80 protein-coding genes and 1 pseudogene (1 of these 81 only partly in view) are annotated in these 95297 nt (G+C 72.4%); 39 read left to right on the top strand and 42 right to left on the bottom strand.

Going from position 1 to position 95297, the window contains the following annotated elements; translation table 11 throughout:
* Positions 1-115 precede the first annotated feature (115 nt).
* A complete protein-coding gene (rsgA, locus tag ACZ4M5_RS00655; RefSeq protein WP_467731596.1) occupies positions 116-1234 on the bottom strand; it encodes a ribosome small subunit-dependent GTPase A in 1119 nt (372 codons plus the stop codon).
* Between the two features lie 389 nt (positions 1235-1623).
* Here rsgA and ACZ4M5_RS00650 point away from each other — a divergent pair, with 389 nt between their 5' ends.
* Positions 1624-2025: a DUF4234 domain-containing protein gene (locus ACZ4M5_RS00650; RefSeq protein WP_467731594.1), complete on the top strand. Its 402-nt coding sequence runs from the start codon at positions 1624-1626 to the stop codon at positions 2023-2025.
* Positions 2026-2039: 14 nt separating this feature from the next.
* Here ACZ4M5_RS00650 and ACZ4M5_RS00645 read toward each other — a convergent pair whose 3' ends face one another.
* The 3 genes from ACZ4M5_RS00645 to ACZ4M5_RS00635 form a co-directional block, all read right to left on the bottom strand.
* Positions 2040-3530 carry a cellulose binding domain-containing protein gene (locus ACZ4M5_RS00645; RefSeq protein WP_467731592.1) on the bottom strand — a complete coding sequence of 497 codons (1491 nt, stop codon included), beginning with the start codon at positions 3528-3530 and terminating at the stop codon, positions 2040-2042.
* Positions 3531-3764: 234 nt separating this feature from the next.
* Complete coding sequence (locus tag ACZ4M5_RS00640) at positions 3765-5087, bottom strand: radical SAM protein (RefSeq protein ID WP_467731590.1); 1323 nt, start codon at positions 5085-5087, stop codon at positions 3765-3767.
* Positions 5088-5212: 125 nt separating this feature from the next.
* Positions 5213-6220 carry a hydroxyacid dehydrogenase gene (locus ACZ4M5_RS00635; protein WP_467731588.1) on the bottom strand — a complete coding sequence of 336 codons (1008 nt, stop codon included), beginning with the start codon at positions 6218-6220 and terminating at the stop codon, positions 5213-5215.
* 181 nt (positions 6221-6401) lie between these two features.
* On the opposite strand from ACZ4M5_RS00635, the gene ACZ4M5_RS00630 reads away from it, so the two are divergent.
* Entirely contained in the window at positions 6402-7658 is a 1257-nt protein-coding gene (locus ACZ4M5_RS00630; RefSeq protein ID WP_467731586.1) for a D-arabinono-1,4-lactone oxidase, read from the top strand.
* Between the two features lie 39 nt (positions 7659-7697).
* Here ACZ4M5_RS00630 and ACZ4M5_RS00625 read toward each other — a convergent pair whose 3' ends face one another.
* Entirely contained in the window at positions 7698-8054 is a 357-nt protein-coding gene (locus ACZ4M5_RS00625) for a helix-turn-helix transcriptional regulator (RefSeq protein WP_467731584.1), read from the bottom strand.
* 131 nt (positions 8055-8185) lie between these two features.
* On the opposite strand from ACZ4M5_RS00625, the gene ACZ4M5_RS00620 reads away from it, so the two are divergent.
* Positions 8186-8707 carry an STAS domain-containing protein gene (locus tag ACZ4M5_RS00620; RefSeq protein ID WP_467731582.1) on the top strand — a complete coding sequence of 174 codons (522 nt, stop codon included), beginning with the start codon at positions 8186-8188 and terminating at the stop codon, positions 8705-8707.
* Positions 8708-9186: 479 nt separating this feature from the next.
* A complete protein-coding gene (locus ACZ4M5_RS00615) occupies positions 9187-9759 on the top strand; it encodes a TetR/AcrR family transcriptional regulator (RefSeq protein WP_467731580.1) in 573 nt (190 codons plus the stop codon).
* A gap of 365 nt (positions 9760-10124) precedes the next feature.
* Here the strand turns inward: ACZ4M5_RS00615 and ACZ4M5_RS00610 are convergent, their stop codons facing one another.
* Entirely contained in the window at positions 10125-11234 is a 1110-nt protein-coding gene (locus ACZ4M5_RS00610; protein WP_467731578.1) for an aminoglycoside phosphotransferase, read from the bottom strand.
* Positions 11235-11300: 66 nt separating this feature from the next.
* Between ACZ4M5_RS00610 and mmuM the strand changes: the two genes are divergently transcribed.
* On the top strand, positions 11301-12215 hold the full coding sequence (gene mmuM, locus ACZ4M5_RS00605; RefSeq protein WP_467731576.1) for a homocysteine S-methyltransferase: 915 nt from the start codon (positions 11301-11303) through the stop codon (positions 12213-12215).
* 339 nt (positions 12216-12554) lie between these two features.
* The gene (locus ACZ4M5_RS00600; RefSeq protein ID WP_467731574.1) at positions 12555-13592 is read left to right on the top strand and encodes a GNAT family N-acetyltransferase; all 1038 of its coding nucleotides are present in this window, start codon (positions 12555-12557) and stop codon (positions 13590-13592) included.
* On the opposite strand, the gene ACZ4M5_RS00595 is transcribed toward ACZ4M5_RS00600, so the two are convergent.
* The 4 genes from ACZ4M5_RS00595 to ACZ4M5_RS00580 form a co-directional block, all read right to left on the bottom strand.
* Positions 13515-15122 (bottom strand): carboxylesterase/lipase family protein, encoded by a 1608-nt coding sequence (locus tag ACZ4M5_RS00595; protein WP_467731572.1) that lies wholly within the window; start codon positions 15120-15122, stop codon positions 13515-13517. The genes ACZ4M5_RS00600 and ACZ4M5_RS00595 overlap by 78 nt on opposite strands.
* A gap of 215 nt (positions 15123-15337) precedes the next feature.
* Positions 15338-15841, bottom strand: a complete 504-nt coding sequence (locus tag ACZ4M5_RS00590; RefSeq protein WP_467731570.1) for a GNAT family N-acetyltransferase — start codon at positions 15839-15841, stop codon at positions 15338-15340.
* Between the two features lie 563 nt (positions 15842-16404).
* Complete coding sequence (locus tag ACZ4M5_RS00585; RefSeq protein WP_398109634.1) at positions 16405-16920, bottom strand: hypothetical protein; 516 nt, start codon at positions 16918-16920, stop codon at positions 16405-16407.
* Complete coding sequence (locus tag ACZ4M5_RS00580; RefSeq protein ID WP_467731567.1) at positions 16917-20741, bottom strand: polymorphic toxin-type HINT domain-containing protein; 3825 nt, start codon at positions 20739-20741, stop codon at positions 16917-16919. The genes ACZ4M5_RS00585 and ACZ4M5_RS00580 overlap by 4 nt, the downstream gene beginning before the upstream one ends.
* A 416-nt stretch (positions 20742-21157) precedes the next feature.
* Between ACZ4M5_RS00580 and ACZ4M5_RS00575 the strand changes: the two genes are divergently transcribed.
* Both ACZ4M5_RS00575 and ACZ4M5_RS00570 read left to right on the top strand, forming a co-directional pair.
* Positions 21158-21670, top strand: coding sequence for a hypothetical protein (locus tag ACZ4M5_RS00575; protein ID WP_467731565.1), 513 nt, complete (start codon positions 21158-21160; stop codon positions 21668-21670).
* A 73-nt stretch (positions 21671-21743) separates the two neighbouring features.
* Positions 21744-23969: a trypsin-like serine protease gene (locus tag ACZ4M5_RS00570; protein ID WP_467731563.1), complete on the top strand. Its 2226-nt coding sequence runs from the start codon at positions 21744-21746 to the stop codon at positions 23967-23969.
* A gap of 150 nt (positions 23970-24119) precedes the next feature.
* Here ACZ4M5_RS00570 and ACZ4M5_RS00565 read toward each other — a convergent pair whose 3' ends face one another.
* Positions 24120-24779 carry a ThuA domain-containing protein gene (locus tag ACZ4M5_RS00565; protein WP_467731561.1) on the bottom strand — a complete coding sequence of 220 codons (660 nt, stop codon included), beginning with the start codon at positions 24777-24779 and terminating at the stop codon, positions 24120-24122.
* 97 nt (positions 24780-24876) lie between these two features.
* Between ACZ4M5_RS00565 and ACZ4M5_RS00560 the strand changes: the two genes are divergently transcribed.
* Positions 24877-25290 carry a VOC family protein gene (locus ACZ4M5_RS00560; RefSeq protein ID WP_467731559.1) on the top strand — a complete coding sequence of 138 codons (414 nt, stop codon included), beginning with the start codon at positions 24877-24879 and terminating at the stop codon, positions 25288-25290.
* Here ACZ4M5_RS00560 and ACZ4M5_RS00555 read toward each other — a convergent pair.
* The 4 genes from ACZ4M5_RS00555 to ACZ4M5_RS00540 all read right to left on the bottom strand — a co-directional run bounded on the left by ACZ4M5_RS00555 (position 25261) and on the right by ACZ4M5_RS00540 (position 28589).
* A complete protein-coding gene (locus ACZ4M5_RS00555) occupies positions 25261-25950 on the bottom strand; it encodes a helix-turn-helix domain-containing protein (RefSeq protein WP_467731557.1) in 690 nt (229 codons plus the stop codon). The genes ACZ4M5_RS00560 and ACZ4M5_RS00555 overlap by 30 nt on opposite strands.
* A gap of 214 nt (positions 25951-26164) precedes the next feature.
* Positions 26165-26368, bottom strand: a complete 204-nt coding sequence (locus tag ACZ4M5_RS00550; RefSeq protein ID WP_467731555.1) for a hypothetical protein — start codon at positions 26366-26368, stop codon at positions 26165-26167.
* A 57-nt stretch (positions 26369-26425) separates the two neighbouring features.
* Positions 26426-27364: an AraC family transcriptional regulator gene (locus ACZ4M5_RS00545; protein ID WP_467731553.1), complete on the bottom strand. Its 939-nt coding sequence runs from the start codon at positions 27362-27364 to the stop codon at positions 26426-26428.
* Positions 27365-27437: 73 nt separating this feature from the next.
* Positions 27438-28589, bottom strand: coding sequence for a YihY/virulence factor BrkB family protein (locus tag ACZ4M5_RS00540; RefSeq protein WP_467731551.1), 1152 nt, complete (start codon positions 28587-28589; stop codon positions 27438-27440).
* Between the two features lie 110 nt (positions 28590-28699).
* On the opposite strand from ACZ4M5_RS00540, the gene ACZ4M5_RS00535 reads away from it, so the two are divergent.
* From ACZ4M5_RS00535 to ACZ4M5_RS00465, 15 genes are all read left to right on the top strand, one after another.
* Positions 28700-30334, top strand: a complete 1635-nt coding sequence (locus ACZ4M5_RS00535; protein WP_467731549.1) for an acyl-CoA dehydrogenase family protein — start codon at positions 28700-28702, stop codon at positions 30332-30334.
* Between the two features lie 262 nt (positions 30335-30596).
* Positions 30597-31874, top strand: a complete 1278-nt coding sequence (locus ACZ4M5_RS00530) for a GAF domain-containing protein (RefSeq protein WP_467731547.1) — start codon at positions 30597-30599, stop codon at positions 31872-31874.
* Between the two features lie 172 nt (positions 31875-32046).
* A complete protein-coding gene (locus ACZ4M5_RS00525) occupies positions 32047-33366 on the top strand; it encodes a hypothetical protein (protein ID WP_467731545.1) in 1320 nt (439 codons plus the stop codon).
* Positions 33367-33419: 53 nt separating this feature from the next.
* The gene (locus ACZ4M5_RS00520; RefSeq protein WP_467731543.1) at positions 33420-33992 is read left to right on the top strand and encodes a GNAT family N-acetyltransferase; all 573 of its coding nucleotides are present in this window, start codon (positions 33420-33422) and stop codon (positions 33990-33992) included.
* A gap of 126 nt (positions 33993-34118) precedes the next feature.
* Positions 34119-34202, top strand: coding sequence for a putative leader peptide (locus tag ACZ4M5_RS00515; RefSeq protein WP_311241247.1), 84 nt, complete (start codon positions 34119-34121; stop codon positions 34200-34202).
* 128 nt (positions 34203-34330) lie between these two features.
* Positions 34331-36031, top strand: a complete 1701-nt coding sequence (locus ACZ4M5_RS00510) for a nitrite/sulfite reductase (protein ID WP_467731541.1) — start codon at positions 34331-34333, stop codon at positions 36029-36031.
* Positions 36028-36207 (top strand): hypothetical protein, encoded by a 180-nt coding sequence (locus tag ACZ4M5_RS00505; RefSeq protein ID WP_467731539.1) that lies wholly within the window; start codon positions 36028-36030, stop codon positions 36205-36207. Before ACZ4M5_RS00510 ends, ACZ4M5_RS00505 begins: the two co-directional genes overlap by 4 nt.
* A complete protein-coding gene (locus tag ACZ4M5_RS00500) occupies positions 36204-36914 on the top strand; it encodes a phosphoadenylyl-sulfate reductase (protein WP_467731537.1) in 711 nt (236 codons plus the stop codon). Before ACZ4M5_RS00505 ends, ACZ4M5_RS00500 begins: the two co-directional genes overlap by 4 nt.
* 47 nt (positions 36915-36961) lie before the next feature.
* Entirely contained in the window at positions 36962-37498 is a 537-nt protein-coding gene (gene cysC / locus ACZ4M5_RS00495) for an adenylyl-sulfate kinase (protein WP_467731535.1), read from the top strand.
* The gene (cysD, locus tag ACZ4M5_RS00490; protein WP_467731533.1) at positions 37495-38430 is read left to right on the top strand and encodes a sulfate adenylyltransferase subunit CysD; all 936 of its coding nucleotides are present in this window, start codon (positions 37495-37497) and stop codon (positions 38428-38430) included. The genes cysC and cysD overlap by 4 nt, the downstream gene beginning before the upstream one ends.
* Positions 38431-38432: 2 nt before the next feature.
* The gene (locus ACZ4M5_RS00485) at positions 38433-39767 is read left to right on the top strand and encodes a sulfate adenylyltransferase subunit 1 (protein WP_467731531.1); all 1335 of its coding nucleotides are present in this window, start codon (positions 38433-38435) and stop codon (positions 39765-39767) included.
* 217 nt (positions 39768-39984) lie between these two features.
* Positions 39985-41088: an aliphatic sulfonate ABC transporter substrate-binding protein gene (locus tag ACZ4M5_RS00480; RefSeq protein ID WP_467731529.1), complete on the top strand. Its 1104-nt coding sequence runs from the start codon at positions 39985-39987 to the stop codon at positions 41086-41088.
* A gap of 35 nt (positions 41089-41123) precedes the next feature.
* Entirely contained in the window at positions 41124-41912 is a 789-nt protein-coding gene (locus ACZ4M5_RS00475) for an ABC transporter ATP-binding protein (protein ID WP_467731527.1), read from the top strand.
* On the top strand, positions 41899-42795 hold the full coding sequence (locus ACZ4M5_RS00470; RefSeq protein ID WP_467731525.1) for an ABC transporter permease: 897 nt from the start codon (positions 41899-41901) through the stop codon (positions 42793-42795). Before ACZ4M5_RS00475 ends, ACZ4M5_RS00470 begins: the two co-directional genes overlap by 14 nt.
* A gap of 5 nt (positions 42796-42800) precedes the next feature.
* Entirely contained in the window at positions 42801-43541 is a 741-nt protein-coding gene (locus ACZ4M5_RS00465; protein WP_467731524.1) for a sirohydrochlorin chelatase, read from the top strand.
* Between the two features lie 34 nt (positions 43542-43575).
* Here ACZ4M5_RS00465 and ACZ4M5_RS00460 read toward each other — a convergent pair whose 3' ends face one another.
* The 3 genes from ACZ4M5_RS00460 to ACZ4M5_RS00450 form a co-directional block, all read right to left on the bottom strand.
* Positions 43576-44385, bottom strand: a complete 810-nt coding sequence (locus ACZ4M5_RS00460) for a GvpL/GvpF family gas vesicle protein (protein WP_467731522.1) — start codon at positions 44383-44385, stop codon at positions 43576-43578.
* Between the two features lie 158 nt (positions 44386-44543).
* On the bottom strand, positions 44544-44918 hold the full coding sequence (locus tag ACZ4M5_RS00455; protein WP_467731520.1) for a nuclear transport factor 2 family protein: 375 nt from the start codon (positions 44916-44918) through the stop codon (positions 44544-44546).
* Entirely contained in the window at positions 44911-45459 is a 549-nt protein-coding gene (locus ACZ4M5_RS00450; protein WP_467731518.1) for a DUF1697 domain-containing protein, read from the bottom strand. The genes ACZ4M5_RS00455 and ACZ4M5_RS00450 overlap by 8 nt, the downstream gene beginning before the upstream one ends.
* A 338-nt stretch (positions 45460-45797) precedes the next feature.
* Between ACZ4M5_RS00450 and ACZ4M5_RS00445 the strand changes: the two genes are divergently transcribed.
* Positions 45798-48047, top strand: coding sequence for an MMPL family transporter (locus ACZ4M5_RS00445; protein ID WP_467731516.1), 2250 nt, complete (start codon positions 45798-45800; stop codon positions 48045-48047).
* A 70-nt stretch (positions 48048-48117) separates the two neighbouring features.
* On the opposite strand, the pseudogene mgt reads toward ACZ4M5_RS00445, so the two are convergent.
* The 5 genes and pseudogenes from mgt to ACZ4M5_RS00420 form a co-directional block, all read right to left on the bottom strand.
* A pseudogene (gene mgt, locus ACZ4M5_RS00440) lies at positions 48118-49357 on the bottom strand (macrolide-inactivating glycosyltransferase).
* Between the two features lie 12 nt (positions 49358-49369).
* Positions 49370-50152: an ErmE/ErmH/ErmO/ErmR family 23S rRNA (adenine(2058)-N(6))-methyltransferase gene (gene erm, locus ACZ4M5_RS00435; RefSeq protein WP_467731514.1), complete on the bottom strand. Its 783-nt coding sequence runs from the start codon at positions 50150-50152 to the stop codon at positions 49370-49372.
* Between the two features lie 383 nt (positions 50153-50535).
* Entirely contained in the window at positions 50536-51816 is a 1281-nt protein-coding gene (locus tag ACZ4M5_RS00430; RefSeq protein WP_467731512.1) for an ABC transporter substrate-binding protein, read from the bottom strand.
* Positions 51816-52649 carry a carbohydrate ABC transporter permease gene (locus ACZ4M5_RS00425; RefSeq protein ID WP_467731510.1) on the bottom strand — a complete coding sequence of 278 codons (834 nt, stop codon included), beginning with the start codon at positions 52647-52649 and terminating at the stop codon, positions 51816-51818. The genes ACZ4M5_RS00430 and ACZ4M5_RS00425 overlap by 1 nt, the downstream gene beginning before the upstream one ends.
* The gene (locus ACZ4M5_RS00420; protein ID WP_467731507.1) at positions 52646-53590 is read right to left on the bottom strand and encodes a carbohydrate ABC transporter permease; all 945 of its coding nucleotides are present in this window, start codon (positions 53588-53590) and stop codon (positions 52646-52648) included. The genes ACZ4M5_RS00425 and ACZ4M5_RS00420 overlap by 4 nt, the downstream gene beginning before the upstream one ends.
* A gap of 160 nt (positions 53591-53750) precedes the next feature.
* On the opposite strand from ACZ4M5_RS00420, the gene ACZ4M5_RS00415 reads away from it, so the two are divergent.
* The gene (locus ACZ4M5_RS00415) at positions 53751-54614 is read left to right on the top strand and encodes a phosphotransferase enzyme family protein (RefSeq protein WP_467731505.1); all 864 of its coding nucleotides are present in this window, start codon (positions 53751-53753) and stop codon (positions 54612-54614) included.
* Positions 54615-54631: 17 nt separating this feature from the next.
* Here ACZ4M5_RS00415 and ACZ4M5_RS00410 read toward each other — a convergent pair whose 3' ends face one another.
* The 4 genes from ACZ4M5_RS00410 to ACZ4M5_RS00395 form a co-directional block, all read right to left on the bottom strand.
* Positions 54632-55354: an exonuclease domain-containing protein gene (locus ACZ4M5_RS00410; RefSeq protein ID WP_467731503.1), complete on the bottom strand. Its 723-nt coding sequence runs from the start codon at positions 55352-55354 to the stop codon at positions 54632-54634.
* Positions 55355-55482: 128 nt separating this feature from the next.
* A complete protein-coding gene (locus ACZ4M5_RS00405; RefSeq protein ID WP_467731501.1) occupies positions 55483-56724 on the bottom strand; it encodes an SAV2148 family HEPN domain-containing protein in 1242 nt (413 codons plus the stop codon).
* Between the two features lie 132 nt (positions 56725-56856).
* On the bottom strand, positions 56857-58173 hold the full coding sequence (locus tag ACZ4M5_RS00400; RefSeq protein WP_467731499.1) for a copper amine oxidase: 1317 nt from the start codon (positions 58171-58173) through the stop codon (positions 56857-56859).
* Between the two features lie 56 nt (positions 58174-58229).
* Entirely contained in the window at positions 58230-59042 is an 813-nt protein-coding gene (locus ACZ4M5_RS00395; protein ID WP_467731497.1) for a Tat pathway signal sequence domain protein, read from the bottom strand.
* Between the two features lie 182 nt (positions 59043-59224).
* Between ACZ4M5_RS00395 and glgX the strand changes: the two genes are divergently transcribed.
* The 3 genes from glgX to ACZ4M5_RS00380 all read left to right on the top strand — a co-directional run bounded on the left by glgX (position 59225) and on the right by ACZ4M5_RS00380 (position 65286).
* The gene (gene glgX, locus ACZ4M5_RS00390; RefSeq protein ID WP_467731495.1) at positions 59225-61378 is read left to right on the top strand and encodes a glycogen debranching protein GlgX; all 2154 of its coding nucleotides are present in this window, start codon (positions 59225-59227) and stop codon (positions 61376-61378) included.
* A gap of 127 nt (positions 61379-61505) precedes the next feature.
* Positions 61506-63869, top strand: a complete 2364-nt coding sequence (gene treY / locus ACZ4M5_RS00385) for a malto-oligosyltrehalose synthase (protein WP_467731493.1) — start codon at positions 61506-61508, stop codon at positions 63867-63869.
* A 166-nt stretch (positions 63870-64035) separates the two neighbouring features.
* The gene (locus ACZ4M5_RS00380) at positions 64036-65286 is read left to right on the top strand and encodes a M14 family zinc carboxypeptidase (RefSeq protein WP_467731491.1); all 1251 of its coding nucleotides are present in this window, start codon (positions 64036-64038) and stop codon (positions 65284-65286) included.
* On the opposite strand, the gene ACZ4M5_RS00375 is transcribed toward ACZ4M5_RS00380, so the two are convergent.
* The gene (locus ACZ4M5_RS00375) at positions 65249-66622 is read right to left on the bottom strand and encodes a M14 family zinc carboxypeptidase (protein WP_467732812.1); all 1374 of its coding nucleotides are present in this window, start codon (positions 66620-66622) and stop codon (positions 65249-65251) included. The genes ACZ4M5_RS00380 and ACZ4M5_RS00375 overlap by 38 nt on opposite strands.
* A gap of 455 nt (positions 66623-67077) precedes the next feature.
* Positions 67078-67629, bottom strand: a complete 552-nt coding sequence (locus tag ACZ4M5_RS00370; protein WP_467731490.1) for an FHA domain-containing protein — start codon at positions 67627-67629, stop codon at positions 67078-67080.
* A gap of 172 nt (positions 67630-67801) precedes the next feature.
* Between ACZ4M5_RS00370 and treZ the strand changes: the two genes are divergently transcribed.
* A complete protein-coding gene (gene treZ, locus ACZ4M5_RS00365) occupies positions 67802-69547 on the top strand; it encodes a malto-oligosyltrehalose trehalohydrolase (protein WP_467731489.1) in 1746 nt (581 codons plus the stop codon).
* 110 nt (positions 69548-69657) lie between these two features.
* On the top strand, positions 69658-70053 hold the full coding sequence (locus ACZ4M5_RS00360) for a hypothetical protein (RefSeq protein WP_467731487.1): 396 nt from the start codon (positions 69658-69660) through the stop codon (positions 70051-70053).
* Between the two features lie 801 nt (positions 70054-70854).
* Here ACZ4M5_RS00360 and ACZ4M5_RS00355 read toward each other — a convergent pair.
* The 12 genes from ACZ4M5_RS00355 to ACZ4M5_RS00300 form a co-directional block, all read right to left on the bottom strand.
* Entirely contained in the window at positions 70855-71007 is a 153-nt protein-coding gene (locus ACZ4M5_RS00355) for a hypothetical protein (RefSeq protein ID WP_467731485.1), read from the bottom strand.
* 1312 nt (positions 71008-72319) lie between these two features.
* Positions 72320-72499: an RHS repeat-associated core domain-containing protein gene (locus ACZ4M5_RS00350; protein ID WP_467732810.1), complete on the bottom strand. Its 180-nt coding sequence runs from the start codon at positions 72497-72499 to the stop codon at positions 72320-72322.
* 218 nt (positions 72500-72717) lie between these two features.
* Entirely contained in the window at positions 72718-72852 is a 135-nt protein-coding gene (locus ACZ4M5_RS00345) for a hypothetical protein (protein WP_369195250.1), read from the bottom strand.
* A 32-nt stretch (positions 72853-72884) separates the two neighbouring features.
* A complete protein-coding gene (locus ACZ4M5_RS00340) occupies positions 72885-73100 on the bottom strand; it encodes a hypothetical protein (protein ID WP_467731483.1) in 216 nt (71 codons plus the stop codon).
* A gap of 15 nt (positions 73101-73115) precedes the next feature.
* Complete coding sequence (locus ACZ4M5_RS00335) at positions 73116-76562, bottom strand: RHS repeat-associated core domain-containing protein (protein WP_467731481.1); 3447 nt, start codon at positions 76560-76562, stop codon at positions 73116-73118.
* Between the two features lie 261 nt (positions 76563-76823).
* Positions 76824-77888 (bottom strand): aminoglycoside phosphotransferase family protein, encoded by a 1065-nt coding sequence (locus tag ACZ4M5_RS00330; RefSeq protein WP_467732808.1) that lies wholly within the window; start codon positions 77886-77888, stop codon positions 76824-76826.
* 47 nt (positions 77889-77935) lie between these two features.
* Complete coding sequence (locus tag ACZ4M5_RS00325; RefSeq protein WP_467731479.1) at positions 77936-79063, bottom strand: aminopeptidase P family protein; 1128 nt, start codon at positions 79061-79063, stop codon at positions 77936-77938.
* Between the two features lie 347 nt (positions 79064-79410).
* On the bottom strand, positions 79411-79980 hold the full coding sequence (locus tag ACZ4M5_RS00320) for a PDZ domain-containing protein (RefSeq protein WP_467731477.1): 570 nt from the start codon (positions 79978-79980) through the stop codon (positions 79411-79413).
* 226 nt (positions 79981-80206) lie between these two features.
* Positions 80207-82372, bottom strand: coding sequence for a germacradienol/geosmin synthase Cyc2 (cyc2, locus tag ACZ4M5_RS00315; RefSeq protein ID WP_467731475.1), 2166 nt, complete (start codon positions 82370-82372; stop codon positions 80207-80209).
* A gap of 190 nt (positions 82373-82562) precedes the next feature.
* The gene (locus ACZ4M5_RS00310; protein WP_467731473.1) at positions 82563-83756 is read right to left on the bottom strand and encodes a damage-control phosphatase ARMT1 family protein; all 1194 of its coding nucleotides are present in this window, start codon (positions 83754-83756) and stop codon (positions 82563-82565) included.
* Between the two features lie 40 nt (positions 83757-83796).
* A complete protein-coding gene (locus tag ACZ4M5_RS00305; RefSeq protein WP_467731471.1) occupies positions 83797-84444 on the bottom strand; it encodes a ScbR family autoregulator-binding transcription factor in 648 nt (215 codons plus the stop codon).
* 399 nt (positions 84445-84843) lie between these two features.
* A complete protein-coding gene (locus ACZ4M5_RS00300; RefSeq protein WP_467731469.1) occupies positions 84844-86643 on the bottom strand; it encodes a S8 family peptidase in 1800 nt (599 codons plus the stop codon).
* Between the two features lie 357 nt (positions 86644-87000).
* On the opposite strand from ACZ4M5_RS00300, the gene ACZ4M5_RS00295 reads away from it, so the two are divergent.
* The gene (locus tag ACZ4M5_RS00295) at positions 87001-87960 is read left to right on the top strand and encodes a lytic polysaccharide monooxygenase (RefSeq protein ID WP_467731467.1); all 960 of its coding nucleotides are present in this window, start codon (positions 87001-87003) and stop codon (positions 87958-87960) included.
* A gap of 18 nt (positions 87961-87978) precedes the next feature.
* Here ACZ4M5_RS00295 and ACZ4M5_RS00290 read toward each other — a convergent pair whose 3' ends face one another.
* Positions 87979-88620 (bottom strand): Tat pathway signal sequence domain protein, encoded by a 642-nt coding sequence (locus ACZ4M5_RS00290; protein WP_467731465.1) that lies wholly within the window; start codon positions 88618-88620, stop codon positions 87979-87981.
* 634 nt (positions 88621-89254) lie between these two features.
* On the opposite strand from ACZ4M5_RS00290, the gene ACZ4M5_RS00285 reads away from it, so the two are divergent.
* The 7 genes from ACZ4M5_RS00285 to ACZ4M5_RS00255 all read left to right on the top strand — a co-directional run.
* On the top strand, positions 89255-89923 hold the full coding sequence (locus ACZ4M5_RS00285) for a DUF6230 family protein (RefSeq protein WP_398109686.1): 669 nt from the start codon (positions 89255-89257) through the stop codon (positions 89921-89923).
* The gene (locus tag ACZ4M5_RS00280; protein WP_467731462.1) at positions 89923-90375 is read left to right on the top strand and encodes a DUF6114 domain-containing protein; all 453 of its coding nucleotides are present in this window, start codon (positions 89923-89925) and stop codon (positions 90373-90375) included. Before ACZ4M5_RS00285 ends, ACZ4M5_RS00280 begins: the two co-directional genes overlap by 1 nt.
* Positions 90376-90675: 300 nt before the next feature.
* Entirely contained in the window at positions 90676-91677 is a 1002-nt protein-coding gene (locus ACZ4M5_RS00275) for a substrate-binding domain-containing protein (protein WP_467731460.1), read from the top strand.
* A 181-nt stretch (positions 91678-91858) separates the two neighbouring features.
* Entirely contained in the window at positions 91859-94324 is a 2466-nt protein-coding gene (locus ACZ4M5_RS00270; protein WP_467731458.1) for a sensor histidine kinase, read from the top strand.
* 28 nt (positions 94325-94352) lie between these two features.
* Positions 94353-94784, top strand: coding sequence for a roadblock/LC7 domain-containing protein (locus tag ACZ4M5_RS00265; protein WP_467731456.1), 432 nt, complete (start codon positions 94353-94355; stop codon positions 94782-94784).
* Between the two features lies 1 nt (position 94785).
* Complete coding sequence (locus ACZ4M5_RS00260) at positions 94786-95145, top strand: DUF742 domain-containing protein (RefSeq protein WP_369195264.1); 360 nt, start codon at positions 94786-94788, stop codon at positions 95143-95145.
* A protein-coding gene (locus tag ACZ4M5_RS00255; RefSeq protein WP_467731453.1) for a GTP-binding protein crosses the window boundary here: on the top strand, positions 95132-95297 show its 5' end (the start). It continues 416 nt past the right edge of the window; 166 of the gene's 582 nt are visible here — the first part of the coding sequence; the start codon lies at positions 95132-95134; its stop codon lies off the right edge, out of view. Before ACZ4M5_RS00260 ends, ACZ4M5_RS00255 begins: the two co-directional genes overlap by 14 nt.

Here is a 95297-nt window from a genome sequence, read left to right as displayed (position 1 = left end):
TGACGGCCCACCGAGCCGGTGGCTCGCCCGGCCGTGCAGTCCCGCCGGCCGTGGTCTGCCCGGCCGGTGGCGTGGTGGGCCACCGGCCGGGTCGCTGAGGCGCCGGCCGGGCTGGTCAGCCGCGCCAGTGCGGGCCGCGCTTGGCCTCCATGGCCGCCTTGCCCATCGCCCCCTTCCGCTTCCAGTCCTTGCGGATCTCGGCCCGCAGCCGGGCATCGGTCTTGGCGACGATGCGCTGGTTCTCCCGCAGCAGCTTGCGGTAGCTGTGCAGGCGCCGTTCGGGCAGATCGCCGTCCTCCACGGCGGCCAGCACCGCGCAGCCCGGCTCCGCCTCGTGGGCGCAGTCGTGGAAGCGGCACCGCTGGGCCAGTTCCTCGATCTCGGAGAAGACCTGCCCGACCCCGTTCCCGGCGTCCCAGAGGCCGACGCCCCGCAGTCCGGGGGTGTCGATGAGGACGCCGCCGCCGGGCATGACGAGCAGGTTGCGGGTGGTGGTGGTGTGCCGGCCCTTGCCGTCGACGTCGCGGGTGGCCTGGACGGCCATGACGTCGGCGCCGAGCAGGGCGTTGGCGAGGGTGGACTTGCCGGCGCCGGACTGGCCGAGCAGCACGGACGTGCCGCCGCCGACCAGGGCGGCGACGACGTCGAGCCCTGCCCCGTCCAGGGCGCTGACGGGCACCACGGGCACGCCGGGCGCGCTAGTCTCGACGTCCTGCACGAGGTGGGACAGCGTGACGGGGTCGGGCACGAGGTCGGCCTTGGTGAGGACGACGACGGGCTGGGCCCCGGATTCCCAGGCGAGCGCGAGGAAGCGCTCGATGCGGCCGAGGTCGAGTTCGACCGCGAGGGACACGGCGACGATGGCGTGGTCGACGTTGGCCGCGAGGATCTGGCCCTCGGACCGCTTGGACGAGGTGGAGCGGACGAACGCGGTGCGCCGCTCCAGGAATGTGCGGACGTAGCGCGGGTTGCCGCCGGGTTCGACGGCGACCCAGTCACCGGTGCACACGACCCGCAGGGGGTCGTGCGGCGTGACGAAGGCGGTGTCGGCGCGCAGCATGCCGCCGGCGGTGACGACGTCGCACTGCCCGCGGTCGACCCGCACGACCCGCCCGGCGAGCAGGCCCTCGGCCTCGTACGGGGCGAATGCGGCCTCCCAGCCGGCGTCCCAGCCATACGGCTCGAGCGGATGCGAGGTGGACGACGACGAACCCGGGAGAGAAGAGAGAGACAAGGGGTGGCCCTTCACAGGGGTGGCCCCGGCACCGCGCTCACAGGCGCGGAGAGAGAAGAGGTCAGCCGGAGGCCACGGAGCTGGACTTGATGAACTTCCGGATGCGGGCAGCGCCCATCTCAGAGACAGCCATCGATCACACCTCCTGCTCGTCACACAGCCGACGTCGGCAGCCACGGGCCGCCGCGCGATTCGCCCTCACCTTAGAGGCGTGCGCCCCTCGGGCGCCACGGAATTAATGCCACCACGGCGCGACCGTCCGAGACGCCCTCGCGCGACCGCCCCAGACGCCCTCGCGCGCCCGTCCGACGGCGCCTTCTCGCCGCCCGTCGTGCGCGACGCGCCAGTGGCCGCCGGGCGTGGTGCACTGGAAGGACGGGAGGTGCAGCATGTCAGGTCGCGCAGGCAAGACCCGCAACATCTTTCTCGTGTGGCTGGTCTGGCCGCTGATCACGCTGGGCATCTACCACCTGGTCTGGTACTACAAGGTGAATCGCGAAGCCCGGGATTTCGATGCTCGGATCGAGGTCAATCCGGCGATGGCGGTCGTGGCCGTCACCGTCGGCTGGCTGGTGATCGTTCCCCCCTTCGTGTCGATCTACAACACCGGCCTGCGCGTGGCCCGCATGCAGCAGTCGGCCGGCATGGAGCGGAGCTGCAACCCATGGATCGGCATCGTCCTGTACATCGTGGCCGTGCTGTTCCCGCTCTACTACCAGCATGAGCTGAACCAGATCTGGGCGCGGTACCGGGGCGCGGAAGAGGGCGATCAGGTGCCGTTGGCGGCCTGAGGGAGCCTGGTGCGTCAGCCGTCCTTCGCGCAGGCGTGCCCGTTGACTTCGAAGCCGTACGGCGGGGAGTTGGTGCCGGTCCAGGAGGCGAGGAAGCCGAAGCTCACTTCGCCGCCCGCGGGCACGGACCGGTTGTAGTCGGCGGCGGTGGCGGTGACGCGGGCCCCGGCCTGGGAGACGGAGGCGTCCCACATCTGGCCGACCTGCTGGCCGTCGCGGAAGGACCAGGAGACCCGCCAGGTGTCCAGGGGCCGGCTGCTGGTGACGGTGACGGTGGCCTGGAAGCCGTCGGGCCACTGGTTGACCAGGTCGTACTCCACCCGGCAGGCGGGGGCGGCGCTGCGCTCGGGCCGGGGCTCGTCGCGCTCGGTGGGCGAGGCGGTGCCCTGCGGCCCGGTGTGCCGGTCGCGGCCCTTCGACGAGCGGGGCGTCGCCGGCTCGCGCGGGCGCTCGGTGGCCCGGCCGGACGGCCGGTCGGTCGCGGGCGGCAGCGAGGGGGCGGAGGGCAGGGACGGACGGGGGTCCGCCACCGGCTCGCGGCCAGCGTCGCCCCGGGCGGTGAGGTCGTCGCCGGAGCCGCCGAACGGCATCAGCGTCACCCCGAGCGCGAGGGCGGACACCAGGACGGCGGCGACGAGCAGCCCGTTGCGCGCGACCCGCGCCTTCTGCGCCCCGTCCTGCGGGTCGGTGTCCGGCGGAGTGGGGCGGCCGGCCCCGAGCCGCACCTCGGCCGCGCGGCGGCGGCGCTCCAGGTAGGCGAGGCCGCCCCAGCCGATCACCCCGCCGGCCAGTGCCCCGGGCAGTCCCCCGCCGTGCAGGCGCAGGCAGGCGGCTGCCTCCGCGCACTGCACGCAGGTGGCCAGGTGCCGGGAGAGGTCGCCGGGGGCCTCGGTGGCGGCGGAGCGGGTGACGGCGTCCAGCAGCCGGGCGTAGCTGCGGCAGCGGGCGTCCATCGGGGTGTCGAGGTGGTTGCGGTGGCAGCGGTCCCGGAAGAGGGTGCGCACCTGCTGGAGTTCCTCGGTGGCCGAGGCCGGGTCGAGGTTGAGGCGGCGGGCGGCCGTGGGCAGCGGGAGCGCCTCGGCCTCGGCGAGCCACAGCAGTTCGGCGTCCGCCTGCTGCAGGTCGCGCAGGGCGCGCAGGGCGAGCGGGCGTTGCAGGGGCGGTCCGGTGTAGCGGGCCGCCTTGTCGGAGTTCAGCCACAGCCGCAGGTCGGGGTCGAGCTTGTGGCCCTGCCCGGCGTCCTCCCAGGCGGCGGCGGTGGTGCGGACGGCGGTCAGCAGCAGGGGGATGCGGGGCAGCCGGGCGTGGCGGCGGCCGGTGCCGCGGGCCGGTCCGGCTTCTGCTTCCCGGGCCTCGCGGATGCCGAGCGCGAACGCCTCCCGGGCCAGCTGTGCGGCGGCGGTGGAGCCGGACGTGCACAGGTCGGCGTAGGCGAGGACCGCGTCCCAGCACTCGGAGAACAGCGCGGCCTCGGTCGCGTCCTGAGGGGTCGGCAGGTCGGGCATGTGTCTCCTGCATCCACAAGCGGGATCAACTCACCACGTCGGCAGAGGAGTTGGGGGAATCCTCGCGGCGGGGCCCGAGCTTTTCACGCGTCCCGCACAACTGACAAGCGCCCTGTTCAGATGTGAGAACAGGGCGGCCGCGCCCCCACGGCTCCCCATCGAAGGTGCCGTACGTGCGCGTCCGCCCTGTTGACTCACCGCCGCTCCGCCCGGAGGGGCGGCGTCATCGAAGTGTTATGAAACGGCGGTGGGTTCGTCCGCCGGGAGGCTGTCCATGAAGGAGCTCACCGAGAAGACCGCGTTGCCGGCGCCGGGCGGGCCGTAGCCGGGGGGCGAGGAGAGCCCGAAGTCCTCCATGGTCTGCCGGTACGCCTGGAGCAGCCGGATGTGGTACTCCAGCGGCGCCCCCTGCGGGTTGGCCTTGCCGAGCGGGGTCGTCGGCTCGGGGCACCAGGTGGTGAAGCGGGGCGTGATGCCGTGCGACATGAAGAAGCGCAGGCCCTCGGTGGTGGAGGCGATGGCCTCGTCGACCGTCTTGAAGCCGAAGGGCTCGGCCATCTCCACTCCGGCCACGAAGTTGGGGATGACGTTGCGCGCGCCGAAGATCTCCGCCGAGTCCAGGATGCGCTTGTGCCACTCGTCGCGGCCGACGTAGCGCTCCTTGCCGGGGCAGTACATCTTGAACAGGTACTCGTCCCACACCTCGTAGTTGGGGTGGTAGATCTGCACGCCGTAGTCCTTGAAGCGCTGGACGTCGTCCTTGGGCAGTGCCTGGGCGACGACCTTGCCGATCCAGCGACCGGGGAAGTGCTCCTCGATGGCCTTGGCGTAGCGCCCGTAGAAGTCCGCCTCGTCCAGGCCCTGGACCTTCGACGTGATCGCTCCGCCGGTGAGCGTGTACGCGGTGGACACCTTCCCGGTGTCGTACTTGTTGATGATCTCCAGCGCCTCGAGGACTTCGTCGACGTCCTTCACGCCCGTGTACGGGCGGCCCGCCGCCTTGTGCTGGCGCCAGTTGTGGTTGATGTCGCAGTACTGGCACTCCTCCTTGGCGCCGAAGTACTGGCACACGCGGAACGCGGTCAGGTAGATCAGGTAGCCCCACTGGATGGTCGGGGCGACCTCCATGACCGACTTCCCGTTGGCGAGGGTGTGCCGGTAGTACTCGGGCATCGGCGGCACGCCGACGTCGGAGATGCGCTTGCCGTCGAGGTAGAGGCCGAGCACGCCGTCCTCGTTCGCGGCGACGCGGTAGGGCGAGGCGGGGTTCACGCGCACCGAGACGACCGTGCGGCGCAGGTCGTACGGGCCGCCGGTGAGGATGATCTCCTCGGGTGGGCGGCGCAGCGCGGCCTCGCCCAGCTCGGGCAGGGTGCCGTGGTCGAACGAGAAGATGAAGTACGACTTCGGCTTGACCTCGCCGCCCTCGTTGTCGCTGAGCGCGGAGGGGTCGAAGGCGACACCGCCGCGCAGCAGGTCCTCCTTGAAAACGGCTTCCCGCGGCACGTGCGGGAACCGCTCCATCAGATCCTCGACCAGCGCGGTTCGGCTGCCCATCCCGTCTCTCCTCCCGGTGCGGACGTACGACTCCTCACGGTATGCCCCTCGGTGCGCGGGCCCGGTACCGGGTCCCCCCGAGCCGGGAGGATGCCCTGTTCGTCCGTTTCGCGTGAGGGGCTGCGTCAGGCTTCGCGTTCCAGTGTCGCCCAGTCGACCGCGTACGCCGGCTGCTCCCCGGCCGCCAGCCGTTCGGCCTCCTCGGTGACCGCCAGGCCGAGCCGGGCCAGCTCGTTGCCCTGGGAGCCGGCGAGGTGCGGGGTGACGAAGGCCCCGGGCAGGTCGTAGAGGGGTGAGTCGGCGGGGAGCGGCTCGGGGTCGGTGACGTCGAGGACCGCGGTCAGGCGTCCGGCGCGCACGTGCGCCGCCAGGGCGTCGTGGTCGACCAGCGCGCCGCGCGCGGTGTTGATCAGGACCGCCCCGTCGGGCATCAGGTCCAGCTCGCGGCGGCCGAGCATGCGGTGGGTCTCGGGGGTCGCCGGGGCGTGCACGGTGACGATGGGGGACGTGCGCAGCAGCTCGTCCAGGGACAGCAGGGGCACGCCGAGCGCGGCGGCCTCCTCCTCGCCGACGTAGGGGTCGGTCAGGGCCGGCCGCAGGTCGAAGGGGCGCAGCAGCTCCAGGACGCGGCGGCCGATGCGCGAGGCGCCGATGACTCCGACACGGCGGCCGTGGTTGCCGATGCCGGGTACGACGCCCCGGCCCGAGGGGGGACGCTCCGCCCGAAGGCGCTCGCGGGCGGCGAGCACGTCCTTCCCGGCGAGCAGGATCATCGCCAGGGTGTACTCGGCCACGGGCAGCGCGTTGGCGGCGGCGGCCGTGGAGACAGTGATGCCGCGCTCGCGCAGGCCGGGGGTGACCAGGGACTTCACCGAGCCGGCGGCGTGCAGCACCGCGCGCAGCCGGGGCGCCGCGGCGAGGACCGCCCCGTCGAGCGGGGGGCAGCCCCAGCCGGTGACCAGGATCTCGGTCCGCGCCAGCGTCTCCCGCACCCGTGCCCCGGCGAAGTCCCGCGCGACGAGGGCCGGGTCGATGTCGAGGGCCCCGCGCAGCCGTGCCAGCACCTCGGGCGGGAAGAGCAGTGGCACGTTCTCCGCCGTCATGGCGAACAGTGCCTGGGCGCGCTGGTGCACGGACCTGACCTTCCGGCTCGGGGACGTCGCGTCCGCGGCCTTCCGCAGCCGGGACGGAAACCGCTTCCTGCGAGGTGACCACGGTAGGGCCGGCCGGGGGCGGCGGCAATCGGATCCGCGGCCGGGGTAGGTTCCGGCGGGGGCTTCCCGGCCCCCTGCTGCCTCGGGGAAGGACGACGCGATGAACGGGACCGTGACCAACTGGGCGGGCAACATCACCTACGCGGCCAAGGAGCTGCACCGGCCGGGATCGCTCGACGCGCTGCGGGCGCTGGTCGCGGGCAGCGACCGGGTGCGGGTGCTGGGCAGCGGGCACTCGTTCAACCTGATCGCCGAGCCGGGCGCCGAGGGCGTGCTGCTGTCGCTCGCCGCCCTGCCGCCGGAGGTGGACGTCGACACCGCGGCCCGCACCGTCCGCGTCGGCGGCGGCGTGCGCTACGCCGAACTGGCCCGTCGTGTGCACGGGCACGGGCTCGCCCTGCCCAACATGGCGTCCCTGCCGCACATCTCCGTGGCCGGGTCGGTCGCCACCGGCACCCACGGCTCGGGCGTGCTCAACGGCCCGCTCTCGGCGCCCGTGCGGGAGGTGGAGCTGGTCACCGCCGACGGCTCGGTGGTGACCATGGGCCGGGACGAGGAGCGCTTCGGCGGCGCCGTCACCTCGCTGGGGGCGCTGGGGGTCGTCACCGCGCTCACCCTGGACCTGGAGCCGGCCTACGAGGTGGAGCAGCACGTCTTCACCGAACTGCCCTTCCGAGGCATGGACTCGGGCACTTTCGAGACGGTCATGGCGACGGGGTACAGCGTCAGCCTCTTCACCGACTGGCGGGAGCCGGGCTTCCGACAGGTGTGGCTCAAGCGGCGCACGGACCAGCCGCTGCCCGCGTTCCCGTGGGCCGCGCCCGCCGCCGCGAAGATGCACCCGGTGCCGGGCATGCCGGCGGTCAACTGCACCGAGCAGTTCGGTACACCGGGGCCGTGGCACGAGCGACTGCCGCACTTCCGGGCCGAGTTCATGCCGAGCAGCGGGGCGGAGCTGCAGTCGGAGTACCTGCTGCCGCGCGGGCACGCCGTGGAGATGCTGCACGCGCTCGACGCGATCCGGGGGGACGTGGCCCCGGTGCTGCAGACCTGCGAGGTGCGCACGGTCGCCGGAGACGACCAGTGGCTGAGCCCTTCCCACGGCCGGGACACCGTCGCGGTCCACTTCACCTGGGTCGCCGACACCCCGGCGGTGCTGCCGGTGGTGCGGCGCGTGGAGGAGGCGCTGGCCCCCTTCGCGGCGCGGCCGCACTGGGGGAAGGTGTTCACCCTTCCCGCGTCCGCCCTGAGCGGGCTGTACCCGCGGATGGCCGACTTCCGGGCCCTGGCCCACGAGCTGGACCCCCGGGGGACGTTCGCCAACGCCTTCGTACGGGAGGTGCTCGCCGAGGGGTAGGGCCTGCGGTCCGGAGGAGGCCGGCGGTGAGGCTCCGGCTCAGGCGGTGGCGTGCGGGCGGTCGCCGGTGGCCGGGGCCGTGCCGCGGTCGGCCTCGTCCTGGACCAGCAGGGACAGCAGCGAGGCCACGGTCACGCCCAGGCCCGCCTCGGCCGGGTGGCGCAGCGTCTTGGCGGGGTCGATCCGGTACGTGTTGGTGCGCCCCTCCCGGGTGTGGGAGAGGTATCCGTCCTGTTCCAGGTCGGCGATGATCTTCTGCACGGCCCGCTCGGTGAGCCGGCAATGGGCCGCTATGTCCCGGATGCGGGCGCTGTGGTTGTCGGCGATGGCCGCCAGCACACGCGCGTGATTGGTGAGGAACGTCCATCCGGTGTGAGGCTCGGGCACTCCATCCATGCCCCCACTCTAGCGACCGAACATTCACGCACTCAAAAACACGCACTCTGTTTCATGTATCAGTTGACGTGTGTGGCTCGGCGGGGCACCCTGTCAGCGGAGGCGAGGCGAGCGGAAGGGAGAACGAGGCCATGCCGGAACCTGCGTACGCCGTGCGGCCCCACACCCGGCCGGCCACCGCGGAGGCGGCGGACGCCGCTGCGCGGGCGGCCCTTCCCGCCTGCGCGGCGGACCTGGCCGTCACCGTGGACGGCGACCGGACGACGGTGACCCTGCGCGGCGAGCTGGACCTGGGCGCCCACCGGCTCCTGCCCGAGCTGACCGACGCGCTCGACCTCTCCGGCAGCGGTGTCGACCTGCGGCTGGAGGCCGTCGGGTTCATCGACTGCGCCGGGCTGTACGTGCTGCAGGTCCTGCGCGAGCGTGCCCGGGGACGGGGCAAGACGGTGACCGTCCGCTCCAGCAGCCCCGCGGTCGAGCGGCTGCTCACCCTGACGGGCGCCCGCGCCCTGTTCGCCGGCCCGGAGTCGGACGCGGAGCGGGACACAGACCGCGCCGCACCCCGGCCGCGGATCGTCCGGCCCGCGGCCGGCACTCGGGGACCGGCGGACCCGGTGCGACCCGCCGGCGAGCTGACCGCGACCTCCGCCTGACCTGCGTCTGACATCCGCCTGACCTGCGTCTGACATCCGTCTGCCCTCCGCCTGACCTCCTTCGTACCTCCGTCCCGACTTCGTCAAGCCCCTTTCCGAACCCCTTGTCGAAGGTCACCACCCCCCTGGCCTTGCGCCGCGCCGTTGCCGACCCTGACCACGCCCGGTCGGCCGGGGGCTGGAAGGGGTGGGGCAACCGCGGGGCAGAAGCGCCACCGATGCGTCACGTCTCCCCGGAGCCGCGCCCCGCCCCGTCGCCCCGTCGCCGTGACGGCGCATGCGGCGCCCGGGTGCGACTGCCCGCCCGCACACGACCGACGCCCACCGCACGCTGCCCGCCGCTACGGCCACGTCCGACGCGAGGACCTTCACGGCCCCCGGCGGCCGGCGCACCGGCCGGGGGCCGCGTACTACGCTCGTCCCCCGGCTGCGCCCGCAGCCGCCGAGGACCGCCCCCGAGAGGTCACCCCGACACGCCCATGCCCAGAGCCGGCCTCACCCCCGACCGCCTCGTCGCGGCCGCAGCCGACCTCGCCGACGAGGCGGGCTTCGAGCACGTCACCCTCTCCGCGCTGGCCCGCCGCTTCGGCGTGCGGGACGCCAGCCTCTACACCCACGTGCGGAGCCTCAAGGACCTGCGCACGCGCGTGGCGCTCCTGGCCGGCGGCGAGATGATCGACGGCATCGCGGCGGCCGTCGAGGGACGCGAGCCCGGCCGCGACACCCTCGGCGCCTTCGCCGCCGCCTACCGCGCGTACGCCCTGCACCACCCCGGGCGCTACGCGGCCACCCAGATCGCCCTCGACCCCGAACTCGTCGCCGACTCCCCCGCGATGCGCCGCACGGCCGACGTCACCTACGGCATGCTCCGCGCTTACGGCCTGCAGGAGCCCGACCTCACCGACGCCGTACGCCTGCTGCGCAGCACCTTCCACGGCTACTGCGCCCTGGAGTCCAGCGGGGCCTTCGGCGCGCCCCGGGACGTCCAGACCTCCTGGGACCGCGCGATCGACGCCCTGCACGTCCTGCTCGGCAACTGGCCCCGCGCCTGACGTCCGGAGTCCGGCCGGCCCGTACGCGGGCCGCGGCATGCGGGGGCGGCAGGGCCTGGGGCGCCCCGGTTCCGGTCGGGGCGCCCCAGGGGCTCGATCCACCGGCCCGGGTTCCCCTGTTGCGAAGCCCTACTCCCTTTGCCGCCAACGCAGTTGACGGCAGCGCAGTTGACGGCAGCGCAAGGCGTGTCCGCTCAGCCGTCCGCCGTGGTCGTGTCGGCGACGGGGACGCCGACGCCGGTGTGCCGTCCGCCTTCCAGCCGAGCCGCTGGACGCGGGCGTGGCGGTTGAGGCCGTTCAGCGGGTCGCCCTCGATCTCCTGGTACTGCCGGGCGTCGTGGACGAGGACATCGGGTTGCGTGGGGTCAGCGGCCGCTGGGGGCCCGGGGGAACCCGAGCTGCGGCGCCAGGATGCGGGCCTCGGCCGCCTGTTCGGCCACGTACGCGAGGACCGGGCTCAGTTCACGGTGGCCTGGGCGGGCCGCGACCGGGCCGGGGCCGCCGTCACCCGCCCGCGTGGCGTTCGCCGGCCTCAACAGGGCCGCGGCGAGCCCCTCGTACCGCACCACGGACGCGCACACGCCGAGCCGGACGAGGTGTTCGTCGCCCCGCCAGCCGCCGGTGCGCAGACCGTGCAGGTAGGCGTCGTACGCCGTCTTGGCCAGAGCCGGGAGTTCGGCGGCGGGCAGGCTCCGGCCGAGGACGCACTCCGGGAGGTAGGTGCCGAGATCCTCGCCCAGGGCGCCGTCGCCGGCGAAGGACCAGTCCAGCAGGACGCTCGCGCCGGTCCCGTCCCCGGCCAGGTGCGCCGGCCGGTGGTCGAGGTGGGAGAACACGCGGGGAAGCGACTCCATGACGGTGAGGAACCACCCACGGTCCTGCCGGAGACGGACCATGTCCTCGCGCAGACCGGGCGTGACGTGCTCCCGGACGAGGGGATGCCGCCACGCCTCGTCGTCGAGCAGTGCCCCGCCGGCCGTCGGGTCCGACATGTGGTCCCGCAGGCAGCGCCGCGACAGCCAGGGGGCGTCCTCCCCCGCACCCACCGCTCCCTGGGCCGCCCCGAGACGGTGGGCGTGGTCGGCGTGCCGGGCCGCGGACCAGGCCGTCGCGGGCTCCCCGCGGACGTCCTCCAGCCACAACGCGACGTCGCCGTCCGGGCGTTCGACGCACTCCAGCAGCCGCGGCGCCCGGATGCCGTACGGCTGCCAGACGCGGGCGAGGCCGGAGCGGTGCAGCCAGGCCTCGCGGCGCCAGAAGTGCCGGTGCCGGGGGTCGTTCGCCGCGGACCAGGCGACGCCCGTCTCCCGCGTCCGGCTCAGCACCTTCAGCAGCGCCGAGCGCTCGCCTCCGGTGACCCGCCACACCGCGGCCCCGACGCCGTCGCGCCGGGCGAGCGGTGTGAACACCGCCCGGTCGGCGGGGACTCCCAGGACCTCGCGTACTTCGGCGTGTGCGGCAGCGACCTCGGGCATCCCCCGATGCTATGCCGCCGCCTCCGCCGTGTCCCCGCCTCCCCTCGGTGGACTACCGTCGTCCGCATGACCGTCTCCCCCACCCTGGCCGAAGCCCTCGCCGACGGGACGGTGGTGCTCGACGGCGGCATGTCCAACCAGCTGGAGTCGGCCGGGCACGACCTGGGCGACGAGCTGTGGTCGGCCCGGCTGCTCGCCGAGCGCCCCGAGGCGGTCACCGAGGCGCACCTGGCCTACTTCCGGGCGGGCGCGGACGTGGCGATCACCTCCAGCTACCAGGCGACGTTCGAGGGCTTCGCCCGGCGCCGGATCGGTCGTGACCGGGCGGCCGGGTTCATGGCGCTGAGCGTGCAGTCGGCCCGGGAGGCGGCCCGGCGGGCGGGCGTCCCCCGCCCGCTGTGGGTGGCGGCCTCGGCCGGCCCGTACGGGGCGATGCTGGCCGACGGCTCCGAGTACCGGGGCCGGTACGGCCTCACGGTCGACGAGCTGGAGCGCTTCCACCGCCCGCGCCTGGAGGTCCTGGCCGCGGCGGGCCCGGACGTGCTGGCGCTGGAGACCGTCCCGGACACGGACGAGGCCGCGGCCCTGCTGCGGGCGGTGCGCGGCCTCGGGGTGCCCGCCTGGCTGACGTACTCCGTCGCGGGCGGACGCACCCGGGCCGGGCAGCCGCTGGAGCGGGCCTTCGCCCTGGCCGCGGACGCGGAGGAAGTGATCGCGGTGGGCGTGAACTGCTGCGCGCCGCAGGACGTGGAGGCCGCCGCCGCGACCGCGGCCCGGGTCACCGGCAAGCCGGTCGTCGTCTACCCCAACAGCGGCGAGACCTGGGATGCCGGGGCCCGCGCCTGGACCGGCCGTGCCACGTTCACCCCGGACCGGGTGCGGTCCTGGCAGCGGGCGGGAGCCCGCCTGATCGGCGGCTGCTGCCGAGTGGGCCCGCAGGCGATCGCGGGGATCGCGGAGGCGGTGAGGGGGCCGGCCTGACCGGGCTCCGCACCGGCCGGGGCGGCTGACGTGGGCTTCCACGGCGCTCTCGCGCATGCGCACGCCTGCGTGCCGCAGGCTCGTCCCGGCCCACCGGACAGGGCGGGCCGGGAGAGCGGACCGGGGAAACGGACCGGTGCGGCGGACCGGGAGAGCGGACCGGTGCGGCGACCGGGAGAGCGGACCGGTGCGGCGGACCGGTGCGGCGGACCGGGAGGGCAGACCGGGAGAGCGGACCGGGAGAGCCGACCGGGAGAGCGGACCGGGAGAGCCGACCGGGAGGGCCGTCCAGGAGGGTGGGCCGGCGCCTGGTCGACAGGGCGGCGCGGGCGGCGCAGGATGCGGTACGTGTCCGATCTTCCGCCCTCGGGGCCACCCGCTTCCCTGCATCTGCCCGCCGGCTACCGGGGCCGGCCGGCGACCGCGGGTGACGCCGCCGCGATCCACGCCCTGGTCGCCGGCTGCGAGCGCGCCCTGTACGGCCCCACCACCACCGGGGCCGGCAGCCTCCCCACGGATCCGGCCCGGTCCGGTCCGGACCCGCTGCGCGACACCCTGCTCGTGCGGGACGCGACGGGGGCACCGGCCGGCTGGGGGTGGGTGCACGGCGGGCACCGCAGTGGCGTCGACGTGCACCCCGGCCACCGCGGGCGGGGACTCGGCAGCGCCCTGCTCTCCTGGGCCGAGGCCCGGGCCCGCGCCTCGGGCGGGGCCCGCCTGGTGCAGTCGCTGCCCGACGCCGACACGGCGGCGGCCCGGCTGCTGCGCTCCCGCGGGTACGCGCCCTTCGTCACCGAGTGGCTGCTGCAGATCGCGCTGCCCACCGAACCCGAGGTGCCCGAGGCGCCGGCGGGCATCACCGTACGGCCGTTCCGGCCCGGTGACGAGCGGGCGGCGCACCGGCTCACCGAGGACGCCTTCGCCGCGTGGCAGAAGCGGCGCAAACCGTACGCCGAGTGGGCCCGGCTCACCGTGGACCGCACGGACTTCGCCCCGGCCCTGTCCCGCGTGGCGCACGCCGGCGGGCGGTTGGTCGGGGTGGTGCTGGCGCTGGACGTGCCCGGCTCCGGCGAGGGGTACATCGACCGGGTCGCCGTCCGGCAGGACCACCGGGGCCGCGGCCTCGCGCGCGTGCTGCTCCGGGAGTCGTTCCGCGCGATCCACCGGCGCGGCGAGCGCTCCTGCGTCCTGTGGACCCACTCGGCGGCGGGCGCCCTGCCGCTGTACGCACGCCTGGGCATGACGGTCCGCCGCAGTTCCACGGTCTACGGCGTGCACCTCACCGATGAGGCGGCCGGGTCAGCCGTGGCGCCGCAGCGCCCCGGTCCGGCGCAACCGCCCGACGACCGCCCGCAGTTCGGCACGGCGCGCGGGTGAGACGTCGGCGGTCTCCGGCACGGCCGGAGGTCCTTCGGGGGGCGTGACGGCGTCGCGCGCCCACAGCGCCAGCTCGCGATCGCGCGGGCCGTGCGCGGTGTAGGCCAGGCAGTCGCCCGCCTCCGGTGCGCGGTCCCCGAACACCCGCACCGGATGCGCGGCGTTCCAGCGCTCCCACCCCGGGTCGCCCTGCGCGGCGAACCGCACCCACGCCCCGTGCATCGCGTCGGCCAGTTCCTGCGGCGCGTCGTCACCCGCCAGTTTCCGGGACTCGGGGGCGTCCCCGGTGTCGAAGACGAAGCCGAGTTCCAGGGCGTGGCACGCGCCGAGCCCGGGCAGGGACGAGGGCCAGGCGAACTCGTAGACGTACGAGGGGTCCGTGCGCGCGTCGGCCAGGTGGTGCAGGGGGATGCGCAGCAGGTGGTCGGTGACGAGCTGGCCGACGATCTCCGCCGCCCCCGCGCCCGGGTGCAGGGCCCGGTAGCCACGAGGCACCTCGCTGCCGCAGTGGCAGCGGGCCATGGCACCGGCGAGGGCGACCGTGCCGAGCCGGTCGACGCGGTCGAGCAGGCCGCCCGGGACCAGCCAGAGCCGGTACTCGTCACGGGTCCAGCCCATCAGGAGCTCGACACCCGGTGCGGCGCCGTCGAGGAGCGCTTCCAGGGGGTCGCGCGGGACGACGTCGCCGTCGACGACGAGACCGAAGGCGGGGCCGCCGAGGACGGGGCTGCTGAGCCGGCCCACCTCGGCCTGGGTGCGCAGCAGCAGGTCGCGGTCGACGGCGGCGAACGCCGCGGCAGTGGCCGGGATCTTCAGCCGGGTGGCCATCCGGCGCACCATCCGCCGGACCTTGGCACGGTCGGACACCTCGGGGGGCCCGCTCTGCAGGATCGCCCGACGGACCAGGCCCTGGGTCTGCGGGGCGGCGAGAAGGGCGCCGACGCTGATGGCGCCGGCGGACTGGCCGGACAGGGTGATGCGGCCGGGGTCGCCGCCGAAGGCCTCTATGGTCTCGTGCACCCAGGTCAGGGCGGCGATCTGGTCGCGCAGGCCGGGGTTCGGGGGCGCGTCGGGGAAGAGTCCGTAGCCCTCGACGCCGAGGCGGTAGTTGACGGACACGAAGACGACGCCGTCCCGGGCGAAGGCGTGGCCGTCGTAGACGGGCACCGCGGAGGAGCCCCGGGTCAGGGCACCGCCATGCAGCCAGACGAGGACGGGCAGGCGCGCTCCGGGGGCCGGGTCGGGCGTCCACACGTTGAGGTTGAGGCAGTCGTCGCCGGGGATCGCCGGGTCGGACAGGTACTGGGCGAAGGCGTCGGAGTACGGCGGTTTCGGCGCGGTGGGGCCGAAGGCGCCGGCGTCGCGGACGCCCTGCCACGGCGGGGCGGGGGCCGGGGACCGGAAGCGGAGGGGGCCGACGGGCGCCGCCGCGTACGGGATGCCGCGGAACACCGCGACTCCGCGCTCGAACCGGCCTCGCAGGGCCCCTCCGGGGGTACGCACCACCGGGTCGGACCGGACTGCCGTCATGGGTGACCAGCCTCCTCACCGCGCTCCTGTGCACCGTGAAGATCAGAGCACCTCATTGTCGTCCGGTATTCCGGCGCCCGGGGTGGTGGGGTGGGCCGTTCGGGTGAGGCGGCGTACTCGATGGGCGCATAGCCTGCGTCATTCCGACATCGCACTGCATACCGGACGCGGTCAGACCTCGTCCCTGCTCACAAGAGCATGACGACAGCAGCTGCTTACGCGTCGGGATGTTCCGGCAGGGCGAGCCAGTCCGACCAGGAGATCTCGCGGCCGAGGAAGCGTGGCTGCTCGAACGGCCAGTCGGCGGCGATCCACTGCGGCACCAGCGTGTCGAGGGCTTGCTCGACCTTGCTGCCCACCAGCTCGTCCACCACCCACCAGGAGATCTCGCCGTCGGCGCCGGCCCTCTCCGGCGGGTCGATGTAGACGCAGCCGAGCAGAGCCGTCTCCGCCGCGTCGAACAGCGCGTAGTTGAAAGACTGGTGTGCGGCGATCTCCTTCTCGTGCCGCAACAGGTCGGCCTGGTCGGCCTCGTAGGTCATGGTGACCGCGGGCCAGCCCCAGGCCGGGCCGAAGATGGTCCACAGCCGCTCGCGCGAACCCATCACAGCCGGATAGTCGAGCGGGGTGTCCGCCTCCCGGATCGGCCGCAGGTGATGACCACCGCCCGGCAGCGGTACCAGGACGGGGTGGACGAAGTCATCGGGAAGCCAGCTCACGGCGCCCGACCCTAGCAGCGCGCGGCCGTTCGCTCCCCCAGATTCTGCCCGTACCGCCAAGCCCTGCTCTCCTGCCGGGCAGGGCCCGCGATCAACCGATCGGGACTCCCGTTCGATCGACGGACTCCGTGATCGGTATGGCAAGGGCTTCTCAGCCGAGCCTCTCGGCCCCCAAGCCCTCTTCGGGCGGCCGAAGCCGATGCCCTCACCCGGCCACACGGCTCGTCACCCAACATCACGATGGCTGCATAGGCGGCGTGCGGTGCGGGCCCGCTCGGGCCGACTCGCGGGTGTTCGGCTTCTGACCCCAGGAGGCCTCCGCCAAGGGCTGGTCGCAGCATCAACGACCGGCTGTGACCGACACCGCCCCGCCGGGCGTGGGTGGGCTTGCGCCCCAATCGGTGCCCGTCATCAGCGGCTCACGTGTGGATGTGGCCTGCGGGCCGAACGGCTTCGTTTCGAAGAACTCGCCTCGTTCGGCGCAAGCAGTTCCGGCGAGGGAGGAGTAAACAACGAACCGCGGCTCGCCAAGAAGAGACCTTGGCGAGCCGCTTTCTGCGCCGCTATGCGGTACCGGTGGTAGCCGATTGCAGCAACGTGCAGTCTGAGTTCCACGACGGTAGATCATGCCGGACCTGATCGAGGTCGTGTCCGGGATAGCTTGGTGGCGCTGCAGGAATTCCGTGGGCCTCCAGGAGATAGAACTCCGCGCTCATTCCGCTGATGGAAGCTTCGCCGTCCGGGAAGAACTCCACTTCCATTCGGAATGCGCCGTTGTCGACCCTGAAGGGTCGGCTGGACGTGACCGAGAACGCCATCAGATTTTTGTCCTGAGGTGTTCCACTCCAGCGGAACGACTGCAGTCCGCGAACCACGAGGAGTGCAGCGTTACCCGTGGGGTAGAACAACGCACCGCGCATGTCGAAAAGGAGCGCCGCTCGGTTCGCAGTCGGGCACACTCTGCAGTCGAGCAGTTGGGCGTCGTCCAGAGCGTCGGGTTCCTTCAGCGGGTCCCAGCCAATGGGCTCCGGGGCCCGTTGGTATCTCTGGGACGTGAAAAGTTCTTCTGTCTGTGTCATGGGATCGGTATGTGCCAGTAGGGGTCGGACTTGGTGGGAGTCTTGCCGGTCATGGGATGGATCACCTGGCCGGCTTCGTTCAGATAGCTGATGTATCCGTTGGGGTATGGGTGTGGACCGCTGGTCACCGGGTCCATGACTCGAACGTATTTGACAGACTTGTGGAAGCCGGCAGCTACGGCCTCGGTGGGCTTGATGTCATAGATCCATCCCTTGAGGTTGTTGGCCGTTGCCACGGCCTTTCGCCCCTTCGGGAGCCAGAGCTTTTCGCCCTGAGGGCCGACGATGTCGGCGATCAGGCACCTGCTGTTGTGGACCAGGACCGGGGTGTCCCCCGCGAGGACATAGTACGAGTGCAGGTCCGCGACAGTGAGGTTGTACGTCCGCGCGTGATGGTAGAAGGACCGGTTCGAGTGCACGATGACCGTGTCGCCGACGTCGGTCCTGAGTGTCATGCCCGGCTCGAGGATGGCTGCCTCGAGCCACTTGCCCGCAGACGGCGACCAGAACGGGTGGTCGACGGTCGCGGTCAGCTTCTGCTCGCCACGCGATGTCGAGACGGTCAGTTCGGAGAAGTACTTGTCGTCGTCAGTGACGATGAGGTCGGTGACCTTGCGGGGACCTGTCTGCTGTGTCACAGGGTCCGTGGCCAGTACCTCGTCGCCGACCTGGAGGGACTCGATGAGCTTCACCGAATTGTCGGCCATCAGGACCTTGGTGCCTGCCAGGAAGCACTCGGCGCACTTCTGAGCCGCGCGCGCGGCGCGGCTGCTGTCGACCGCTCCCTCGACGCCCTCGAGACTCTTCTTGAGCAGCTTGAGCTTGCCGACGGGCAGGAAGCTCATGGCGGCGACAACGCACTTGCCCAGGGTGGGGTTCTTCGCGCAGTCCTTGGCGTCGTTCAGGCCGAGGACCTCCCAGGCGGCTTCCTTGATGGTGGGGTCGATCGTGGGGAACACGAGTTCATGGCCGGCCATGGCGCACGGAGGGAGGCTGTCCCGGTTCATCGGGATGTAGCACTTGGGCTTGCTCTCCCGTTCCTTCTTGCGCTTCTCCGCGGCAATGCGACGGGCTTCGGCCTCTTCCGCCTCACGCTTTTCGACCACGTCGTCCCAGGCCGCTGCCGCGTCCTTCTTGGCCTCGCTGGCGCTCTTGCCCGCAGCCAGTGCATCGGCGTGCGCCCGGTCGCTGGCCTCTTTGGCCTGGTAGGCGGAAGTGCGCGCGTACGCGGCGGAGAACTCCGCCTGGGCCGCTGACTCCTCGGCAGCAGCGGAATCCTGGTTTGCGCGGTCAGCGGCAGCGCGTGCGGTGGTAGCGGAGGCCTTGGCGCGCTTGGCGCTGGTCTCGGCCCGGTCGGCGGCAGCGTCAGCGTCGGTGGCGTACTCCGACGCCTGCTTGGCGCTGTCCGCGGCGTCCTTCTTGGCCTTCTCGGCGTCCTCGGCTGCATCCTTGGCCTCAGCAGCAGCTTGCGCTGCCAGGGCAGCGTTCTTGCGCGCTGTGGCGGCTATCTTCTGCCCTTCGGCGATGAGCCGTTCGACTTGGGCGACATGAACGTGCGCGAGCGCGTCCTTTTGTGCGGCCATGTACTGGCCTGCCTCGACGAAGCGGTGAACTTCGTCGGCGGGTCCGGCCAGCGCAATCTTCGCTGCCGACCTGACCTCAGGGCCACCCTCGTTGAACAGCTGTGTGGTGGTCACTCGTTCGTCGGCCTGCTGGGCGGTATAGCGCCCCTTGCTCAGAAAGCCGACGAGGGCTTGAGGGCTACCGTCTTCCAGTGCCTTCCTTGCGTCTTCCTTGACGCCGGGCCCACCGTCGTTGGCCAGCTTGGTGACGGCGACGCGGTAGTCGGCGTTGGCGGCCTGGTGCTGACCAGTGGTGTAGAAGTCGCGAATCTGCTGGTCGGTCCCCTTGAGGGCCTCGGTAGCGGCTGTGCGCACGGCCTCATAGGGGCTGCTAGAAGCGAGGTCAGCGACTTGTTGGCGGGTTTCATCGGTCACGGCCTGGTTCCAGCCGGTGCGCAGATAGTCGATGACATCGGCGTCCGTACCAGACAGAGCTTGGGCGGCCGCGCCCTGGCGCCAGGAGCCGAAGTACGACATCGTCCTCAAGGCGACCGCACGGCCTTGAGCGGCGAGTGCAGCTTGGTCAACGTCTGGCTTGTCGACCTTGGCTGCCAGGGCTTGAGTGTCGTCCACGATCGCCTGGCCCTCGACCACAGACCGGGATATGTCGACGGTGAAGGTGTCGGCGCTGGCCTTCTTGGTCATGGCGGCCTCGACGCCGGCGTTCGTACGGGTGGTGAGGTCTTCGGTCTCCACTTCCCGCGCGATGGTGAAGGTCTTCTTCGCTGTCGCCACTGCCTTGGTGGCGGTGTCGGCAGCGGCCTTGGCGGCTGCGGCCTGCTTGGTGGCTTCAGCTGCCTGATCGGCGGCTTCGCCGGCGTTGTCGGCGGCGGATTCGGCTGCTATCGCCGCGTTCTTGGCATGGGTGGCGGCTGAGTTGGCCGCGTCACGGGCTTCTCGTGCGGCCGCGGCTGAGGTGCGGGCCAGAGATTCGGCCGCGTTGGCGGCGCGGTTGGCCTCCGCGGCATGCCGGCGGGTCTCGGCAGCGGCCGCTCGTGCCTCGGCGGCGGAACCTCCCGCAGCGACAGCGTAGTCAGCTGCCTGATCCGCAGCTGCAGCCGCCTTATTGGCGTTTCCCGTTGCGCTGCGGGAAGCAGCCACGGCATCTGCAGCCGCGATCGACGCCTTGGCAGCCTGCTCCGCGGCCTGGGCAGATTTCTTGGCAAGTTCGCCGGCCTTGGTCGCTTCGGCGGCGCGATCGCGGGCTGCCTGCGCCTTGCTGCGGTCCTTGCTCGCCGCGTACGCCGCGTTCGAAGCGCGGCTCGCCGCTTCGGCCGCTGCCGCTGCCGCGTTGGCGGTCTGGGCCGCAGCCAGCGATGCCCTGCGAGCGGAGCGGTTGGCCGCATTGGCTGCACCGATAGCCTGCTGTGCCGCTTCAGCAGCGGCCCGGGCCGCGTTGGCGGCCTGCTTTGCCTTCAGCGAGGCGCGGTCGGCGTCGTTCTTCGCCGCTTGCGTCTCTTTGGCTGCCTTCTCGGCAGCCTGCTGGGCCAGCTCGGCGGCGGCAATGGCCTTACCTGACGCTTCCTCAGCCTTATCAGTCGCGTCTTCGGCCTGCTTGCCGGCCTTTTCGGCCTGCTTGACCAACTGTTCGATCGTGGCATGTTCCTGGTCGCGGTTACGCGCCACGAACTGGCCGACCTCAAGGAACTCGACGAGGTCGTCGGGAGTGCCCTGCAACGCCAGCTTGGCGGCGGCCTTGACGTTGGGGCCACCAGAGTTGTAGAGCTTGGTGACTTCGACCCGGTCGTCTGCCTGCTGCGCTTTGTACTGGCCCACTTCCAGGAACTGTTTGACGTCCGCGGAGGTGCCTTGCAGCGCCACTTTGCCTGCGTCCTGGACGCCGGGGCCACCGAAGTTCACGACGCGGGCAGCCTCGACACGCTGGTCCTGTGCGTGCGCTGCCTTCCAGCCCTCGTCCAGGAACGCCTCGACATCGGCCGGTGTGCCTGCCAGCGCCGTCTTGGCGGCCTGGCGTACGCCTGGTCCGCCAGCGTTGACTACGCGGGATAGGTCTACCCGGTCATCGACTTCCTGGATGGCGAGCGCGTCGGTGAGAAACTGCCGGATGTCATCGTCGCTCCCCAGAAGGGCCTTCTCGGCCGCTTCCTTGATACCGGCACCGCCGTTGAGCCAGTAACCGACTACGAGGCCCCGGTTGGCGGGCGATGTCTCGGTGTCCGCAGCAGTGGCCGGGGACATGCCCAGGAGAGTGGCCGTCAAAGTGGCGGACATCACGGTGGCACAGGCGACTTGTCGGCCGGACCGACGCGCCCTTCCATTCGGCTGAGAGTTGGAACTTCGCCCCGGTCGTATGGAGCGCGGTGGTCGTTTCACCTAAGGGGTCCTTCGTCGATCAAAACCGCACGCCAGCGAAGTGCCGCTTGCAAATCACAAGGGCACACGGTGCCATTTCACGGTTCATCATGGGATCTGCGCCGCAGCGGGCTCAGTGGATGTCGAGAGGTCAACTCAACTGCTGAACAGCGCCCTTACCGGCCCGTAGCGATCTGGGTAGCTTGCAGCGGTTGATCTTACATGTGCTTTACTTCCGCTCTACGCAGCGGACACTTCTCCTTCACTCGAGTGATCCGCAACACCCCACCCGAGAGGCATCCATGGCCATATCCCCTGCCCGAAGGACACTTCTGGGTGGCCTGACAGCGGCCCTCGTCGCCGGCCTCGGCGCCGCCGCCCTGGTCTTTGCGCAGTCCGCGCCCGCCGCCCCGGGCGACACCACCACCGATGTGCCGAGCCTGGTCGAGGACTTCAACCACCCCGGCGCCGCCCGTGCGCAGCAGGAACGCGGCGTCACGCTGCAGCGTGGAGACGGCCACATCTGGCTGACCGACGTGACCGACCTGAGCCAGTGCGGAGATGCCTCGAACATCGCGATCGAGACCCGCAGCGGCATCTTCTGCTTCAAGACCAACGCCAAGTCGGGCTACCTGACTCTGGAACTGCCCGACACCTTCAGCATCTGGACCCAGGCCCACCCGGTGAAGGCCACGTTGACCGCCGAGGGCAAGGACACCGTGGTCAACGCGCCCGCCAACGAGCTGACCCCCGTCGGCGAGTCCGGCGACAGCGGCCAGCGGTCGGTCCTCGTCGAGCTCCGCGTCACCGGCTGACGCCAGCAGCCCCGAGCATCACACCTGTGCGCACCGCCGGTGTGCACAACCGAACTTTTCAGGAACCCTCAACGTGTCTCACATACGCCCCCGCGTCGCCGCGACGAGCGCCCTGCTCGCAGCCGGCGTCGTGTCCGGTGCGCTCACCGGCGCCCCCGCACATGCCGTCACCGGTGATCGCGTCCCAGCGACGGCCTACACCTACACCGCCCAGATCACCGTCGGCGACCACGACCGCGGCTGCTCCGCCGTTCTCATCGACGCTGAATGGTTGATGACTGCCGGCAGCTGCTTCTCCGACTCCGGCTCCGCAGTGCCTTCCGGCGCTCCGAGAACGAAGACCACTGCCGTCGTCGGCCCCTCCGAGCTGTCCGGCAGCCACATCCCGGACACCCGGCGCCAGGTCGTCGAACTGGTACCGCGGACCGACCGCGACGTGGTCCTGGCCCGGCTGAGCCGGCCCGTCACGAAGGCCACCCCGATCGCTCTGGCCTCCACGGCGCCGGTCGCCGGTGAAGAGCTGAAGTTCGCAGGATACGGGCGCACCGCAACCGAGTGGGCGCCTCTCAGCCTGCACACCGGGGTCTACACGGTGAACTCCGCGAACGACACCACCGCCGGAGTCACCGGAAAGGCCGGCGCGGCCGCGTGCGCGGGCGACGCGGGCGGTCCGGTCGTACGCGAAGCGGGCGGCACGGCCACCCTCGTCGGGCTCAGCAGCCGGTCCTATCAGGGCGGTTGCTTCGGAGCCGACCCGGCCGAGAACCGCACCGGCGGTGTCGTCGCCCGCGTCGACGATCTGGCCACATGGGTGACCTCCACCGTCGGCGCCCCCCGCATCAACGACTTCAACTGCGATGGCACCGAGGACATCGCCATCGCGGACCCCAAGGCTGCAGTCGGCGGCGTCGACGGCGCGGGGGCCGTTCGAGTCGTCTACGGCGGGGGCAAGGGTACGGCCTCCATCGACCAGAACCTGGACTGGATACCCGGCGATGCCGAGGCCGGAGACTGGTTCGGCGAAACCCTGGAGACCACCGACCACAACCAGGACGGCTGCACCGACCTGGTCATCGGCACCCCGTCGGAAGACATCGGCAACAAGACCGACGCAGGCGTCGTCGACGTCGTCTACGGCGGGCCGCGTGGACTCGGCACCAACTCGGTGAAGAACACCCGCTTCGAGCAGAACACCGGCGCCGGCTCCCTCGGCGCCTCCACTCCGGAAACCGGTGACCGCATGGGCCAGGCACTGGCCGCAGGAGCCACCGCCTCCGGGGAACCGTTCCTGGTGATCGGCGCACCCGGTGAGGCCATCGGGTCAGTGCCCAAGGCCGGCATGGTGTTCTACGTCCGGGACAGCACCAGCATCGGCATCACGACCGCCAATGTCGGCATCGACCAGGACAGCACAGGCGTGCCCGGCTCCGTCGAGGCCAACGACGGCTTCGGTGGCGCCGTCGCAGCCGACGCCAACCGCATCGCCATCGGCGCCCCCGGGGAAGCCATCGGCAGCGACGCAAACGCCGGCAACGTGGCGGTCTTCTCCCACAAACTCACCAGCGAGAAGCGGCCCACGCCGCTCTTCGGTCTCGACCAGGACCTGGACAAGGTCTCCGGCGGATCCGAAGCAGGTGACCAGTTCGGCAAGTCACTCGCCCTGGTCCCCTACCGCCCCTCCGGAGCGACTGCGGCAACCGACTCCATCCTCGCCGTCGGAGCGCCCGGCGAAGACCTGGACATCGACGGAGCCGACAAGACCGACGCCGGCAACGTGATCACGTTCCGGCTCCCCGCAGCCGGCGGCTACAGCCAGCTGAACGTGTACAGCTCGGGCAGCGCCTCGGACGACATCACCGGCACCTCGGAGAGCGGTGACCGCTTCGGCCAGACCGTGACGGCCGTCAACACCTCACCTCGTGCGGTGAGCACCGCAGCCACCATGAAACTGGCCGTCGGCGCACCCGGCGAAGCCGTCGGCACCGCCGCCAAGGCCGGCGCCATCACCACCTTCTCGCTCCTCGGCGCACCCGGCTCCAGCGACCGCTGGATCGAGGCGGGCACCTCCGCAATCCCCGGACCGGCAGGCAGCGACCAGCAGCTCGGCACAAGCATCCGCTTCACCGCGAGCGCGCTCTACGTCGGCATGCCCTACGGCCCGAACACCAAGGGCCTGCTCCACGTCCTGCCCTTGTCCAACGTGATCGCCGGCGGCAGCAACACCGCCATCACCACCCACGAGCCCGGCCAGGGCGGACTGCCCGCCACCGGCTCGCGCTTCGGCTACGCCGCCCGCTGACACACCCGCACACAGCCGAGCATGAACAACGTCCCGAAGGGCCGGCCCCTTCGGGACGTTGCTGCATCTCGAGTACCTCGAAGCGCCGTTTGACGGATCTGTCCCAACCGGCCGAACAGCGCGCCTGCCGACGCCACAGCACGCCGGGGGTCAGCCCGTCGCGGGCCCCAGCCGGGCCGCCCAGGTGAGGCCGCCCAGGAGGTGGGCGCGGAAGGCCGGATCGTCGTAGGTCCCGGCGGCGTGGCCGAGGGCCGTGTAGAAGACGCGGCCCCGGCCGTGGTCGTGGCACCAGGCCAGGGGGTGGTCGGCGCCCATGCCGCCGCCCTCGTAGGAGGACTCGTCGGCGGACAGCAGGACGTGGACGCGGCCGCGTGGGTTGGTGCGGAAGTCGTACCACTCGTCGGTGACGTCCCAGACGGCGGGCAGGTGCCGGGTCGCCGGGTGGTCGCGGTCCTCGACCAGGGCCCGGCCGGGCTGGTACGGCGGGTGGCGGGCGAACCTCGCGCCCAGCAACTCGCCGTACAGGGGCCAGCCGTACTCCTCGCAGGCCGCGGCGTGCACGCCGACGAAGGCGCCGCCCGACACGACGTACGCGGCCAGCGCCCGCCGGCCGGCGGGGGTGAGGATGTCGCCGCTGGTGGAGAGGAAGACGACGGCCGCGTAGGCGTCCAGGGGCTGTTCGAGGGCGGCCGGGTCCTCCGTGGCGTGGACGTCGAAACCGCCCAGGGTGCGCAGGGCGGCGACGCCGGCCGGGATGGAGTCGTGCCGGTAGTCGGTCGTGCGGGTGTGGACGAGCAGTCGGGGGGCCATGGCATCCGAACCTAGAAGACGCGGGACCGGCCGGGGCACGCGGGGCGGTGTCCGTTTCCTTCAAGACCGCCGTCGCGGGCCTGCCTACGGTGGGCCCATGACTGCACGATTCGACGCCATCGGCATGGTGGTCTCCGACATGGCCGCCTCCGTCGCCTTCTACCGCCGGCTCGGGTTCGCCTTCCCGCAGGACGCGGACACCCAGCCGCACACCGAGGCCGAACTGCCGGGCGGGCTGCGCCTGATGCTCGACACCGAGGAGACGGTCCGCTCGTTCCTGCCCGGGTGGCGACCGCCCGCGGGAGGCGGCCGCACGTCGCTGGCCCTGCGCTGTGACGCGCCGGGCGAGGTGGACACACTGTTCGAGGAGCTGACCGGCGCCGGGTACCACGGCGAGCTGAAGCCCTGGGACGCGTTCTGGGGCCAGCGGTACGCCGTCGTGCTCGACCCGGACGGCAACGGCGTGGACCTGTTCGCGCCGCTACCCGCCCCCGGCGAGCAGCTCGCCTAGCGGCAGCCCCGTGAACTCCCGTACGTCCCGCGCGAGATGGGCCTGGTCGGCATAACCGGCCCGCGTGGCCGTGTCCGCGAAGGGCACTCCTCCCCGGGCCAGCACCAGGGCGCGGCGCAACCGCAGAATGCGGGCCAGGGTCTTGGGTCCGTAGCCGAAGGCCGCGAGCGAGCGGCGGTGCAACCGCCGGGCGCCGATGCCGAGTTCGTCGGCGGTGGCGGCGACGGGCCGGCCCGCGGCCAGGGCGGCGACGACCTGCCGCAGCAGCGGGTCCGGGGGGCCGGCGTGGGCCGCGCGGGCCAGCGCCGCCTCCTCCAGTCCGCTCGCCGGGTCCGCCGCGGCGTTGACCAGGTCCGTGAGGTGCCGTACCCGCGGGGCCGGCCACAGCTCGGCGAGGGCCACCCGGCGGTCGCGCACCTCGTGCGCGGGCACCCCCAGGAGCGTGGGGGCGGCGCCCGGGTGGAAGCGGACACCCGCCCAGCCGCCGGGCTCGCCGGCGGTGATGTGCGCGCGGGTGTCCGGACCGGCGACCAGCAGCCGCCCGTCGTGCCAGAGCAGGTCCATGCACCCGTCGGGCAGAACGCGCGTCGCACCGCCGCCGGCCGGGGTGTTCGTCCACACCACCGCACCGACGAGCCGCGAGGGGCGCTCGGCGTACACGGGAAGAGCCTACGCGCCGCCGCCCCCGCGGGCAGGGGGCCTCCCGGCCGCGGCCCAGGGCCGGTCGTCGGGGCCTCCCGGCCGCCGGTCCAGGGCCGGCCGTCGGGGCCTCCCGGCCGCCAATCCAGGGCCGGTCGTGTGGATCACGGCGGAGCGGATCGGCAGCGCCTGCCGAAGCCGCCCCGCGTCTGCGGCGTGATCCACACGACAGGTCCTAGTCGCCGCCGCCGTCGTCGCCGGAGCCGCGGCTGCCGCCGCCCCGGCTGCCCTTCCCGGCGCTGTGCAGCAGTTCGCCCGCGCCGCGCGTCAGGGCCGCCACGACTCGGACCCAGCGGGGGCCTCCGCGCTCGGCCCACACCACGCACACGCACCCGCCGACGACGAGCGCCAGCACTCCCAGGAGTACCGCCACGGCCATGTCCCCCACCCCGCTTCTCAGATGATCACCTGATCATTCCAGAGCAGGGGCGTCGGCTCACCCGGCGCGGCGGTCCCGGTACTCCGCCGGGCTCACCCCGTACGTGCGCTTGAACGCCGTCGACAGGGCGAACGCGCTGCCGTAGCCGACCCTGCGGGCCACCGCGTCGAGGGTGTCGTCGCTCTCGCGGAGCCGGTCGGCGGCCAGGGCGAGGCGCCAGCCGGTGAGGTAGGTCATCGGCGGCTCGCCCACCAGGCCGGTGAAGCGGCGGGCGAGGGCGGCGCGGGACACCCCGGCCTTGGCGGCGAGAGCGGCGACCGTCCACGGGTGGGCCGGATCGTCCTGCAGCAGCCGCAGCACACCGCCGACGACCGGATCGGCCAGCGCCCGGTACCAGGCGGGGGCCTCCGCCTCGGGCCGGGCGAACCAGGCGCGCAGCGCGGCGATCACCAGCAGGTCCAGCAACCTGTCCAGGACGACTTCCTGGCCCGGCTCGTCCCGCACGATCTCCCGGCTCAGGTAGGGCGTGAGGGGGCAGTCCCACGTCTCGGGGGTGAGCGTCAGCAGCGGCGGCAGGGCGTCGAGCAGCCGGCCGCCGATCTCACCGCGCCGGGGGTAGGTGCCGATCAGCAGCACCGTGGCACCGTCGAGGCGCTCGCCCCAGGTGCGCACGCCGAGGTCCATGGACCCGTTCAGGGGCCGCCCGTCGGGGCTGTGGCACTCCTGTCCGGGCAGGATCAGCGCCTGCGGTGCCGTGCCGGGGGCGTCGGCGCAGGTGTACGGGCCGGGGCCGCGGGCGATGGCGAGGTCCCCGGCGCGCAGCCGGGCCGGATCGCCGTGGTCGGGCAGGACGACGGCCTCGCCGCGGACGACCAGCATCACGGTGAGAGGGGCCTCGTCCGCCACCCGCACCGCCCACGGCGGGTCGAAACAGGCCCTGATCATGAACGCGCCCCTGGCGCGGGGGCCCTCCAGCAGCCCGGTCAGTGCGTCCATGGGCTCAGCGTAGACGCGGGCGTACGGGAAGCCGGCCGGGGCGGGCCACGCCGATGTGTGCCGTCCGGCACCGTCACGTGTCCCCCGGTTCGCGCTCCTCCGCGTGGTTCTGGCCGTTCTTCGCGTGGGTGCTCCGGGCGTGCGTGCGCAGGCGGGACGAGACGTCCTCGGGGGGCAGGAAGCGGGACCAGCGCTCGGGGAACTCGGAGGGCATGTCCGGGTCGGACTCGCCGTGGACGGTGGCGCGGGCCACGTACTCGGCGACCTGCGCCTGCCGCAGGCGCTCGTTGGCCTCGCGTGCCGCGGCCGTCGCGGCGGCCGGCCAGACGCGGTCGATGGCGGCGTTCACCGCGGCCCCGACGAGCACGGCGAACGCGGACACACCGATCCACAGCAGCACGGCGACGGGCGCCGCGAGGGAACCGTAGATCGTGGGGCCCTCGACCGTGCTGGTCAGGTAGATGCGCAGCAGGAAGCTGCCGAGGACCCACATGCCGAGGGCGACGAGCGCGCCGGGCACGTCCTCGATCCACGGGGAGCGCACCGGGACGGACACGTGGTACAGCGTGGTCAGGAACGCGATGGACAGCAGGATGACCACCGGCCAGTACAGGACCTGTACGACCGTCGTCGACCACGGCACGACCCGCACGACCGCGTCCGGCCCGGCCACCATCAGCGGCAGCGCCACGGAGCCGATCAGCAGGGCCACGATGAACAGCAGGAAGGCCATGAGCCGCGTCTTGACGATGCCCCGGACGCCGTCGAGGCCGTACATGACGGTGATCGTGTCGATGAAGACGTTCACCGCGCGGGAACCGGACCACAGGGCGAACAGGAAGCCGATGGAGATGACGTCGGGCCGGCCGCCCTTGGTCACGTCGTGCAGGATCGGCTCCGCGATCTCCCGCACGCCGCGGTCGGACAGGACCGTGCGGGCGGCGTTCAGGAGGTTGTCCTGCAGGCTCTGGATGGTGTCGGCGCCGGTCCAGGCGTCGACGTAGCCGAGCAGCCCGATCATGCTCAGCAGCAGCGGCGGCACCGACAGCAGGGTGAAGAACGCGGCCTCGGCCGCCAGGCCCAGGATGCGGTACTCGATGCAGGAGTTGACGGTGTCCTTCAGCAGCAGCCAGGCGGTCCTGCGCTTGGAGACGTTCCGGTACAGGGCACGCGCCCTGTGGAGACGCCCGGGGGGCGTGTCGGGGGTTTCACTTGCTGGCTGCACCCCCTAACGGTATCCGTCACGCCCGGCCCCACTCACCCACAGGCCGGGTCCGCGCGGACCGGGTCCGCTCCGCCGGTGAGCGGCACCCGGGCACGGGGTACGTTCGCAGCATGGCAGGCAGCACGCACACCGTGACGAACCAGGTCCCGCCCCTGGTCGGGTACAACGTCTTCTCCGCCGACCGGGCCCTGGCCGCCGCGGTCGAACGGCACGTGGCACCGGGCCTGCGCGAGGAGGTGCTCGGTGAGCTGTCGGCCCTCGGGCGCACCTCCGGCTCGGCCCAGGTGCAGGAGTGGGGGGTCCAGGCCAACGACAACCCGCCGCGGCTGCGCACGCACGACCGGTACGGCAACCGGATCGACGAGGTCGAGTTCCACCCCTCCTGGCACCGGCTGCTCGGCAAGGGCGTCTCGGCCGGTCTGACGGCCGCCTGGGACCGGCCGGCCGGTCACGTGCGGCGGGCCGCCGCCTTCATGGTGTGGACGCAGGTGGAGGCCGGAAACGGCTGCCCGCTGTCGATGACCCACGCGGCCGTGCCCGCCCTGCGCGCGGACCCGGAGCTGGCCGCCGAGTGGGAGCCCCGGCTGACGTCCATGGTCTACGACCGTGAGCTGCGGCCCGCGCGCCTGAAGGCGGGGGCGCTGTTCGGGATGGGCATGACGGAGAAGCAGGGCGGCAGCGACGTACGGGCGAACACCACCTCGGCGCGGCCCCTCGCGGAGGAGGGGACGTACGAGCTGACCGGGCACAAGTGGTTCTGCTCGGCGCCGATGTCCGACGGTTTCCTGGTGCTGGCGCAGGCGCCGGGAGGGCTCACCTGCTTCCTGGTGCCGCGGGTGCTGCCGGACGGCACGCGCAACGTGTTCCTGATCCAGCGGCTGAAGGACAAGCTCGGCAACCGGTCGAACGCCTCGGCGGAGGTGGAGTTCGACGGCACCTGGGCGCGCCGGGTGGGTGAGGAGGGGCGCGGGGTGCGCACCATCATCGGGATGGTCGCGGCGACCCGGCTCGACTGCGTGCTGGGGTCGGCCGGGCTGATGCGCCAGGCCGTGGCCCAGGCCGTGCACCACTGCTCCCACCGGGAGGCGTTCGGCTCGAAGCTCGCCGACAAGCCGCTGATGCGCAACGTCCTGGCCGACCTGGCGCTGGAGTCGGAGGCGGCGACGACGCTGGCCCTGCGGCTGGCGGCGGCCTACGACGACGGCGGTGAGCAGGAGCGGGCGCTGCTGCGGATCGCGGTGCCGGCCGCCAAGTACTGGGTGACCAAGCGGTGTCCGGCGGTGGCGGTGGAGGCGGCGGAGTGCCTGGGCGGCAACGGGTACGTCGAGGAGTCCGGGATGCCCCGGCTGGTGCGCGAGTCGCCGCTCAACTCGATCTGGGAGGGCGCGGGCAACGTCCAGGCCCTCGACGTGTTGCGGGCGTTGCAGCGGGAGCCCGCGGCGCTGGACGCCTACCTGCGGGAGGTCGGGCAGACGCGCGGCGCCGACCACCGACTGGACGCGGCCGTCAAGGACCTGCTGACCGAACTGGCCGACCTGGGCGGCGTGGAGGGGCGGGCGCGGCGGCTGGTGGAGCGGCTCGCGCTGGTGCTCCAGGGGTCGCTGCTGGTCCGGTTCGCGCCACCGCAGGTGGCCGACGCCTTCTGCGCGGCCCGCCTGGGCGGCGACGGGGGCGCGGCCTTCGGGACGCTGCCGCACACGCTGGATCTGGCCTCCGTGGTGGAGCGCGCCCGGCCGGAGTCCTGACCGGCCGTTCAGGACCGGGGAACGGGAAAAGCGGGGGTGGTGCTGCGCCGACACGGCACCACCCCCGCCGCACAGGCCCGTTCGAGCCGTGAACGCCGCTCGGGACGGCGCAGATCAAGTTTCGGACACGGCCGGGGCCGTCCACCAGGGTTGCAAGGGGTTGCAACTTGCTGCTGACTGTGTGCGGAGTGTGCACGCTCCCCTTCCGCAGACGGCACTATGAGACACACAGTCAAGCCACGATCCCGGGGGGCGCACGCGTATGGACGTCACGCATCTGGCCGCCGTGGACACCTCGCGTGCGGCCCGGGTCCTGCAGCAGGTCCGTTCGGCCCGGCTCTCGGGCCGGCCCGCTCCGGTCGCACCGCGCCCCGTCATCGAGCAGTCCTGGGACCGGATGGTGCGCGGGGGCGTCGATCCGGACCACGACGTCCGGGCCGACCCGCTGTCGCGCGAGGAGGTGCAGCGGCGGCGCGAGACCTCCGTGCTGCGTCACGTCCTGCCGGTGCTGCGGGAGGGGCTGCTGGCGGCCGCGGACGTCGCGCACCACATCATGGTCGTGGCCGACGACGAGGGCCGGGTGCTGTGGCGCGAGGGCAGCGCGCCGGTGCTGCGCAAGGCCGACGGGCTGGGCTTCGCGCTCGGCGCGGACTGGCGCGAGGACGTCGTCGGCACGAACGGCGTGGGCACTCCGGCCGTGGTGCGCCGGCCCGTCCAGGTCTTCGCCTCCGAGCACTTCGTGCGGTCCCAGGCCGAGTGGACGTGCGCCGGCGCCCCGCTGACCGATCCGCGGGACGGCCGGCTGATCGGCGTGGTCGACGTCAGCGGTCCCCTGGAGACCATGCACCCGGCCACGCTCGCCTGGGTGGACTCGGTGGCCAAACTCGCCGAGGCCCGGCTGCGGGAGATGCACACGGAGTCGCTGGAGCGGCTGCGGGCGGTGGCGGCTCCGGTGCTGGCCCGGCTCCCCGGGCGGGCCCTGGCGGTCGACCGGGACGGCTGGACGGCCGCGGTGGGCGGGATGCCGTACACCCGGCGGGTGGCGCTGCCGAAGGCCATGTCCCCGGGCCACAGGTGGGTCCCGGCGCTGGGACTGTGCGCGGTGGAGCCGCTGGCCGGCGGCTGGCTGCTGCGGCCCGCCGCCGACGGGCCGGGGCCGCGCGGGACGGCGAGGATCGTGCTGGACCTCAGCCGGGCGCGCCACTGGTCGGTGGAGGTGTCCGGCGGGGCGGGTTCCTGGGCGCGCGAACTGAGCCCGCGGCACGCGGAGTTGCTGTTCCTGCTGGCCGTCCACCGTTCCGGCCGCAGCGCCTCGGGTCTGGCCGGGGACGTGTTCGGCGATCCGGGCCGCACGGTGACGGTCCGGGCCGAGATGTCGCGGGTGCGGCGCTACCTGGGGGCGTTCCTGCAGCACCGGCCGTACCGGTTCGCCGAGGACGCGCAGGTGGAGGTGCTGCTGCCGGACGACCCGCGCGATCTGCTGCCGCACTCGACCGCACCGGCCGTCAGCCGGCACCGCAGGTCCGCGGCGGCGCCCTGAGCTTCACCCGCGGTACGCGCCGCCCGCCCCCAGGGGTGCATCTTGCGCATGTTTGCAGGGTCTTCGCCCCTCGGGCCCGCCCCTGCCGTAGCATCCGTGTACGGGCCACCCCACCTGCTCCTGCTCAACGTACGGATCACAGGGCGCAGTTGGTCCGTCTCGGGAGGACGGTATGAAGCATCGCGGCAGACACCGGCGGCGCAGACGGGGCAGGGCGCTGCGCGCGACCCTGGCCGGGACCGCTCTCGCGCTCACCGCCGCCGCCACGTTGATCAGCGCCTCGCAGGCCACCGTCACGGAGACCCCCGGGGCGCTGCGGACCGTCTCGGCGACCTCCGGAGCCGGGCGGCTGCCGCTGACCGAGCACCGGGTGCCCGAGCGGTGGCTTGACCGGCTCGCGGCCGGCATGGGCCGGCCCGTCGGGGTGGGTGCGGTACTGAGCGACGCCGACCTGCCCCTGCGGCGGGCGGCGCGCTGCCCGGCCGGGGACCGGCGCGACCTGCCCGTCGCCCCGGCGGCGACCCGGGCGTACTGCTTCGGCGGTGCCGACACGCGCGGCTGGCGGCCGGGCGCGGTGACCACCTCGGGCGACGCGGACGACGACGGCCGCTGGGGCGCGCACCGCGTCGTCCTCTCCGGCTGGACCCGCGGCGGCGCGGGCGGCTCCCTGGACGGGCCGTCCCCCGAGCAGGGTCTGGCCAAGGTCGCCTTCGTCGACGCGGACGACCCGGCGCGGCCCCGCTACGCCTGGGCGCTGCTGGCCGTCCCGGTCGACGGCGGCCGGGACTACCGCGGTCTGGTCTCCCCCCTGTCGGGGATGACGTGGTACCAGGACAAGTTGCTGGTGACGACCCGCGAGGGCGACCGGCGGGCGCTGTACGTGTACGACCTGCACCGCATCCAGCGCGCGAGTGTCGCCTCCGGCGCGGTCGGCCGGGTGCGCGGCGGCTGGTCGGCGCACGGCTCCCGGTTCGTGCTGCCCGCCGTCGCCTCCTACAGCCTGCCCGCGGGCGGCCCGCGTCCGGCCGCCGTCTCCCTCGACCGCAGCACCTCCCCCGACAGCCTGGTCGCCGGCGAGTGGGTGCCCGCGGACGGCGAGCGGCGCACCCGGCTGTGGCGTTACGCCCTGAGCCGGGACCCGGCCCGCACCGGACTGCTGTCCACCGGCGTCTCGGGGCGGGCGGAGCCGGTGGCGGCGTACGAGTCCGAGGCGGCCGACGTGCGGGGCGTGCTGGCGCACGGCCCGGCCTGGTACCTGGACCGCGCGGCAGGCGAGCCGGGCGCCCACGGGACGCTGTGGCGCCAGGACACCGGGGGCGCGGGTGCGGCCGAGTGCGGGCCGGACGAGTCGCGCCACTGCTGGAGCGGCGGCTCGGGCTCGCTGTCGTACTGGCAGGAGACCGGTGAGGTGTGGTCCCAGTCCGGCCGGATGCTGTTCGCGTTGCCGCTGGCGTCGCTCGACCGTGCCGTGGAGCGCTCCTCGGACCGGTAGGCGGACGGGGCCGGCGTCGACAGACCGGCGGGCCGGATGATTTTCTGGCCCGCATGACCACCATCGCCGTGACCACCTGGTCCCTGGAGCAGACCGCCCCGACCGACCTGCTGCCGGCCGTGGCGCCGGAAGGGGACGTCCGGGTCGTCCGCTCCGGGGTGCCCTCGCCCGAGTTCAGCCGGTTCCTGTACGCCTCGGTCGGCGGCGACATCCGCTGGACGGACCGGCTGAGCTGGTCGTACGCGCGCTGGCTGGAGCATCTGCGGCGGCCCGGGGTGGAGACGTGGGTGGCCTACGACCAGGGCACACCGGCCGGGTACGTGGAGCTGGAGGCGCAGGACGACGCCGTCGTGGAGATCGTCTACTTCGGACTGCTCCCGGCGTTCCGCGGCCGGCGCATCGGCGGGCACCTGCTGTCCTACGGCACGGCACGGGCCTGGGATCTCGCGGACCGCTGGGCGGGACTGGCGCCGACGAAGCGCGTGTGGCTGCACACCTGCAGCAAGGACGGCGAGCACGCGATGGACAACTATCTGCGGCGTGGCTTCACGCTGTTCGACACCAAGGTCGAGGAGGAGGCGGACGTCGCCACTCCGGGACCGTGGCCTGGAGCGTTCCCCGCCTGACCTGGCCGGACACGGCCACCGACCCGGATGTGACCCAGGACACCCCTGTCTTGCTCTGCGAGACAAGGGTGTCCGCATCTCGGACAATGCTGGACTGTGTCCAGATCGCCGTGACACGCTTCCGTCATGTCTGGAACTGGAATCGCCTTGGTGAGTCGACGGCACGTCGACCTCGGCCGCATGTCCAGCGCCATCTGTCCGGCGCACTGAGAGCACTCAGCACGCGCCGCACATCCCCTTTTTCCTGACTCTCGCCCGCGCAAGGACGCGCAGGTGCACCCATGCGCGCACGCGCAGGTCAGAGCAGCATTTCCCGCCTGTCCGAAGGACGTATCCCCATGGCCGCCACCCCGCAGAAGCCTGCCGCCGCGACTCCCCGCCGCAAGGTGAGCCGTCACCGCGGTGAAGGCCAGTGGGCCGCGGGGCACTTCACCCCGCTGAACGGCAACGAGCAGTTCAAGAAGGACGACGACGGTCTCAATGTGCGGACACGCATTGAGACGATCTACTCGAAGCGGGGCTTCGCCTCGATCGACCCGAACGACCTGCGCGGCCGGATGCGCTGGTGGGGTCTGTACACCCAGCGCAAGCCCGGGATCGACGGCGGCAAGACGGCGATCCTGGAGCCGGAGGAGCTGGACGACGAGTACTTCATGCTGCGCGTGCGGATCGACGGCGGGGCGCTGACCACGCGGCAGCTGAGGGTCATCGGCGAGATCTCGCAGGAGTTCGCGCGCGGCACCGCGGACATCACCGACCGGCAGAACGTGCAGTACCACTGGATCCGGATCGAGGACGTGCCCGAGATCTGGAACCGGCTGGAGGGCGTGGGCCTGTCCACCGTCACCGCCTGCGGCGACACCCCGCGCGTGATGATCGGCTCCCCGGTGGCGGGCATCGCCGCCGACGAGATCATCGACGCCACCCCGGCCCTGGAGGAGATGAAGCGCCGGGTGCTGAACAACCCGGCGTACTCGAACCTGCCGCGGAAGTTCAAGACGGCCATCTCGGGCTCGCCCCTGCTGGACGTGGTGCACGAGATCAACGACGTGGCGTTCGTCGGCGTGGAGCACCCCGAGCACGGCCCCGGCTTCGACGTGTGGGTCGGCGGTGGTCTGTCCACCAACCCCAAGCTCGGCGTGCGGCTGGGCGCCTGGGTGCCCATCGAGGACGTCCCGGACGTCTACGAAGGCGTCATCTCCATCTTCCGCGACTACGGCTACCGCCGGCTGCGCAACCGCGCCCGGCTGAAGTTCCTGGTCGCCGACTGGGGTGCGGAGAAGTTCCGCCAGGTGCTGGAGGACGAGTACCTGGGCGGGCGGAAGCTGACCGACGGTCCGGCCCCCGCGCAGCCGTCGCAGCAGTGGCGCGACCACATCGGGGTGCACCGCCAGCAGGACGGGCGGTTCTACGTCGGCTTCGCGCCCCGCGTGGGACGCGTCGACGGCGCGACGCTGACCAAGGTCGCCGACCTCGCCGAGGCCCACGGTTCGGGCCGGGTGCGCACCACCGTCGAGCAGAAGATGATCGTCCTGGACGTCGAGGAGGACCAGGTCGACTCGCTCGTGGAAGCCCTGGAGGCGCTCGACCTGACCGCGCGGCCGTCCACGTTCCGGCGCGGCACCATGGCCTGCACCGGCATCGAGTTCTGCAAGCTCGCCATCGTCGAGACCAAGCAGCGCGGCTCGCAGCTCATCGACGAGCTGGAGCGCCGCCTGCCGGAGTTCGACGAGCCGCTCACCATCAACCTCAACGGCTGCCCCAACGCCTGCGCCCGCATCCAGGTCGCCGACATCGGCCTCAAGGGGCAGCTCGTCCTGAACGAGCGGGGCGAGCAGGTCGAGGGCTACCAGGTGCACCTGGGCGGGGCACTCGGCCTGGAGGCCGGGTTCGGCCGCAAGGTGCGCGGCCTGAAGGTCACCTCCGACGAACTGCCCGACTACATCGAGCGCGTGCTGAAGCGGTTCCAGGCCGAGCGCGCGGACGGCGAGCGGTTCGCCGCCTGGGCGTCCCGGGCCGACGAGGAGGCCCTGTCGTGAGCGAGCGGATGGCGCCGTTCTACTGCCCCTACTGCGGGGACGAGGACCTGCGGCCGAGCGAGGAGGGGCACGGCGCGTGGGAGTGTGCGGCGTGCAGCCGGGCCTTCCGGCTGAAGTTCCTCGGGCTGCTGTCCCAGGGACTCAAGACATCCGACTCCGGAGGGGAACGCATATGACGACCACTCAGGAAGAGCGCAGCACCGAGGAGTTGAAGGCGCTCGCCGAGCAGGCGGGTCGCGACCTGGAGGACGCCTCCGCGCTGGAGATCCTCACCTGGGCGGCCGAGACGTTCGGCAAGCGCTTCTGCGTGACGTCCTCGATGGAGGACGCCGTGGTCGCCCACCTCGCCTCCCGCGCGATGCCCGGCGTCGACGTCGTCTTCCTCGACACCGGCTACCACTTCGAGGAGACCATCGGCACCCGCGACGCGGTCGACGCCGTGATGGACGTCAACGTCATCACGCTGACCCCGCGGCAGACGGTCGCCGAGCAGGACGCCGAGCACGGGCCGAAGCTGCACGACCGGAACCCCGACCTGTGCTGCGCGCTGCGCAAGGTCCGGCCGCTGGAGGAGGGCCTCCGGGGCTACCGGGCGTGGGCCACCGGTCTGCGCCGCGACGAGTCCCCGACCCGGGCGAACACCCCCGTGGTCGGCTGGGACGACAAGCGGCGGAAGGTCAAGATCTCCCCGATCGCCCGCTGGACCCAGGACGACGTGGACGCCTACGTCGCCGAGCACGGCGTCCTGACGAACCCGCTGCTCATGGACGGCTACGCCTCCGTCGGCTGCGCCCCCTGCACCCGCCGGGTCCTGGAGGGCGAGGACGCGCGCGCCGGCCGCTGGGCGGGCCGCGCCAAGACCGAGTGCGGGCTGCACGGATGACGGCGCCTCAGACGATCCAGACAATACAGACGATCCAGGAGACACACGTGACGACCGGAGCCACCGTCTGGCTCACGGGTCTGCCGAGTGCGGGCAAGACCACCATCGCCCACGAACTGGCCGGCCAGCTGCGCGAGCAGGGCCACCGGGTCGAGGTGCTCGACGGCGACGAGATCCGCGAGTTCCTCTCGGCGGGACTCGGCTTCACCCGCGAGGACCGGCACACCAACGTGCAGCGCATCGGCTTCGTCGCCGAACTGCTCGCCCGCAACGGCGTGCTGGCCCTGGTCCCGGTGATCGCCCCGTACCAGGACAGCCGCGAGGCCGTACGCAAGCGCCACCAGGCGAACGGGACGGCGTACGTCGAGGTGCACGTGGCCACACCGGTCGAGGTGTGCAGCGAGCGGGACGTGAAGGGCCTGTACGCCAAGCAGGCCGCCGGCGAGCTCACCGGGCTCACCGGCGTCGACGACCCGTACGAGGAGCCCGCCTCGCCCGATCTGCGGATCGAGTCGCAGCACCAGACCGTGCAGGAGTCCGCGGCATCCGTGTACGCCCTGCTGACCGAAAGGGGACTGGCATGACGACCGTCGCCACCGTGTCCGAGCAGACCGGCAGCCCGTACGCGCTGTCGCACCTCGACGCCCTCGAGTCCGAGGCGGTGCACATCTTCCGCGAGGTGGCGGGCGAGTTCGAACGGCCGGTGATCCTGTTCTCCGGCGGCAAGGACTCCATCGTCATGCTGCACCTGGCGCTGAAGGCGTTCCGCCCGGCGGCGGTGCCCTTCTCCCTGCTGCACGTGGACACCGGGCACAACTTCCCCGAGGTCCTCGAGTACCGCGACCGCACCGTCGCCCGGCACGGGCTGCGGCTGCACGTGGCGTCCGTGCAGGACTACATCGACCGCGGGGTGCTCAAGGAGCGCCCGGACGGCACTCGCAACCCGCTGCAGACCCTGCCGCTGACCGAGAAGATCCAGGCCGAGCGGTTCGACGCCGTCTTCGGCGGCGGGCGGCGCGACGAGGAGAAGGCCCGGGCCAAGGAGCGGGTGTTCTCGCTGCGCGACGAGTTCTCCCAGTGGGACCCGCGCCGCCAGCGCCCGGAGCTGTGGAACCTGTACAACGGCCGGCACGGCCCGGGCGAGCATGTGCGCGTGTTCCCGCTGTCCAACTGGACCGAGCTGGACGTGTGGCAGTACATCGCCCGCGAGGGCATCGAGCTGCCGGAGATCTACTACGCGCACGAGCGCGAGGTGTTCCGGCGCAGCGGCATGTGGCTGACCGCCGGCGAGTGGGGCGGGCCGAAGGACGGCGAGAGTGTCGAGAAGCGGCTCGTGCGCTACCGGACCGTCGGCGACATGTCCTGCACCGGCGCGGTGGACTCCGACGCCGACACGATCGAGAAGGTGATCGTGGAGATCGCCGCCTCCCGCCTCACCGAGCGCGGCGCCACCCGCGCCGACGACAAGATGTCCGAGGCCGCGATGGAAGACCGCAAGCGCGAGGGGTACTTCTAAAGATGAGCACGATCACCACCGGCGAACTCGCGGACACCACCCTGCTGCGCTTCGCCACCGCGGGTTCCGTCGACGACGGCAAGTCCACGCTGGTGGGCCGGCTGCTGCACGACTCCAAGTCGGTCCTCACCGATCAGCTGGAAGCCGTGGAGCGCGCCTCCGCGAGCCGCGGGCAGGACGTGCCCGACCTCGCGCTGCTGACCGACGGGCTGCGCGCCGAGCGCGAGCAGGGCATCACCATCGACGTGGCCTACCGCTACTTCGCCACGCCCCGGCGGCGGTTCATCCTGGCCGACACCCCCGGCCACGTGCAGTACACGCGGAACATGGTCACCGGCGCCTCCACGGCCGAGCTGACCGTCGTCCTCGTCGACGCCCGCAACGGCGTCGTGGAGCAGACCCGCCGGCACGCCGCCATCGCCGCCCTGCTGCGCGTGCCGCACGTGGTCCTCGCGGTCAACAAGATGGACCTCGTCGGCTACGAGGAGAAGGTGTTCGCGGGCATCGCGGAGGAGTTCACGGCGTACGCGACCGAGCTGGGCGTGCCCGAGGTCACCGCGATCCCGATCTCGGCGCTGGTCGGCGACAACGTCGTGGACCCGTCCTCGCACATGGACTGGTACGGCGGGCCGACCGTGCTGGAGCACCTGGAGACGGTGCCGGTCAGCCACGACCTGAGTCACTGCCACGCCCGGCTTCCCGTGCAGTACGTGATCCGGCCGCAGAGCGCGGACCACCCCGACTACCGGGGCTACGCCGGCCAGATCGCGGCCGGTTCGTTCCGCGTGGGCGAGTCCGTCACCGTGCTGCCGTCGGGCCGTTCCTCGAAGATCTCCGGCATCGACCTGCTGGGCGAGCCGGTCGACGTCGCCTGGACGACGCAGTCGGTGACCCTCCTGCTCCAGGACGACATCGACATCTCGCGCGGCGACCTGATCGTGCCGAGCAAGGACGCCCCCGCGACCACGCAGGACATCGAGGCGACCGTCTGCCACGTCGCGGACGCGCCGCTGACCGTCGGCCACCGGGTGCTGCTCAAGCACGGCACGCGGACGGTCAAGGCGATCGTCAAGGACATCCCGTCGCGGCTGACGCTGGACGACCTGTCGCTGCACCCGCACCCGGGGCAGCTCGTCGCCAACGACATCGGCCGGGTGAAGGTGCGCACCGCCGAACCCCTGCCGGTCGACGCCTACGCCGACTCACGCCGCACCGGCTCGTTCATCCTGATCGACCCGAACGACGGCACCACCCTCACCGCCGGCATGGTCGGGGAGTCCTTCGCCGCCCCCGAGCCCGTCAAGGACGAGGCCGAGGACGACGGGTGGGACTTCTGACGTGAGCGCCCCCGACTTCTACTCCATGTTCGCCAAGGAGGGCGGCCGCGTCGGCAGCGGCGTACTCGGCAGCGGGCAGGGCGGAGTGGCGCGATGTGCGCGCTGACGCACGCGCACCGCTCGCGCGCCCTCGCCCCCCACCGCCGAAAACCCGCCGACCTCCCGGCCACGAACTGACAGACCGTGACCGCCGGGCCCTACGAGAGGACCACCTCCCGTGCCTGCATCATCCGCCCTGCGCCGCGGCCTCGCGGTCCTGGCCGCGCTGCCCCTGCTCACCCTGGCCGCCTGCGGCTACGGCTCGCAGGCCAAGGACGACGGTGCCGCACAGGTCGCCGCCGGGGCGAAGAGGATCGACGGTCTCGACAGCGTCAAGATCGGCTACTTCGGCAACCTGACCCACGGCACCGCCCTGGTCGGCATGCAGAAGGGCTTCTTCCAGAAGGAACTGGGCGCCACCCGGGCCGAGCCGGCCGTCTTCAACGCCGGGCCCTCCGAGATCGAGGCGCTCAACTCCGGGTCCATCGACATCGGCTGGATCGGCCCCTCCCCCGCCATCAACGGCTACACCAAGTCGGCCGGCAAGAACCTGCGCATCATCGGCGGTTCCGCCTCCGGTGGGGTGAAGCTCGTGGTGAACCCGGACAAGGTCAAGAGCCTGAAGGACGTCGAGGGCAAGCGGATCGCCACCCCGCAGCTGGGCAACACGCAGGACGTGGCGTTCCTCAACTGGGCCGCGGAGCAGGGCTGGAAGGTCGACCCGCAGCGCGGCACGGGGGACGTCACGGTCGTCCGCAGCGACAACAAGGTCACCCCGGACGCCTTCCGGTCCGGGTCGGTCGACGGCGCGTGGGTGCCCGAGCCGACGGCGTCGAAGCTCGTCGCCGAGGGCGGCCGGGTGCTGCTCGACGAGTCGAGCCTGTGGCCGGACGGGAAGTTCGTGATCACGAACATCATCGTGCGGCAGGACTTCCTGAAGAAGCACCCGAAGGTGGTCCAGGCCGTGCTCCGGGGCTCGGTGGCGACCAACCAGTGGATCAACGCCCATCCGGACGCGGCGAAGAAGGCGGCGAACGAGCGGCTCGCCCGGGACTCCGGCAAGGCCCTGCCCGCCGACGTGCTGGACCCGGCGTGGAAGTCCATCCGGTTCACCGACGATCCGCTGGCCTCCACCCTCGGCACCGAGGCGGAACACGCCGTCCAGGCGGGCCTGCTGCAGAAGCCCGACCTGAAGGGAATCTACGACCTCGCGCCGCTGAACGAGGTCCTTCAGGCCGAGGGCGCGCCCACGGTCGACGACGCCGGTCTCGGCGCGAGCTGACCCGTATCCCGCAACGTTCCCAGGAGGTGACGACCATGGCCACGACTCTCGCCAAGGCCGCCGAGGACACCGAGGCGGCCACCCACGCCGCACGGATCGAGCACGTCTCGAAGTCCTTCGCGGGCCCCGCCGGACAGCAGCTCGTCCTCGACGACATCACCCTCGACGTCGCGCCCGGCGAGTTCGTCACCCTCCTGGGTGCCTCCGGCTGCGGCAAGTCCACGCTGCTCAACCTGGTGGCGGGCCTGGACCGGCCCACCGCCGGCGAGATCGTCACGGACGGCCGCCCGGCGCTGATGTTCCAGGAGCACGCGCTGTTCCCGTGGCTGACCGCGGGCAAGAACATCGAACTCGCCCTGAAGCTGCGGGGCGTGGCGAAGGCCGAGCGCCGGGAGCGGGCCGAGGAGTTGCTGGAGCTCGTCCGGCTGAAGGGCGCGTACGGCAAGCGCGTCCACGAGCTGTCCGGCGGGATGCGCCAGCGGGTCGCGCTGGCCCGGGCACTCGCCCAGGAGAGCAGGCTGCTGCTGATGGACGAGCCGTTCGCGGCGCTGGACGCCATCACGCGGGACGTGCTGCACGACGAGCTGACCCGCATCTGGCGCGAGACGCGGCTGTCGGTGCTGTTCGTCACGCACAACGTGCGCGAGGCGGTCCGGCTCGCGCAGCGCGTGGTGCTGCTGTCCTCCCGCCCGGGGCGGATCGCACGCGAGTGGACGGTGGGCATCCCGCATCCGCGCCGCATCGAGGACACCGCCGTCGCGGAACTGTCCGTCGAGATCACCGAAGAACTGCGTGGGGAGATCCGCCGCCATGGCCAGCACTGATGCGACGACCGTCACCAAGGACGGCAGCGATCTCGCCGGACTGGAGGCGGGCCTGGACGCACTGGAGACGGTGCAGACCGGCCGCAGGCCGTTCCGGCAGACCCTCACCGAGAAGATCCTTCCGCCGGTCCTCGCCGTGGCGCTGGTGCTGGCGGTCTGGCAGGCCCTGGTCTCGTTCCGCATCGTCGACGACCCGACCAAGCTGCCCGCGCCGTCCGCGGTGTGGGACGTGGTGCACACCGCGTGGCTCGAGGGCGAACTGCTCGGCTACATCTGGACCAGCGTCTCGCGCGGCCTGCTCGGCTTCTGCCTGGCCCTGGTGATCGGCACGCCGCTGGGCCTGCTCGTCGCCCGGGTGAAGTTCGTCCGCGCGGCCATCGGGCCGATCCTGTCCGGCCTGCAGTCCCTGCCCTCGGTCGCCTGGGTCCCGCCGGCGGTGATCTGGCTGGGTCTGAACAACTCGATGATGTACGCGGTGATCCTGCTCGGCGCGGTCCCGTCCATCGCCAACGGCCTGGTGTCGGGCGTGGACCAGGTGCCGCCGCTGTTCCTGCGCGCGGGCCGCACGCTCGGCGCGACCGGGCTGAAGGGCACCTGGCACATCGTCCTGCCCGCTGCGCTGCCCGGTTACGTGGCGGGCCTGAAGCAGGGCTGGGCGTTCTCCTGGCGCTCGCTGATGGCGGCCGAGATCATCGCCTCCTTCCCGGACCTGGGCGTCGGACTGGGCCAGTTGCTGGAGAACGGCCGCAACGCCAGCGACATGGCCATGGTGTTCGAGGCCATCCTGCTCATCCTGATCGTCGGTATCGCCATCGACCTGCTGATCTTCAGTCCGCTGGAGCGGTGGGTGCTGCGCAGCCGCGGCCTGCTGGTGAAGAGCTGAGTGTCATGATCCATTCGCCCGTCCTGCTCGTCATCGCCCACGGCAGCCGCGACCCGCGGCACGCCGCGACCGTGCACGCGCTCGTGCGCCGGGTGCGCGCGCTGCGCCCCGGCGTGCGGGTGGAGACCGGCTTCCTGGACTTCAACGTGCCGTCGGTGCACGGGGTGCTGGAGTCCCTTGCGGTCCAGGGCGTCCGGGACGTCGTGGCGCTGCCGCTGCTGCTCACCCGGGCCTTCCACGCCAAGGCGGACATCCCTGCGGTCCTGGCGGATGCCCCCGCGCGGCTGCGCATCCGCCAGGCGGAGGTCCTCGGCCCCTCGCCGCTGCTGCTCTCGGCTCTGGAGCGGCGGCTGTACGAGGCGGGTCTGACGCCCGCCGACAAGTCCTCGACCGGGGTCGTGCTGGCCTCGGCGGGGTCCTCCGATCCGGAGGCGAACGCGGTGATCGCAGCAATCGCGCGGGAGTGGCGGCACACCGGCTGGTGCGCCGTGCGGCCCGCGTTCGCCTCCGCCTCCCTTCCGCGCACGCAGGACGCGGTCCGCGAACTCCGTGCCCTCGGCTGCGCCCGGGTGGCCGTGGCCCCGTACGTCCTGGCCCCCGGTTTTCTGCCCGACCGCATCGCGCGGGGCGCGGCGGACGCGGACGTCCTCGCGGATGTCCTGGGTCCCGCGCCCGAGGTGGCGCGGGTGGTGCTGGAGCGGTACGAGGCGGCGCGCGTCCCGGCGCTGCGGGCCGCGAGCGCCTGAGCGCCCGCGGTGAGCGGTGTCACGGCGAGCGGTGTCACGGCGCGGGTTCGGGCTGGAGGGCGAAGGAGTACGGGGCCCAGGGCCCGGTGACCTCCACGCGCAGTCCGGGAATGCCCCGGGCGACGGCGAGGACGCCCGTGCGGAAGGCGTCGACGCGGTCGCGGGGGACGAGGTAGGCGTCATTGCCCAGGGCGGTGCCCGAGCCCGCCGGGCCGGTGCGTTCGGGGGTGTGGGCGACGCGGTCGACGGACAGGGCGCCGGCGGTCCGGGTGAGCCGGGCGGCGCCCTCGGTGACCGCGCGCCAGGTCTCCTCGGTCCGGCGCTGCCTGCGGCGGCGGATGGCCTGGTAGGCGCGGCCGACCCCGAGCCCCGGCGCCGGCTCGTGGGCGCTGCCGGGGCCCGTCCACGGCGGGGGGACCTCCGGGGCGGCGTGGATCCTGACCCCGAGTTCCACGTGCCCGGTGAGGCGGGTCAGCAGGGAGAGGAAGTAGTCGCGGCGGGTGTCGAGGGCCTGCCGGGCGCTGTGCTCGTCGGGGTAGACCGTGGCCAGGCGCAGCGGGAGGACGGCCGCGCCGGAGGCGACCAGGCCCGCCACCACGGTGTGGTGGGAGCGAACGGTGGACTCCAGCCAGTCCAGGTCGTCCAGATGGGCCTGGAGGGGGGCCTCGGCGTAGTCCTCGGGCGGGACCGGGCCGACGGCGAAGGCCAGGGGCGGGGCGGCGGTGGCCGGGTCCACCAGGCGGACCGGTTCTCCGGCGACGCCGCGCAGGCGCGCCGCCGCGGCGGTGGCCTCGGGGGTCCGGTGCAGGACCGCGTAGGCGTAGACGAGGTGGGTGTCGGTCATGCTGCGGGCTCCTGTCGCCGGCCGTGCGCTCCCTCTGGCGAGACTCCGTGTCCGTACCGTCCGTCGCCCGTAGGTACGGTCCCGGTGACCGAGCTGTTCACACGGTCACCGGCGAGGCCGGCGCGGCTCCGCGACAGGGGGGAGCGCGGCCGGCCGGGTCACCCGGCCGGCAGGCCGAACGGGGTCGCCTGGTGGAAGTACAGCCGCCACGCGCCCTCCGTCCGCCGCCACAGTGAACTGCGGTGCGCACGGCGGCCGTCGAGCTCCGTGTCGTAGACGAGGTGGACCAGGTCCGGGGCGAGCCGCACACCGCGCATGCCGGTCGTGACGGCGGGCCGGTCGTCGGCGTCGGCGGTCCCGGTCAGCAGGGCGACGATCCCGGCCCGGTCCCAGTGCCGTCCGGAGGCGCCGAACTCCTGGAAGTCCGGGTGCAGCAGCGCCTCCACCGCGGCCGGTGAGCGGCCCGTGCGCGGGTCGAGCAGGGCCAGTTCGCCCTCGACGGCCGCCCGGATGTCGCGGCCTTCGTCAGCCATCCGTCAGCTCCACCAGTTTGGTGACGGTGTTCCAGTTGCGGGTCGTGGCGATCAGGCCCTTGGTGAGGCGCGGCTTGGCCAGTTGTTCGGCCAGCTTGGAGCGGCCGAGGCCGTCCGGGGCGTAGAGATACAGGGCGCGGTCGCCGAGCCGGAACTCCTCCGGCAGGTAGGCGCTCGGGTCGATCCCGGTGAAGCGGTCGGGGGTGACGGGCGCGGAGAAGTAAGTGACGTGGAGCTGCTTCGGCTCCAGGCCGGCGGCCGGGAAGGGGCAGGACTCGGCGATCGCCTTCAGGTAGGCGTGGTCGCGCACGATCACGTCGACGGCGAAACCGAAGTGCTTCTCGATGGCCGCCGTGATCCCGGCCGCCAGCGACTCCTCGTCCCCGTGCCCGGAGGAGAACACGGCCTGGCCGCTCTGGAGGTGGGTGCGTACGTCGCCGTGCCCGAGATCCGTCAGGAGCGCGCGCAGGTCGGCCATCGGGACCTTCCGGCTGCCGCCCACGTTGATCCCGCGCAGCAGGGCCGCGTAAGTCGTCGTCATCCGCTCACCTTAGGGCGGCCGTCGTGCCCCGTGGGGGCGGGCACGACGGCCGGGCGGGCAGCTGCCCGGTCCCCGAAATTACTCACCGGTCACCTCGCGGCACAACCGTCTGCCCAGGATCCACACACGCCGGCAGCCCGGAATGTCTCCCGATAGGTGTAAGGGACCACAGTCGGTGCGGGTCCTCCCCAGTGGGGAGGGGGCTCGGTCCACAGGGAGGAGACCGGGCGCGCCACTTCACCGGTCAGCACGACGAGATGGTCTTCCCCGGCCCCTAGTTTCGTCACGGAGGGGGGCGGCAGGGGGCCGCCGCCGAGGCACGAGGGGGCAGACCCGTCATGGGGAACGGAGAAACACGGGTACGGGGGTTCGCCGCCCGCGCCGGCGGCTGGAGCGCCCGGCACCGATGGGCGGCCGTCGGCATCTGGGTCCTGTTCGTCGTCCTGGCGATGGGGCTCGGTTCGGCGGCCGGCCGCGTCGACGTCAAGGACAGCGACCAGTTGAAGGGCGAGACGCACACCGCCGCGCGGATCGTCGAGGACGCCGGGATCGAGGAACCGGCCGGCGAGACCGTCCTGATCCAGGCCAGGGGCGGTGATCTGAAGGCGACGGACGCCGAGTTCCGCGACGCCGTCACGGCGGTCGTCGAAGCCGTGGAGGGCACCGGCCGGGTCACCGACGTGACCTCCCCGTACGAGGCGAAGACGATCTCCCGGGACGGGCGCAGCGCGCTCGTGCAGTTCGACATGCGCGGCCCGTCCGACACCGCCGGTGAGCGGGTGGAGCCGGTGCTCAAGGCCGTCGAGGGGGTGCAGGAGGACCACGCGTCGGTGCGGATCGAGGAGATCGGCGGCGCCAGCATGATGAAGACGTTCGACGACGCGTTCGGCGACGACTTCAAGAAGGCCGAGTACTCGGCGGTGCCGGTCGCGCTCGGCATCCTGCTGATCGCGTTCGGGGCGCTGGTCGCCGCGCTGCTGCCGGTGGCGCTCGCCGTCACCGCGATCATGGCGACGATGGGCCTGATGGGCGTCGTCAGCCACGTCATGCCGATGAGCGAGACCGCCAACTCCGTGATGCTGCTGGTCGGCATGGCCGTCGGCGTCGACTACTGCCTGTTCTACCTGCGCCGGGAGCGCGAGGAACGCGAGGCCGGGCGGGACGCGCAGACGGCGCTGCGGATCGCCGCCGCGACCAGTGGCCGGGCGATCGTGGTCTCGGGCGTCACGGTGTGCGTGGCGATGGCGGGCATGCTGTTCACCGGTCTCGCCGAGTTCGAGGCGATGGGTCTCGCCTCGCTGATGGTGGTCGCCGTGGCCATGGTCGGGTCCGTGACCGTGCTGCCGGCCCTGCTGTCGCTGCTCGGCGAGCGGGTGGAGAAGGGCCGCCTGCCGTTCCGGCGCCGGCGCAACCGGGGCGCCCGCGGGGACAGCAGGTTCTGGACGGCCGTGCTGCGGCGCGTCCTCGCCCGTCCGGTGGTCGCCGCGGTGGTGGCGGCCGGTGCGCTGCTGGCCATCGCCGCCCCGGCACTCGGCATGAAGACGCAACAGCTCACGCTGGACCAGGAGTTCGGCGACTCCCTGCCGATCGTGCAGACGTACAACCGGCTCAACGAGGCCTTCCCGGGCGGTTCCGAACCGGCCGAGGTGGTCGTCAAGGCGCACGACATCAACGCGCCGCAGGTGAAGGCGGCGCTGGCCGGCTTCCGCGACCGGGCGATCAGTTCGGGCGCCTCCCGCGGCCCGGTGGAGATCAAGCTGCACGACGCGCAGAACGTGGCGTTCGTCTATGTCCCGCTGGTGGGCGGCTCCGACCTGGACAAGGCCGGGGTGAGCCTGGACAAGCTGCGCGAGGAGGTGCGTCCGGCCACGCTCGGCAAGGTCGAGGGGCTGGAGGCGCCGATCACCGGGCAGGTGGCCGGGTCGAAGGACTTCAACGACCAGCTGGCCGGCGCGGTCGTGCCGGTGTTCGCGTTCGTGGTGGTGTTCGCCTTCGCGCTGATGCTGCTGTCGTTCCGCTCGCTGACGATCGCGCTGACGTCGATCGTGCTGAACCTGCTGTCGGTGGGCGCCGCGTACGGCATCCTCGTGGCGGTCTTCCAGCACGGCTGGGGCGCGTCCCTGGTGGGTGCGGAGGGCGTCGGCGCGATCATCACCTGGCTGCCGCTGTTCCTGTTCGTGATCCTGTTCGGCCTGTCGATGGACTACCACGTGTTCGTGGTGTCCCGGATCCGTGAGGCGCGGCTGCGCGGACTGACGACGAAGGACGCGATCCGGCACGGCGTGGTCACCACGGCCGGGGTCGTCACGAGTGCCGCGGTCATCATGGTCGCCGTGTTCGCCATCTTCGGGACGCTGTCCATGCAGTCCATGAAGCAGATGGGCGTGGGCCTCGCGGCGGCGGTCCTCATCGACGCGACGATCATCCGGGGCGTGCTGCTCCCGGCGGTGATGGCCCTGCTCGGGGAGCGCAACTGGTACCTGCCGAAGTGGCTGCACCGGATGCCCGACCTCACGCACGACGAGGCGCCGCAGGCCGTCGCGCGGGCGGCGGCACGTGACGACGAGGGCGAACCGCTCACGGTGTGAGGCGGCGCCCGGCGGCGCGGCGGGTCCGGCCGGTTCGGGGAACCGGCCGGACCCGCTCCGGCGTGTTCCGTCAGGCGGTTCGCGCGCGCAGTTCCGCCTCGATCAGATCGGCCGCGCGCCGCGTGCCGCCCTCCCGGGCCGTCTCCGCCTGGATCTCCTTCAGGCGCCGGGCGACCTCCGGGTCGCCGACGAGGGCGAGGGCCGCTTCGCGCAGTGTCCCGCCGGTCGCCTGCTCGGTCGGCAGGTACCGGGCGACGCCCAGGGCCTGGAGCATCTCGGCGTTGCCGAACTGGTCCACGGCCTGCGGTACGGCGATCATGGGCGTGGCCGTGGCCAGGCCTTCCTGGCTGCCGCCCGCGCCGGCGTGCGTGACGAACAGGTCCGCCTGCCTCAGCACGGCCAGTTGCGGCACCCAGGAGTGCACCTCGACGTTCGCGGGGACGTCCCCGAGGACGGCCGGGTCGATGTGCCTGCCGATCGAGAGCACCAGGTGCCAGTCCGGCAGGTCGCCGAAGGCCCGCACGCACTCCCGGTAGAAACCGGCCTGCTTGGTGAAGGCGGACCCGAGCGAGACGAGCGCGACCTTCCCGGCCCCGGCCGGCCGTCGCCAGTCGCCCTCGGCGGTGCGGTCGCCCTGGCAGGCGCCGACGAAGGAGTACACGCTCTCGTCGACCCGGTCCGCGTTCGGCTGGAGCGCCTTGGGGATCAGGACGATCGACCGGTCGGGCCGGCCCGCGAACGCGTCGGGGTGCAGCGCGATGCCGTTCTCCTCCAGCCAGGCGCCGAAACGGGCGTAGTAGGCGCGGCCCCGCTCGGTCTTCCTCGGCTCCTCCCACAAGGGCTCGGCGACCTCCTGCTCGTACCCCTCCCAGGCGACCATGGCCGGGGAGAGGGAGATCGCGGGCACGCCCCAGCGGTGGGCGAGCACCCGGCCCGGGTACGAGGCGATGTCGTGCAGGACGAGATCCGGCTCGTCGCCGTCGTACGCCTCGGCGAGCTGCGGGAGGGCCTGGATCGCGTCGTCGAGGAACGGCTCCACGTTGTCGAGCAGTGTGCTCCCCCACGCCTCGGGGTCGTCGTCGGGTGAGGGCAGTGTCGAGGTCCAGGGCCTCACCTCGGCGCCGGTGCCGGCGACCTTCGCGGCGAACACCGGCGGGATCGCATAGGTCACCCGGTGGCCGCGGGCCACCAGCTCGCGGATCACCTCCAGGCTCGGGTTCACGTGGCCGTGGGCGGCGATGGAGAACATGGCGATGTGCGCGCGACGGGTCATGCCGGAGACCCTAGGCGAGACGATACGTCTCGTGCAACTTGGTTTCCGCTCACAGGGCCAGCACCTCGTACAGCCGCAGCCACCGCGCCGGGTCCACCTCGCCCACCAGCACGTCCCGGTCCAGTCCCGCGGCCCGGAACGCGGCGTCGACCCGGCGTCGCGGATGAGTCCGGCGCAGGGAGGCGTGCAGGCAGCCGCCGACCCCCGAGAAGCCGAGTTCGACCAGCGAGCACCAGCCGGGCAGGGCGCCGGCGTCCAGCAGCGGGGCCGCCCGCCGCTCGATGCGCAGCACCCCGGCGTTCACGCGCGGCACCGGCCGGAAACTGCGCCGGCCGATCCGGCCGATCAGCCGCCAGGTGTGGCGGGGCCAGCTGCGGACCGTCAGCAGCGTCCAGCTGCCGTAGTCACCGGTGCGCCTGCGGGCGTACTCGAGCTGGGTGATCAGAGTGGCGTCGGTCAGGGCGGGGGCGCGCAGGCACCAGTCGACGATGTCGGCGGTCCGGGAGAACGGCACGTTCCCCGCGACCGAGAAGTGCGTGCGCGGCGCCCGCGCGGCCAGGAAGTCCCCAGCGACGACGTGGACGCCCGGGCTGCCGGAGAACCGGGCGCGGAGTTCGCGTACGAGCCGCGAGTCGATCTCGTACGCGCGCAGTTCGCCGCAGCGACGGGCGAGGGGCACGGTCAACGCGCCCCTGCCGGCGCCTACTTCGAGCAGGAGCGGGACGGTGCCGGCGCGCGGGACGGCGAGCCGGGCGAAGCGTTCGGCGGCAGCGCGGTCGGCGAGGAAGTTCTGCGAGAGCGCGCGGGAGGGTGAGGTGAGGGGGCGGCCCATGGGCTGCGGTCCTTGTCTTCCGGAGGGAGGAGGGCGGACGAGGGCCCTGACCGGAAGACAGGTGGGGAGGAGACGTCGCGCGACGCCGGGATCGGCGGCTCAGCGGCGGTGGATGCTGCTCCCCGGGCCGGTCAGGGCTCCGGGGCGGCGGCGCGTCCTGACGGCGTGCGCACAGCCCCGGCCGTGACCGGTGACGGAGATGGCGTTGATACCCACGGACAGCACGCTAGGCCGGGGCCGGTGGGCGGGCAACGGGTTTTCGCGGCAGGGGGGGACAGCCGCCGGAGCAGCCCGTGCCGAGGGGGGTCCGCCGGGCAGTGGAACGCGCGGAACGGGAGCACCCCGGCTGATCGCCGGGCAGCGGGACGGGAACCCCCCGGCGGTCAGCGCTGGTACCGGGCGAGGACCAGGTTGCCGTCCTCCTCCAGCCGTCTGCGCACCTCGCCGAGGCCGATGGCCCCGCTGTAGTACTCCTGGAGTGCCGGTGTCGCCACCTTGTCCTTCCACTCCGGATAGCCCCGGACCGTCTGCGCCGGGGCCGGGCGCAGGTGCCCGGCCAGGGCGGTGCCGGTGGCCCAGCCGTGCCGGGCGGTGTGCAGCGCCGGGTTGCCCAGGGCCTCGGTGCCGGTGGGCAGCATCCAGTCACCGAGGGCGAGCCGGACCATGTTGTCGGGGCGCAGCAGGAAGTCCAGGAACGCGGCGGCCTCGCGCTTGTGCGGGCAGTCCTCGGCGATGGACAGGGTCTGGGGACTGACGCCCTGGGTGAGCCCGTCGGCGCCGGCCGGGGCGGGCAGCACCCGCCACGCGAAGCCCTTCGGTGCCTGCTGGACGATCTGCTGCCGGTAGGAGAAGCCCAGCGGGACCATGGCGTAGCGGCCGCCGAAGAAGCCGGGCAGGGTGTCCGAGCCGCCGCTGCCCAAGGTGGTGGGCGAGGCGCTGCGGTCGGTGTTCACCTGGTCGTGCACGGTGCGCGGCACGATCTGGTCGGCCCGGTCGAAGCGGACGGTGACCTTGCCGTCGGGCCCGCGGTGGAAGAGCCGGCCGCCCTCCGACAGCGAGAGGTTGAGCGTGGCGGAGACGGGCTCCTTGAGCGGCCAGGCGACGCCGTACTTCCCCGGGCCGCTCAGGCGCGCGGTGATGCGGCGGAACTCGGCCCAGCTCCACGGCCGTTCGGGGGTCGGGATGCGCACTCCCGCCCGCTCCAGCCACGCCGAGTTCGCGATCAGCACCCGCGGTTCCTGCAGGAACGGCACGCCGTAGACGCCGTCCCCGAACGTGGTGGTCGCCCAGCTGCGCCGCGGGATGTCCGAGGTGAGCCGGGCGGGCAGCAGTCCGGTGAGGTCGGCCAGGTGGCCGCCGTAGGCGAAGTCCGCGAGGTCGTCGGAGGCGTCGTGGATGATGTCGGGCGCCTCGCCGCCCTCGAAGGCGGTGAGGAGCTGGTCGTGGACGCTGTCCCAGCTGCCCTGCACGTACTCGACGCGCACGTCCGGGTGGGTGGCGTTCCACTCCTCCACCAGCGCCTCGGTGGCCCGGACGGATTCTTCCTGCCAGGCCAGGGACTGGAAACGCAGGGTGACGGGGCCGTCGTCGTCGCGGGTGCCGCCGGTCGAGCAGCCCGCGAGGAGCAGCAGCGTCAGGACGAGGGCCGGCAGGCGGGCGCGCATCAGCTCTTCACCGCCCCGGTGAGCATGCCGCCGGTGATGCGCCGCTGGACGACGGCGAAGACGACCAGGGAGGGGAGGGTCGCGAGGAACGCGGCGGCGGCGAGCGGCCCGAGGTCGGCGACCCCCTCGGCGCCGATGAAGTGGGTGAGCACGACCGGCAGCGTCTGCTTCTCCGGGGTCTTGAGCAGCACCAGCGCGAAGAAGAACTCGTTCCACGCGGTGACGAAGGCGAACAGTCCGGTCGCCACGATGCCCGGTGCGAGCAGGGGGGCGGTGACCGAGACCAGGGTCCGCACCCGGCCCGCCCCGTCGACGGCGGCGGCCTCCTCCAGCTCGGGCGGCACGGCCCGGACGTACCCGGTGAGCATCCACAGCGCGAAGGGCAGGGCCCACACCACGTACACCAGCACCAGCCCGGCCGCGGAGTCGATCAGCCGCAGGTTCTTCAGCACGAGGAACAGCGGGATGATCAGCAGCACGAACGGGAAGGCCTGGCTGACCACCACCCAGCCCGTGACCGCCCGGGTGAACCGGGTGCGGCGCCGGGCGAGCACGTAGGCCATGGGCGTGGCGATCACGACGGCGACGACCGCCGCCGAGGCCGCGGCCACAAGGGAGTTGAGGGCGGCGTGCAGCAGCGGCTGCTCGTCGAAGGCCTGGCGGAAGTTGTCGAGGGTGGGGTCGCGCGGGATCCAGGTGGGGTGCAGGCTGCCCAGCTCGCGCGGCGGCTTGAACGCGGTGGAGACGAGCCACAGGAGCGGGAAGGCCAGGAAGACGAGGTAGGCGAGCAGCGCGATGTACTGGCCGGCGCGGGCCGGGGTCCCGGTCCTCACGTGTCGTCACCCGCCCTCAGGCGCCCGGCCAGGAACACCGCCAGCGCGATCGAGACGAGTGCCACCATCACGCAGCCCATCGCCGCCGCGTAGCCGAACTGCCCGTAGCGGAAGGCCTCCTCGTAGGCGAACAGCATCGGCAGGCGGGTCCGCCCGCCCGGGCCGCCGCTGGTGAGGACGTAGACCAGGGCGAAGGAGTTGAAGTTCCAGATGAGGTTGAGGGCCGTGACGGCCAGGGCGACGGGTCTCAGGGCGGGCCAGGTGACCGTGCGGAAGCGGCGCCAGGCGCCCGCGCCGTCGACCGCCGCGGCCTCGTGGAGTTCGCGCGGGGTGTTCTGCAGCCCCGCGAGCAGGGCGACCGTGGTCTGCGGCATGCCCGCCCAGACGCCGACGAGGATCACCGCGGGCAGGGCGGTGGCCAGGCCGCTGAGCCAGTCCCGTCCGCCGCCCAGTCCGACGTCGCGCAGGGTCTCGTTCAGCACTCCCGCGTCGGGGTGGTAGACCAGCCGCCACATGACGCCGACGACCACCTCGGGCATGGCCCAGGGGACGATCGCCAGGGCCCGGGCCAGCCAGCGGAGCCTGAGGTCCTGGTTGAGCAGCAGGGCGAGCCCCAGGGCGAGCAGGAACTGCGGCACGGTCACCCCGACCGCCCAGGCCAGCCCGATCCGGAACGACTCCCAGAACAGCGTGTCGTGCAGCAGGTCCCGGAAGTTGAGGGCTCCGATCCACTGCGTGGCGCGGGTGCGGCCCGACTGGGCGTCGGTGAAGGCCAGCAGGACGCCGTACAGCAGCGGGCCGACGCTCAGGACGAGGATGGGGATCAGGGCGGGCAGCACCAGGAACCAGGCGCCGTGGTCGACGGTCCGCCGGGACGGGGCCCGGCCGGGCCCGGGGCCCGCCTGCCGGCCGGGGGGCCGGGCCTGGGTCACGGACGTCACGGAATCAGCCCCTTCGTGCGGCTCGGCCGGCCAGCTCATGGTCGTGAAGGCCGTCCGCCTCGTCAAGGGAGCGCACATGCCCGGTGACCTGTACCGATGCGACACTGTCGACTGCGGTGGCCGGAAAGGGCGGCCCCGGCACGGACGACGGAGGCGGACGATGGACGAGGCACGGGCGCGGGACGTACTGGCCGGGGCCGGGGTGCTGCCCGGCACGGCGCGCGAGGCGCGGCTGCTGGCCCTGGGGGAGAACGCGGTGTTCGCCGCGGGTGACCTGGTCGTCAAGGTCGGCCGGGACACCGAACTCCTGGACCGGGCCCGCCACGAGCTGGACGTCGCGGCATGGCTCGCCGAGGCCGGTGTGCCGGCGGTGCGGGCGGCCGAGCCGGAGGCGCTGCTGGTCGACGGGCACCCGGTGACGGTCTGGCACCGGCTGCCGGACGCCGTACGGCCCGCCGAGCCGCGGGATCTGGCCGAACTGCTGCGGATCGTGCACGCCACGCCTCTTCCTCCTTTCGCACTGCCGGCCAGGGACCTGCTGGGTGGTGTGGAGCGGTGGCTGCGGCTCGCCGGGGACGCGGTCGATCCGGCGGACGCGGCCTATCTGCGGGCCCGGCGGGACGGGTTCGCCGGGCAGGCCGCCGCCCTGACACCGCATCTGCCGCCCGGGCCGATCCACGGGGACGCCCTGCCGCGCAACGTCCACGTCGGGCCGGACGGCCCGGTCCTGGTGGATCTGGAGACGGTCTCCGCCGACCTGCGCGAGCACGACCTGGTCGTGATGGCGCTGTCCCACGACCGGTACGGGCTGCCGGACGCGGACTACGCGTCCTTCACCCGCGCCTACGGCTGGGACGTGCGCGAGTGGGAGGGCTGTTCGGTGCTGCGCGGGGCGCGGGAGACGGCCAGTTGCGCTTGGGTGGCCCAGCACGCGCCCGGCAACCCGAAGGCACGCGCGGAGTTCGAGCGGCGCGTGACGTCACTGCGCGACGGGGACGAGACCGTGCGGTGGTATCCGTTCTGAACGAGCCGCCCGGCCGCTCAGACCGGTTCGCCGGCCAACTCCCGCAGCGGCCATGCCCCGTCGACGCGGGCCGCCGCATCGCCCTTGGCGCGCAGGAAGTTCTCGAAGTCCGCCGCCCACTGCGCGTGCCACTCGATCTGGCGGTGGTGCAGGTCCGCCGGGCCGAGCATCGCGATCTTGGGATGGCGCTCGGCTATCGCGCCGGCCAGACGGGCCGCGGCCAGGGCGTCCGCCAGGGCGTCGTGCGCCGCGTCCAGGACGACGCCGTACTCGGCGCAGACCGCTTCGAGGTTGCGTTTGCCGCGGCGGTAGCGGTCGACCCAGCGGTCGATGGTGTACGGGTCGATGACCGGGGCCGGGTCGGCGCCGCCCAGCCGCTCGCGCAGGGACGGCAGGCCGTGGCGTCTCAACTCGGCGGAGAGCAGCGTGAGATCGAAGGTCGCGTTGTAGGCGACGACCGGCACGCCCGCCTTCCAGTAGGCGGTGAGGACGTCCGCGAGGGCGTCCGCCACCCGGTCGGCCGGTCTGCCCTCGGCGGCCGCCCGCTCGCTGCTGATGCCGTGCACCGCCACCGCGTCCTCGGGGATCGGCACCCCCGGGTCGGCCAGCCACTCCCGGCGGCCCCTCGGCTCCCCACCCCTGACCTCGATCACGGCCCCCGTGACGATGCGCGCCTCGCGCGGATCCGTGCCCGTCGTCTCCAGGTCGAAGCCGATCAGCAGCTCTCGGTGCCAGCCCATGGGCGGGCCCCCCTTCTTGTGGTGCGTTCCCCCAGTGGTCCCCACCTTCCCACGCACCACTGACAATCGAAGGACCGCGCTCCGCTTCCGTCGGGGCCGGGCGGGCGGTCAGCCGGCGCCCGGGGCGTTCACGACACGGGTCGCGAATCCGCCCACATCACCTCGAACTCCTCGCGATACGTGGGGAAGAGTCCGCTTTCGTCGTTCTCACCCGGCTTGACCACCTTGCCGCTGTTGCGCAGCACGAACACGGGTGCCTCCATGCCGCGGGTACGGCGCAGGTAGTTCTGCACGACCGCGATGCCGTCCGCCCCGTCACCGTCCACGAGGTAGGCGGTGAAGCGGGGCGTCTCGTCGAAGACCTGGATCTCGAAGGCCCCCGGGTCGCGCAGCCGGGCGCGCACCCGGCGCATGTGCAGGATGTTCATCTCCACGGCCCGGCCGAGCTCGCCGCGCTTGATGCCGAGCTCCCGCTCGCGCCGCTTGACCGCGCTGGAGGCCGGGTTGAGGAACAGCAGCCGCACGCGGCAGCCGGACTCGGCCAGCCGCACCAGGCGCCGACCGGAGAAGTTCTGCACGAGCAGGTTGAGGCCGATGCCGATGGCGTCGAGGCGGCGGGCGCCGCCGAAGATGTCCTCGGCCGGGAACTGCCGCATCAGCCGCACCCGGTCCGAGTGGACGGCGACGACATCGGCGTACCGGTCGCCGACCAGGTCCTCGACGGCGTCGACGGGAAGCCGCCGGGCGGAGGGCACGTCACCGCCCGCGCCGAGCATCTCCAGCAGGCGGGCCGAGGCCCGCTCGGCCTGGTTCAGCACCGCCTCGGACAGCGCCCGGTTGCGGGAGACGACGTTGCGGGTCACCTCCAGTTCGTCCAGGGCGAGTTCGACGTCGCGCCGGTCGTCGAAGTACGGCTCGAAGCAGGGCCAGTGCTGCACCATCAGCTCGCGCAGCTGGGGCAGGGTGAGGAAGGAGAGCACGTTGTCGTCGGCCGGGTCGAGCAGGTAGCCCTTGCGGCGGCTGACCTCGCGGACCGCGACCGCCCGCTGCACCCACTCCTGGCCCGCGGGGCCGGCTGCGGCCACCACCCAGTCCTCGCCGTGGACGGGCTCGTAGACGGGGCGCAGCACGGCGGCGACGACCGCGCGCAGCCGCTGCTCGACGAGGTTGAGCCAGATGTAGGCCCGTCCGGCCCGCTGGGCCCGGGTGCGGACCTCGCGCCAGGCGTCGGCGCCCCAGTCCAGCTCCGGCCCGATCGAGCCCGCCGCGTCCATCGGCCGTGCCAGGGACACGGCACCGGGCGGGACGTCTGCGGAGCTCCCCTCGTGACCCTCGTCACCAGGGGGCAGCTCCAGCCCTCCCGAGCCCACCCGCGCACCGCCTTCCGCTCCCCCGAGCTCTCCCGAGGGGCCCGGCGTCACACGTCCCGGAGCCCCACCCAACGATCAAGGAAGGGTACTCCGGGAGCGGTCGGCGGTGCAGCCGGATGGGCGGCATCATTCTCAACTGCGCGGCTGCCAGTGCCCGTTCTGCCAGTTGAGCTCGGCCGGGGTGAGCGGGTTCATCGCGGTGACGTCCCGCGGGGCGATGGAGAATCCCTGCCAGTGCACGGGCATGGGCTGCTGGTCCTCGTCCCGGGCTATGTGGTGGAAACCGATGTTCGTCCAGACCACCGGGTGGGTGAGGGTCTGCCCGTCGACCCATTTGTCGACGGACTTGCCGGCGCCGGCGCCGCAGTTGCCGGGGTTGTGGCTGGCGAACAGTTCGCACTTGTTGTACTGGGTCACGTACACGTCGTGCTTGGTGTAGCCGCGGCCCGGGTACTTGGTGGACGGCCCCGGGACGATCTCGTAGGAGCGCGCGTGTCCGTCCTTGTTCTTGCCGGCCGCGCTGACCACGCGCCACCACCGGTAGTTCTTGCTGTCCCCGGCGAGCTCCTTGGTGACCTTGGTGCGGGTCGTCTTCGTGGTGGGGGCGCGCTGCCCGCGGGTGGGCGCGGTGACGGTGGAGTCGTACTGCTCGACGGTGTTCTTCGTGGAACCGTCGAGCGCGAAGTCCAGTCGCCAGAACGCGTTGTGGCTGTGGCTGGTGGCCTTGGCGCTCGCGCCCTTGCCGATGGGCCAGCCGCGGCCGTCGCCGGCGTCGTAGTCGTCGTAGGACAGGCTGCCGGTGGCGCCGACGTTCATGGTGATCGTGCCGTCGTCCTGGAAGCGCCACTCGGACATGTACTCGTACCAGCCGACCTGGTTCACCGTGTAGACGAGGAGGTCCTTGCCCGCGGTCTGGAAGACCTTGTTCGCCGTGTCGCCCTGCATGCGGTAGGCGTGGCCGCGGGAGCGGGTGGTGGTGCACAGGCCCTTGACGTTCGGGTCCTCGTTCCACGAGTCGGGGACCTTGACCGTCTTGATCGTGCCGCCCGGGCACTCGCCGGGAGCCAGGTTCATCAGTCCCTGGGCGAAGTCGAAGCCGGTCAGGTCGTCGTACTCGACGTTGCCGTCGTCGTAGGGGACGTGGATCTGGCCGAGCCGGGCGCTGTTCAGGACTCTGATCGGTTTGGCCTCCCCCTTGGGCTGGTACGAGATCTTCTCCAGGACGAGGCCGGCCTTGCCGTCGTAGCGCCAGCACATCCGCCAGGTGGTGCCGGTGGACAGCTTCTGCTCGATGCGGTAGGCCGCGCTGCAGTCGGCGGCCGGTGTGGGTGCGGCCTTGGGGCGGGCGGCGGCCGGTCCGGCGCCGGTGGTGACACCGGCGGCCAGGGCGGCCACGGTCAGGCCCGCGGCCACGCGGGTACGGGCCGTGCTGGTGCTGTTCACGCGCATGACGAGATGACTCCCTGCCAGGGAAGCGAGGTGGACGGGTGAGCGGAGGGAGCGGCTCAGTGGTCGAGCCGGGCGACCTTGCGGGCGCTCAGGTCGATCACGAGCGACCTGGCGTCGACCCACGGCCCGTTCTTGATCTTCGGGAACAGCCGGACGCAGCGGTGCTCGCCGCAGCGGTCCAGCGCGGCGGGCTGGGCGCCCGGCGCGGCCCGGTAGACGGCGCCGCTGAGCCGGAGCTGGTCGGCCGAGGTCAGCGGCCGTCCGGTGGCGTCCTTGTAGTCGGCCTTGAGATCCGCCCCGAGCGGGTCGGCGATGAGGAGGGCGGCTGCCTCGGCCTTCTCGGCGAGGCTGAGCGGCGGCTGGACGCCGCGCTGGGTGCCGGTCCGCACCACCTTGCCGGTGCCGAGTTCCACGGTCCGGGTGACGAGAGTGTCGTCCCGGTAGTCGTAGAACGTCACGTCGGCACGCCGCGGCGCGGCCGGGTCGCCCACCTCGTCCGCCTCGGGCTCGGCGAGGTCGACGCCGAGCAGCTGCGGTCCCCGTTCCCCGTCCACGCCCTCGCTGCTGCGGAACAGCTGCCGGCTGAGGGCGATCTTCGCGACCCGCTGCGTCTCGTCGTCGGTCAGCGGGTCCCGGCCCGTGCCCTTCTCCCCCTCGGCCGGCGCCTGCTCGACGACCCCCGGCGCCACCGACCGGCCCGCCCCGTCCGCGCCGGCTTCCTGTGGGACGGACCGCCCCGCCCCGGGCCGCGTCTCGTCCGCCCCCGCCGTGCCCGGGAGCGTGATCCCGATCATCACGGCGGTGCCGGCCACCGCGACGGCCGTCCCGGCCACCACCTTGCCCAGATGGCGGTGCACTCTGCTGCGCACGTATGTCCCCCTACTCCCCCAACAGCTCCGGGAGTATGTGTTTGCCCCAACGTTTCGGCATACCGCGTATGCACTGGTCACTCGGTAAGAGGGAGATAAGTCACAGGAGGTTCCCTCACTTTCGGGGAGACTCGGGACCTAGGCGTCCCCACCGGCGCCGCACACCTGAAAGAGTCGTAGCCATGCAGGTCTGGCCTGGAGAGGCGTATCCACTCGGTGCCACGTACGACGGCGCCGGAACCAACTTCGCGGTCTTCACCGAAGCCGCGGACCGAGTAGAGCTGTGTCTGCTGCACGACGACGGCTCGGAGACGGCGATCGAGCTCCGCGAGAGCGACGCGTTCGTCCGGCACGCGTACGTGCCCGGGATCATGCCGGGACAGCGGTACGGGTTCCGTGTGCACGGCCCGTACGCGCCGGAGCACGGACTGCGCTGCAACTCCGCGAAGCTGCTGCTCGACCCGTACGCGCGCGCGATCAGCGGTTCCATCGACTGGGGCGAGGAGGTCTACGGCTACCACTTCGACGATCCCGACCGGCGCAACGATCTGGACTCGGCTCCGCACACCATGACGTCGGTCGTGGTCAACCCCTACTTCGACTGGGGCGACGACCGGCGCCCGCGCACCGAGTACCACCACACGGTGCTCTACGAGGCCCATGTCAAGGGGCTCACCATGCGCCACCCCGGCCTCCCGGAGGAGCTGCGCGGCACCTACGCGGCCCTGGCGCACCCGGCGATCATCGAGCACCTGACCGAGCTCGGGGTCACCGCCCTGGAGCTGATGCCCGTCCACCAGTTCGTGAACGACCACCGCCTGGTCGACATGGGCCTGAACAACTACTGGGGCTACAACACCATCGGCTTCTTCGCCCCGCACAACGCCTACGCGTCCTGGGGCGACCGGGGCCAGCAGGTGCTGGAGTTCAAGTCGGCGGTGAAGGCCCTGCACGAGGCGGGCATCGAGGTGATCCTCGACGTGGTCTACAACCACACCGCCGAGGGCAACCACCTGGGCCCGACCCTGTCCTTCAAGGGCCTGGACAACTCGCGCTACTACCGGCTGACCGACGACCCCCGCTACTACATGGACACGACGGGCACGGGAAACTCCCTGCTCATGCGGTCCCCGCACGTCCTGCAGCTGATCATGGACTCGCTGCGGTACTGGGTCACGGACATGCACGTCGACGGGTTCCGCTTCGACCTGGCGGCGACGCTCGCCCGGCAGTTCCACGAGGTGGACCGGCTGTCGTCGTTCTTCGACCTGGTGCAGCAGGACCCGGTGGTCTCCCAGGTGAAGCTGATCGCCGAGCCGTGGGACGTCGGCGAGGGCGGCTACCAGGTGGGGAACTTCCCGCCGCTGTGGACCGAGTGGAACGGCAAGTACCGGGACACCGTGCGCGACCTGTGGCGGGGCGAGCAGCGCACCCTCGCGGAGTTCGCCTCGCGGCTGACCGGCTCCTCGGACCTGTACCAGGACGACGGCCGCCGTCCGCTGGCCTCGATCAACTTCGTGACGTGCCACGACGGCTTCACCCTGCACGACCTGGTGGCCTACAACGAGAAGCACAACGACGCCAACGGCGAGGACAACCGGGACGGCGAGAGCCACAACCGGTCCTGGAACTGCGGCGCCGAGGGCGAGACCGACGATCCGGACGTGCTGGCGCTGCGGGCGCGGCAGATGCGCAACTTCATCGCGACGCTGATGCTGTCCCAGGGCGTGCCCATGATCAGCCACGGCGACGAGTTCGCCCGCACCCAGGGGGGCAACAACAACGCCTACTGCCAGGACAACGAGCTGTCCTGGGTGGAATGGCCCGCGGAGGGCGAGGACGGCGAGGACGGCGAGGAGGCCGCCGGGGACGGCCGGAGCACCGAGATGCTGGCCTTCACGCGCGCGATGGTGTGGCTGCGCCGCAACCACCCCGTCTTCCGCAGGCGGCGCTTCTTCCACGGACGGCCGGTGGAGGGGACCCACGACGACCTGTCCGACATCGCCTGGTTCACCCCCGAGGGCGGGGAGATGACGCAGGAGGACTGGGACTCGGCCCAGGCGTCGGCGCTGACCGTGTTCCTCAACGGCAACGCCATCTCGGAACCGGACGCGCGCGGTGAGCGCATCACCGACGACTCGTTCCTGCTGATGTTCAACGCCTCGCCGGAGCCGCTGGAGTTCGAGATCCCGGTCAACCACGGGCGGCAGTGGGAGGTCGTGATCGACACGTCCCGCCCGCGGGGCGCGCCCGCCGACACCGGCCTGAAGGTGCAGGCCGGGGACCGGCTGACCCTGATCGACCGGAGCATGACGGTGCTGCGCCGGCCCGTCTAGCCCCGCTGCGGCCCACGGGCCGCTCCGCCGTCGCGTCGTCCGGACGAAGCCACTCGTCCGGGCGACGCGCGGCGCACCCGGCGGCGCGGGAGGCACGAACCCCGGCGGTGCGGGTACGTAGGTCTGCATGACACCTGAGCGACCTGACCCGGTGGTGCCCACGGCCACCTACCGGCTGCAGTTGCAGCCCGATTTCCCGTTCGGAGCAGCCGAGGCCGCCGTGCCGTACCTGGCCTCGCTCGGCGTCTCGCACCTGCACCTGTCGCCCGTGCTGGAGGCGGTGCCGGGCTCGGCGCACGGCTATGACGTGGTCGACCACGCGCGCGTGCGCGAGGAGCTGGGCGGCGAGGACGGGCTGCGGGCGCTGGCGCGCACCGCCCGCGAGCACGGGCTGGGCCTGGTGGTGGACATCGTCCCCAACCACATGGCCATGTCCCCGCGCCACAACCGCGCCCTGTGGGAGGTGCTGCGCGAGGGCCCGAAGTCCCCCTACGCGCGCTGGTTCGACATCGACTGGGAGGCCCAGGGCGGGCAGCTGCTGGTGCCGGTGCTCGGCGGGCCGCTGGGCGAGGTGCTCGACGAACTGCGCGTCGACGGGGACGTCCTGCGCTACCACGACCACGTCTTCCCGTTGCGCGAGGGCACCGAGGACCTGGCGCTGCCGCATCTGCTGGACGCGCAGTGGTACCGCCCGGTGTGGTGGCGGCTGGCCCGGACCGAGCTCAACTACCGGCGGTTCTTCAGCATCTCCGAGCTGATCGGCGTCCGGGTGGAGGACCCGGAGGTCTTCGAGGCCACCCACGACAAGATCCTGAAGCTGCTGCACGAGGGCGTGATCGACGGGCTGCGCATCGACCACCCCGACGGGCTGGCCGACCCCGACGGCTACCTCACCCGGCTGCACGAGGCGACGGGCGGCCGCTGGACGGTCGTGGAGAAGATCCTGGCCGACGGCGAGCGGCTGCCGCCCTCCTGGCCCGTCGCGGGCACCACCGGCTACGACGCCCTGCGGCACGTGGACGCGGTGTTCGCCGACCCGGCCGGCTGCGGGGACCTGCTCGGCCAGTACCGGCGCTTCGCGGCCCCGCAGACGGACCGGGGCGGCCAGTGGGACGCGACCGTGCGGCGGGCCGCGTACAAGGTCCTCACGCACGAGCTCGCGACCGAGACGGACCGGCTGACGCGGGCGGCGACCCGGCTGTGCGCCACCTCGCCGGAACCGGCGCTGCGCGACCGCGCGCCCTGGGCGCTGCGCACCGCGCTGCAGGAGCTGCTGGTGCGCATGGAGGTCTACCGGCCCTACGAGTCCACCGGCGCCGCGTCCGTGGTCACCGAGGAGGCGGCCGCCGAGGCCCGGCACGCCTTCGCCGTGCCCGAGGAGGCCGGGGCGGTGGACCTCGTACGCGACCTGGTGCTGGGGCGGTACGGCGACGGGCCCGCGCACGTGGAGTTCCGCACGCGGTTCGCGCAGACCTCCTCCGCGCTGCGGGCCAAGTCCGTGGAGGACACGGCGTTCTACCGGTACGTGCCGCTGCTGTCGGCGACCGAGGTGGGCGGCGACCCCGGCCGCCCCGCCCTGCCGCCGGAGGAGTTCCACGCGTACTGCGCGCGCGTGCAGCGCGACTGGCCGCTGACCGGGACGGTGGCCTCCACGCACGACACCAAGCGCAGCGCCGACGTCCGGGCGGCGCTGAACGTGCTCACCGAGTGCCCCGAGCGCTGGGCCGACGTCCTCACGGAGGTCACCCGTGACGGCGCGGGCGTGCCGGACGCGCAGCTGGCCTGGGCGGCCTGGCAGACGGTGTTCGGCCTGGGGCCGGCGGAGCCGGAGCGGGTGCAGGGCGCACTGCTGAAGCACGTGCGCGAGGCGGGCCTGTTCACCAGCTGGACCGAGCAGGAGCCGCCCTACGAGGAGGCCGTGGAGCGGTTCGTGGCGGCCGGGCCGTGCGGGGCCCCGGGCGAGCGGGTCGCCGCGTTCCGCGCGTCCCTGGAGGAGCACATCCGGGCCAATGTGCTGGGCACGGCCCTGGTGCACCTGACGATGCCGGGTGTTCCGGACGTCTACCAGGGCACGGAGGCCGAGTCCCGGGCCCTGGTCGACCCCGACAACCGGAGGGCGGTGGACTATCCGCCCCGGGACCTGGGCGGCACCTCCGCGGACAAGGCGGCGCTCACCCGTGCCGCGCTGGCCGTGCGGGCCCGCCGCCCGGAGGCCTTCGGCGACACGGCGACCTACATGCCGTTGCCGGCCCAGGGCCCGGCGGCCGGGCACTGCCTGGCGTTCGCGCGCTCGGGCGAGGTGGTGACGGCCGTGACCCGGCTGTCGCTGCGGCTGGCGGAGGCGGGCGGCTGGCGGGACACGGCGCTGACGCTGCCCCCGGGCCGCTGGTCGGACGCGTTGCGGCCGGGACGGGAGTTCACCGGTCACGTGCCGCTGGCTCAGCTGTTCACCGACCTGCCGGTGGCCCTGCTGGAGCGGGCGGGCGACTGAGGCCGGGCGGCGTGCCGGGGCACCGTCCGGGCGGCCCGGCACGCCGTCCCCCGGCCGGGTCGCCCGGTGCCTCCGGGCGCCCCCGGGAGCCTCCCCCGTCGCGCCCTTGACTTAGCCCCATGGCCGTGGGGTACTGCGAAGGCGAACTCGGGCGCATGTGACGGGGGTGAGTGTCCTGCCGGAGCTGCGCTACCCGACGGTGGCCGAACTGGTCTCGGCCGCCCGGGCGTTGACCGCCCAGCGCCCGGGCGTGTGCACCCTGCGGCAGGTGGGCGCCTCGCGCGCGGGGCGGCCGCTGCACCTGCTGTCCGTGGGCCGTGCGTCCCGCTCCGTCCTGGTGGTGGCCGGCGCCCACGCCAACGAGCCGACCGGCTCCTGCACCCTCCTCTCGGTCGCCCGCCGGGTGCTGGAGCAGCGGGAGCTGCGCGACGGCATCTCCTGGCACTTCCTGCTGTGCGCCGATCCCGACGGGGCCAGCCTGCATGTCACGCCCGCGCCGCGCAGCCTGCACGACTACCACCTCGGCTTCTTCCGGCCCGCGGGACCCGAGCAGCCGGAGTGGGCTCCGTCCCTGCTGCCGCCGGACCGGCTGCCGCCCGAGACCCGGGCCCTGACCGGCGTCATCGACGAGCTGCGCCCCTACCTGCAGGTGACGCTGCACGGCACGGACCTGGGGGGCAGCTGGGTGCAGCTGACGCGGGACGTGCCGGGGCTGGCCGAGCCGTTCGCCAAGTCCGCGGCGGAGCTGCACATCCCGGTGGAGACCGGCGCCTCGGACGCCGCGGGCTGGCCCGCCTCCGGCCCCGGCGTGCACGTCATACCCGCCCCGGACATCGGTCCGGCGTACCCGAGCCTGCCGGACGACGCGCGGCTCAGCACCTGGTACCACGCCCACCGCTACGGCGGCCTCACCGCGGTGGTGGAGGTGCCGATGTGGGCCAGCGACCTGGTCGACGACCCGGCTCCGCACCCGTCACCGGCGGCTGCCATCGGCCGGCTGGCCCGGCGCTTGGAACGCGACGCGCTGGAGGTGACGCGCGTGCTCGACGGCGCGCTGCCCCAGCTCGCCGGGGTGGACGGGCCACTGCTGCGGGCGGCCCGGTGGGGTCTGGAGCTGGTGCCGGGCCTGGCCTCGGACCTGCTCCACACGCCGCCCCCCGACCTCACCCGGGCCTACGTCGGCAGCGTCGACGCCTTCGTGCGCCGGGTGCCGCTGCGGGCGGCGGCGATGCTGCTGCGGGTGCTGCGCGGGACCGACGAGCGGGCGGCGGAGCAGCTGGAGACGCTGGTCGCCACCTGGAGCGACGCGTTCGCCGAGCGTTTCCGCGCCCGCTGGGTGCCGTTGGAGAACCAGGTCGAGCACCAGGCCCGCACGGTCGTCACGGCGGCGCTGCACGCGCGCGAGGAGACGCAGTAGCCGCTCCCGACCCGCTCCCCGGGCCCGCGGCCGGGGCGGCCGGGCGGGCGTGGCGGGCGTGGCGGGCGGTGAGTTCGAACGCCGAGAGCACCACCCGCGCCTGGTACTCGGCCTGCCGGGCGACCGGGACCCAGCGCGCCCGGCAGCCGTCACGGTAGTCGGCGCACCAGGTGTCGATCAGCCGGTCCAGCTCGGGCAGCACACCTCCAGGGTCGCGCCCGGTGGCCCGTACGAGCTGGTGCAGCAGGCCCGCTGTGCGCAGCGCCAGCCGGCGGCCCGAGATGCGCAGGGCGGCCAGATGCGCCGAGCTCAGGGGTGGCATGGGGTGCGGCCCGCCGCCGGTGTCGGGGTCCCAGGCGTCGGCGAGGCCGGGGCACACCAGCAGGTAGTCGCCGACCGGGGCGAGCAGACGGGCCGCGTCCGGCACGCCGGCGAGCTGCGGACGGATCCTGGCCAGCAGCAGTCGCAACAGGTGTGTGTCGTGGCGCAGGGTGCGGCTGACCTCCCGCAGCACGGTGTCCCGAGCCGGGGGCGGGGAGCCGTCCGACACGGCCGCCACGCCCCACATGGGCGCCTCGACGACCGCGGTGACGGTGCCGTGGCGGTGGGGGTGGTACCAGGTCGACTCGACCGCGGCCTCCGTGATCGCGGCGGCGAGTCCGGCCCGTCGCGGCGGCGGTATGCGGTAGACGGCGGGCTCCAGACCGGGCCAGTACAGCGCGTCGTAGGCGCCGAGTTCGCGGGGTATGCCGAGCCGCGCGGCGATGTGTGCCAGGCGCCGGCCGAGGCCGGGCAGGTCGTGGGTGAGCTCGACGAAGCCCCCGCCCACGTCGACGCCGTGCAGGGAGCACTGCAGCACGGGCCGCAACTCGTCCTGGACGTCGAGCAGCGCCCGGGTCTCGGGCAGGGCGGCGGCGTCCGCGCCGTCGGGCAGCCACTCGGGCTGCTCCAGGAACCCGGGCCGGAAGAAGTGACGGAAGTACTGGCCGAGGGTGTACGGGCCGGTCAGCCAGCCCTCGTTGCGGCGCAGCCCGTCCGGGTCGAGGCACAGCAAGAGGTTCCAGGTGGCGTCGGCGCCCTCGGTGAGCCGCGGATCGGCCAGGGTCCGCTCGGCCAGCCGCAGCACCGTGGCCCCGCCCACGGGCTCGTTGGCGTGCGGTCCGGCGACGACGAGGGCCTGGCGCTCGCCGTGACCGACGGACAGCAGCCACAGCGGAGTACCGGCCCGGGAGGTGCCGACCCGGCGCAGCCGGGCGTCCCGGGGATGGCGGGCGACGAGGGCGGCGGCCCGGGCGCCGAGTTCGTCGACGGTGGGGTAGCGGGGCAGGGGCGGCAGGGCACACCTCCCCGATGCGGTGCCGTGGCTTCACCCGATGTGGAGGGTGTACGCACAGTCAGTCACGAGTTCGAGGGCGCGTCAACACCGTGGACGGCACCGGTATTTGAGCCATCTCCGGTTGATCTACAGCCGGTAAATCCCAGGCCAGGGTTGAGCGGTGGGGCGGTTTCCGGTCAATGGGTCGGCGGGGCCGGGCGCGCGCAGCGGTGCTGGACGCCGGACTGTCGTGCCACCGGGGGTGGGGGTGGTGGAGGTGTGTGATGCGGGAGTCGGGGAGGTTGGCGGGCACAGGTGGTGTGGGGCCGCCGGGCGCGGGGCGCGCGGGGGCGGGGCGCGGGGCCGGCGAGGGCGGGGCGCGGGGCCGCCGGGCCGTCAGGCCGCCGGGACACCGAACGACCGGGCCGTCAGGCCTCCGGGAGACCGGGCCTCCGGGACACCGAGCCGCCGGGCCGTCAGGCCGTTGACAGCCGGAACATCATGCGGCCGAAGCCCACCTGGTCGCCCTCGCGGACGACGGCCGCGCCGACGACCCGCCGCCCGTTCACCGTCGTGCCGTTGGTGGAGCCCAGGTCGCGCAGGACCCACAGGCCGCCCTGGTGCCGCAGCTCGGCATGCACCCGGGAGACCGTCTCGTGGCTGAGCCGCAGCCCGCTGGCGGGATCGCGCCCTATCCGCAGGGGATGGCCGTGCTGCGGGTGCGGCAGCAACAACTTCGGCAGCCGCTCGGCCTGCCACGCCCGGCGCAACCGCACGGTGAACCCGGAGACCGCCTCGACGCTGCCGAACACCAGCCGGGAGAAGCGGCTCTCCGTGGGCAGGTCGGCGGTGAGCACGGCGAGTTCGTCGGGGCGGCGGGCGGCGAGCGCCAGCTCCATGCGGCGGACGAACGTGTCGTGGGACAGGCGGCCCATGGCGGCGCCGTCCCGGAGCACCTTCAGCGCCCTGTCGCGCTCCGCGTCGGACAACCGCGCGGGGTACGTGTTGAACTCGAAGGACGACGTCACCCGGTGATTGTCGGGCAGCGCGGGCGGGCTGTCCAGGAAACGGGAGGACGGCCGCCCGGCATCCGGTGCCGGGGAGACCCGCCGCAAATGGGTGGATGGGCCAGCGGATTGATCGTGTTTGACGCACCATGGACGGGCTACATCACGGTGAGCAGACGAAGGGGAACCGTCCGTGCAGTTCGAGGTGTGGGCACCGCAGGCCGACCGGGTGACGCTGGAGTGCGACGGCGTCACGCGGGCGTTGGAGCGCGATCCGGAGCGGCCGGGGTGGTGGTGGGGCGAGGCGGAAGCACGCGAGGGGTCACGGTACGGCTTCGCACTGGACGACGGCCCGGTGCTGCCCGACCCGCGCTCGCGGCGGCAGCCGGACGGACCGGACGGACTGAGCGCCGTCGTCGACCACGAGCGTTACGCGTGGCGCGCGCAGTGGCAGGGCCGTCCGCTGGCCGGCGCGGTGCTGTACGAGCTCCACGTGGGCACGTACACGCCCGAGGGCACGCTGGACGCGGCCGCGGAACGACTGGAACACCTCGCCGAACTGGGCATCACCCACGTGGAGTTGATGCCCCTCACCCCCTTCCCCGGCACACACGGCTGGGGCTACGAGGGCGTCTCCCTGTGGGCGGTGCACGAGCCGTACGGCGGTCCCGAGGCACTGAAGCGCTTCGTCGACCGGGCCCACGAACTGGGCCTCGGCGTGGTGCTCGACGTGGTGCACAACCACTTCGGCCCCTCCGGCAACTACCTGCCGGTCTTCGGGCCGTACCTCACCGGCACGCACCACACCCCGTGGGGCGCCGCGGTCAACCTGGACGCGCCCGGCTCGGACGAGGTGCGCGACTTCCTGATCGGCAGCGCGCTGGCGTGGTTGCGGGACTACCGGCTCGACGGGCTGCGGCTGGACGCGGTGCACGCGCTGGTCGACACACGTGCGCTGCACTTCCTGGAGGAGCTGTCGACGGCCGTGGACACCCTGGCCGCCGAGGTCGGCCGGCCGCTGTTCCTGGTCGCGGAGTCGGACCTGAACGACCCGCGGCTGATCACGCCGCGCTCCGAGGGCGGGCTCGGGCTGCACGCGCAGTGGAACGACGACTTCCACCACGCCCTGCACACCACGCTGACCGGCGAGGCGCAGGGCTACTACGCGGACTTCGCGCGCGCCCCGCTCGGCGGTCTCGCCAAGACCCTCACCGGCGGCTACTTCCACGACGGGACGTACTCGAGCTTCCGTGAGCGGCACCACGGGCGGCCGCTGGACCGCGCCCGGGTGGCCGGGCACCGGCTGCTCGGCTACGGCCAGACGCACGACCAGATCGGCAACCGGGCGCAGGGCGACCGGCTCTCGGCCCTGCTCTCCCCCGGCCTGCTGGCGTGCGCGGCCACGCTGATCCTGACCGCGCCGTTCACGCCGATGCTGTTCATGGGCGAGGAGTGGGCGGCGGGCACGCCCTGGCAGTTCTTCACCGACCACACCGACCCGGAGCTCGCGGAGGCCGTACGGCAGGGCAGGCGGCGGGAGTTCGCGGCGCACGGCTGGAAGGAGGAGGACGTTCCCGACCCCCAGGACCACGCCACGCGGGACCGTTCCTGCCTCGACTGGTCGGAACCGGAACGCGAGCCGCACGCGCGCGTACTCGCCTGGTACCGGCAGCTGCTCGCCCTGCGCCACGCCCAGCCCGACCTGACCGACCCGGACCTCGCCGACACCAAGGTCGCCTTCGACGAGGAGCGGCGCTGGATCGCCTTCCGGCGCGGGGACGTCCTCGTGGCGGTGAACCTGGCCGCCGAACCGGCCGACCTGCCGCTCGGCGTCCCGCACGCGCGCGTGCTGGCCGCGTGGGAGCCGGTGGACCCACCCGGGGAGGACGGGGTGGTGCGCGTTCCGGGCGAGTCGGGCGTGGTGCTGCTGCAGGCGTGACGGCCGGCGGCCCCGTGATGCCTTGCCTCGCCACGGCCACCATTCCGTCAGAGGTGCGGCAGAAACCGCTCCGGTAACGACGCGGCCCTCATCGGCCAGAGGGCAGGGGCATGACGGTCACCACGTGCGTGGTGAAGACTGGGTGGATGCGACCTCATGCTCCAGGCGGACTCCTGTTCGTAGCGCTCGGTCTCATCCTTGTCGCCGCCGGCTACATCTGGAGAGGACGTGTCCTGCGTCCCCTCTCGGCGAAACGTGCCCAGGCAGCCGTGATGCGGGATCGTTCCAGAAACCTGCTGCGCTCCGCGGACATGGCGATCGCCGGAGCACGTCGACGGGCCACACACGGCGAACCGGCCATCGTCACGGTCGCAGACGTGACCAGGGTGGCGCGCCGGCACTACGGGTACCTCTCTGTGGAGCGCGAAGAAGCAGCTGCCGCCCTCCGCCGGCGCTTCGAGGCTGCCGACTGCCGGGTGGACTGCATGACCGACGCTTTCAACTGACTGCCCGGGCATCGGAGTTGGCACCTGACGGGTAATCACGCCGTGGGTGCCCATTGCCTTCTGCCGGAGATGGTGAGAGCCCCCATCCTTCGGGCAGCCACCACCCGTCACCCTCTGAGGCGCTCCGAAACGGGAGCCGCTGCCGGAGGAAGCATCGTTCGCTGTGTTGCTTCCGGCTACTTGCGCTTACGGACCTGTGTCACACCGAAGATGATGAAAGCCACGATCACGATTCCGAACGAGAGCCAGACAGGAACGCCATCAAGCCCCTTGTAGGCGAGGGACGTCGAAGCGATGTGTGAGTGCACGGTATCTCCTCCATACGAGCTTACCGAGGGTTCCGACTGCGGGTCAGGTAGGTGCAGCCAGCTGTGAAGGCGAAACCCACTCCTCAGCCGACAACGCCGGCAGCACGGAGGATGCCGAACACAGCCAGGGCGAGGCAGCAGCTTCTCGCCGTGACCTAGAAGCCGGACTATCGCCTGTCCAACTTCCGGACCGACGCCAGGACAGTGAGAGTCACGGCAAGTGTGACGCCGAACAATGCACCGGCACCGTTCACCAGACCGCCCATGTCTGCCGACTCATTCACGTGAGATGACCAGCATTGCCAGCCAGGTTAGGAACAAGAGCCCGGTGGCCGACAACAGGATCACAATCAGTATGCTCTCACTCTTGTCTCCGCGCGCCATAACATTCCTTCGCTTCCCCCGGTGGCGTCCATCAGCCGGAATGCCACGGTCCGCAGGTCGTCATCGTGGGCCCTGGGGAGAGCACCCAGGCCACCGAGGTAGTTCTGCTCTACTTGCGCCTGCCCCGGCGCGCGAGCATCGTGAACACGAACACCGCGCCCACCGCTACCAGTGCCAGCCAGGCCCATTTGAACCACGGCGGCCCATCCCACCGTTCGGCCAGGGTCATCGCGTGGAACATCATGTGATCGATGCCTTCCATGAGTGCGGCAAAGGTCAGCCGACTACGCCGATGACGTAGAGGATGCCGAACACAGCCAGGGCGATCCCGGCCACGGTGAAGACAGTCCGGTTCCAGACCTGCATCGACTTCCCGCCGGTCGTCCCGAACATCTCTCTGGAACTGGCAGCACTCGCCCGTGTGAGACGAGGCGCAGAGACAGCGAATGACAAACCGAACACGGCCATGAAGATCCCCACAGCAATATGCATCAATCCCCCTATTGTCTAGAAAACGTCCTGCCCGCGCCCAGCACTTCCCTGTGACTCGAGGCCGTGGCAGCAGATACAGATCGGGTGAACCGATCAGCCTCGGCGGCCGCGGTCCCGGCGCGCCCTGCCGTAGACGATCATGGCTATCAGGGCGGCAACAGCAATGCCGAGGATCACCACACCAGCGGCGCCTTCGGGCATGACTCGGCCCTCATTGGCCAGAAGGCATGTGCTCGTCGTTTTCACTGGCTCCCTCCGGCATTTCCGAACACCCATACCGCGTCACCCGACAGTTGCTTTTCAATGACGCCTCAGCGCCGCAACCGAGGCGGCGAGGCTAACTGTCTCCCTTGGCATGGCGAAGCAATAGCAAACCGCAACCCGCCGCGACCAGCGGGGCTATGTGAATGACTGCGGGGCTGGCTCCCATGGCAAGCATGACAACGACCGACAAAGCCATGACGGATGCACATACAAGGAGGAAGCAGGCCAAAATGCGCAGAGATTGATCAGACCCTCTTCTCACTTACGGGTCTCACTTCCGACACCAACGGGCGACAGCAACCGTTGCGAACACAACTACCTTTCAGCCAGGGAACAATGGGATCCCCAGTCACCAGGTATTCAAGCTCCCCTTCCTGAAGCCAGGCCAAGCGCTGATGATGTCAAGCCGCCGGCCCCGCAAGGACATGCGGTTCTCTCCGATGGGGAGGGACGGCGCAGGCGTGCGCAGCAGCACAGCGGGATGCCTGGACTCGTTGGCCTTTGCCGCCGCACTCCTCGTCGCCGAACGCACCTCACTTTTGCCGTTGACGGTAGTAGACAACAATACCCAATACGCACGCGATGGCAGCGACGAAGATGAGAGGCCCCCATCCTTCGGGAATCCACCATCCTTTACCCTCTGAGGCGATCTGAATCACGGCTTCTCCTCGAAGTGAGGGGGGCGGCGCATGGTGGCGCCGCCCCGTCTGGAACTACCTAGGACCAGGCTTTCACCGTCTGTTCCTCTGCGAAGGAACCGGCGTACTCACCAGCCACCATGCAGGGAACGGCAGCAGCCGCTGCTCCGGCACCTCCTGTCAGGCATCCGGCGACACCGATGCAGGTTCCTTCGACCGATTTACCGAAGGCCAGACCGCCAGAACCGGCCCGAACGACAGTGTTCCGTTGGGATCGATCCGGTTGACGGGGTCGCCTTCGGCGTAGAGGTAGGGGTTCTTCTCCTGGCCGGAGGGGTCGGGCTGGGTGAAGAGGCCGATGTTGGCGTCGTTGGAGCGGGCGGCGAAGTGGTACAGGCCGATGGGGTCCTGGTAGGCCGGCGGCGCCCATCAGCCGGAATGCCACGGTCCGCAGGTTGTCATCGTGGGCGGAGGACTCAGTCAGGTGACGGGATTCGGCCCGGCAGCGCAGAGCGCACACTGCAACTGACGGCTCGGTGGCCTGGGATAGGCACCCAGGCCACCAAGGTAGTGCTGTTCTACTTGCGCCTGCCCCGGCGCGCGAGCATCGTGAACACGAACACCGCACCCACTGCTACCAGTGCCAGCCAGGCCCATTTGAACCACGGCGGCCCATCCCACCGTTCGGCCAGGGTCATCGCGTGGAACACCATGTGATCGATTCCTTCCGTGAGTGCGAAAAAGGTCAGCCGACTACGCCGATGGCGTAGAGGACGCCGAACGCGGCCAAGGCGATCCCGATCACCGTGAAGACAGTCCGGTTCCAAACCTGCATCGGCTTTCCGCCGCTCGTCCCGAACATCTCCTCGGAACTGGCAGCGCTCGCCCGCGAAAACCTGCTTGCAAAGACAGCGAATGACAGACCGAATACAGCCATGAAGATCCCGACAGCGACGTTCACTGATGCTCCTCGCCTCTAGAAGGTGTACTGCCCTCGCACCGAGCACTTGCCCGAGCTTGCCCCGGTTCCGTAGCCGATGTCGGCGCCGTTCGCGTCCCCCGACAACTTGACGTTTCCGGGCCCAAGGCCACAGGACGCCTCGCCTGACCAGCCGCTGTCCATGTCACCGGTGTCCGCGGAGAGTTCGCCGCTGACGCCAGGGCTCCCGAATCCGAAGGAAGCGGTGGGCTTGGCTGTCTCACCGTCGGTCTTGCCGCCGATCCCGACACAGATGACGAAGCATGCCTCTCCGCTAAGGGAGCCGCTGATCAGACCAGTGGGATCGATCCGGTTAACCGGGTCGCCCTCGGCGTAGAGGTAGGGGTTCTTCTCCTGGCCGGAGGGGTCGGGCTGGGTGAAGCGGCCTATGTTGGCGTCGTAGTAGCGGGCCTGGAAGTGGTACAGGCCCGTGGGGTCCTGGTAGCCGCCCGCGAAGCGGTAGGGCTGGGCGACCGGTTCGGACGACTGGGACAGGATGCGCACGCCGCGGGGGCTGTAGGCGTAGGTGTTGACCTTGTTGCCGTCACTGTCCGCCAGGGCGACCACGCTGCCGATGGCGTCCGTGAGGTAGTAGTACGTCTTCCCCGCGGTCGTCATGGAGTTCAGCGTGCCCCCGGGTTCGCGGTTGAAGCCCATGTCCGCACCGGCAGTTGTCTTCGCGGACAGACCCAGCGGGCCGTTGTGGAAGTAGGTGTCGCCGAGCTTGATGCGCTCGCTCTGGTCGGTCGAGCCGTACTGACCGGCGTAGGCCTTCCCACCCACGGTGATCGACTTCAGCTGCGAGTGGTCCGTGTACGACTCCCCCGTGCGGGCGTACTCGTCGGTGGAGGCGCCGGCGGTCTCGTTGCCGATCGCGTCGTAGGACCAGGGGCCGCTAGTGGTGGACTTGGCCGTGAGCTGCTGGGCGTCGTTGTAGGTGTAGGTCGTGCCGCGCGGGCAGCCCTGGTCGGCTCCCTGCGAAGTGAGGTTGCCGGCCAGGTCGTAGCAGTACTGCCAGGAGTCCGTCACCGCCCCGGACTTCTCCTCCTTGGCGTAGGAGAAGCGGCCCGCGCCGTCGTAGGAGTACGTGCGCTTGGTGCCGCGGACGTTGTCCGTCGAGGTGCGGATCTTGGAGCCGTCGGTGCCGGCGTTCGTGCCGTAGCCGTAGGTGTACGCGAGGTCGACCAGGGTGCCTTGCGGGGAGGTCGCCTTGATGGTCTTGGGGCGGCTGGAGTTGTCGACGTCGACCTTGTGCACCGTGCCGCCGGGGTAGGTGGTCGTGGTGCGGACGTCGTTGTTGTTGTACTTGTACGTCGTCACACGACCCTGCGGGTCCTTCAGCTCGGTGAGCTTGTTGACGTCGTTCCAGGTGTAGTCGGTCGTGCCGGCCGGGTCCCGGTAGTAGTCCACGTTGCCCGCCGGGGTGTAGGCGAGCAGGGTCTGGGAGCCGTCCTGCAGGTGGCGGACCGTTTCGCGCTGCAGCGGGTCGAACTCGTACTTCACCGTCCCCGTGCTGTCCGAGCGCTGCACGAGGTTGCCGTCGCCGTCGTACCAGTAGCGCACGGTGTCGTTGGTGGTGGACACCGTCGTGACGCGGTCCAGCTCGTCGTAGACGAACACCTTCTTGATGCCGCGTGCGTCGGTGACCGTCTCGGTGCGGCCCAGCGCGTCGTAGGTGAACGTCGTCTCCCCCAGCGGCGCGGGGGCCTTGACCGACTTCAGGTTGCCCTTGGTGTCGTACTGGAAGTCGGTGGTGACCGTCTTGGTGGAGGTCATCTTCGTCTTCGCCTTGCAGCGCTGGCCCTCGAAGCCGCCGCAGGTGGGTGTGGCGGGGTTGTACTCGAAGGAGACGTTGCCGCCGCCGGTGCCGGTCTGCGCCACCGAGGTGGTGTTGCCGACCGTGTCGTAGGTGAAGCTGGTCTTCTCGCCGTCGGCGTTGGTGGAGTCCTTGGGCACGTCGCCGCCGGCGATGGTCTGCCAGCTGTTGACCGTCCTGCCGCCGGTGGGCAGGGTGACGGTTTCGAGGTTGTTGCGGGTGTTGAAGCCGTAGTCGGTGACGTTGCCCGGGGTGGTGCCCGAGCCCATCGCGTCCGTGCTGGTGTCGATGTTGTTGTTGGCGTCGAACTTCGTCGACCGCTTGCGCTCCAGCGCGTCGAACACCTCGGTGACCCGGCCGTCACCGTCGTGGACGTACTTGGTGGCGTGCAGCTCCGGGTCCTTGGCCGTGGTCGTCCCTGCGGCCGTCGGGGAGGCGGCGCTGTAGCTGTAGGTCCAGGTCGGGCCGGTGTGGCCGTCACTGTTGAAGCTGGTGCCGCGCAGCATGGAGGTGACGCGGTTGGTGTCGTCGTAGGTGAAGACGGTGACGCGGCCCTCGGCGGTGGTGATCTTGTCGATGCGGCCGGAGGAGTCGTGGCGGAAGGTGACCGTCTTGCCCTCGGTGTCGGTGGTGGTGGCCAGGTTGCCGTCGGCGTCGAGGTTGTAGACGGCCGTGCGGCCGGTGTTGTCCTTGGCCTGCCACTGCGAGGGGTAGGTCTTCACCAGGTCGATGAACCGGCCCGAGCGGGTCTCGGTGAGCTTGAAGCCCTTGTTCTCACCGTTCTCGTCGTGCTGGGTGACGGTGATCGTGCCCTTGTTGCGGTCGGTGATCTTCGTCAGGGTCCCGTACTGGTTGTAGGTCTCCTTGGCACCCGACTTCCACTTGGTCAGCGTGTAGGTGCCGTCCGTGTTCTTCTTCAGGTCCTGCGAGTAGCCCTTGGGCGTGGTGAAGGAGCCGTCGCTGTTCTTGGTGAAGCGGACCGTCGCACCGGAGGCGTCGTAGAAGATCACTTCCGAGGAGCCGATGGACAGGTAGCGCTCGTACTGCTGCCACCAGCGCTGCGAGACCCGCCCCCAAGGGGCGTCGAGAGAGTTGTAGGTCCGCGCCAGTTGCAGGCGCTGGCCGACGCCGGCGATGTCGAAGTCCGTCGCCGTCAGCATCAGGTTGCCGGTCGAGTAGTCGATCTTCGCGGTGAGCGCGTCCGTGATCGCGAAACTGGTGGAGCGGTGCCAGGGCACATTGCCCTGGCCCTCGGGGACGACGCTCAGCGCGGAAGTGCCGGCGGCCGCGGACCGGGACGGCGCCTGCTTACCGCCGCCCGCCTTGCCCGCGGGCCCCTTGACGCGCTCGCGCTGCTCGCGCTGCCAGGGCAGCAACGCCTCGTTGGCCGGGTTCTCGGACCGCTCGGACGCCACCGGCCGGTTCGCGCCGACCTTCACCGGCGGCATCTCGAAGTCCGGGCTGTCCTTGCCCCAGGCCGACACCGGCTTGTCGTCGGCCGCCGCCACACCCGCGCCGGGCAGCACGGAGACGGCCAGGGCGATCGAGGCGATCGCCGCCAGGGAGACACCCGTTGCTGATCTCTTGCGGGCACGCCGGAACGGCATGCCGAAGGCACGCTCATGCATGGACTTCCCCCCACAGGAAGACGAATCCCGGCGGCCCCCGTGGCCACCGGGCGCACACAAGTTGCCACAGGACTCGCACAAACTTCCGGGCTGTTCCCGGCAATTCACCTGTCATGCGGGCAGGAATCGGCCCCTCCCTTTTCGATCATGGAGGAGGAGAAATGCGGCTGAACCGGGCAGCCTGAACGCCTGTCGACGCGACGGCAGTTGGGTTTGGGATCCGGCCGTATCAGGCTGAAAGTCGCCGTACGGCGAGGGGCTTTACGGGACGTCCTCAGGGGCCGTCAGGTCCGTCACCCGCTCCAGCAGGATCGGTTCCCAGGCGTGGCGCAGGCGGGTGCGCAGTGCGGTGGTGTCCTCGGCGGGGAGAGCCTCGGTGGTGAGGGCTTTGCCAGTGAGGGCTTGGCCAGTGAGGGCCTCGGCGAGGTGGACGACGGTGTCGCAGCGGGCGAGCCACAGGCCCCGCAGGCAGGGGCGGGCGCCGTAGCCGGCGAGGGTGGCGGCGCGTACGGCGGCAGGTGAGCCGACGGCGGTGGCGAGACCGGCGATGTCCTCCGCCGGGTCCCCGACGACCGCGCCGCCCCAGCCGAGCACGCCGCGCACCCGCCCGTCGGCGCTCACCACCAGGTGAGCCGCGGTGAGGGCGTGGTGCGTGAGGACGGCCGAGCCGGGCTGGGCGGCGAGCTGGGCCGCGGCGGGCGCCGTGAGCCGGTCGAGCCCGGCGGCGTCGAACTCGTCGGCCTCGGCGAGGCGCTGCGCGGCCCGGGCCGTCGCCCGCCGCAGAGCCTCCAGGGAGCGCGGCGCGGCGCGCGGCACCCCCAGGGTCTCGGCCTGCCGGACGGGCACCTCGCGCAGGCCGGTGAGCAGCGCCGCTAGGTCCGCCTCGCCGACGGCGGACACGTCGTGCCGCTCGCCGGAGCCGCCGGGCACCTTGGTGTCGAGGGTGTAGCTCAGCCCCGGCGCCCATTCCCCGGTCGCCACGCTGACCGGCACGGTCATCGGCAGGTGCGGGCGGACCAGGTCACGCAGCCGTAGTTCGCGGCGCTGGCGGAGGGTGGCCTCGCGGTCGGGCGCCAGGCGCAGCACATGGCGGGAGCCGACCCACCAGGTGGCCGCCGACGCACCCTCGCCGGCGGGCCGTACGTCGGGGCCGGCGGGTCGGACCTCGGGGTCGGCGCCCCGTGCGGTCGCCGCACCACCCCGGCCCTCCGTGCCGCGAGCGCCGTCCTTGCCGCGCGCGCCGTCCTTGCCGCCCCCGCCGTCCGCGAGCAGGGAGCGGACCAGCCGGCGGACGGTGTCCGCGGAGGGGGTGGGTGTCTGGGTCATGGTCGCGCCGTTGCCGTTCGGGAGGCTTCGTGGGGACATCGGGGGCGTCACTCCACTATGACCAGCTCGCGGGTGGTGGTGTTCAGGCGCCGCCCGCCGTCCTCGGTGACGGTCACGATGTCCTCGATGCGCACGCCGAACCGGCCGGGCAGGTAGATGCCGGGTTCCACGGAGAAGCACATGCCCGGCACCAGGGGCTGCTCCTCGCCCTCGATCATGTACGGCGGCTCGTGGGTGGTGACGCCGATGCCGTGTCCGGTGCGGTGGATGAAGTACTCGCCGTACCCCGCGTCCGCGATGACCGCCCGGGCCGCCCGGTCCACGTCCTGGCAGGCGGCGCCCGGCCGCACCGCCCGGAAGCCGGCTTCCTGGGCCGCGCGCACGACGTCGTGGACGCGGCGCTCCTCGTCGGTGGGTTCGCCCACGTGCACCGTGCGGGAGGTGTCGGAGCCGTAGCCGTGGCGCAGGCCGCCGAAGTCGAGCACGACCGTGTCGCCGCGTTCGATCACCCGGTCGCCGGCCTCGTGGTGCGGGTTCGCGCCGTTCGGGCCCGAGGCGACGATGGTGAAGTCCACCTGCTCGTGGCCGTGCCGGCGCAGCAGCCGGTCGAGGTCCGCGGCCACCTCCGCCTCGCGGCGCCCGGCGAAGGGGACGGTGCGGATCTCCTCGTAGGTGGCGTCGGCGGCGGCTCCCGCGGCCGCCATGAGCTCCAGCTCGGCCGTGTCCTTGACGGCCCGCAGCATCGGCAGGGCCTCGGTGAGCGAGACGTAGGCGCTCCCGGGCACCGCCCGCTGGAGGGCCAGCAGGTGCAGTGCCCAGGCGTTGTCGCTGACGCCGAACCGGCCCGCCGGGGTGAGCAGCGCGGCGGTGGCGGCGTAGGGGTCCTTGCCGTCGGTCCAGTCGCGCAGGTCCAGGGCGGACGCGCCGGCTGCCTTGCGCGCGTCCGGGGCCTCCAGGGCGGGAACGACGAGGACGGGGTCCCGGTCCCCGGCGAGGACCAGCAGGGTGAGGCGTTCGGTGACGGCGGGCGGCGTGTATCCGGTCAGCCACGTCAGGTCCGGCCCGGGGGCGACCAGGAGACCGGCGAGTCCGGCCTCGGCGGCCGACCGCGCTGCACGCTCCATGCGGGCGCGGTAGTCGTCGGCGGTGAAGGACGCGGCCGTGCTTCCGGTCATCGGGGCCTCCCAGGACGGACGAAGGGCTACGGGCAGCATCCTGCCCGGCGGAGGAAGGCCGCGCGAGCCGTCTGCGGGCTTTCACCCGGCCCCGGCCGCGCGACTCCCCTGCCCGCACGCGATCGCGGGGCCCTCGGGTGCGGCGGTGCCCGGTGGGCGAAGGGGCGGTGGCTGGTGGCGGGTGGCGGGTGGCGGGTGGCGGATCGTCCCGCACGGGGGGGGACACGAGGCGCTGCCCTGCCGCCGGTCGACGACCGGGCCAAGGGGTAACCCGGGGCGCCCCTCCCACCGTCGGTCACCCCGGGCAGGCGAAGAAGCCCACGTCAGTGCCCCGCCGCGGATCACGCTCACGCGGCGACCGCCGGTACGGCCGTGAGCTGCTCGTAACCGCCGCTGCGGTGCCGCACGGTCACTTTCACCTCGCGGCCGGGGCGCGCCCGCGCGACGGCCCGTACCAGGTCGGCCGCCGTGTCGATCCGGGTCCGGCCGAGGGTCAGCAGCACGTCGCCCCGGACCAGCCCGGCCCGCTGCGCCGGACCGGGGACGTGGAGCCCGACCACCACGGCCCCCGGCCCGCGGGCGTCCATGACCTGCACGCCGAGGGTCGCCGCCACGGGCGACGGGACCGCGGGCGACGGTGAGGGGGCCGGGGAGGCCGGAGTAACCGGTGCGTGCGGCCCGCGCTGGCCGAGGAAGGCGCCGTGGGCGGCCACCGTGGAGCCCATCGCCCCGAGCCCGACGCCGGACAGCACCAGGACCGCACCGGCGAAGCCGCCGAACAGCACGTTCAGCAGCCGCCGACCGCGCCGCCGGGCGGCGTGCGGACGGGGCCGGGAGGGGTCGCTTCCCTTCCGCGGTGGCGCCCCGCCGGGGTCCTGGCCCGGCATGGGCTTGGGTCGCAGCGCGGTCTGTTCCATGGCTCGCCTCCGGGTGGTGCCGATCGCCTCCGGCGGACGCGGGACGATCACGGCAGATGCTCTACCCAACGGTTCTGCGGCCGACGAGCCACGAACGAGTGAGACTGAGCGGCCCCTGCGCGGGACAGGGAGGGGGCGGAGAGCGGACGCGGCTCGCACCGCACCCATGGGCGGGTGCGGTGCGAGCCGACAGGACGGCGAGGCCCGACCGGGCGGGCCGGGCCGCTCAGTGGAAGGACGGTACGGGCACGGCCGGCAGCCGGTCGGGCAGGAAGCCGTGGGCGCGCCGGGACAGCCAGGCGTCCCGGTAACGGTCGACGTTCTGATGCCAGTTGAGGATCCCGGACATCCAGTTGCGCAGGTCCGCCACGTACGTCCCCATAGCCGCTCGCGCCTCGTCCGACAGCCGGAAGTCGTCGTACAGCACGGGCAGTTCGTGCTCGACCACGTGCTCGAACTGGCGCATGCGCTGGCTCATCAGATCGTGCACGATGCCGAGCCCCGTCGGGTAGTCGCAGCCGAAGAACGACTGCACGACGAGGATCGCGTTGTGGATCTCGCCCTCGAACTCGATCTCCTTCTGGTACGAGAAGACGTCGTTGAGCAGGCACGCGAAGTCCATCGCGGCGTTCTCCAGGGAGCGGACCGGCCCACTGCGGTACACCTCGGGAGGGACCGCCGGGCCGTGGCCCATCCGGCACAGGCTCAGCGTCAGGTCGGAGCCGAAGGTCGACCGGCGCATCTCGAGGTAGTCGACCGGGTCGGGGACGCGGTTCTGGAGCTGGTTCGACAGCTCCCACACCCAGCTCTCGGTCATCGAGTCGATCGCGTTCTTGAGCGTGCGCCGCTGGTCGGGCGTCATCGTGGCCGTGGTGCGCAGCCACAGGTCGATCAGGCTGCGCTCCATGGCGTTGACGGGGGCCGGTGGCGTGCTGCCGTCGACCGGCATGCAGTCGGACAGCCGGGCCGTGGTGATCCGGGCCGCGGCCAGATCGCGGCGGTGACCGTACACGAGGGGGTAGTAGTCGTCGCCGTAGGTGCCCCAGGCGAGCCACTGCGAGCTGAGGTCGAGGGCCTCCTGCGTGGCGTCCGGGTCGAGTCCGGCGGCGCACAGGGGCAGGTCGTAGGCGCGCAGCTTGTCCTCGTCCCAGACGCCCTCGGAGAGAATGCCCATCCGGGTCACCCAGGTGTGCAGGCTCGCGCGGGAGTTGTCCAGGTGAGGGCTGAGCTGCAGCGGGAACGGCATCCGGATGTCGGGGATCTGCGACGGCCCGACCTTCTGGTAGGGCACGTGCGTGTAGGACCGCATCCGCTGGGCTCCGGCCGAGGCGAGCAGGGCCCGCACGTCGGCGGCGGAGGTGCCCGGGCCCGTGCAGCCCGGCCAGGGGCTGCCGCCGCGCGCGGCGTTCTCGTTCATGTAGCGGCTGGAGCGCAGGTGCCACTCGTGGCCGCCGGACTGCCAGTCCTGCAAGCCCTTGGTGTACGCCGCCACGGCCGCGACCTCGTCGGGCCGCAGCCCCTTCTCCAGGGCCAGGGCGGGCACTTCGGTGAACGCCGTGTGCTCGAACTGGTGCAGCCGGGAGGTGAGGACGTCGTTGACCGTGTCGGCGGCCTCCTGCGTGGTGCATCCGAAGAAGGTCTCCAGCACGAGGACGCCGTTGCTGTTCTCGCCCTCCTCCTCGACCTCGCGCTGGTAGGAGAAGAGGTCGTTGCGCAGGTGCACGGCGTCGGAGAACGTCTCCATGAGCACCCGCAGCGGCCTGGCCCCGGCGACGGCGGCGGGCACCTCGGCGGTGGCGTACTCCACGAGCCCCGCCGACCAGGGGGCGCCGCCCACCTTGCGGCGCATCTCGATGTACTCGACGGGGTTGGCGATGCGCCCCTCGTTGATGTTGGACAGCTCCCACATCGACTCGTTGAGCAGGTGCTCGGTGGCCACGGCGAAGCGGCGGCGCCAGTCCTCCGACATCGCCGGCACCGTGCGTGCCCAGAGGTCGGCGAGACCGGCCTCGACCGGGTTCTCCGGTGCTGGCACGGGCGCCGACAGGTCCATCGGCATGAACAGGGGCAGCCGGTCCAGGTGGGCCTTGCCGGCGGCGCGGTCCTGGCTGCGCTTGTACTTCTCCAGGAAGTGGTCGTCGAAGAAGAAGACCCACACGTACCAGTCGGTGACGAGGGACAGCGCCGGTCCGTCGCAGTCGGGGTGGGTGTAGGCGCAGAGCAGGCCGTAGTCGTGCGCGTCGAGGTCGGCCTGCTCCCAGACGCCGGATCCCTCCAGCATGCCCATCTCGCGCGCCCACTCGGTCGAATGGGCACGGGCCTGGTCGAGATGGGGGTTGAGCCGCGCGGGGTGCGGCATGTAGAAGTGCGGGAGCTCGAACGGCTGCGTCATGGCCGGGGGCTACCCGCCGTCCGCGGGCAGCATCCACGGCCGCGGACATGATCACACCATCGCGTGAATCGGGAGCGAACCGGCAACTTCCGCCCGGTACGGCTGCGTTCCCCCGCCAGGTCGCAGCCGGTGGGCGGTGACCGACGGCCGGTGGGCGGTGGCCGACGGCCGATGACCGGTGGGCGGTTCGCTAGCCGGGGACACGCACCTGGATCAGGGCGTGGGTGCCGCCGGTGCGCCAGCGTGCGCCCTCCGTCGCGTCCAGCCGGGCCTCGGTGTCCGCGTCGAGGCCGGTGATCACGTCGGACTTCAGGGTGCGCAGCGCGGCGACCGGCCCGGGGAACCAGGCGGTGACGTCCGTGAAGGGCGTGGTCGCGGGCCAGAGCCGGTCGCCCACCAGGCGGCGGTAGTTGAGGTCGCCCTTGAACACCGTCAGCGTGGCGGAGGCGAATTCGGCGCGCAGGTCGCCGGGCATCCCCTCGTAGGGCAGCGGCGCGCAGGAGAACGGGTGGGCGCGCAGGACGAGTCGCCCGTCGGCGCGGGCGGACCACAGCTGCCGTCCGTACCGGGCGGCGGCTCCGCCGGCGCCGGTCAGGCGGCGCAGGGCGTCGACCACGTCGGCGGTGGTGGCGTCGGAGACGTAGTACGGGTGCGGCTTGACGTGCAGGACCGCCCGGTCAATGCCGCCGGTGGCCAGCAGGTGGGCCAGGAGCAGCAGGTCGGGGACGAGTTCGCGGCCGGCGTTGTCGGCGACCAGGCACAGGGTGCGAGGGCCCGGGGCGCTGTGGGCGTCGAGCAGCGACCGCAGCAGGTCGCCGTCGTCGGCGACGAGACCGGGCACGGCGTCCGTCTGCCGGGCGCCTTCCGCCGACATGCGGAAGCCGAGGTCGGCCCGGTTGCCCCAGAGGGAGCCGTGCAGCAGGGCGCGCCACCGCTCGTCGGCGGGGCGGGCGTCGAGTGCGTCGAGTGCGGACAGTTCCTCGTCGGTCTCGGCGGAGTCGAGTTCGGCCTGCTTGAACGGCCGGAAGGGGTCGATGCCCTGCCAGGGCCCGGGGCCGAAGTAGCCGACCGCCTGGAGCAGACGGCGGTAGAACCAGCTCTCCGACCACAGCCACGGCACCTCGAACCACGACCGGCCGGCGTACGCGCGCAGTCCCCAGTCCTCCCAGAGGGCGCGGTCGTGCGCGTCGGCGGGGAGGGCTTCGATCCGGCCCTCGGTGCAGTCGGCGAGCAGCTCGTCGAGCGCGCGGTGCTGCGCCGGTCCGTACGGGAAGGCCTCGCGGACCTGCCGGATGATCGCGGGGTGCCGCTCGGCCAGCACGCTGTGCGGGAAGGAGCCCGGCCGGTCGCCGAGGAGCACGGGTGGGCGGGAGGTGTCGGGCATGGGGCTCACCGTAACGCGCACGAGGTGTGCGCCGGGCCGGTCACACGGGCGCGATCTCCCGCTCCAGGCGGGCCGCGAGGCTCAGGTAGCGGGCGCGGCGGGTGACCGGGACCAGGCCGCGGATGAGTATGGTCCACATCTCGGCCGTGCGGCGGGGCTGGCGGGCGACGGGTTCCCGGGAGCGTCCCACCACGCGCGTGCCGACGAAGAAGCAGACCAGCGAGTGGGCGACGACGTCGATGTCGATGTCCGGGTGGACGTCGGACTCCTTGACCGCGCCGACGAGCCGGGCCGTGACGATGTCCAGCCACTCGGTGAACGGGTGGCTCAGCGGCGGGCGGGGGCGGATCCCTCCGGTGGCGAGCCGGAGTCCGGCGCGCAGCACGGGGTCGTCGACCGACTGGCGCGTGATGCCGAAGGTGAGGCGCATCAGCGCCTCCAGCGACGTGTGGCCGCGGTTCTCGGTCTCCGTCGCCAGATGCCGGGCGGTGAGCGACTGGCGTTCGAGGATCGCCTGGGCGAGGTCCTCCTTGGCCGCGAAGTGGAAGTACAAGGCGCCCTTGGTGACGCGGGCGTGCTCCACGATGTCGCTGAGGGAGGTCGATTCGTAGCCGCAGCGATCGAACAGGTCAGCGGCGGCCGTGATGATCGTCGAACGGGTCTGCTCGGCTCGCAACTGCCTCGCCATCGGCTGAACTCTCCCGGGACGGAAATGAACGGGTCATGCCGTTTGTTTTTACCCCCCGCACACGATAACTCACCCTCAGACGGCACTCATCGGGCAGGGGGGCTTGATTTCAGGGGCACTTCCGGCATAGCACGCCCGGCCGCCGACAGGAAACAGCGCATCCGGTTTCCGAGGAGCGGGTGTCCGAGGAGCGGGTGCCCTAGGAGCTGGTGCCCTAGGAGCTGGTGCGTCCGCGGGCAGACATGAAGGCGGGCCGGCCGGTGCCCCATCCGCACCGGCCGGCCCGCCCGCTCGTGGCCCCGCCTGTTGTGAGTTCCCGTCAGGGAAAATTCAAAGGACCCAGAAGAACCCAGAAGAATCCAGAAGGACTCAGAAGAACTCAGAAGGGATCAATAGGGATCAGAAGGTCAGCTTCCAGCCGTTGAGCGTGCCCGTGTCCTGCGCCGCGGTGTCCTGGACGCGCAGCTTCCAGGTGCCGTTGGCGACCTCGCTGGAGGCGTTCACCGTGTAGGTGGTGTTCACGTTGTCCGCGGAGTCGGACGCGGCGGACTTCAGGCGGTATGCCGTGCCGTCCGGGGCGACCAGGTCGATGACGAGGTCACCGCGGTAGGTGTGCGTGATGTCGACGCCGACCTGCAGGGCCGAGGGGGCGTTGCCGCTGCGGCCGGTGACGCTGATCGGGGACTCGATCGCGCCGCCGTTGTCCGGGATGGCGACGGCGGTGGTGCTGGAGTAGGTGGTGCCGGTGGACGTGCCGCCCTTGACGGCCTGGACCGTCTTCGCGGCGTCCGCGAGGCCGGCGCCGCAGCCGCCGGAGCAGGTGCCCGGCAGCGGACGGGCGTTGGCCTTGATGGCCGATTCAATCTGCGCCGGGGTGAGGGCGGAGTTGGCCGACTTCATCAGCGCGACGAGGCCCGCGATGTGCGGGGTGGCCATGCTGGTGCCCTGGTAGTAGGCGTAGTTCTCGGTCGACGGCGTCTTGGTGCCCGAGTTCAGCGTGGACAGAATGCCGTTGGCGGTGGTCGTCCGGGTCTCGCCGCCGGGGGCGGAGATGTCGACGATCGAGCCGTAGTTGGAGTACGAGGCCCTGCTGCCCGCGCGGTTGGTCGCGGCGACGGTGATGACGCCCGAGCAGTTCGCGGGGGAGGCGGTGGAGGCGTTCGTGTTCTCGTTGCCGGCGGCGACGACGACCGTGGTGCCGCGGCTCACCGCGCCGTTGATGGCGCTCTGGGTGGCGCTGGAGCAGGCGCCGCTCCCGCCGAGGCTCATGTTGATGACCTTGGCGACGTTGGTGTTGGCGGGGACGCCGGACACCGAACCGCCGGACGCCCAGGTGATGGCGTCGATGATGTCCGAGTCGTAGCCGCCGCACTTGCCGAGGACGCGCAACGGGGAGATCTTCGCGCCGTACGCGATGCCGGCGACGCCCTTGGAGTTGTTGGTGGCGGCGGCGATGGTGCCGGCCACGTGCGTGCCGTGCCAGGAGGAGGTGGAGGCCGGGACGCCGGCGCCGCACTCGCCCGCGTTGTACCAGTCGCCCGGGTCGGCCGGGTTGCTGTCGCGGCCGTTGCCGTCGACGGAGACGGCCGTGTCGGAGATGAAGTCGTAGCCGCCGACGATGTTCGCGGCCAGGTCGGAGTGCGTGACGTAGCCGGTGTCGATGACGGCGACGGTGACGCCGCTGCCGGTCGTGGTGTCCCAGGCGCCGGGGACGTTCATGCCAGCGGTGGACTCGAAGAGGTCCCACTGCTTGCCGTACTCGGTGTCGTTGGGGGTGACGGCCGTCGGCTTGTTCAGCCGGTCCGGCACCACGTAGGCGACCTGCGGGTCGGCCCGGTAGGCGGCCACGACGTCGGCGACGGACGACGTGGAGGGGGCGGTGCCCAGGTCGACGAGGGCGGCACCGGTGCCGAGGCGGCGGCGGAAGTCGACGTCCTCGCCGGTCTTCTCGGCCTTGGCGGCGGCGTCGGCCGCGGCCGCCTTGTCGGACGCCGCCTCACCGGCGCCGGACTTGTAGCCGACGATGAGGCGCTCGGCGGTGGTGCCCGGGGCGGCCTCCGTCTGGGCCGCGGGGACGGCGGCCGGGCGCGGGGCGGCCTCCTGGGCGACGGCGACCGAGGCGGGGGCGGCGGTCAGCAGGGCGACGGAGACGGCGGCGACGGATATCAGCTTCCGTCTGAGCTCTGGGGAGGTACGCACGGTCGTTGCCTTTCGTGGCCGGACTCCGGCGCGGCGGAGCGGCGGTGGGGTCGCTTCGTCCTCGAAGCGGAGGGGGGGTGGTTCGAAAAGCGAAGAGCGAGGCGATGGCCGGCCAGGCGCGGGTGGGGGGCGGACCCGTTCGGGGTTACCTGTGGGTCAGCTGTGGTCGAACGATAGGCAACGGGCAGGTCACCGGGATACGGGGGAAACCCTCGATCCGATCGCGAACCGACCCTCGGTGAAAGGCGATCGAGCGGGAATGGCCCGATTCGAACGGGTCGTGGCGAAGTGAACGCGGCGGCCCGGTTTCCCGTACTGCATGACCGACCCTGCGGCCCGCCGAGGAGAGAAGCGGACATGCTCGCTACGACCGTCCAGCGCACGGCGCTCGCCGCCGCCCTGACCACCCCGCTGCTGCTGCCGCTGTGGACGGCGGTGCCGGCCGCGGCGCACGGTGCGCCGACGGATCCGGTGAGCCGGGTGGTGGCCTGCTCCCCCGAGGGCGGTGCGCGGGCCGCCACGCCGGCGTGCCGGGCGGCGGTCGCCGCGAACGGCGGGCCGTTCACGGCCTGGGACAACCTGCGGGTGGCGAACGTGGCCGGACGGGACCGCGCGGTCGTCCCGGACGGGAAACTGTGCAGCGGCGGCCTGCCCGCCTACCGGGGGCTGGACCTTCCCCGCGCCGACTGGCCGTCGACCCGGGTGGCGCCCGGCGCGCGGCTCACCCTGCGGTACGCGTCGACGATCCCGCACGCCGGCACCTTCCGGATGTACCTGACGAGGCCCGGATTCGACCCTGCGCGCCCGCTCACCTGGTCCGACCTGCCGCAGAAACACTTCGCGCAGGTGACCGACCCCACGCTGACGGACGGCGCCTACCGCTTCACGGCGACCCTGCCGTCCGACCGGGTGGGACGGCACGTGCTGTACACGGTGTGGCAGAACAGCAGCACGCCGGACACCTACTACTCCTGCTCCGACGTGGTGTTCCCGGCGCGGCAGGCGAAGGCGCGCAAGGGCGACGAGCGCAGCGGCGGGGGCGAGGAGCCCGAGGCGGGGGTCAAGGCACCCGAGGCGAGGGACAAGGGGACGACCGCCCCGGCCACCGGGACGCCCGGGCCGGGCGGGAGCGCCGCCGAGAGGGCCGCCGGCGGCACCGCGGCACCGCGCTCACGGCCGCAGGATGCAGGGACCCCGCAGGCCGCCGCCTCCGCGCCCGGCTCGGGGCCGTCCTCGCGCACGCTCGCGGGCGGCGCCGCTGCGGTGCTGGTGCTCACCGGCGGCGCCGCCCTCGCCCTGCGCCTGCGACGGCGCTGAACGCGGTCGCAGGCGCGATCAGTTGACGGTGACCGCGGAGCCTCCCGTGGTCACCGGGGCGTACTTCGCGGTGAAGAAGGCGTTGGCGAAGCACAACGACGAGCCGGACACCTTGGTGAACTGCTGGTTGGTGAAGGCGATGCTGTGGTCGGCGTTGCTCGCGGTACCGGTCAGGGCGGGCGCCCGGTAGACGCAGGTGACGGTGCCGAGCAGGGTGCGCAGTTTGACGGTGGACTGGATGGTGGATCCGGCCGCCGGCGTCACGGAGAGGGTGCCGTCGGACGACACGCTCGCGGTGTAGGGCAGGTTGTCGACGGTGATGCCGCTGACGCCGAGCACGCCGACGACGTTGGCCGAACAGCCGCTGGTGGCGAAGGTGTGCGAGTTCAGCGCCTCGGTGGCGGTGCCGGGCGCGGCAGGGTTGTCGGTGACGGTCGCGGAGAACGCCGACGAAGTGCACGAGATGCCGCTGGTGCCGGTCGCGCTGGAGCGGAAGGTCGCGGCGGTGCCCTCGGCCAGGGACGCGTCGAGGACGGCGCCGACCTCGACGGCGGCGCCGTCGGCGGTGGTCAGCACCGGGGTGTCGGCGGCCGAGGCGGGGGCGGCCAGGCCCAGGGCGGCGACGGCGGCGGTGAGGGCGATCAGGGTGCGTGTGCGCATGCGGGTGTACCTCTTTCGCTGGCGTGGGGTGAAAGGGGGGTCGGGGAGGCCGGGGTGTCCGCCGTCGCCGGCCCGTCACGCCTTCTCCGTACGTGACGGGCCGGCGACGGCCGGCCGGGGGCGCCGGGGGCGCGGACGGGGGTCGGCCCTCCGGCCGGGCAGGGGGTGTCCGGTGCCACGGCCCGGGTGATACGGCCGTGCCGTACGAGGCGAACGCGGGCGTGGAAAGCCCGTTCGGACGTGCCGGGCGACGAGCTGCGGTGCGGTAGCAGCGGAGTCCGGAACGCGCGGACGGCGCCGCGCGGCGGATCCGGCGCCACGGATCCGGTGGGACGAGGGAAGTTGTAGACCTGGCTTCGAACCAACGTCAAGGCCGTGTAAGGGAGTTGTGCGCCAAGTGAGTCTTTCGGGGCGCGGCCGACTCACCTTCGGGACATCCCTCTCACTCCTTGTCCACACCTCCCTTGACCCTTCATGTAACCGCCGGTAACTTCCTGGTCGGCTACTGCGGCGTAACGGGAAAGCCCTTGCGACGGCCGGACGTTGCGAGGAGACGTGCGCACGCGGTCGGTGTCCGCGCCAGGACAGCGCGCCAACGACGTCCGATCCGCATCGACATGCACCTGGAGCAGACATGACCACCTCCTCCACCGAGCACCTCCCCGAGAGACCGGACGGCTCCGCCGCCCCGGGCGACGCCCCCGCGCGGCGCGGAAGGGTCCGGGCGCGCCGGGCCGCGGTGATGGCGGTGCCGGCCACCCTGGCCGCCGCGACCCTCGCCGTCCTCACCGCGCAGGGTGCGCTGGGTGTGCAGTTCGCCATCTCCGGCATGCCGTTCACCGTCACCGCGACCGAACTGAACGGCACCGGCTTCGCGCAGTTCGGCGGCCTGGACGAGATGGCCGAGGACAGCCCGAACGCGGGCGACACCGGCGGCCAGGTCCTGGTCATCACGTCCGTGATCAAGAACGCGACGCTCACCAAGCTGTGCCAGAGCGTCGACCTCGGCGGCACCAACCTGGTGATCAGGGCCGGCGGCGGCGCCCAGAAGGTCACCGCGAGCGATCTGACGACCGACTCGACGGAGCTGTCGGGCGACGCGGCCTTCAACAACATCGAGATCGGCAACGACGCCAGCACCCTGGACAAGGCGGGGCCGCAGGGCCGCGGCCCCAAGGGCGTGTTCAGCCAGCAGTCCGACACCGTGCACATCGCCAACCTGCGCCAGACCAACTACGCCACCACGGCAGGGGTGTTCAAGCTGCCCGGTCTGAAGCTGGGCTTCAGCGGGTCGGGCTGCTGATGCCGGGCGCCCCGCGCGACGGGCTCCGGCCCGCCTTCCGCCGGTGGCGGGCCGGCCGCCCGTTCTGGGGCGGGCTGCTGCTCGCCCTCGGCGGGGCCGAGATCCTGCTCACCCTCAAGGCCTCGCTGGACGTCGTCCTGCACGTCGGCATGCAGGGGCTGGCCGGTTACCTGCTGCCGGTGGTGATGCTGCTGTGCGGCGTGCTCGTGCTCGCCAACCCCGCCCAGCGGCTGTTCTACTCGGTCGTCGGCGTGCTGGTTTCGCTGGGCAGCTGGGTGACGTCCAATCTGGGCGGCTTCTTCGTGGGGCTGCTGCTGGGCGTCGTCGGCAGCTGCCTCACCTTCGGCTGGCTCCCCGACCAGGAACCCCGGATCAGCCGCCGCAGGCGCCGGAAGGAGGCCAGGGCCGCGAAGTCCGCCGTGACCGGGACGATCCCGGCGCAGCGGGCCTGACCGCCCCCGGGCACCGGTCTGCCCGGCGTGACACCGGCCCCACCACCCCGGCCCGGGAGACGGGCCGGGGCCGCGGCATGCCCGCGCTCGCCCCGGGGCCGGGGCGGCTGTTCGGCCGGTCGGACGGATCATCACGATGCGGCAGCATCAACTCACGGCTCGTGGCTGCTCACTTGACGACCAGTGGTCACACAGGGTTGGCTCCGGCCAGCGAGAGTCGTCCGGCCGGTGTCCACCCCGCTGCCCCCGTGCGCACTCTCCACCTGCTCTTGCTCGGCCGCACAGCGAGGTCCGCCCCTCATGAACACTCCTCCCCCGCCGCACACCCCGGCCAGGCACGCCCGGGCCGCGGCCCTGGCGTCCGTCGTGTGCCTGCTGCTGTCGGCCTGTTCGGCCCTGGGCGACGACGGGAACGGTACGGACCCGGCGGGAGCCGGGGGCGGGATGCGGGTGGCCCTGGTCACCCACGGCGGGGAGGGCGACGCCTTCTGGGACCTGGTGCGCAAGGGCGCCGAGGCGGCGGCCGCCAAGGACGGCATCGACCTCACCTACGCCGGGGACGCCGATCCGGCCGCCCAGGCCGGGCTGGTGCGCGACGCCGTACGCGACAAGGTCGACGGCATCGCCGTGACCCTGGCCAAACCCGCGGCGATGCGCGGCCCGGTCGCGCAGGCGAAGGCCGCGGGCATCCCCGTCGTCGGGCTCAACTCCGGTATCGACGCCTGGCGTCCGGCGGGGCTCCTGGAGTACTTCGGCCAGGACGAGTCGGTCGCGGGCCGGGCCGTGGGCGACAAGCTGGACGGCCTCGACGCCGAGCACGCCCTGTGCGTCGTGCACGAGCGGGGCAACGTCGCGCTGGAGGCCCGCTGCGCCGGTGTGAAGAAGACGTTCGGCGGCGAGACCGACAACCTGTACGTGGACGGCACCGACCGGGACGCCGTGACCGCCGCGATCGCCGCCCGGCTGCGGCAGGACCCCGGCATCGACCAAGTCGTCACCAACGGCGCCCAGTACGCGCTGGGCGCGGTCGAGGCCACGCGGCAGGCGCGCAGCCGGGCGAAGGTGGCCACCTTCGACCTCGACAAGGACCTCGTCAAGGCCGTCCGCAGCGGCGAGGTGCAGTTCGCCGTCGACCAGCAGCCGTATCTGCAGGGCTACCTCGCGGTGGACGCGCTGTGGCTGTACCGCACCAACGGCAACGTCAGCGGCGGCGGCACGGCTCCGGTCCTCACGGGCCCGGCCTTCGTGACGAAGTCCAACGTGTCGGCCGTGGCACGGTTCGCCGCTGCCGGGACCCGGTGACCGGACGCCTCCGTGGCGCCCGGGTTCCGCTCGCGCGGGGTCCGTGCGCCCGCCCGGGCGGATAGCATCCTGCGCATCCCGCCCACGGTGCCCGGAACACCACCGCGCCCCGCCCTCCACCCTCCGCCCTCCGCCCTTCCCGACCATTCCCCCGCCTCCCGCTGATCGCCCTAGGACGACGATGTCTCGACGGACAGGTGCCCGGCGCCACCTCGGCTCCATACGCATCTCCCTGGTGCTCCTGGCCCTGGTGCCGAGCGTCACCCTCGCCGCGATGTGGGGCGTGACCACCATCCAGATGTTCTCGGAGGGGCTCACGCTGCGCGAGCAGACGGAGCTGAGCCGGTCGACCGGCGCCATGGGCACCCACGCGACCCTGGCACTGCAGCGGGAGCGCAGCCTGTCGGCCGCCTGGCTGGCGTCGCCGAAGGGTTCCCGGGCCGCCCTGGAGGCACAGCGCGAGGAGACCGACGAGGCGGTGGGCCGGCTGGTCGCGCAGGCGGACGCCATCGGTGAGGCGCCCGCCCGCATCTCGGAGCGGCTGTACTCGGTGCTGGGCTCGGTCGGCAGCCTCGAGTACTACCGGGACCAGGTGGACGACCCCAGCGACATCACCCCCCAGCAGGCGCTGGACCAGTACTCCTCGATCGTCGACGACCAGATCCACGCCTTCCAGGCGCTGTCCCAGGTGGACGACGGCGACCTCACCTCGCAGGCCGGGCCGCTGGTGGGGCTGGAGCACGCGGCGGAGCTGGTGTCGCGGGAGGACGCGCAGCTGACCCTGGCGTGGCCGTCCGGGCACATGGACGACGAGGCGTGGACCCGGTTCACCGAGCTGGTCCACACCCGCCGCTGGCTGGTGCAGGACCAGGTGCTGCCGCAGCTGACCGGCAGCGCCAAGGCGCAGACGGAGCGGATCATGGCGGGGCCGCAGTGGCGGGCCCTGGAGTCGGTCGAGGACCGCGTGCTGGCGGCCCGCGGCTCCTCCGCCGCGCGCGACCGGATCGCCCTGCCCGACGAGCGGCAGCGGTGGGACGCCGCCATGGACCGGCTGCGCGAGCAGTACGCGTCCCTCATCGAGCAGCAGACGACGGGCCTGCTCCAGCGCAGCGCCGACCGGGCGGACGCGCTGCTGCTCAAGGCCGCGCTGCTCAGCGCCGGCGGGCTGATCGCGCTGCTGCTGTGCGTCGGCATGTCCTGGCGGATCACCCGCTCGCTGTCGCGGCGGCTGCGCGGCCTGCGCCGGGCCGCCGTCAGCCTCGCGCAGGAGCGGCTGCCCGACGTGGTCGCCCGGCTGGAGCGGGGCGAGACGGTGGACGCCGAGTCGGCGACACCTCCGCTGGACTACGGCAACGACGAACTCGGCCAGGTGGCGCAGGCGTTCAACACCGCCCAGCGCACGGCCGTGCACACGGCGGTCGAACTGGCCGACACGCGGCGGGGCTTCCAGAAGGTCATCCTGGGCATCGCCCGGCAGAGCCAGAACCTGGTCAACCTGCAGCTGAGCAAGCTCGACACCCTGGAACGCCGGCACACCGACCCCGAGATCCTCCAGGGCCTGTACGAACTGGACTCCACGGCCAGCCAGTTGCGCCGCTACGAGGAGAACCTCGTCATCGTCAGCGGTGAACGGCCCGGCCGCAGCTGGACCGAGCCGGTGGCGCTGATCGACATCCTGCGCAGCGCGATCGGCGAGGTCGCCGAGTACCAGCGGGTGGAGGTGCACACCGAGGAGGAGGTGTGCGTGGCGCCGCCCGCGGTGGCCGACGTCATCCACCTGCTGGCCGAGCTCATCGACAACGCGACCGCCTACTCCCCCGCCCCGAGCCCGGTCACGGTCCGGGCCGCCATGGTGGCCAAGGGCCTGGCCGTGGAGGTCGAGGACCGCGGTCTCGGCATGTCGGAGGAGGACTACGCCTCCTTCAACGAACAGCTGGCGGCGCCCCCGCAGTTCGACGTCGTCGCGCTCGCCGACGACCTGCGCCTGGGCATGTTCGTCATCGCCCAGCTGGCCCACCGGCACGGCATCACCGTCACCCTGCGCTCGTCGCCGTACGGCGGGACCACGGGCATCGTGCTGGTACCGCACGAGATCGTGGTGCGCGAGGCGGCCGGCGACGACGCGCCCGTGGCCGGGCGGGCCGGGAGCGCGGCCGGTGCGCAGGACCCGGCGGACCGGCCCGGCGCCGACGGCCCGGGCGACGCCCCCGCGGACGACGAGACCCCCCTGGCCGGCGGCGGGACGGACGGGGAGCGGCCCGCCGCGGCGCGGAAGGCCGACCGCCCCGCCGGTCCCGCACGGACGCGGGAGCCCCGGCCCCTCGTCACGGCCCGCACGGCCCCGTCCGTCGCGTCCGCCGCCCGCGCGGTCGTCCCCCGCACCGACGGCCTCGCACCGCTGCCCCGCCGCGTGCCCCAGACCAGTCTGGTGGAGGAGCTGCGCGAGGACGCCGCGCCCGCACCCGGGGACGGCTCACCCGACGACTTCACCGCCGAGGCGGCCGCCTCCTCCCTGGCCGGCTTCCAGCGCGGCACCCTGCGCGCCCGGGACGGCGGCGACGAGCCGCCGTCCGCCGGGGAGGCCGCCGCGCCACCCCGGCAGGCCGCCCCCGGCCCCGCTCCCTCGACTCCGCCCGCCGACCGCTGACCGCTGACCGCTGACGAAGGACACCGCAATGACAGGCCCCATCCCCGCCACGCACACCCAGCTCGACCAGCTGCTGACCGGACTCGTGGAGCGGGTCGCCGACGTGAACCAGGCCGTGGTGCTCTCCGAGGACGGCCTGGTGGTGAGCAAGTCCACCGGATTTCTGCGCGACGACGCCGAACGGCTCGCGGCGACCGCGTCGGGGCTGATGAGCCTCAGCAAGGGCGTCAGCATGGACTTCCGGGGCGGCCCGGTGCGCCAAGCGCTGATCGAGATGGCCAACAGCTACCTGATCCTGACCTCCGCCGGGCCCGGCGCCCACCTGGTGGTCCTGACGGGCCCCGGCGCCGACGTGGGCGTGGTGGCCTACCAGATGAACATGCTGGTGAAGAAGATCGGCGAGCACCTCAGTGCGGCACCGCGCGGCACGGCCGGGCCCGCGACCGATCCCGGCGTGTGAGGTGGGCGAGGGCGATCCGGCGGGCCGGCTGGTCAGACCGTTCACCCTGACCGGTGGCCGGACGCGGCCCAGCCGCGGCGACTTCACGCTCATCTCGACGGTCACCGCGGTCGATCCCCCGCCGGCCGCGGCGGTCCGCTGTCAGCCCGAGCATCTGCGGATCCTCCGGCTGTGCGCCGAGCCGGTCGCCGTGGCCGAGATCGCGGCCCGGCTGGACCTGCCGGTGAGCGTGGTCGTGATCCTGCTCTGCGACCTGCTGGAGGCGGGCCGGATCACCGTCCGCCCGCCGCGGCTCGTCACCCGCACCACACCGGACCTGGACCTGCTGCAGAAAGTGAGGGACGGCCTTGGCCGGCTCTGACGACGTCACCGACGCCTCCGCACCCGACACGGTCAAGATCCTCATCGCCGGGGGCTTCGGCGTCGGCAAGACGACCCTGGTCGGATCGGTCAGCGAGATCGCCCCGCTGCGCACCGAGGAACCCCTGACCATGGCCGGTCTCGGGGTCGACG

Source organism: Streptomyces sp. NPDC026246, assembly GCF_055567995.1.
The sequence above is the reverse complement of the archived record's forward strand: the minus strand, read 5'-3'. Positions and strand labels throughout refer to the sequence as shown.

What these genes read in the sequence shown, in the direction of transcription:
- ACZ4M5_RS00550 (WP_467731555.1), bottom strand. Translation starts at nt 26,368, where the DNA reads ATGGCCGTGGCGGTACTCCTGGGAGTGCTGGCGCTCGTCGTCGGCGGG.
- ACZ4M5_RS00595 (WP_467731572.1), bottom strand. Translation starts at nt 15,122, where the DNA reads ATGACGGCAGTCCGGTCCGACCCGGTGGTGCGTACCCCCGGAGGGGCC.
- ACZ4M5_RS00615 (WP_467731580.1), top strand. Translation starts at nt 9,187, where the DNA reads ATGCCCAGAGCCGGCCTCACCCCCGACCGCCTCGTCGCGGCCGCAGCC.
- ACZ4M5_RS00430 (WP_467731512.1), bottom strand. Translation starts at nt 51,816, where the DNA reads ATGCGCGCCCGCCTGCCGGCCCTCGTCCTGACGCTGCTGCTCCTCGCG.
- ACZ4M5_RS00545 (WP_467731553.1), bottom strand. Translation starts at nt 27,364, where the DNA reads ATGGACGCACTGACCGGGCTGCTGGAGGGCCCCCGCGCCAGGGGCGCG.
- ACZ4M5_RS00465 (WP_467731524.1), top strand. Translation starts at nt 42,801, where the DNA reads ATGATCCATTCGCCCGTCCTGCTCGTCATCGCCCACGGCAGCCGCGAC.
- ACZ4M5_RS00580 (WP_467731567.1), bottom strand. Translation starts at nt 20,741, where the DNA reads ATGTCCCCGGCCACTGCTGCGGACACCGAGACATCGCCCGCCAACCGG.
- ACZ4M5_RS00335 (WP_467731481.1), bottom strand. Translation starts at nt 76,562, where the DNA reads ATGCATGAGCGTGCCTTCGGCATGCCGTTCCGGCGTGCCCGCAAGAGA.
- ACZ4M5_RS00305 (WP_467731471.1), bottom strand. Translation starts at nt 84,444, where the DNA reads ATGGCGAGGCAGTTGCGAGCCGAGCAGACCCGTTCGACGATCATCACG.
- ACZ4M5_RS00325 (WP_467731479.1), bottom strand. Translation starts at nt 79,063, where the DNA reads ATGACCGGAAGCACGGCCGCGTCCTTCACCGCCGACGACTACCGCGCC.
- ACZ4M5_RS00355 (WP_467731485.1), bottom strand. Translation starts at nt 71,007, where the DNA reads ATGGAAGGCATCGATCACATGATGTTCCACGCGATGACCCTGGCCGAA.
- ACZ4M5_RS00535 (WP_467731549.1), top strand. Translation starts at nt 28,700, where the DNA reads ATGGCAGGCAGCACGCACACCGTGACGAACCAGGTCCCGCCCCTGGTC.
- ACZ4M5_RS00360 (WP_467731487.1), top strand. Translation starts at nt 69,658, where the DNA reads ATGACGGTCACCACGTGCGTGGTGAAGACTGGGTGGATGCGACCTCAT.
- ACZ4M5_RS00610 (WP_467731578.1), bottom strand. Translation starts at nt 11,234, where the DNA reads ATGCCCGAGGTCGCTGCCGCACACGCCGAAGTACGCGAGGTCCTGGGA.
- ACZ4M5_RS00475 (WP_467731527.1), top strand. Translation starts at nt 41,124, where the DNA reads ATGGCCACGACTCTCGCCAAGGCCGCCGAGGACACCGAGGCGGCCACC.
- ACZ4M5_RS00470 (WP_467731525.1), top strand. Translation starts at nt 41,899, where the DNA reads ATGGCCAGCACTGATGCGACGACCGTCACCAAGGACGGCAGCGATCTC.
- ACZ4M5_RS00285 (WP_398109686.1), top strand. Translation starts at nt 89,255, where the DNA reads ATGACCACCTCCTCCACCGAGCACCTCCCCGAGAGACCGGACGGCTCC.
- ACZ4M5_RS00525 (WP_467731545.1), top strand. Translation starts at nt 32,047, where the DNA reads ATGAAGCATCGCGGCAGACACCGGCGGCGCAGACGGGGCAGGGCGCTG.
- treY (WP_467731493.1), top strand. Translation starts at nt 61,506, where the DNA reads ATGACACCTGAGCGACCTGACCCGGTGGTGCCCACGGCCACCTACCGG.
- cysD (WP_467731533.1), top strand. Translation starts at nt 37,495, where the DNA reads ATGACGACCGTCGCCACCGTGTCCGAGCAGACCGGCAGCCCGTACGCG.
- erm (WP_467731514.1), bottom strand. Translation starts at nt 50,152, where the DNA reads ATGGGCCGCCCCCTCACCTCACCCTCCCGCGCGCTCTCGCAGAACTTC.
- ACZ4M5_RS00520 (WP_467731543.1), top strand. Translation starts at nt 33,420, where the DNA reads ATGACCACCATCGCCGTGACCACCTGGTCCCTGGAGCAGACCGCCCCG.
- ACZ4M5_RS00295 (WP_467731467.1), top strand. Translation starts at nt 87,001, where the DNA reads ATGCTCGCTACGACCGTCCAGCGCACGGCGCTCGCCGCCGCCCTGACC.
- ACZ4M5_RS00510 (WP_467731541.1), top strand. Translation starts at nt 34,331, where the DNA reads ATGGCCGCCACCCCGCAGAAGCCTGCCGCCGCGACTCCCCGCCGCAAG.
- mmuM (WP_467731576.1), top strand. Translation starts at nt 11,301, where the DNA reads ATGACCGTCTCCCCCACCCTGGCCGAAGCCCTCGCCGACGGGACGGTG.
- ACZ4M5_RS00455 (WP_467731520.1), bottom strand. Translation starts at nt 44,918, where the DNA reads ATGGCTGACGAAGGCCGCGACATCCGGGCGGCCGTCGAGGGCGAACTG.
- ACZ4M5_RS00410 (WP_467731503.1), bottom strand. Translation starts at nt 55,354, where the DNA reads ATGGGCTGGCACCGAGAGCTGCTGATCGGCTTCGACCTGGAGACGACG.
- ACZ4M5_RS00565 (WP_467731561.1), bottom strand. Translation starts at nt 24,779, where the DNA reads ATGGCCCCCCGACTGCTCGTCCACACCCGCACGACCGACTACCGGCAC.
- ACZ4M5_RS00650 (WP_467731594.1), top strand. Translation starts at nt 1,624, where the DNA reads ATGTCAGGTCGCGCAGGCAAGACCCGCAACATCTTTCTCGTGTGGCTG.
- ACZ4M5_RS00625 (WP_467731584.1), bottom strand. Translation starts at nt 8,054, where the DNA reads ATGGATGGAGTGCCCGAGCCTCACACCGGATGGACGTTCCTCACCAAT.
- ACZ4M5_RS00600 (WP_467731574.1), top strand. Translation starts at nt 12,555, where the DNA reads ATGCGGTACGTGTCCGATCTTCCGCCCTCGGGGCCACCCGCTTCCCTG.
- ACZ4M5_RS00500 (WP_467731537.1), top strand. Translation starts at nt 36,204, where the DNA reads ATGACGACCACTCAGGAAGAGCGCAGCACCGAGGAGTTGAAGGCGCTC.
- glgX (WP_467731495.1), top strand. Translation starts at nt 59,225, where the DNA reads ATGCAGGTCTGGCCTGGAGAGGCGTATCCACTCGGTGCCACGTACGAC.
- ACZ4M5_RS00530 (WP_467731547.1), top strand. Translation starts at nt 30,597, where the DNA reads ATGGACGTCACGCATCTGGCCGCCGTGGACACCTCGCGTGCGGCCCGG.
- ACZ4M5_RS00320 (WP_467731477.1), bottom strand. Translation starts at nt 79,980, where the DNA reads ATGGAACAGACCGCGCTGCGACCCAAGCCCATGCCGGGCCAGGACCCC.
- ACZ4M5_RS00265 (WP_467731456.1), top strand. Translation starts at nt 94,353, where the DNA reads ATGACAGGCCCCATCCCCGCCACGCACACCCAGCTCGACCAGCTGCTG.
- ACZ4M5_RS00515 (WP_311241247.1), top strand. Translation starts at nt 34,119, where the DNA reads ATGTCTGGAACTGGAATCGCCTTGGTGAGTCGACGGCACGTCGACCTC.
- ACZ4M5_RS00630 (WP_467731586.1), top strand. Translation starts at nt 6,402, where the DNA reads ATGAACGGGACCGTGACCAACTGGGCGGGCAACATCACCTACGCGGCC.
- ACZ4M5_RS00345 (WP_369195250.1), bottom strand. Translation starts at nt 72,852, where the DNA reads ATGGTGTTCCACGCGATGACCCTGGCCGAACGGTGGGATGGGCCGCCG.
- ACZ4M5_RS00290 (WP_467731465.1), bottom strand. Translation starts at nt 88,620, where the DNA reads ATGCGCACACGCACCCTGATCGCCCTCACCGCCGCCGTCGCCGCCCTG.
- ACZ4M5_RS00330 (WP_467732808.1), bottom strand. Translation starts at nt 77,888, where the DNA reads ATGACCCAGACACCCACCCCCTCCGCGGACACCGTCCGCCGGCTGGTC.
- ACZ4M5_RS00415 (WP_467731505.1), top strand. Translation starts at nt 53,751, where the DNA reads ATGGACGAGGCACGGGCGCGGGACGTACTGGCCGGGGCCGGGGTGCTG.
- ACZ4M5_RS00450 (WP_467731518.1), bottom strand. Translation starts at nt 45,459, where the DNA reads ATGACGACGACTTACGCGGCCCTGCTGCGCGGGATCAACGTGGGCGGC.
- ACZ4M5_RS00620 (WP_467731582.1), top strand. Translation starts at nt 8,186, where the DNA reads ATGCCGGAACCTGCGTACGCCGTGCGGCCCCACACCCGGCCGGCCACC.
- ACZ4M5_RS00645 (WP_467731592.1), bottom strand. Translation starts at nt 3,530, where the DNA reads ATGCCCGACCTGCCGACCCCTCAGGACGCGACCGAGGCCGCGCTGTTC.
- ACZ4M5_RS00400 (WP_467731499.1), bottom strand. Translation starts at nt 58,173, where the DNA reads ATGCGCGTGAACAGCACCAGCACGGCCCGTACCCGCGTGGCCGCGGGC.
- cyc2 (WP_467731475.1), bottom strand. Translation starts at nt 82,372, where the DNA reads ATGACGCAGCCGTTCGAGCTCCCGCACTTCTACATGCCGCACCCCGCG.
- ACZ4M5_RS00280 (WP_467731462.1), top strand. Translation starts at nt 89,923, where the DNA reads ATGCCGGGCGCCCCGCGCGACGGGCTCCGGCCCGCCTTCCGCCGGTGG.
- ACZ4M5_RS00485 (WP_467731531.1), top strand. Translation starts at nt 38,433, where the DNA reads ATGAGCACGATCACCACCGGCGAACTCGCGGACACCACCCTGCTGCGC.
- ACZ4M5_RS00560 (WP_467731559.1), top strand. Translation starts at nt 24,877, where the DNA reads ATGACTGCACGATTCGACGCCATCGGCATGGTGGTCTCCGACATGGCC.
- ACZ4M5_RS00310 (WP_467731473.1), bottom strand. Translation starts at nt 83,756, where the DNA reads ATGCCCGACACCTCCCGCCCACCCGTGCTCCTCGGCGACCGGCCGGGC.
- ACZ4M5_RS00275 (WP_467731460.1), top strand. Translation starts at nt 90,676, where the DNA reads ATGAACACTCCTCCCCCGCCGCACACCCCGGCCAGGCACGCCCGGGCC.
- ACZ4M5_RS00585 (WP_398109634.1), bottom strand. Translation starts at nt 16,920, where the DNA reads ATGACACAGACAGAAGAACTTTTCACGTCCCAGAGATACCAACGGGCC.
- ACZ4M5_RS00445 (WP_467731516.1), top strand. Translation starts at nt 45,798, where the DNA reads ATGGGGAACGGAGAAACACGGGTACGGGGGTTCGCCGCCCGCGCCGGC.
- ACZ4M5_RS00640 (WP_467731590.1), bottom strand. Translation starts at nt 5,087, where the DNA reads ATGGGCAGCCGAACCGCGCTGGTCGAGGATCTGATGGAGCGGTTCCCG.
- ACZ4M5_RS00575 (WP_467731565.1), top strand. Translation starts at nt 21,158, where the DNA reads ATGGCCATATCCCCTGCCCGAAGGACACTTCTGGGTGGCCTGACAGCG.
- ACZ4M5_RS00460 (WP_467731522.1), bottom strand. Translation starts at nt 44,385, where the DNA reads ATGACCGACACCCACCTCGTCTACGCCTACGCGGTCCTGCACCGGACC.
- ACZ4M5_RS00270 (WP_467731458.1), top strand. Translation starts at nt 91,859, where the DNA reads ATGTCTCGACGGACAGGTGCCCGGCGCCACCTCGGCTCCATACGCATC.